We start from the raw sequence: 112,213 nt of genomic DNA, 5'->3' as shown, positions 1-112,213 counted from the left end.
CCTTCTTGCGCTTGCGCTCGGCGGTGGGCTTCTCGTAGAACTCGCGGGCGCGGAGTTCGGTCAGCAGGCCCAGCTTTTCGATGGTGCGCTTGAAGCGACGCAGGGCGACGTCGAACGGCTCGTTTTCCTTGACGCGGATGGTGGTCATGTAGTTCCTTCAGATTGCGCTCGGTGTTCGCGGCTGGGTTTTCAGCAGCAGGTTCCGGATTGCTGCCTGGTCCAGGCTTGCGAATCGACGCGCGGGGTTTGCCAGCAAAGCCGGGGATTGTAGCCGGGAAATCAAGCACTTGCCAAGATTCGCTCAAGCCGATGTTGAGGCCTGCGCCAGCGCCTGGGCGCAGGCGGCGGCGCTCGACCAGGCCCATTGGAAGTTGTAGCCGCCGAGCCAGCCGGTCACGTCGACGACCTCGCCGATGAAATACAGCCCCGGCACGCGCCGGCTTTCCATGGTCTGCGAGCTCAGGTCCCGGGTGCTGACGCCGCCGCGCATGACCTCGGCCTTGCGCCAGCCTTCGTCCCCCGAGGCCGTGAGCTGCCAGTCGTGAACGCTGCGGCCCAGGCGCTGGAGGTCGGCATCCCGGCATTCGGGCAGAGGCCGGGCGGCATCGAGCCCCGCCCGGGCCAGCCAGGTGGCGGCCAGGCGCTGCGGCAGCCGGGCGGCGAACTCGTTGCCGAGCTGGCGGCGAGACGTCGCCTTGGCGGCCAGCAGTTCCTCGTCCAGGCGGATTTCCGGTGCCAGGTCGATGTGCAGGGGCTGGTCGTCGGCGGTGCGGTAGCTGGAGATCTGCAGGATGGCCGGCCCGCTGAGGCCGCGGTGGGTGAAGAGCAGGTCTTCCAGGAAGCGGCCGCGGACCTTGCCGCTGCCGCACGAGACCTCGACCGGCAGGGACAGGCCGGCCAGGGCCGCGAACGGCGCCCAGGCGTCGGCGTCGAAGGTCAAGGGTACGAGGGCAGGGCGGGGCGTGACGATGGCATGGCCGAACTTCTCCGCCAGGCGCAGCCCCCAGTCGCTGGCGCCGATCTTGGGCACGGGCAGGCCGCCGGTGGCGACGACGACGTGGCGTGCCTGGACCGGGCCATGGCTCGTGTCGAGCTCGAAGCCGCCGCCGGCCCGCGGTCGCACGTCCGCGACGCTGCAGGGCTGCCAGCGCGTCACGCCGCCGGCTTGGCATTCGTCCTGCAGCATGCGAATGATCTGCTCGCTGGAGTCGTCGCAGAAGAGCTGGCCCTTGTGCTTCTCGTGGAAGGCGATGCCGTGGCGCTGCACCAGCTTGATGAAGTCCTGCGGTGTGTAGCGGGCCAGGGCCGAGCGGCAGAACGCCGCGTTCTCCGACAGGAAATTCGCCGGGCCCGCCTCGCGATTGGTGAAATTGCAACGCCCGCCTCCGGAGATGCGGATCTTTTCTCCGAGCTTGGCGGCATGGTCGATGAGGAGCACCTTGAGCCCGCGTTGCCCGGCCTGCCCCGCGCAGAACAGGCCTGCCGCCCCAGCGCCCACCACCACCGCATCGAATCTCTGCATTGCACCCCCGTGAATCGGCCGGCATTGTCGCGGCTCGGCTTCGTGAAACTCGGTAGGATGCGCGCCGTGGTAGAGACACGGTCTTCTAGGGGGGGAGGCCTGATTCATGGGGTGGTCCGGCCTTGCTGGCGCCGCGCCGGGCCTACTACAGTCCCCGGACACAGCAGGCGCTCCGCGGCCTTCCCGCCGTCGGAGCGCGATCACATCAAAACGATTTCATGGACCTGACCGCCGACCCGACCGCGATGCCGCCGCAACCCGGCAGTCTGGCGCATTGGCTGGCCAGCCATCCTGAGCTGGGTGGCGACACGCTGGCCGGCCTTGTCGCGCTGGTGGAACCGTTGGGCAACCAGGCGGCGATCAAGGCGATGGCCAACGGACGCTACGTCTTCGCCAGCTCGGGCCTGGCCGAGATGTTCGAATGCCCCGCCGTCGTCGGCCACACCGATGCCGAACTGCTCAAGGCGGAGGAGACCACCGCGCTGCGGCGTGTCGAGCAGACCGTCATGGCCCAGCGCCATCCGGTGGCCAGCGAGCACAAGCTCGAGATCAAGGGGCGCCGGCGCGAATTCAGCGTCACGCGGCTGGCCCTGGGGCAGGACTTCCTGCTCTCGGTCTGGCATGAGCGCACCGAAGAGCGTCACCGCGAGGCCCAGTTGCAGCGCGCCATGGCGCAGATCGAGCAGCAGCAGAGTTCCATCGAGCAGATCCGCCGCGAGCTGCAGCAGGGCTCGGGGCGCGACGAAGTCTCGGGCCTTTACATGCGGGCGCAGTTCGACGACCAGCTGCTGCGCGAGATCGACCTGTCCTCGCGCGAACACCGGGAGTTCGCCTTGGTCGTCATCGCCCTGGACGCATCGCCGGCCATCGCCGCCCTGGGCGATGAAGCCCAGCAACGCCTTCTCGAAGGCATTGGCCGCATGCTGCGCGCCAACACTCGAGCGATGGACTCGGCCTGCCGCATCGGGCCACAGCGCTTCGCGGTGCTCCTGTCCGGCGTGGGCCTGGCGACGGCGCATGCCCGCATGGAACAGCTGCGCCGGCAATGCGCCGCCCAGATCGTCGTGCTCAACGGCCAGGACCTCGGCCTGTCGGTCTCGATGGGCGTCTCCAGCTTCCCGCACACCGCCTCGCAGCAGGACGAGTTGATGGCCGCCAGCGAAGCGGCCGTGCACGAGGCCCAGCGCCGGGGCGGCAACCAGGTCGTGCTGGCGTCGATTTCCTTCGGCTGACGGCGCCTTCAGGCGGCGTGCAGCCGCTTGAGCACGGCCTGCCACTCGGCCGGCGTCACCGGCGTGATCGACAGCCGGTTGCCCCGCTGCAGCACCTGCATCGACGCCAGCTCGGGTGTCTCGCGCATTTCCTTCAGCGGCAGCAGCCGCGTCGTCTCCCGCCAGCGCACGTCCACGTGCAGCCAGCGGGGTGCCTCGGGCTTGGACTTGGGATCGAAATACGGGCTGGCCGGATCGAACTGCGTGGCGTCGGGATAGGCGGCGCTGCAGACTTCGGCCAGGCCGGCGATGCCCGGCTCGGCGCAGGACGAGTGATAGAACAGCACCCCATCGCCGAGCCGCATGGCATCGCGCATGAAGTTGCGTGCCTGGTAGTTGCGCACGCCCGTCCAGGGCAGCGTGCCGGCGCGCTCGAGGTCAAGAATGGACGCCTCGTCGGGTTCGGACTTCATCAGCCAGTAGTTCATGGGCCGATGCTAGCGGGACGTGCGCAAGGGGAGGGGGTGTCCACCGCGATCCTGGGAGCCGAGATCCTGAACACCCTGGGGTAATCAGGTGGGCGAGGTCAGCCGGGCTTCGGGTTCATCTGACGCGAGACGATCACGCCCGCCCGGAATTTTCCAAGCCCTTGCTCATAGAGCATCGGATGAAGGAAATAAAAGCCCCGGAGGAAAGCGATGGACGGGGTGGATTTTACGGCCTACAGCAGCTGGCCGTCGTGTCCTAGCGCCTCGTCCAGGCGGCGAACGAGGGTATCGAGTTCCGGGGTGGGCGCGGACGCGGAGGCCGGTCCTGCGGCCGGTGCCTCAACGAGCTGGTAGGCCAGGTTCAGCGCCGCCAGCACGGCGATGCGCTCGCGCGCCTTGACCTTGCCGGCGTCGCGGATGGCGCTCATCTCGCGGTCGACGTGGGCGACGGCGGCGCTCAACGCGGCCTCGCCGCCTTCCGGGCAACCGAGCAGGTAGCTCTGGCCCATGATGGTCACTTCCATCTGCTTCATGGCTGCTCTTCCTTGGGGGCTTCGACCGGCAGGCGCTCCAGCAGGGCGTCGACGCGGGCCCGGGCGGCATTCAGGCGCGAGCGCAGGCTGTCGCGCTCCTGGGTGAGGGCGGCGACCTGCTCGCGCAGCAGCTCGTTGGTGCGGGTGATTTCGTCGTGGCGCAACAGCAGGCGTTCGACGCGGTCGATCAGGTCGGTCAGGCTGGCCATGAAGGGTGGGAAATCAAGCGACGGACGATTTTAGGTTGCGGCCGTAGTCGCATTCCTGGATGACGGCGCAGACCTTGCACAGCGGCTTGCGCGCCTGGCAGACGTAGCGGCCGTGCAGGATGAGCCAGTGGTGGGCGTCCACGAGGTAGGCCTCGGGCACGCGCTCCAACAGGCCGAGTTCCACGGCCAGCGGCGTCTTGCCGGGCGCGAGGCCTGTGCGGTTGCTGACGCGGAAGATGTGCGTGTCCACCGCCATCGTTGGCTCGCCGAAGGCGACGTTGAGGACGACGTTGGCCGTCTTGCGGCCCACGCCGGGCAGGGCTTCGAGGTCGGCGCGGCTGCGCGGCACCTCGCCGCCGTGCCTGTCCAGCAGGATGCGGCAGGTCTGCAGCAGGTGCCTGGCCTTGCTGCGGTACAGGCCGATGGTCTTGATGTGGGATTCCAGGCCCTCCTGGCCAAGGGCCAGGAGGGCGGCCGGCGTGTTGGCCACCGCAAACAGGCGGCGGGTCGCCTTGTTCACGCCCACGTCGGTGGCCTGGGCGGACAGCAACACGGCCGTCAGCAGCTCGAAGACGCTGGCGTACTCCAGCTCGGTCTGCGGCGCCGGGTTGGCAGCCTTCAGGATGGCGAAGAAGCGTTCGACTTGGCTCGCGTTCATGCCCCGATTGTCGGGCGGTCAGGGGTGGGCCACAGAGTTCAGCCGCCCGGGGCGCGCCGAGCCCGGGCCCGGGCGAGGGCTGCCTCGATGACCGCGCGCTTGCGGTCGAGCATGGCGGGATCGGTGATGACCGAGGCAGCGGCGATGTCCGCCAGCTTGACCTCGGCCTTGGCCATCAGGCGCGCGTCGTTCTCTTCGACCTCGCGGTGGCGGCGGAACTGGTGGAAGGCATAGCGTTCGCGCGCCTCGTCGGCCTGGGGCTGGCTCCAGGCCGCCCAGCCGGTGGCCGTCGTGACCTCGGGCATGGCGATGCAGTCCACCGGACAGGCGGGCAGGCAGAGTTCGCAGCCGGTGCACTGCGCCGCGACGACGACGTGCATGGCCTTGGGGGCGCCGACGATGCAGTCCACCGGGCAGGCCTTGATGCACAGCGTGCAGCCGATGCACCAGGCCTCGTCGATGACCGCCACGCCGCGGGTGGCTTCGACGCCTTTGTCGGGGTCCAGCGGCAATGCGGGACGCCCGGTGACGGCGGCCAGCCGAGCGACGCCTTCGGCACCGCCAGGCGGGCATTGGTTGATCTCGGCCTCGCCGGCCGCCACGGCCTCGGCATAGCGGCGGCAGTCCGGATAGCCGCAGCGCGTGCACTGTGTCTGCGGCAGGGCCGCGTCGATGCGTTCGGCGAGGTTCACGCTTTGCGCTTGCGAGCCGGCGCCGGGCGGCGGGCTGCCGGGGCGGCGGCCTTGGCCGTCTTCTTCAGTGGCGCGGCTTCGTACCTGGCGATGAAGTCACGCACGACGGGGTAGACGTTGTCGCGCCAGCGGCGGCCCGAGAAGATGCCGTAGTGCCCGGCGCCGACGGCGTCGTAGTGGAACTGGTGTTCCTTGGAAACGCCCGAGCAGAGGTCGTGGGCGGCACGGGTCTGGCCGGCGCCAGAAATGTCGTCGAGCTCGCCTTCGACGGTCAGCAGGGCGGTGGTCTTGATGTCCTGGGGGCGCACGTACTGCTCGTCCACCTGCCAGGTGCCGTTGACGAGGGCGAAGTCCTGGAAGACGGTCTTGATGGTGTCGAGGTAGTACTCGGCGGGCATGTCGAGCACCGCGTTGTATTCGTCGTAGAAGCGGCGATGGGCCTCGGCGCCTTCATCGTCGCCGCGCACCAGGTCGAGGAAGTAGTCGTAGTGCGAGGACAGGTGCCGGTCCGGGTTCATCGCGACGAAGCCGGTGTGCTGCAGGAAGCCGGGATAGACCTCGCGGCCGGAGCCGGGGAAATTGGTCGGCACGCGGTAGATGACGTTGTTCTCGAACCAGCTGAAGCTGCGGTTCATGGCGAGGTTGTTGACGGCCGTCGGGCTCTTGCGGGCGTCGATGGGGCCGCCCATCATGGTCATGCTGCGGGGTGTCGGCTCGCCGGCGCTGGCCATCAGGGAGATGGCGGCCAGCACGGGCACGGTAGGCTGGCAGACGGAGATGACGTGGCAGTCGGCGCCGCCGACCTGGCGGATGAACTCCTGCACGTAGCGGATGTAGTCGTCCAGGTGGAAGGGGCCTGCGTCCAGCGGCACCATCCGGGCGTCCGTCCAGTCGGTGATGTAGACCTTGTGATCCTTCAGCAGTTGCTTGACGGTGTCGCGCAGCAGCGTCGCATGGTGGCCGGACAGCGGCGCGACGACGAGGACGGTGGGCTGGTCCTTCATCTTGGCCAGCACGGTGGGGTCGTCGGTGTAGCGCTTGAAGCGCAGCAGCCGGCAGAAAGGCTTTTCGAGGGCCACCAGCTCCTGCACGGCCACGTCCACGCCGTCGACCTCGACGGTCTTGATGTCGAACTCCGGCTTCTCGTAGTCCTTGGCCAGGCGGTGCATCAGGTCCAGGCCGGCCGACAGGCGCTGGGCCATGGGCGTGTGCGCGAACGGCGACAGCGGGTGGCTGTAGAGCTTGGCGGACGCGGCGGCGAATTCCGAGAAGGGGCTGAGCAGCGCGCGCTGGGTTTCGAAGAGCTGATACAGCATGGCCGGCCTTGGTCTAGGGGGATGGAATGGCCGGATATTGCCAGAAAACGCTTGCACGGTTGTGCACTGCAGCATCGTCCGGCCGATCAAAACCCCCTTCGAGCGCCAATCCTGCGCACCCGACAGGTGCGCGAAAGCTGCCCGCCGCTCAGCCCTTCAGCACCGCCGCCATGGCCTGGGCGACCGTGGGCAGGTTGCCTTCGTTCAAGGCGGCCACGCAGATGCGGCCCGAGTCGACGCCGTAGACGCCGAACTCGCCGCGCAGGCGCTGCATCTGGGAGGCATTCAGGCCGGAATAGCTGAACATGCCCAGTTGCTCGGTCACGAAGGACAGGTCCTGGGTGACGCCCGCGGCCTTGAGCGCGGCGACCAGCGCCGAGCGCATGGCCTTGATGCGGATGCGCATGCCGGCCAGCTCTTCTTCCCACAAGGCGCGCAGCTTGTCGTCGGCCAGCACCTGGGCAACGACCTGGGCGCCATGCGTTGGCGGGTTGGAGTAGTTGGTGCGGATCATGATCTTGAGCTGCGACAGCACGCGGGCCGCCTCGTCGTCGCTGGTGCAGACCACGCTCAGGGCGCCCACGCGCTCGCCGTACAGCGAAAAGCTCTTGGAGAAGCTGGTCGACACGAAGAAGCCGATGCCGGCGGCCAGGAACTGGCGCACGGCCTCGCCGTCTTCCTTCAGGCCGAAGCCGAAGCCCTGGTAGGCCATGTCCAGGAAGGGCGTCAGGCCCCGCGCCTTGACGGCGGCGACGACCTGGGTCCACTGCGCGGGCGAGATGTCGTAGCCCGTCGGGTTGTGGCAGCAGGCATGCAGCACGACGATGGTGCCGGCCGGGGCGGCGTTCAGCGCCGCCAGCATGCCGTCGAAGTTCACGCCCTTGCGCGCGGCGTCGTAGTAGGGATAGGTCTGGACGTCGAAACCGGCCTGGGTGAAGAGGGCGCGGTGGTTTTCCCAGCTGGGGTCGGAGATCAGCACCTTGGCGTTCGGGCTCAGGTGCTTGAGGAAGTCCGCGCCGACCTTGAGGGCGCCGGTGCCGCCCAGGGCCTGCACGGTGGCGACGTGCTTGAGCTCGCTGCCGAAGACCAACTTCTGCACGGCCTTGTCGTAGGCGGCGATGCCGTCGATGGGCAGGTAGCCCCGCGGCTTGGGCGCGGCGGCCATGGCTTTCTCGGCCTCCTGCACGCAACGCAGCAGGGGCAGCTTGCCGTTCTCGTCGTAGTAGACGCCGACGCCGAGGTTGACCTTGCCCGGGCGGGTGTCGGCGTTGAACTGCTCGTTCAGGCCGAGGATGGGATCACGGGGGGCAAGGGCGACGTCGGCGAACAAAGAAGACATGGCGGATTCCTGAAAGGGCGTTGGCAGGAGGGGGAGGGCGTGGGATCGGGGTCTGCGCTAACCTGCCGCGTTTGGCAGTGCAGCAATTCTGCCTTTGAACCCAGGGATTCCCCCATGCAAGAAGCCTTGAACGCCATGACTGCCCCCGGAGGCGACGCCGAGGAGCGCAAGGGCGAATTCGTCAGCTTCGAAGGCTCGCCGTTCCAGCTGTTCCAGCCTTTCCCGCCGGCGGGTGATCAGCCGACGGCCATCGCCCAGCTCGTGGAAGGCGTCAACGATGGCCTGAGCTTCCAGACGCTGCTGGGCGTCACCGGCTCGGGCAAGACCTTCACGATGGCCAACGTCATCGCCCGCCTGGGCCGGCCGGCCATCGTCTTCGCGCCCAACAAGACGCTGGCGGCCCAGCTCTACAGCGAGTTCAAGGACTTCTTCCCGAGGAACGCGGTCGAGTATTTCGTCAGCTACTACGACTACTACCAGCCCGAGGCCTACGTGCCCCAGCGCGATCTCTTCATCGAGAAGGACAGCGCGATCAACGAGCACATCGAGCAGATGCGGCTGTCGTGCACCAAGAGCCTGCTGGAGCGCCGCGACGTGGTCATCGTGGCCTCGGTCTCGGCCATCTACGGCATCGGCAACCCGAGCGACTACCACCAGATGGTCATGACGCTGCGGGTGGGCGACAAGATGGGCCAGCGCGACGTGATCGCCCAGCTCATCCGCATGCAGTACACGCGCAACGAGATGGAGTTCAGCCGCGGCCACTTCCGCGTGCGCGGCGACACCATCGACGTCTTTCCCGCCGAGCACTCCGAGCTGGCCCTGCGCATCGAGCTGTTCGACGACGAGATCGACGGCCTGGCCCTGTTCGACCCCCTGACCGGCCAGGTCCGGCAGAAGATCCCCCGCTTCACGGTCTACCCGAGCAGCCACTACGTCACACCGCGCGAGCGGGTGCTGGCCGCCGTCGACGGCATCAAGCAGGAGTTGCGCGAGCGGGTCGATTTCTTCGTCAAGGAAGGCAAGCTCGTGGAGGCGCAGCGCATCGAGCAGCGCACCCGCTTCGACCTGGAGATGCTGCAGGAGGTCGGCCACTGCAAGGGCATCGAGAACTACACCCGGCACCTTTCCGGGGCGGCGCCCGGCGAGCCGCCGCCGACGCTGGTCGACTACCTCCCGCCCGACGCCCTCATGTTCCTCGACGAGAGCCATGTGCTGATCGGCCAGTTCGGCGGCATGTACAACGGCGACCGGGCGCGCAAGACGACGCTGGTGGAGTACGGTTTCCGCCTGCCGTCCGCGCTGGACAACCGGCCGCTGAAGTTCGCGGAGTTCGAGCGCAAGATGCGCCAGGCCGTCTTCGTGTCGGCCACGCCGGCCCAGTACGAGCAGGACAACGCCGGCCAGGTGGTCGAGCAGGTGGTGAGGCCGACGGGCCTTGTCGACCCCGAGGTCGAGGTGCGCCCCGCCACCCACCAGGTCGACGACGTGCTGCAGGAGATCCGCCTGCGCGTCGAGGCGGGCGAGCGGGTGCTCATCACCACGCTGACCAAGCGCATGGCCGAGCAGCTCACCGACTATCTCGCCGACAACGGCGTCAAGGTGCGCTACCTGCACTCCGACGTGGATACCGTTGAGCGCGTCGAGATCCTGCGCGACCTTCGCCTGGGGGCCTTCGACGTGCTGGTGGGCATCAACCTGCTGCGCGAGGGGCTGGACATCCCCGAGGTCTCGCTCGTCGCCATCCTGGACGCCGACAAGGAAGGCTTCCTGCGCGCCGAGCGCAGCCTGATCCAGACCATCGGCCGCGCGGCGCGCAACCTGAACGGCAAGGCCATCCTGTACGCGGACAGGATCACCGACTCCATGCGCAAGGCCATCGACGAGACCGAGCGCCGCCGCACCAAGCAGATCGCCTTCAACAAGGCCAACGGAATCACGCCGCGCAGCGTGCAAAAGCGCATCAAGGACCTGATCGACGGCGTCTATTCCGAAGCCTCGGGCCGCGACGACGCGAAATTGCTGGCGGCGGCCAAGGTCGAGGACTTGTCCGAGAAGGATCTGTCCAAACGTATGGCCCAACTGGAAAAGCAGATGCTCGAGCACGCCCGCAACCTGGAGTTCGAACAGGCGGCGCGGCTGCGCGACCAGTTGGCGCAATTGCGCGAGCAGGCCTTCGGCGCCGTCGTGCACGACAACATCGTGCCGCTGGACACCGCCCGCAAGCCCGGCGCGGCGCGCTGACCCTGCTGCGGCGCAGCAAAAAAGCCTACTGGAAGCGGGGCGATCCGCCCCCATCCTGAGGAGGAGCCCAGTAGTCGAGTAAAATCATCGGAAATGATTCGCTCGGCTATTGTCCCTGCCGTCCCGGGTTAACCCGAAATCGTTTGACCTGGTCAGTGCCAGGAACCTCGCAAAGGAGTTTGTATGCGTCTCACAACCAAAGGTCGGTTTGCGGTCACCGCGATGTTGGACCTGGCGCTGCGCGAGAATACCGGTCCGGTCGCCCTTGCGGCGATCAGCCAGCGGCAGCAGATTTCGCTCTCCTACCTGGAGCAGCTCTTCGGCAAGCTGCGCCGCCATGAACTGGTGGAAAGCACCCGCGGCCCTGGCGGCGGGTACTCGCTGGGCCGCAAGGCCGAGGACATCACCGTGGCCGACATCATCGTCGCGGTGGACGAGGCGCTGGACGCCACGGGCTGCGGCGGCAAAGAAAACTGCATGGGCGAGGACAGCGGACGCTGCATCACCCATGAACTCTGGACCAACCTGAACGCCAAGATGATCGAGTACCTCGACTCCGTGTCCCTGCGCAAGCTGGCCGACGAGCAACTGGCCAAGGGCTTCGAGGTCGAGGCGGCGCCGGTCAAACGGGCCATTTCCAGCCAGCCCGTGCTCAAGCCCATCCGTGTCACGGCGCCCAACTCGGTGTTCGCCCTGGGTGGCGCGTTCAGCAAATAAGAAGCCCTAGCAAGCCCTAGCCCTCCGCCATGGACATGACCCCGCATTTCCCGATCTACCTCGACTACGGCGCCACGACGCCGTGCGATCCCCGCGTGGTCGACGCGATGATCCCCTGGTTGCGCGAGCACTTCGGCAACCCGGCGTCTCGCAGCCACGCCTGGGGCTGGGAGGCGGAAGAGGCGGTCGAGAAGGCGCGCGAGCAGGTCGCCCTGCTCATCGGTGCCGACCCGCGCGAGATCGTCTGGACCTCCGGCGCCACCGAGTCCAACAACCTCGCTCTCAAGGGCGCGGCCCATTTCTACAAGACCCGCGGCAAGCACCTGATCACGGTCAAGACCGAGCACAAGGCCGTGCTCGACACGATGCGCGAGCTCGAGCGCCAGGGCTTCGAGGTGACCTACCTCGACGTGCTGGAGAACGGCCTCGTCGACCTGGAGGCCTTCAAGGCCGCCCTGCGCCCGGACACCATCCTGGCGTCGGTCATGTACGTGAACAACGAGATCGGCGTGATCCAGGACGTCGTCGCCCTCGGCAACCTCTGCCGTGAGCGCGGCATCATCTTCCACGTCGATGCCGCCCAGGCCACGGGCAAGGTGGAGATCGACATGGCCCAGCTGCCCATCGACCTGATGAGCCTGGCCTCGCACAAGACCTACGGGCCCAAGGGCATCGGCGCCCTGTACGTGCGCCGCAAGCCCCGTGTGCGCCTGGAAGCCCAGATGCACGGCGGCGGCCACGAGCGTGGCATGCGCTCCGGCACGCTGCCCGTGCACCAGATCGTCGGCATGGGCGAGGCCTTCCGCATCGCCCGCGAGGAGATGGGGGCCGAGAACGAGCGCATCCGCGCGCTGCACGACCGCCTCGTCAAGGGCCTCTCGGGCATCGAGCAGACTTTCATCAACGGCGACCTGGAAAAGCGGGTGCCGCACAACCTGAACATCTCGTTCAACTACGTCGAGGGCGAGTCGCTGATCATGGGCGTCAAGGGCCTGGCCGTGTCGTCGGGCTCGGCCTGCACCTCGGCCAGCCTCGAGCCCAGCTACGTGCTGCGCGCCCTGGGCCGCAGCGACGAGCTGGCGCACAGCTCGCTGCGCATGACCATCGGCCGCTTCACGACCGAGGAAGAGATCGATTACGCGATCAGCGTGCTGACCGACCGCGTGGCCAAGCTGCGCGAGCTGTCCCCGTTGTGGGACATGTACAAGGACGGCGTCGACCTCTCGACCATCCAGTGGGCGGCGCACTGATCGCAGGAACTAGGAGAACACCATGGCATACAGCGACAAGGTCGTCGACCACTACGAGAACCCCCGCAACGTCGGCAATTTCGACAAGGGCGATGACGACGTGGGCACCGGCATGGTCGGCGCCCCGGCCTGCGGCGACGTGATGAAGCTGCAGATCAAGGTCAACCCCGCCACCGGCAAGATCGAGGACGCCAAGTTCAAGACCTATGGCTGCGGCTCGGCCATCGCCTCCAGCTCGCTCGTGACCGAATGGGTCAAGGGCAAGACGCTGGACGAGGCGCTGACGATCAAGAACACCCAGATCGCCGAGGAGCTCGCCCTGCCGCCGGTCAAGATCCACTGCTCCATCCTGGCCGAGGACGCCATCAAGGCGGCGGTGGACGACTACCGCGCCAAGCACGCCAACTGACATGTCGGTGACCCTGACCGAAGCCGCGGCTCGCCACGTCAAGCGCTACATCGCCAAGCGTGGCAAGGGCATCGGCGTGCGCCTGGGCGTCAAGACGACGGGTTGCTCGGGCCTGGCCTACAAGCTCGAGTACGCCGACGAGGCCGCGCCCGAGGATGTCGTCTTCGAGGGGCACGACGTGAAGATCCTCGTCGACCCCAAGAGCCTGCCCTACCTGGACGGCACGGAGCTGGACTTCGTCCGCGAAGGCCTGAACGAGGGCTTCAAGTTCCGCAACCCGCGCGAGAAGGACCGCTGCGGTTGCGGCGAGTCATTCCGTGTCTAGCCTGCGCTGATCGATGGCCCGGGCGCGGCAATGGCCGCGCTTTTTGCTTTTTCTCCAACACCATGCGCCTGACCGACAACGACTTCCAGCTCTTCGGCCTGCCCGAGCGACAGGCCCTGGAGCGTGCCGACATCGACGCGCGCTGGAAGGCGCTGCAGTCCGAGGTGCATCCCGATCGTTTCGCCGCCGAAGGCGCCGCCGCCCAGCGTGTGGCCATGCAGTGGGCCATGCGGGTCAACGAGGCCTACCAGCGGCTGCGCGACCCGCTGTCCCGCGCCGCCTACCTGTGCGAACTCCGCGGCGCGCCGGTGGGTGCCGAGAACAACACGCAGATGCCCGCGGCCTTCCTGATGCAGCAGATGGCCTGGCGCGAGGCGCTGGACGAGGCCGCTGGGGAAGCCGCGCTCGAGGCGCTGGACGCCGACGCCGCGCGGGCCGAGGCCGCCGCCCTCGAGGAGGCCCGGCGCCTGCTCGACGACGCCGGTGACGCGACCGCTGCCGCGGCCCAGGTCCGGGCGCTGATGTTCATCCAGCGTTTCCGCGCCGACATCGACAAGCGCCTTGCGATGCAAGAAGACATGGCTGGGCAGTCCGCCCGAGCGAAGTGAGCAGCCCTGTCCCCGACTGACCAGAACATGGCCCTTCTCCAGATCTCCGAACCCGGCGCCTCGCCCGACCCGCACCAGCGCCGCATCGCCGTCGGCATCGACCTCGGCACGACGCACTCCCTCGTCGCCGCGGTTCGCCACGGCGTGGCCGAGTGCCTGCCCGACGCCCAGGGGCGCGTCATCCTGCCCTCGGCCGTGCGCTACCTGCCCGAGGGCCGCCGCCAGATCGGTGCCGAGGCGCTGGCCGCCCAGGCGGACGACCCCGAAAACACCATCGTCTCCGCCAAGCGCTTCATGGGCCGGGGCCTGGCCGACATTGCCCACCGCGAGCGGCTGCCCTACCGCTTCGAGGACCGGCCGGGCATGCTCGGCATCGCCACGCGCGACGGCGTCAAGAGCCCCGTCGAGGTTTCCGCCGAGATCCTGGCGACGCTGCGCTTCCGCGCCGAAGACAGCTTCCTGGACGACCTCTTCGGCGCCGTCATCACCGTGCCGGCCTATTTCGACGACGCCCAGCGCCAGGCCACCAAGGATGCCGCCGAGCTGGCCGGCCTGAAGGTGCTGCGCCTCATCAACGAGCCGACCGCCGCGGCCATCGCCTACGGCCTGGACAATGCCAGCGAGGGCCTCTACGCCGTCTACGACCTGGGCGGCGGCACCTTCGACATCTCGCTGCTGCGGCTGACGCGCGGCGTGTTCGAGGTCGTCGCGACCGGTGGGGACGCGGCCCTGGGTGGGGACGACTTCGACCGCGCCCTCGCCGACTGGGCGCTGGCCCAGGCGGGCAGGGCGGCCGAGTCGGCCCACGACAAGCGCGCCGTCCTCGTGGCGGCACGCGCGGCCAAGGAGGCGTTGTCGGGCGTCGACTCGACCGACCTCGTCGCCGCGCTCGATGCGGGCGAATTGCGCGTCGCCGTGTCGCGCGCCGAGTTCGAGGCGCTGGCACGGCCCCTGGTCGACAAGACGCTCTCGGCCGTCAGGCGCGTGCTGCGCGACGCCCGCGTGAAGCCGGCGGACGTGCAGGGCGCCGTCATGGTCGGCGGCTCCACCCGCATGCCGCTGGTGCGGCATTTGGTGAGCGAGCTGTTCGGCCGCGAGGTGCTGACCAACCTCAACCCCGACGAAGTCGTCGCCCTGGGCGCCGCCATCCAGGCCAACCAGCTCGCCGGCAATGCGGCCGACGGCGAGATCCTGCTGCTCGACGTGATTCCGCTGTCGCTCGGCCTGGAGACCATGGGGGGCCTGGTCGAGCGCATCATCGAGCGCAACTCGACCATTCCGGTAGCGAAGGCGCAGGACTTCACCACCTTCAAGGACGGCCAGACCGCGCTGGCGTTGCACGTGGTGCAGGGCGAGCGTGAACTCGTCTCCGAATGCCGCTCGCTGGCTCGCTTCGAGTTGCGCGGCATCCCGCCGATGGCGGCCGGCGCCGCGCGCATCCGCGTGAGCTTCCAGGTGGACGCCGACGGGCTGCTGTCGGTGTCGGCCCAGGAGCTGACCTCCGGCGTGCAGGCCGCCATCACGGTCAAGCCCAGCTACGGCCTGTCGGACGAGCAGATCGCCGGCATGCTCAAGGACGGCTTCGCCAGCGCCGATGCCGACATGGCGGCGCGCAAGCTGCGGGAGGCGCGCGTAGAGGCCGAGCGCATGGTGCTGGCCACCCGTAGCGCGCTGGCCGCCGATGGCGACCTGCTGCCGGCCGGCGAGCGCGAGGCCATCGAGGCCCGCCTGTCGGCCCTGGCTGCGATGACCGACGACGCCGATGCCATTGAGGCCGCCACCCAGGCCCTGGCCGATGCGACCGAGGGCTTCGCCGCCGAACGCATGAACCGCAGCATCGCCCGCGCCCTGACCGGCCGCGACGTCTCGGCCCTCTGAAGAGAATCCCATGCCCGTCATCACCATCCTCCCTCACGCCGAGTACTGCCCCCAGGGCGCCACGGTGACGGCGCCCGCGGGCACGTCGATCTGCGAAGCCCTGCTGGACCACGACATCCCGATCGAGCACGCCTGCGACCAGGTCTGCGCCTGCACGACCTGCCACGTCATCGTCCGCCAGGGCGGCCGTTCGCTGTCGGAGATGGAAGAGGACGAGGAGGACATGCTCGACCGCGCCTGGGGTCTGGAGCCCGACTCGCGGCTGTCCTGCCAGGCCATCCTCGGCCAGCAGGACGTGACGGTCGAAATCCCCAAGTACTCGATCAACCACGCGAAAGAGGGCAAGTGAAGCCCACTCGCGTCCTCGGTTTCGAATCGTCCTGCGACGAGACCGGTGTCGCCCTCGTCGAGGTGGCGGGCGATGCACCGCCCCGGCTGCTGGCGCAGGCCCTGCACAGCCAGATCGCCATGCACCAGGCCTATGGCGGCGTCGTGCCCGAGCTGGCTTCGCGCGACCACGTGCGCCGCGTGCTGCCGCTGGCCCGCGAGGTGCTATCGCAGGCGGGCCTGACCTTGCGGGACGTGGACCTCGTCGCCTACACCCAGGGACCGGGCCTCGCGGGTGCGCTGCTGGTGGGGGCTGGCGTGGCGGTGTCGCTCGCCGCGGCGCTGGACTTGCCGGCCCTGCCCATCCACCACCTCGAAGGGCATCTGCTGTCGCCCTTCCTGTCGGCGGACCCGCCGGAATTTCCTTTCGTGGCCCTGCTGGTGAGCGGCGGCCACACGCAGCTGATGCGGGTGGACGACGTCGGCGCCTACGAAATCCTCGGCGAGACCATCGATGACGCGGCCGGCGAAGCCTTCGACAAGAGCGCCAAGCTGCTCGGCCTGCCGTATCCGGGTGGGCCGCATCTGGCGCGGCTGGCCGAGTTCGGCAACCCGGAAGCCTTCGATCTGCCGCGGCCGCTGCTGCACAGCGGCAAGCCGGATTTCAGCTTCGCCGGATTGAAGACGGCAGTGCTGACGCAGGTGAAGAAGATCGGTGATTCGCCTTGCGAGCAGACCCGCGCCGACCTGGCTGCCGCGACCCAGGCCGCCATCGTCGACGTGCTGGTGAAGAAGTCGCTGCTGGCGCTGAAGGAGACGGGCCTGAAGCGCCTCGTCGTCGCGGGGGGTGTCGGCGCCAATGCGCGCCTGCGGGAGGCGCTGAACGCGGCTTGCGCCAAGCGTGGCGTCCGCGTTCACTACCCCGAACTGGCGCTGTGCACCGACAACGGCGCCATGATCGCCATGGCCGCCGCGCTGCGCGTGCAGCGCGGCCTGGCGGGGGAGGGCGCCCTGCGGCGGGACGGCGGCTTCGAGGTGCGCCCCCGCTGGGAGCTGGGCGCAGCCTGAGGGTCGCTCAGAGAACCGGGATGAGGCCGGCGTTCTCGTCGGCCACGCGCTTGGCCAGGGTGAGGCTCAGCACGCCGTTTTCGAAGCGGGCCTGGGACTGGCCCTGGTCGATGTCGGCCGGCAGGGCGAAGCTGCGGGCATAGCGGGCGGCGCGGCGCTCGCGGTAGAGCAGTCGCGAGCCGTCGCTCGGTGCGGCCTCTTCGCTCGCGGTCTCGATGTGGACGCGGCGGCCGTCGATGCGCACCTTGACGGCCTCCTTGGCCACGCCGGGCATGTCGACGGTGACGTGGTAGGCCTTGTCGTCCTCGCTCAGGTCGAGGGCGGGCGTGCGGGTGGTGTCGGCGTCGAACTGGCGCAGGACGCGGGCGACGTGGCGGGGATGGGTCAGGTAGAACATGGGAACGGACTCCTTGGCGGTGATCGCTGCTTCACGGGTCGGGAGCAGCTCCCGATGCCTGGGAGATTGGGCGGCGGCCGGGCGCTTCAAGCCCGCCCGGGCCTCGGCGGCACGGATGTCACGCATTTGCGGGGCGGGACGATGCAGCGGTTCGCCAACCCCTTGAAGGAGGCCGGCCCAGCCTCAACTCCGCGCGCCCGGGGCCGCCGGTGTTCGCGCCGTTTGGGCACCTCTGCCGCTTTCGGCTAGAATCGCGCGGTTTTGCGCCTTCGGGTGCGAAATGCCAGCACGGCTCGGGGCGGTTTCCCCCGTGTCCGCAAGTCAACCCTCCGGAAACCGTCTGCGGCAGCGCCATGCATGGTGTTTCGCCCGGCCGGACTTCCGAAACCCTTTGGAAAAAGACAATGTCCGTCGCCGATCTGAACAAGGCCGAAATCGTCAAGGCCAACGCCCGCAGCGCCAACGACACCGGCAGCCCCGAAGTCCAAGTCGCCCTGCTGACCGCTCGCATCAACGAGCTGACTCCCCACTTCAAGACCCACGCCAAGGACCATCATGGCCGCCGCGGCCTGCTGAAGATGGTCAACCAGCGCAAGAGCCTGCTGGCCTACCTGAAGAACAAGGATGCCGAGCGCTACACCGCGCTGATCCAGAAGCTGGGCCTGCGCAAGTAATTCGTCGAACCCCGCAAGGAGCCTGTCTGGTCCAACAAGCCCAGTACAGGCTCTTTGTCCTTCTACCGAGGAACCGAGCTGACGTGGTGTCGGATGTGTCATTCCAAGACGGTTGCAGCTTGAGCCGCCCTGGAATGGCATTCGAGCCAAACCCAGCCTTGTTCCCGGTTCCACCGGACGCCTGAGCGCGTCCTCCACAACCAGGAGATGAGCATGTCCATGTTCAACAAGGTCACCAAGTCCTTCCAATGGGGCCGCCACCAAGTCGTGCTGGAAACGGGTGAGATCGCCCGCCAGTCCACCGGTGCCGTCCTCGTCAACATCGAAGGCACCGTGGTGCTGGCCACCGTGGTCGCCAAGACCGAGGCCAAGGCCGGCCAGGACTTCTTCCCGCTGACGGTCGACTACATCGAGAAGACCTACGCTGCCGGCAAGATCCCCGGCAGCTTCTTCAAGCGCGAGGGCCGTCCCTCCGAGCACGAGACCCTGACCAGCCGCCTGATCGACCGTCCGATCCGCCCGCTGTTCCCCGAAGGCTTCTTCAACGAAGTCCAGGTCGTCATCCACGTCGTCAGCCTGAACCCCGAGGTGCAGGCCGACATCGCCGCCATGATCGGCACCTCCGCCGCGCTGGCCGTGTCCGGCATCCCCTTCAACGGCCCGATCGGCGCCGCCCGCGTGGGCTACGTCAACGGCGAGTACGTGCTGAACCCCAGCAAGTCCGAGCTGGTCAACAGCCAGATGGACCTGGTCGTCGCCGGCACGCAAGCCGCCGTGCTGATGGTGGAGTCCGAGGCCTCGGGCCTGTCGGAAGAAGTCATGCTGGGCGCGGTCGTCTACGGCCATGACCAGGGCAATGTCGCCATCGCCGCGATCAACGAACTGGTCAAGGAAGCCGGCAAGCCGGCCTGGAGCTGGACCGCGCCTGCCAAGGACGAAGCATTCATCGCCAAGGTCAACGCCCTGGCCGAAGGCCCTCTGCGCGAGGCCTACCAGATCCGCTCCAAGCAGGCCCGCACGCAAGCCTGCCGCACCGCCGCCGCGAACGTTTTCGCCGCGCTGACCGCCGAGGGCGTGGCCTTCGATAAGGTCGAGGTGGAAGGCCTGCTGTTCGAGATCGAAGCCCGCATCGTGCGCAGCCAGATCCTGGCCGGCGAGCCGCGCATCGACGGCCGCGACACCCGCACCGTGCGCCCCATCGAGATCCGCAACGGCATCCTGCCGCGCACCCACGGCTCGGCGCTCTTCACCCGCGGCGAGACCCAGGCCCTGGTCGTCGCGACGCTGGGCACGGACCGCGACGCCCAGCGCATCGACGCGCTGGACGGCGAGTTCGAAGACCGCTTCATGCTGCACTACAACATGCCCCCCTTCGCCACCGGCGAGACGGGCCGCGTGGGCAGCCCCAAGCGCCGCGAGATCGGCCACGGCCGCCTGGCCAAGCGCGCCCTGGTCGCCGTGCTGCCGAGCAAGGAAGAGTTCCCGTATTCGCTGCGCGTGGTCTCCGAGATCACCGAGTCCAACGGTTCTTCGTCGATGGCTTCCGTCTGCGGCGGCTGCCTGTCGCTGATGGACGCCGGCGTGCCCCTGAAGGCCCACGTGGCCGGCATCGCCATGGGCCTGATCAAGGACGGCAACCGCTTCGCCGTGCTGACCGACATCCTCGGTGACGAGGACCACCTCGGCGACATGGACTTCAAGGTGGCCGGTACCTCCACCGGCATCACCGCCCTGCAGATGGACATCAAGATCCAGGGCATCACCAAGGAAATCATGCAGGTCGCCCTGGCGCAGGCCAAGGAAGCCCGCCTGCACATCCTGGGCAAGATGGTCGAGGCCATGGGCAGCGCCAACACCGAGGTGTCGCAGTTCGCCCCGCGCCTGTACACGATGAAGATCAACCCGGAGAAGATCCGTGACGTGATCGGCAAGGGCGGCGCCACCATCCGCGCGCTGACCGAAGAGACCGGCACCACCATCGACATCGGTGAGGACGGCACCATCACCATCGCCTCGACGGACGCCGAGAAGGCCGAGATGGCCAAGAAGCGCATCGCCGAGATCACGGCCGAGGTCGAAGTGGGCAAGGTCTACGAAGGGCCGGTCACCAAGATCCTGGACTTCGGTGCCCTCGTGAACCTGCTGCCTGGCAAGGACGGCCTGCTGCACATCAGCCAGATCGCCCACCAGCGCGTCGAGAAGGTGACGGACTTCCTGCAGGAAGGCCAGATCGTCAAGGTCAAGGTGCTCGAGACCGACGAGAAGGGCCGCATCAAGCTGTCCATGAAGGCGCTGCTGGACCGCCCCGAGCGCGAAGCCGCCCCGGCGCCCGCGCCGGTCGCTCCGGCTGCCGACGACACGCCTCCGGCCGCGGAGTAAGTCGACCGGCATGCGAGCCATCGCGATCACCCGCCCCGGCGGGCCCGAGGTGCTGGAACTGGCAGAGCGGCCGGATCCGGTCGCGGGCCCGGGTGAGTGCCTGATCCGCGTGGCGGCCTCGGGCATCAACCGCCCGGACGTGCTGCAGCGCAAAGGCGCCTACCCGCCGCCGCCGGGCGCGAGCGACCTGCCCGGGCTGGAGGTGGCTGGCGTGATCGTCGACGGCGATGCCTCGGCCCTCGCCGCGCATGGCTTCAAGCTGGGTGACCCGGTCTGCGCGCTGGCCAATGGCGGCGGTTACGCCGAGCTGTGCGCGGTCCCGGTCGGCCAGTGCCTGCCGGTGCCGCAGGGTTGGTCGATGGCGCAGGCGGCCAGCCTGCCCGAGACCTGCTTCACCGTCTGGGCCAACGTCTTCGACCGTGCCGGCCTGCAGGCGGGGGAGGCCCTGCTCATCCATGGCGGTTCGAGCGGCATCGGCGTGACGGCCACCCAGATGGCCAAGGCCCTGGGCGCGCGGGTGTTCGTGACGGTCGGCAGCGCCGACAAGGCCGAGGCCTGCAAGGCGCTCGGCGCCGAGTTGGCGATCAACTACCGCGAGCAGGATTTCGTCGCCGAGGCCAAGGCCGCCACAGGCGGCCGCGGCGTGGACGTCATTCTCGACATGGTGGCCGGCGACTACATCGGCCGTGGCGTCCAGGCGCTCGCCGAGGACGGTCGCCTGGCCCTCATCGCGGTGCAGGGCGGCGTGAAGTCCGAGATCGATGCCGGCCTCGTGCTTCGCAAGCGGCTGACGATCACCGGCTCGACGCTGCGCCCCCGCTCCGCGGCTTTCAAGGCCGGCGTGGCGCGCTCGTTGCGCGACAAGGTCTGGCCCTTGATCGATGCCGGCCGCATCAGGCCGGTCATCGATCGCGAACTGCCTGCCGCGCAGGCGGCCGAGGCGCATGCGCGGATGGAATCCAACCAGCACATCGGCAAGATCGTGCTGACGTGGTGATGGAGCTGACATGAGAAAAAAACTCGTCGTGGGCAACTGGAAGATGCATGGCAGCCGCGCTGCCAATGCCCAATTGCTCGCCGGCCTGAAGGAGGCCGGCCCCTGGAACGCCGACGTGGCCGTCTGCGTGCCTTTCCCCTACATCGCCGAAACGGCCCTGGCCCTCACGGGCACGGCCATCGCCTACGGCGCCCAGGACTGTTCGGCCCACGAGCAGGGCGCCTACACCGGCGAGGTATCGAGCGCCATGCTGGCCGACATTGGCTGCCGCTACGTCATCGTCGGCCACTCCGAGCGGCGTGCCTATCACGCCGAGGGCGACCAGCTCGTTGCGGACAAGGCCAAGGCGGCCCTGGCCCACGGCGTGACGCCCATCGTCTGCGTCGGCGAGACCCGCGCCGAGCGCGAGGCCGGCCAGACCGAGGCCGTCGTCAAGCGCCAGCTCGCGGCCGTCATCCACACGTTGGGGCATTGCTGCGGCGAGATGGTGGTGGCCTACGAGCCCGTCTGGGCCATCGGCACGGGCCTCACGGCCACGCCCGAGCAGGCCCAGGCGGTGCATGCCGTGCTGCGCGCCCAACTGCATGCAGCGACCGACCGTTCGGCGGCCATGCGCATCCTCTACGGCGGCAGCGTCAAGGCCGACAACGCGGCCCAGCTCTTCGGCCAGCCCGACATCGATGGCGGGCTGATCGGCGGCGCCTCGTTGAAGGCCGCCGATTTCGCCGCCATCTGCCTGGCGGCTGCCCACTGAGTTTCCGGGTGCCTCGCCGCAGGGCAGGGCGCCAACAAGTTTTGATGGAGTGTTTGGAATGCAGTTCTTTGCGAATCTGGTGTTGATCGTCCAGTTGCTGTCCGCCCTGGCGATCATCGGTCTGGTGCTGGTTCAGCACGGCAAGGGGGCCGACATGGGGGCCTCCTTCGGCAGTGGCGCGTCGGGCAGCCTGTTCGGCGCCACCGGCAGCGCCAATTTCCTGTCGCGCAGCACCGCGGTCGCGGCCACGCTGTTCTTCGGCTGCACGCTGGGCCTGGCCTTCCTGTCCAACGGCCGCAGCAGCGCTCCCACGTCGGACACGGCGCTGGACCGCGCCGCGGTCGTAGCGCCGGCGGCGTCCGCGGCCGCTTCGGGTGCTGCCGCCATTCCGGGCGCCATCGTGGCTCCCGTGGCGCCGGCCTCGGCCGCCGCTTCGGGCGCGGCGAACTGAAGCCTGACCAAAAACCTCGCCGGGAGTCAGGGGACCGTCATTTTTCGGTATAGAATGCGAGGCTGTCTGGCAAGCAATCCCTCCCCGAGTTGCCAGACATATTGAAGTTACTGCCGTCGTGGTGAAATTGGTAGACACGCTATCTTGAGGGGGTAGTGGCGAAAGCTGTGCGAGTTCGAGTCTCGCCGACGGCACCAAACATTCGGCAAGGCTTCCACCCATGTGGAGGCCGGCCAGAGCGGCCTGTCGCCAAGGTCATCCGGGTTTGCTGCGGATGGCCGGGGCAAGGTTTCAGGCGGGCGCGATCCGCGAGCGACATCATTCGATTCGCTGGTGGCGCGCCTGTTTGCTTTTGTGGCCGGCAGAGTCCCGGCCGCGTTGACGAAGACCCATAGTCGACCCGAGAAGGCACCCATGAATCTCGATCAGTACCTGCCCGTCATCCTGTTCATCCTGGTCGGCGCGGTGGTCGGGATCGCTCCCCAGGTGCTGGGCGCGCTGCTGGGTCCCAATCGGCCGGATCAGGCCAAGAACTCCCCCTACGAATGCGGCTTCGAGGCCTTTGAAGACGCGCGCATGAAATTCGACGTGCGCTACTACCTCGTCGCCATCCTGTTCATCCTTTTCGACCTGGAAATCGCCTTCCTGTTTCCGTGGGCCGTTGCGCTCAAGGACATCGGCGCGACGGGCTTCTGGGCGATGATGATCTTCCTCGGCATTCTGGTCGTTGGCTTCGCCTACGAGTGGAAAAAAGGCGCCCTGGATTGGGAATAAACGCCACGCCAAACACGCTGGGAATTCGAAATGGGTATTGAAGGCGTCCTGAAAGAGGGCTTTGTCACGACCTCGGTCGACAAGCTCATCAACTGGTCCAAGACGGGCTCCCTCTGGCCGATGACCTTCGGCCTGGCCTGCTGTGCGGTGGAAATGATGCACGCGGGCGCCGCCCGCTACGACATCGACCGCTTCGGCATGCTGTTCCGCCCGAGCCCGCGCCAGTCCGACCTGATGATCGTGGCCGGCACGCTGTGCAACAAGATGGCGCCGGCCCTGCGCAAGGTCTATGACCAGATGGCCGAGCCGCGCTGGGTGCTCTCGATGGGCTCCTGCGCCAACGGCGGCGGCTACTACCACTACAGCTACTCGGTGGTGCGCGGCTGCGACCGCATCGTGCCGGTGGACGTCTACGTGCCCGGCTGCCCGCCGACGGCCGAGGCCCTTCTCTACGGCATCCTGCAGCTGCAGGCCAAGATCCGCCGCGAAAACACCATCGCCCGCTGAGCCCGGCATGAGCATGAACCTCGACACCCTGGCCCAGCAGATTGCGGCCGTCCTCGGCGAGCGCGTCGTCGAACTGAAAAACGCCCTGGGGGAGCTGACGCTCACCGTGCGCGCTGCCGACTACCTCGACGTGGCCACGACGCTGCGCGACCACCCCGAGCTCAAGCTCGAGCAGCTCATCGACCTCTGCGGCGTCGACTACAGCACCTACGGCGACGGCGCCTACGAAGGCCTGCGCTATGCGGTGGTGAGCCACCTGCTGTCGGTGGCCAAGAACTGGCGCCTGCGCCTGAAAGTCTTCGCGACGGACGACGACTTTCCCTGCGTCGCCTCGGTCACGCCGGTCTGGAACTCCGCCAACTGGTTCGAGCGCGAGGCCTTCGACATGTACGGCATCATCTTCGACGGCCACAACGACTTGCGCCGCATCCTGACGGACTACGGCTTCATCGGCCACCCGATGCGCAAGGACTTCCCGGTGTCGGGCCATGTCGAGATGCGCTACGACGCCGAGCAGAAGCGCGTCATCTACCAGCCGGTGACCATCGAGCCGCGCGAGATCACGCCGCGCATCATCCGCGAAGACAAGTACGGCGGCCTTTGAGTCTGTAAGCCATGGCAGAAATCAAGAACTACACGCTGAACTTCGGCCCCCAGCACCCGGCCGCCCACGGCGTGCTGCGCCTGGTGCTGGAGCTCGACGGCGAAGTCATCCAACGCGCCGACCCCCACATCGGCCTGCTGCACCGCGCGACCGAGAAGCTCGCCGAGCAGAAGACCTTCATCCAGTCGCTGCCCTACATGGACCGCCTCGACTACGTGTCGATGATGGCCAACGAGCACGCCTACTGCCTGGCCATCGAGAAGATGCTGGGCATCGAGGTGCCCATCCGCGCCCAGTACATCCGCGTCATGTTCGCGGAGTTGACCCGCATCCTCAACCACCTGCTGTGGCTGGGCGCGCACGGGCTGGACTGCGGCGCGATGAACATCCTCATCTACTGCTTCCGCGAGCGTGAAGACATCTTCGACATGTACGAGGCGGTGTCGGGTGCGCGCATGCACGCGGCCTACTTCCGTCCGGGCGGTGTCTACCGCGACCTGCCGGACGCCATGCCGCAGTACCAGGTCAGCAAGATCAAGAACGCCAAGACCATCGCCCAGCTCAACGAGAACCGCCAGGGCTCGCTGCTGGACTTCATCGAGGACTTCTGCCGCCGCTTCCCCAAGAACGTCGACGACTACGAGACGCTGCTGACCGACAACCGCATCTGGAAGCAGCGTACGGTGGGTATCGGCGTCGTGTCGCCCGAGCGCGCGCTGAACCTCGGCTTCAGCGGCCCCATGCTGCGCGGCTCGGGCATCGCCTGGGACCTGCGCAAGAAGCAGCCCTACGACGTCTATGACCGCATGGACTTCGACATCCCGCTGGGCACCAACGGCGACACCTACGACCGCTACGTGGTGCGCGTGCAGGAGATGCGCGAGGCCAACCGCATCGTCCAGCAGTGCGTGCAATGGCTCAAGGCCAACCCCGGCCCGGTCATCACGGACAACCACAAGGTCGCGCCCCCGGCCCGCGTGGACATGAAGTCCAACATGGAAGAGCTGATCCACCACTTCAAGCTCTTCACCGAAGGCTTCCACGTGCCCGAGGGCGAGGCCTACGCGGCCGTCGAGCATCCCAAGGGCGAATTCGGCATCTACCTCGTCAGCGACGGGGCCAACAAGCCTTATCGCCTCAAGATCCGCGCGCCGGGCTTCCCCCACCTCGCGGCGCTCGACGAAATGGGCAAGGGCCACATGATCGCGGACGCCGTGGCCATCATCGGCACGATGGACATCGTGTTCGGCGAGATCGATCGTTGACAGGCAAGCGATGACGAGCAGCACCGACTACACCCTGAGCGACGCCACCCGCGCTCGCTTCGACCGCGAGGTCGCCAAGTACCCCTACGAACTGCGCCAGTCCGCCGTGATGGCCTGCCTGGCCATCGTGCAGCAGGAAGAGGGCTACGTCTCCCGCGCCGCGGAAGATGCCATCGCCGCCCACCTCGGCATGCCGCCCATCGCGGTCTACGAGGTGACGACCTTCTACAACATGTACAACCAGCAGCCGGTGGGCAAGTTCAAGCTGAACGTCTGCGCCAACCTGCCTTGCCAACTGCGCGACGGCCAGAAGGCGCTGGACCACCTCTGCGGCAAGCTCGGCATCGAGCAGGGCGGCACCACGGCCGACGGCCTTTTCACCGTCCAGAAGAGCGAATGCCTGGGCGCCTGCGCCGATGCGCCGGTGATGCTGGTCAACGACCGCCAGATGTGCAGCTTCATGACGGCCGAGCGGCTGGATGAACTGGTCGACGTGCTGCGTGCCGAGGCTGGCAAGGCCTGAGGATGACGATGCTGGACCTCTCCAAATTCCAAGCGACGGGCGCCGAGACCTGCTTCCACGGTCGCCATATCAGCCCGCAGATCTATGCCGACCTGAACGGCAAGAACTGGTCGATCAAGGACTACGAGGCCCGCGGCGGCTACGCCGCCCTGCGCAAGATCCTGGGCAAGGACGGCGGCGAAGGCCTGACGCCTGATCAAGTGATCGCGGAAGTGAAGACCTCGGCCCTGCGCGGCCGTGGCGGCGCCGGCTTCCCGACCGGCCTGAAGTGGAGCTTCATGCCGCGCCAGTTCCCGGGCCAGAAGTACCTCGTCTGCAACTCCGACGAAGGCGAGCCGGGCACCTGCAAGGACCGCGAGATCCTGATGCACAACCCGCACCAGGTCATCGAAGGCATGGCCATCGCTGCCTACGCGATGGGCATCACCGTTGGCTACAACTACATCCACGGCGAGATCTTCGAGGTCTACGAGCGTTTCGAGGCCGCCCTTGAGGAAGCCCGTGCCGCCGGCTACCTCGGCGACAAGATCATGGGCTCGGGCTTCAGCTTCCAGCTGCATGCCCACCACGGCTTCGGCGCCTACATCTGCGGCGAGGAAACCGCGCTGCTGGAGTCGCTCGAAGGCAAGAAGGGCCAGCCGCGCTTCAAGCCGCCGTTCCCGGCGAGCTTCGGCCTGTACGGCAAGCCCACCACCATCAACAACACCGAGACCTTCGCGGCCGTGCCCTGGATCATCCGCAACGGCGGCCAGGCCTACCTCGAGATCGGCAAGCCCAACAACGGCGGCACCAAGCTGTTCTCGGTCAGCGGCGACGTCGAGAAGCCCGGCAACTTCGAGATCCCGCTGGGCACGCCGTTCTCGACGCTGCTCGAGCTGGCCGGCGGCGTGCGCAAGGGCCGCAAGCTCAAGGCCGTCATCCCTGGCGGCTCGTCGGCTCCCGTGCTGCCCGCCGAGGTGATGATGCAGTGCACGATGGACTATGACTCCATCGCCAAGGCCGGCTCCATGCTGGGCTCGGGCGCCGTCATCGTCATGGACGACTCGCGCTGCATGGTGCAGAGCCTCATCCGCCTGTCCTACTTCTACGCCCACGAGTCCTGCGGCCAGTGCACGCCCTGCCGCGAGGGCACGGGCTGGATGCATCGCGTGCTCGAGCGCATCTACGCCGGCCACGGCCGGCCCGAGGACATCGAGCTGCTGAACTCGGTGGCCGACAACATCCAGGGCCGCACGATCTGTGCGCTGGGCGACGCCGCCGCCATGCCGGTGCGCGCCATGCTCAAGCACTTCAAGCACGAGTTCGTGCACCTGATTGAACACAAGAAGCCCCTGGTGGCTCCGACTTGAGCGCCACCGGGAAACGCATCATGGTTGAAATCGAACTCGACGGTCAGAAGGTCTCGGTCCAGGAAGGCAGCATGGTCATGCATGCCGCCGAGAAGGCCGGCACCTACATCCCGCACTTCTGCTACCACAAGAAGCTGTCCATCGCGGCCAACTGCCGCATGTGCCTCGTGGACGTGGAGAAGGCGCCCAAGCCCATGCCGGCCTGCGCCACCCCGGTCACCCAGGGCATGATCGTCCGCACCAAGAGCGACAAGGCGCTCAAGGCACAGCAGGGCGTCATGGAATTCCTGCTGATCAACCACCCGCTGGACTGCCCCATCTGCGACCAGGGCGGCGAGTGCCAGCTGCAGGACCTGGCTGTGGGCTACGGCTCGGGCAAGAGCCGCTACACCGAAGAAAAGCGCGTCGTCTTCCACAAGAACGTCGGGCCGCTGATCTCCATGGAGGAGATGAGCCGCTGCATCCACTGCACCCGCTGCGTGCGCTTCGGCCAGGAGATCGCCGGCGTGATGGAGCTGGGCATGGCCCACCGCGGCGAGCACAGCGAGATCCAGACCTTCGTCGGCCGCACGGTGGACTCCGAGCTGTCCGGCAACATGATCGACCTCTGCCCCGTCGGTGCGTTGACCAGCAAGCCCTTCCGCTATAGCGCCCGCACCTGGGAGCTGTCGCGCCGCAAGAGCGTCAGCCCACACGATTCCACCGGTGCCAACCTGATCGTGCAGGTCAAGGGCAACCAGGTCATGCGCGTCGTGCCGCTGGAGAACGAGGCCATCAACGAGTGCTGGCTGTCCGACCGCGACCGCTTCAGCTATGAAGGCCTGAACAGCGACGCCCGCCTGACCGCGCCCATGATCAAGCAGGGCGGGGCGTGGAAGCAGGTCGATTGGACGCAGGCGCTGGAATACATCGCCAACGGCCTGAAGTCGATCAAGGCCGACCATGGCGCCCAGGCCATCGGTGCGCTGGCCTCGCCGCACAGCACGGTCGAGGAACTGCACCTGCTGGCCCAGTTGGTGCGCGGCCTCGGCAGCGACAACATCGACCACCGCCTGCGCCACAGCGACTTCGGCAACGCCGCGCCTGCCGGCCAGGCCCGCTGGCTCGGCACCTCCATCGCCAGCCTGTCGGAGCTGGACCGTGCGCTGGTCGTGGGCTCGGTGCTGCGCAAGGACCATCCGCTCTTCGCCGCCCGCCTGCGCCACGCTGCGCGCCGCGGTGCCGCGGTACACCGCATCGGCGTCAACCACGACGACTGGCTGATGCCCGTCGCCGCCTCCATCACCGCCGCGCCGTCGGCGTGGGTGCAGGCCCTGGCGGACGTGGCTGCGGCCATCGGCGCCTCCACCGGTGCCACGGCCCCCCTGGCCGGCAACGCGACCGACGCGGCCAAGGCCGTCGCCGCCAGCCTGTTGTCCGGCCAGCACAAGGCCGTGCTGCTGGGCAACGCCGCCGCCGAGCATCCGCAGGCGGCCAGCCTGCTTGCCCTGGCGCAGTGGATCGGCCAGCAGACCGGCGCGAGCGTCGGCTACCTGACGGCCGCCGCCAACAGCGTCGGCGCTCAGCTCGTCAAGGCCCAGCCGCAAGCCGGTGGCCTGGACGCTGGCCGGATGCTGTCGGGCACTGCGCTGAAGGCGGTGCTGCTGCTCAACACCGACCCCGTGCTCGACGCCGCCAATGCCGGCGCCGCGGCCAAGGCGCTGGATGCCGCCGAGATGGTCGTCGCCTTCAGCCCCTTCAAGAGCGGCCTGGAGTACGCCGACGTCCTGCTGCCCATCTCGCCCTTCACCGAGACCTCGGGCAGCTTCGTCAACGCCGAGGGCCGGCTGCAGAGCTTCGTCGGCGTGGCCCGCCCGCTGATCGAGACCCGGCCGGGCTGGAAGGTGCTGCGCGTGCTGGGCAACCTGCTCGGCCTCGACGGCTTCAACCAGGACAGCTCCGAACAAGTGCGCGAGCAGGCCCTGGGCGGCGACTTCGCCGGCCGGCTCAGCAACGCGACCTCCGCCACGCCGCAGGCCGCCGCGCGAGGGGAGGGCGTCGAGCGCTTCGCCAACTTGCCGGTCTACGCATCCGATGCCCTGGTCCGCAATTCCAGCCCGCTGCAGCTGACGGCCGACGGCCGTGAGGCCGCCACGGTCGGCCTGCCGGCCGGCCTGTGGCAGCAGCTGGGCCTGCAGCCGGGCGACAGTGTCCGCATCGTGCAGGACGGCGGCGCCGCCCAGCTCCCCGCCCGCCTGGAAACCGGCCTGCCCGAGGGTGTGGCCCGTGTCCCGGCCGGCCTGCCTGAAACCGCCAGCCTCGGCGCCGCCTTCGGCACGCTGAGCATCAGCAAGGTCTGAGGGAGCCCCACCCACCATGATCGACACCCTCTACCAAAACGGTGCATCTCTGCTGGGCGGCCTGTGGCCCCTGGTCTGGAGCCTGCTCAAGATCATCGCCGTCGTCGCGCCGCTCATGATCTGCGTCGCCTACCTGACGCTGTGGGAGCGCAAGGCCATCGGCTGGTCGCAGATCCGTCCGGGCCCCAACCGCGTCGGCCCCTACGGCCTGCTCACGCCCATCGCCGATGCGGTCAAGCTGATCTTCAAGGAGATCATCAAGCCGACGGCCGCGAACAAGGGCCTGTTCTTCCTCGGCCCGGTCATGACCATCATGCCGGCGCTCGCCGCCTGGGCGGTGGTGCCCTTCGGTCCGGACGCCGCCGTCGCCAACGTCAATGCCGGCCTGCTCTTCCTGATGGCCATCACCTCGCTGGAGGTCTATGGCGTCATCATTGCGGGCTGGGCCTCCAACTCGAAGTACGCCTTCCTGGGCGCGCTGCGCGCCTCGGCCCAGATGGTGAGCTACGAGATCGCCATGGGCTTCGCTCTGGTCGTCGTGCTGATGGTGACCGGTAGCCTGAACATGACCGAAGTCGTGCAGGTCCAGGAGCGTGGCACCTTCGCCGGCATGGGCCTGAACTTCCTGTCCTGGAACTGGCTGCCCCTGCTGCCCATCTTCGTCGTCTACTTCATCTCGGGCTTGGCCGAAACCAACCGCCACCCCTTCGACGTGGTGGAAGGAGAGTCCGAGATCGTCGCCGGCCACATGATCGAGTACTCGGGCATGTCCTTCGCGATGTTCTTCCTGGCCGAGTACGCCAACATGATCCTGGTGTCGGCCCTGGCCGTCGTCATGTTCCTGGGCGGCTGGAGCGCGCCGATCTCCTGGCATCTGCTGGGCATGCAGACGCCGGACTTCATCCAGCACACGATGGCGTTCTGGAACTGGGCCTGGCTGTTCGGCAAGACCTTCGTCGTCGTCACGATGTTCCTGTGGGTGCGCGCCACGTTCCCGCGCTTCCGCTACGACCAGATCATGCGTCTGGGCTGGAAGATCTTCATCCCCGTGACCCTGGTCTGGCTGGTCGTCGTCGGCCTGTGGATGCAGACCCCCCTCAATATCTGGAAGTAAGCATGAGTGGCTTCCTGCAATTCGCCAAGAGCTTCATGCTCACCGAGCTGTTCAAGGGCATGGCCCTGACCGGCCGGCATTTCCTGTCGCGCAACATCACGGTGCAGTTCCCGGAAGAGAAGACGCCGCTGTCGCCGCGCTTCCGGGGTCTGCATGCGCTGCGCCGTTACGAGAACGGCGAGGAGCGCTGCATCGCCTGCAAGCTGTGCGAGGCCGTCTGCCCGGCGATGGCCATCACCATCGAGAGCGACGTGCGCGCCGACGGCAGCCGCCGCACGACGCGCTACGACATCGACCTGACCAAGTGCATCTTCTGCGGCTTCTGCGAGGAGAGCTGCCCGGTGGACTCCATCGTCGAGACCAGCATCTTCGAATACCACGGCGAGAAGCGCGGCGACCTGTACTTCACCAAGGACATGCTGCTGGCCGTTGGTGACAAGTACGAGCCCCAAATCGCGGCCCAAAAGGAGGCGGACGCCAAGTACCGCTGATCGCTGGCGCGCCGCAAGGTGCGCAGCGGTCCAGCACAGCTGGCCTGGATACGCATGGACATCACGACCATCCTCTTCTACGTCTTCTCCGGCATCCTGCTGGTGTCGTCGTTCCGTGTCATCACGGCGCGCAGCACCGTGCATGCGGCGCTCTTCCTGATCCTGTCGTTCTTCACGGCGTCCTGCATCTGGATGCTGCTGAAGGCCGAGTTCCTGGCCATCGCCCTGGTCCTCGTCTACATCGGCGCGGTCATGGTGCTCTTCCTGTTCGTCGTCATGATGCTCGACCTCAACACGGACAGCATGCGTGAGGGCTTCTGGAAGCACCTGCCCGTGGCCGCCGTCATCGGCGCGCTGATCGCCTTCGAGATGGGCATCGTGCTGATGGGCGGCTTCCAGCTGTCCGACGCCCCCGTGGCCACCGCGGCCCAGGTGCAGCAGGGCAACACCAAGCTGCTGGGCATCGAGATCTACACGAGTTACCTCTACCCGCTGCAGATTGCGGCCGTGCTGCTGCTCGTCGCCATCGTCGCCGCCATCGCGCTGACGCTGCGCCGCCGCAAGGACTCGCGCGCCATGGACCCGTCCGAGCAGGTCAAGGTCACCAAGGCCCAGCGCCTGAAGATCGTCAAGATGGCGCCGACCGTCGCCGCGCCTGCGCAACCCGCCGCACCCACCGAAGGAGGCCAGGCATGATCGGCGCCGCTGGACTGACCCTGGGCCACTTCCTGACGCTCGGCGCGATGCTGTTCGCGCTGTCGGTGATCGGCATCTTCCTGAACCGCAAGAACCTGATCGTGCTGCTGATGGCCATCGAGCTGATGCTGCTGGCGGTCAACCTGAACTTCGTCGCCTTCTCGCACTACCTCGGCGACATGGGCGGCCAGGTCTTCGTGTTCTTCATCCTGACCGTCGCGGCGGCCGAGTCGGCCATCGGCCTGGCCATCCTGGTCGTGCTGTTCCGCAACCGGGCCAGCATCAACGTCGAAGAGCTCGACGCTCTCAAGGGCTGAGGACACGCACAAGATGTCTGCACAACTTTCCCAGAACCTGCTGCTGACGGTGCCGCTGGCGCCGCTGGCCGGTGCCGTCGTGGCTGGCTTCTTCGGCAAGGCCGTGGGCCGGCGCGGTGCCCACATGGCCACCATCCTCGGCGTGCTCGTCGCCTTCGTCATTTCGGCCATGACGCTCTACAGCGTCGCCGTCGACGGGGCGCGCTTCAACGCCACCGTCTACGAATGGATGGTGCTCGGGCCCTTGAAGATGGAGGTCGGCTTCCTCATCGACGGCCTGACCGCCATGATGATGTGCGTGGTGACCTTCGTGTCGCTGATGGTGCACATCTACACCATCGGCTACATGGAAGAGGATCCGGGCTACCAGCGCTTCTTCTCCTACATCTCGCTGTTCACCTTCAGCATGCTGATGCTCGTCATGAGCAACAACATGCTGCAGCTGTTCTTCGGCTGGGAGGCCGTGGGCCTGGTGTCCTACCTGCTGATCGGCTTCTGGTACACCAAGCCCAGCGCGATCTTCGCGAACATGAAGGCCTTCCTGGTGAACCGGGTGGGCGACTTCGGCTTCATCCTGGGCATCGGCCTGCTGGTGGCCTACGGCGGCTCGCTCAACTACGCCGAGACCTTCGCCAAGGCGGACGCGCTGTCCAAGCTGACCTTCCCCGGTACCGACTGGGCGCTGCTCACCGTCGCCTGCATCTGCCTGTTCATCGGCGCCATGGGCAAGAGCGCGCAGTTCCCCCTGCACGTCTGGCTGCCCGACTCCATGGAAGGCCCGACCCCCATCTCCGCGCTGATCCACGCGGCGACGATGGTGACGGCCGGCATCTTCATGGTGGCGCGCATGTCGCCGCTGTTCGAGCTGTCCGACACGGCGCTGAACTTCGTGCTGGTCATCGGTGCCATCACGGCCCTGTTCATGGGCTTCCTCGGCATCATCCAGAACGACATCAAGCGCGTGGTGGCCTACTCCACGCTGTCCCAGCTGGGCTACATGACCGTCGCCCTGGGCGCCTCGGCCTACTCGGTCGCCGTCTTCCACCTGATGACGCACGCCTTCTTCAAGGCGCTGCTCTTCCTGGGTGCCGGCTCCGTGATCATCGGCATGCACCATGACCAGGACATCCGCAACATGGGCGGCCTGCGCAAGTACATGCCCATCACCTGGATCACCTCGCTGCTGGGCTCGCTCGCGCTGATCGGCACGCCGCTGTTCTCGGGCTTCTATTCCAAGGACTCGATCATCGAGGCCGTGCACGCCAGCCACCTGCCGGGCGCGGGCTTCGCCTACTTCGCCGTCATCGTCGGCGTGTTCGTGACGGCCTTCTACAGCTTCCGGATGTACTTCCTCGTCTTCCACGGCAAGGAGCACTTCCACCACAAGCCCTTCCCGCCGGAGGACGACGGGGCCCACGGCCACGACGACCACCACGACCACACGCCCCACGAATCGCCCGCCGTCGTCTGGGTGCCCCTGGTGCTGCTGGCCATCCCCTCGGTCGTGATCGGCTTCATGACCATCCAGCCCATGCTGTTCGGCGATTTCTTCAAGGACGCCATCTTCGTCAACGAGCACCTGCACCCGGCGATGGAGGAACTGGCCCATGACTTCCACGGCGCCGCCGCCATGGCCCTGCACGGCCTGAAGTCGCTGCCTTTCTGGCTGGCCCTGGGCGGCGTCGTGACGGCCTACGTGTTCTACATGGTGGCCCCGGCGATCCCGGCAGCGCTCGCCAAGGTGCTGCGCCCGGTCGTCGTGATCCTCGAGAACAAGTACTACATGGACTGGATCAACGAGAACATCCTGGCGCGCCTGGCGCGCGCCATCGGTGTCGGCCTCTGGAAGGGCGGAGACGCCGGCCTGATCGACGGCCTGATCATCAACGGCTCGGCCCGCACGGTGGGCGGCATCGCCGGCCTGGTGCGCCGCGTGCAGACCGGCTACCTCTACTGGTACGCCCTCGTCATGATCCTCGGCGTCATGGGCCTGATGACCTGGCAGCTGTGGCCCTACATCAAGCCCCACTTCAACGCCCTGTTCGGGCTCTGAGCGGAGGCGGAGAACAAGAATGCTGAGTCTTGCGATTTTCCTGCCCATCGTCTGCGGCGCCCTGCTGCTGGCGCTCGGCCGTGACGACCAGGCCAACGCCGTGCGCTGGATGGCGCTGGTGGCCGCGGTGGCGAGCCTGCTCGTCACCCTGCCGCTGATCACCGGTTTCGACACCACGACGGCTGCCCTGCAGTTCGTCGAGAACCAGCCCTGGATCGAGCGCTTCAACATCCGCTACCACCTCGGCGTGGATGGCATCTCGATGTGGTTCGTGCCGCTGACCGCCTTCATCACGGTCATCGTCGTCATCTCTGCCTGGGAAGTGATCGAGACGCGCGTCAACCAGTACATGGGCGCCTTCCTCATCCTGTCGGGCCTGATGGTCGGCGTGTTCTCGGCCGTGGACGGCATGCTGTTCTACGTGTTCTTCGAGGCCACGCTGATCCCGATGTACATCATCATCGGCGTGTGGGGCGGCCCCAACCGGGTCTACGCGGCCTTCAAGTTCTTCCTCTACACGCTGGCCGGCTCGCTGCTGATGCTGGTGGCGCTGCTCTACCTGTACTACCAGTCGGGCGGCAGCTTCGACATCCCCACCTGGCACAAGCTGCCGCTGGCCGGCTCGGCCCAGACCTGGCTGTTCTTCGCCTTCCTGGCGGCGTTCTCGGTCAAGGTGCCGATGTGGCCGGTGCATACCTGGCTGCCCGACGCCCACGTCGAGGCGCCCACGGGCGGCTCCGTCGTGCTGGCCGCCATCATGCTGAAGCTGGGCTGCTACGGCTTCCTGCGCTTCTCGCTGCCCATCGCGCCCGACGCGGCCCACCAGTGGGCCTGGCTCATCATCGCGATGTCGCTGATTGCCGTCGTCTACATCGGCCTCGTCGCCCTGGTGCAGAAGGACATGAAGAAGCTGGTGGCCTACTCGTCCATCGCCCACATGGGCTTCGTGACGCTGGGCTTCTTCGTCTTCAACGAGCTCGGCATGTCGGGCGCCATCGTGCAGATGGTCTCCCACGGCTTCGTCTCGGGCGCCATGTTCCTGTGCATCGGCGTGCTCTACGACCGTGTGCACTCGCGTGAGATCGCTTCCTACGGCGGCGTCGTCAACACCATGCCCACCTTCGCCGCCTTCGCCGTCTTCTTCGGCATGGCCAACTGCGGCCTGCCGGCGACGGCCGGCTTCGTGGGCGAGTGGATGGTCATCCTCGGCACCGTCAAGGCCAACTTCTGGCTGGGCGGCATCGCGGCCACGGCCCTGGTGTTCGGCGCGGCCTACACGCTGTGGATGATCAAGCGCGTCTACTTCGGCGCCATCGCCAACGACCACGTGCGCGCCCTGACCGACATCAACAAGCGCGAATTCATCATGCTGGCCCTGCTGGCCGTGGCGACGCTCTACATGGGCGTCTATCCCAAGCCCTTCACCGACGTGATGCACAGCTCCGTCGACGCGCTGCTCCAGCACGTCGCGCAGAGCAAGATCCCGGGTTGACGGCGAGCTGAGGCAAAACAATGAACGACATGAACTGGCTCGCCATCTATCCCGAAATCCTGCTGCTGGCGATGGGCTGCGTCGTCGCCCTGGTGGACCTCTGGGTCACCGACGAGCAGCGCCGCCCGACCTACTGGCTGACGCAGCTGACCCTGCTCATCGTGGCCGGCCTGCACTTCAGCTATTTCGACGCCGGCCTCACCACCTACGCGATGCAGGGCATGGTCGTCGCCGACCCGATGGGCCACCTGCTGGCGGGCTTCGCCTGCATCGCGACGCTGATCGCCATGGTCTACGCCCGGCCCTACGCCGGCGTGCGCGAGATGCTGAAGGGCGAGCTCTTCATCCTCAGCCTCTTCGCGCTGCTGGGCATCAACGTGATGCTGTCGGCCAACAACTTCCTGGTCGTCTATCTCGGCCTGGAGCTGATGAGCCTGTCGCTGTACGCCCTCGTGGCCCTGCGCCGCGACCACGCCGTCTCGACCGAGGCCGCGATGAAGTACTTCGTCCTCGGCGCCCTGGCCAGCGGCTTCCTGCTCTACGGCCTGTCGATGATGTACGGCGCCACCGGCTCCCTCAGCATCCCCGAGGTCTTCGACGTCATCTCCAAGGGCATCCCCAACAAGTCGGTGCTGGTCTTCGGCGTCGTCTTCGTCGTCGCCGGCCTGGCCTTCAAGCTCGGCGCCGCGCCCTTCCACATGTGGGTGCCCGACGTCTACCAGGGCGCGCCCACGGCCGTCACCCTGCTCATCGGCGGCGCGCCCAAGCTGGCGGCCTTCGCCATCACCATGCGCCTGCTCGTCGAGGGCATGATCGGCATGGCCGCGGACTGGCAGCAGATGATGGTGGTGCTGTCGGTGCTGTCGCTGCTCGTCGGCAACCTCGCCGCCATCGCCCAGAGCAACCTCAAGCGCATGCTGGCCTACTCGACCATCGCCAACATGGGCTTCATGCTGCTGGCCATGACGGCCGGCGTCGTCAACGAGAGCACCAAGTGGGGCAACAACGCCTACAGCTCGGCGATGTTCTACGTCATCACCTACGTGCTGACGACCCTGGGCACCTTCGGCATGGTCATCCTGCTGTCGCGCCAGGGCCATGAGGCCGAGGAGATCAAGGACCTGGCCGGCCTGGCCAAGCGCAGTCCCTGGTTCGCGCTGGTCATGACCCTCTTCATGTTCTCCCTGGCCGGCGTGCCGCCGACGGTCGGCTTCTACGCCAAGCTCGCGGTGCTTCAGGCCCTGGTGACGACCAACGTCCAGGCCTACCTCTACCTCGCCGTCTTCGCCGTCGTCATCTCCCTGGTGGGCGCCTTCTACTACCTGCGCGTCGTCAAGGTCATGTTCTTCGACGAGCCGACCGACACCGCCGCCATCGCCGCCCCGGGCGACGTGCGCATCGTGATGTCGCTCAACGGCGCGGCCATGCTGGTGTTCGGCGTGCTGCCCGGCGGCCTGATGGCGTGGTGCGCCCACGCCATCATGAAGACCCTCTCGACCTGACGGAGCGGCGATGGACCAGGGCGTGGCCGTCTGGCTGGTCCTCGCGGCGGCCCTCGTCGCGGCCAACCTGCCTTACTTCAGCGAGCGGCTGCTCATCGTCGGCCCCCGCCGCGCGCCCAAGGCCGTCGGCTGGCGGCTGCTGGAGCTGGCGCTGATGGCCGTGCTCACCTTCGGGCTCGGCTCGGCGCTGGAGGCCCGCATCGGCCAGCGGCAGGAACAGGGCTGGGAGTTCTACGCGGCAGCCACCTGCCTCTTCATCACGCTGGGCTTCCCCGGCTTCGTCTGGAGGTATCTGCGCCGTGGCCGTGGCTGACGACCCCCTCGTCGAGCGCCTGCTCGAAGGCTCCCAGGTCTACCAGGGCCACTTCCTCGACGTCCGGCGCGACCGCGTCGCGCTGCCGGACGGCAGCATCTCGCATCGCGAATACATCCGGCATCCGGGGGCTGTCATGGTGGTGCCGCTGCTGGACGACGGACAACTGCTGATGGAGCGCCAGTACCGCTACCCCATGGGCCGCGTGATGCTGGAGTTCCCCGCCGGCAAGCTCGACGCCGGCGAGGATCCGCTGGCCTGCGGCCAGCGCGAACTGCTGGAGGAAACCGGCTACCGCGCTGCCGAATGGGCCTACGCCGGCGTGCTGCACAACGCCATCGCCTATTCGGACGAAGGCATCCACATCTTCTTCGCCCGTGGCCTCGTCCAGGGCGAGCAGAAGCTCGACGAAGGCGAGTTCCTCGAACTCGTCACGCACTCGGCGCGGGAGCTCGACGAGCTCGCCGCCCGTGGGGAGCTCACCGACGCGAAGACGCTGATCGGCCTGCTGTGGCTGCAGCGTTGGCAGCAGGGCGCCTGGCCGCTGAACTGGCAGCCCGCCGCCTGAGCCGCTGAGGGCAGGGCGGCTGGCCGCGTCGCGAGGCGCCGCCCGTCGTCCACGGTTGCAGGTCGTCGCACGCGTTCGACGGCTCATCGGGCGCCTACGCAGTCCGTCGCACGACTTCCGGCAGGGGTGGCCATCCTCGGTATGCTTGCCAAATTGTTTCGTGCTGTATGCGAACAATCCGACGAAGGCGCCGCCCGGCTGCCGGTCGACGCCGCCCCGGCCAGGAAGAGAAGTGACTCCGCGCCTGGGGCTAACGTGCAGATCGGATGGCTGGAAGCGAGCCCGCAGGCCCCGCGTGGCGCCGCCATCCGGTGGCACATGCCGGCCCCTCGCGGTCCGCAACGCCGTCATCGCCCATCGATCCCAACCGTCGCTTCCAGGATGACCCACCGCCACTTCCCGTTGACGCGCACCGCGCGCGGCCTGATGACCGTCTCCGCCCTTGCCGCCTTGCTCGTCGTGACCGGCTGCAAGAAGCCGGAAGGTGCCGATGAGGCCAAGACGCCACCGCCGCTGCAGCTCAGCGTCGAGGACCGGCTCATCATGGGAGAGAGCGAGCACAGCTCAGGCCCGCTCATCACGGGGGCGGTCCAGCCGGAGCGCCGCGCCGACCTCCGCGCCGAGGTCTCCGCCGTCGTGCAGCAGGTGTTCAAGGAAAACGGTGAACTGGTCCGCAAGGGCGACCTGCTCGTGCGGCTGGACGCCACCGCCATCCGTGACAGCCTCACCTCGGCCGAAGAGGCCGCGCGGGCGGCCAACGAGGCCTTCCAGCAGTCCGACCGGCAATGGCAGCGCCAGAAGACTCTGCAGGCCCAGGGCATGATCTCCCAGCAGGCGCTGGAAGATGCCCAGAACCGCCGGACGGCGGCCCTCAGCGAGAAGGTCGCCGCGGAGGCGCGGCTCGTGTCCGCACGCCAGCAGGTGACGCGCACGGAGGTCCGGGCGCCGTTCGACGGTGTCGTCAGCGAGCGCCAGGTGTCGCCCGGCGACACGGCCCAGGTCGGCAAGGCGCTGCTGAAGGTCATCGACCCGAGCAGCATGCGTTTCGAGGGTTATGTGTCGGCCGACCGGCGAGCCGAACTCAAGATCGGCCAGGCGGTGGACCTCCGCATCAACGGCGCCGCCAGTTCGCAGATCGAGGGCCGCATCCGCCGCATCGACGTCGCCGCCGACCCGGTCACCCGCCAGGTCGCGCTGCTCGTGGACTTCGTCGACCCCAAGCAGGCCGCCGTGTCGGGCCTGTACGGCGAGGGGCACGTGCGCACCACCACCGTCGCGGCGCTGATGCTGGGCGAGTCCGACATGCAGCGTGACGGCGACCGTGCCTTCGCCTGGATCGTGCAAGGCGGCAAGCTGCACCGGCAGCCCATCACGCTGGGGGACCGCGACAACCGCACGGGCGAATTCGTCGTCAAGAGCGGCTTGTCCGTCGGCAGCGTCGTCATCCGCAACCCGAGCCGCACGCTGGTCGAAGGCACTGTCGTGCAGCAGGGGGCGGTGAAGCCGGCACCCGCCGCATCGGCGGCCCCGGTCGCCGCCAAGGCCAGCGCAGGAGGCTGACGTGCTCATCTCCGACTTCGCCATCAAGAAGCCGATCGCGACGATCGTCTTCATCATCGGCATCATGGCGCTGGGTCTGCTGGCGCTGACCAAGCTCAAGGTCAACCAGAACCCCGACGTCGAGATTCCCATCATCGTCGTCAGCATCCCCTACCCGGGCGCCTCGCCCGAGACCAGCGAGCGCGAGATCGTCAACCGCGTCGAGCGGCCGCTGCTCGCGGTGCCCGGCGTCACCGAGGTGCGCTCCACGGCCGGCGAAGGGCAGGCGACCTTCGTGCTGCAGTTCGACTTCAAGAAGAACCTCATCGAGGCGGCCGACGACGTGCGCAACGCCATCGCCTCGGTGCGCTACAACCTGCCGCAGGAGATGCGCGAGCCCATCCTGCAGCGGGTCGACCCGTCGGCGCAGCCCATCATGCAGGTGTCGCTCGAGTCGTCGACGCTCAGCCATGCCGAGCTCTCCCGCATCGCCGAGGACCAGCTCGCCGACAAGTTCCGCGCCATCCCGGGCGTCGGCAAGGTCGACGTCTTCGGCTCTCTCAACCGCGAGCTGTCCGTGCTGTTGCGTGGTCAGAAACTGCGCGAGTTCAACGTCTCCGTGTCCGACGTCGTCAACGCCCTGCGCAACCAGAACATGTCGGCGCCGGTCGGCAAGGTCCGCGGCGAGTACGAGGACCAGAGCATCCGCCTGATCGGCCGCATCGCATCGCCGGCCGACTTCGACCGCATCGTCGTCAAGCGCACGGCCGGCGAGCTGGTGCGCCTGGGCCAGGTCGCCAGCATCGAGGACGGCTTCGCCGAGCGCACCACGCTCAGCGTGCGCAACGGCCGCAACAACGTCGGCCTGTCCATCACGCGTTCTCGCGAGGCCTCCACGGTCAGCGTGGCCAAGGAAGTGCGCAAGATCGTCGAGGAGAGCAACAAGAACCTGCCGGAGAACACCAAGCTGGAGATCACGCAGGACGGTGGCAAGGACGCGCAGAACAGCCTCAGCAACGTCATCGACGCGCTGGTCTTCGGCGCCGGCCTGACCATCTTCGTGGTCTACGCCTTCCTGAACTCCTGGCGCTCCACGCTGATCACGGCCACCTCGCTGCCCACCTCGGTCATCGCGGCCTTCATCGCCGTCTGGCTGTTCGGCTTCTCACTGAACTTCATGAGCCTGCTGGGCCTGTCGCTGGCCATCGGCGTGCTGATCGACGACGCCATCGTCGTGCGGGAAAACATCGTGCGCCACATGGAGCGCGGCGCCGACCGGCGCACCGCGGCCTTCCGCGGCACCGCCGAGATCGGCCTGGCCGTGGCGGCCACCACCTTCTCCATCGTGGCCGTGTTCGTGCCGGTCGCCTTCATCGCGGGTGTGGCCGGCGAGTGGTTCCGCCCCTTTGCGCTGACCGTCGTGGCCTCGGTGCTGGTCAGCCTGCTGATCTCCTTCACGCTGGACCCCATGCTGTCGGCCTTCTGGGGCGACCCCCCGGGCCATCACGAGGCGCCCAAGACCGGCATCTCCAAGGTCCTGCAGAAGTTCAATGTCTGGTTTGACCACCAGGCCGACCGCTACGGCCACGTCATCGCCTGGGCGCTGCACCACCGCCGCTGGATGGCCAGCATCGCCTTCCTGAGCTTCGTCGCCGCCATCGCGCTGCAGTTCACGGTGGGCGGCAGCAGCTTCCTGCCGAGCTCGGACTTCGGCACCATCGCCGTCGACATCCGCACGCCGCCCAGCGCCAGCCTGGAATACTCGCGCCGCAAGCTGGCGGCGGCGGCCGAGATCGCCAAGCAGTTGCCGGAGACCAAGGCGACCGACAGCTTCGTGCAGACCACCGGCGGCAAGCTCTACGTCGACCTCGGCAAGAGCAACACCCGCAAGCGCAGCGCGCAGCAGGTGGCGGCGGAACTGCGCGAGCGGCTGCGGGTGCTGACCGGCGCCGAGTATGTCGTGCTGGACGACCTCAACAATGGCGGCCAGAAGCCGGTGCAGATCCGCTTCTACGGCAGCGACACGCGCCAGCTGATGTCGATGACCGAAGACTTCATGGCCAAGCTGCGCAAGGTGCCGGGCGCCGTGGACGTGGGCCTGTCGCAGCAGGACACGCAGGACGAGCTGCAGATCGAACTGCACCGCGGCCTGGCCAACGCCATGGGCATCTCGGTGGGCGACGCCGCCAACGCGCTGCGCGTGGCCTTCGCCGGCATCCAGGTGGGCGACTGGATCGACCCGACCGGCCAGACGCGCGACGTCTCCGTGCGGCTGCATCCCGCCGACCGGGTCGATTCCACCAACATCGAGCGCCTGCCGATCGCCGTGTCGGGCACCGGCACGATGGTGCCGTTGGAGCAGATCGCCACCGTCACGACGGGCAAGGGCCCGGCCACCATCCAGCACGTGGACGGCAAGCGCGTGGTAACCGTGTCGGCCAACGCCCAGGGCCGCTCCTCGGGCGAGGTGTCGGCCGATGCGCAGAAGCTCGCGCAGCGCATGAATTTCCCGCCCGGCTACGGCATCAAGCTGGCCGGCGCCTCCAAGGACCAGGCGGAAGTGTTCAGCGCCATGGGGATCGCGCTGGTCTCGGGCATCGGGCTGATGTACCTGATCCTCGTCATCCAGTTCAACTCCTTCACCGCGCCGCTGGGCGTCATGCTGTCGCAGCCGCTGTCGCTGATCGGCGTCGTCATCGCGCTGCTGCTCACGCACGGCACGCTGAACCTGATGAGCTTCATCGGCATCATCATGCTGGCCGGCCTCGTGGCCAAGAACGCCATCCTGCTGCTGGATGCCGCGCGCCAGGAGGAAGCCAATGGCGTGCCGCGCGAAGAGGCGTTGATGCATGCCGGCCGCAAGCGCTTCCGGCCCATCCTGATGACGACCTTCGCGCTGATCGCCGGCATGCTGCCGGTGGCCATCGGCGTGGGCGAGGGCGGCGAGTTCTATCGTCCGATGGCCGTGGCCATCATCGGCGGCACGATCACGTCCACCTTCCTGACGCTGCTGATGGTGCCGAGCTTCTACGACAGCATCGAGATCATGCGGGACCACCTCGGCCAGAAGTTCGACCGCCGTGCCGCCCGCTGGGGCGCGCTCGTCGCCGGGGTGCTGTGCTTCCTGGAGGTGCTGGCCTTCCTGACGCTGACCCGCTTCGTCTACCGGCTGCTGCGCGGCATCGGCCGCTGGCTCGGCGGTCGCCGCGGAGGCGCCGCCCCGGTGGTGCAGCCGCAGACCGACTGAGGCCTTAGAGCACGCGGCCCGGATTCATCAGGCCCTGGGGATCCAGGGCCTTTTTTATCGCCTGCATCAAGCCGAGCGCCACGGTGTCCTTGCGCCGGGCCAGTTCCTCGCGCTTGAGCCGGCCGATGCCGTGCTCGGCCGAGATCGAGCCGCCGCGCCGCTGCACCGCGTCGTAGACCCGTTCGTTGATCGCCGCCTCGTGCGCCGCCAGGAACTCCGCAGGCGCCACGCCCGGCGGCGCCTGCACGTTGTAGTGCAGGTTGCCGTCGCCCAGGTGGCCGAAGTCGATGACCTCGGCGCCGGGCAGCCAGGTCGCCAGCGCGGCGTCCATCTCGGCGACGAAGCCGGGAATGGCCGAGACGGGCAGGGCGATGTCGTGCTTGATGTTGAGCCCGGCCTGGGCCTGGGCCAGAGGGATGGCCTCGCGCAGATGCCAGAAGGCCTGGGCCTGCTGGAGGTTTTGCGCGATGGCGGCGTCCTCGACGCTGCCGCGCTCGACCGCTGCTTCCAGCAGGCCTTCGAAGACGGCGCGCGCATGCTCGGCACTCTCGGCGTCGGACAGTTCCAGCAGCACCGTCCAAGCCGCGGCGCCGAGGGGCTGGGGCAACTGGGGCAGCTCCCGAGCCACCAGGGCGAGAGACGCCCGGTTCATGACCTCGAAGCCGGTCAGCGCGTCGCCGGCGCGCTCGCGGGCGAGGCCCAGCAGCGCCACTGCCGCCTCCAGCGAGCCGCAGGCCGCGAGCGCCGTCACGCGGTCCTTGGGCTGGGGGTAGAGCTTCATCGTCGCCGCGGTGATGACGCCCAGCGTCCCCTCGCTGCCGATGAAGAGGTCGCGCAGGTCGTAGCCTGTGTTGTCCTTGCGCAGGCCCGACAAACCCTGCCAGACCTCGCCCGAAGCGGTGACCACTTCCAGCCCCAGGCAGAGCTCGCGCGCATTGCCATAACGCAGCACCTGCGTGCCGCCGGCATTGGTCGCCAGGTTGCCGCCCAGGGTGCACGATCCCTCGGCCGCCAGGCTGAGCGGAAAGAGCAGCCCGGCCGCGGCCGCCGCTGCCTGGGCCTCGGCCAGCACGCAGCCGGCCTCGGCCGTGAGGCTGGCGTTGGCCGCGTCGACCGCGCGCACGCGCTTCATGCGCGACAGGCTCAGCACCAGCTGCCGGCCGCTGTCGTCCGGTGTCGAGCCGCCGACCAGTCCGGTGTTGCCGCCCTGGGGCACGACGGCGACGCGGTGCTCGTGGCAGAGCTTGAGGACGGCGGCCACCTCGTCGGTCGACGCCGGCCTCGCCACGGCCAGGGCCTGGCCCGGATAGCGCTTGCGCCAGTCGCGCTCGTAGGCCGACAGGTCGCCACCCACGAGCAGCCCGGCGTCGCCGAGCCGCGCATGCAGGGCGTCGAGGAAGGCGCTCATGCCGCCTTGGCCGCCGCCAGGCGCTGGCGGATCTGGGCCGTGCAAGCCGTGAAGACGACGATGCCGAGCACCACCTCGGCCATCGCCAGCCACTGGCCGCGCCCCGCGTCGCTGGTGGCGCGCACCAGGCCTTCGAGCACGTAGAGCCACACCCCCAGCGCCACCCAGCGGTAGGTGTAGAGGCGGTAGCGCCACAGGCCGGTGAGCGCGGGCAGCAGGGGCAGGGCCTTCACCGCCAGCGTGCCGCGGCCGGTCGGCGCCAGCCAGAGCTCCCAGGCCAGGCACAGCAGCAACAGGGCCAGCGTGGCCGTCAGGGCGAGGTTGCGCGACAGCCGCTCGGCGGCGGTCGGCTCGGTTCTTTCGGGGGCGGGCGGCATCACTGCGGCATCATAGAAGCCATGTCCGCCCTTCCTTCGCCGTCCGACAACCCCGACGCGCCCCTCGAACGCAATCCCATTGCCCTGGCCAGCAGCTTCATCGCCGAGCTGCTGGCCTGGCCCTGGCTGCAGACGCTGCACACCTTCCGCCAGCGCTTCCGCGAGGAGAAGCTCGGCCTCACCGCCGGCAGCCTCACGTTCACGACGCTCATTTCACTCGTGCCGCTGCTGACGGTGATGCTGGCCGTCTTCACGGCCTTCCCCATCTTCTCCAGCTTCCAGTCGGCGCTGGAGCAGTACTTCCTGAAGAGCCTGATCCCGCCCAACATCGCCAAGCCCGTGCTGGGGGCGCTCACCCAGTTCGCCGCCAAGGCCAACAAGCTCGGCGCCGTCGGCCTGGTAGCCCTGGGCGTCACGGCGCTGGCGCTGATGCTGACCATCGACCGCACCCTCAACGCCATCTGGCGCGTGCAGCGCCCGCGGCCCATGGCGCAGCGAGTGCTCGTCTACTGGGCGGCGATGACGCTGGGGCCGCTGCTGCTGGGCGCGAGCCTCACGCTGACGAGCTATGCCATCAGCGTCGGCCAGGGCCTGCTCACCAAGATGCCGGCCGACCTGGCGGCTCTTCTGGGCGGTGCCGACATCGTGCTGCTCGGCCTGGCCATCGCCGGCCTCTTCCACTACGTGCCCAACACCCACGTGCGCTGGCGCCACGCGGTGCTCGGCGGCGCCTTCGTGTCGCTGGGCTTCTCGCTGGCGAAGTCGCTGCTGGCGTGGTACCTGAAGCTGGTGCCGACCTATTCGACGCTCTACGGCGCCTTCGCCACCGTGCCGGTCTTCCTCATCTGGGTCTACCTGGGCTGGGTGATCGTGCTGCTCGGCGCCATCCTCGCGGCCAACGCGCCCAGCCTCGTCGGGCGCCTGCATCTGCGGCCGGACACCCCCGGCCAGCCGCTGGCCCTGGCGCTGGAAGTGCTGCGCGAACTGCGACGCTCGCGCGACGCCGGCCACAGCGGCCTGTCCCACCTCGGCCTGGCACGAGCGCTGCGGGTCGACCCGCTGCAGCTCAGCCCCGTGCTGGACCGGCTGCAGGCGCTGGACTGGATCGGCCTGCTGGAAGAGGAGGGCGCCCAGCGCCTGGTGCTGCTGTGCGCGCCCGAGCGGGTGGCGGCCGAGCCGCTGCTGCGCGCCTTCCTGGCGGGGCGCGACGGGCTGCTGGCCAACCTGTGGACCCAGGGCGAGTGGGCCACCCTCACCCTGGAGAGCCTGCTCACTGAGGCTGGAAGCCCCCGGCCTTGATGATGCGGGCCCAGGCCGCGGCGTAGGCGCGCTCCCGGGCGGCGAGCTGGGCGGCTGTCATCATGCCCACCGACAGGCCAAGCTCCGTCAGCCGCATCTTCACGCCCGGCTGGGCGATGACGCCGGCCAGCGCGTTCGAGAAGCGCTCCACGGCGGTCGGCGAGGTGCCGGCCGGCGCGAAGACGCCGTAGTAGGGCAGGTCCTCGAAGCCGGCGATGCCGAGTTCGGCGAAGGTCGGCACCTCGGGCAGCACGGCCTGGCGCTGCAGGCCCATGACGGCGACGATGCGCAGCTTCTTCTGCTGGTGGTTGACGATGAGGTCCGGCACCGAGCCGACCCCGGCGCCGATCTGGTTGCCCAGCATGTCGGCAATCATCGGCGCGCTGCCGCGGTAGGGCACGCTGAGCAGGTTCAGGCCATTCTTCTCGCCGATCAGCTTGACGAGGAACTCCGGCACCGACGCCGGCGCCGGCACGCCGACGCTGCCCTGGCCGCCCTGCTTCTTCACCCAGGCGAGGTACTCGGCGAGGCTGTGGGCGGGAGTGCCGCCCGACAGCGCGAAGGCATTGGCGAAGGTGGCGAAGCCGGCCACCGGCAGGAAGTCCCGCGCGGGGGCGAAGCCGGGGTTCTTCAGCACCAGCGGCAGGATGGAGATGGTGTGGTCGTGGCTGACGAAGAAGGTCGTGCCGTCCGCCGGTGCCGCCTTCAGCGCCTGGGCGGCGATCTGCCCGCCGGCGCCGGGCTTGTTCTCCACCAGCACCGTCGTGCCGAGCGACGCCTGCAGGGCCTCGGCCAGCAGCCGCGCGATGGCGTCGGTGCCCCCGCCCGGGGGGAATCCGACCAGCAGGCGGATGGGCTTGTCCTGCGCACGAGCGGCCAGGGGGAGGGCGGCCAGCGCGGCCAGGGCGGAACGTCGTTGGATCATTGGCGGGCTCCCGGATGGAGCCGCCAAGTCTACGGGTGCAGGACCACCAGCAGCGCCGTCGCCGCCGACTTGCCCGGGTTGCGGATGGCGTGCGGGCCGTCCACGGCATAACGGGCGGTTTCGCCGGCCTTCAACCGCGTGGCCGCGCCTGCGGCCGTGACCTCGAGGCCGCCGGTCAGCACGCTCAGGTGCTCGCGCGACCCCGGCTCATGGGCCTGGCTGTCCAGCACACCGCCGGGTTGCACCGTCAGCTCGTACCACTCGAACTGACCCGCCAGCTCGATGGGCCCGAGGATGCGCAGCTTGCACAGGCCGTCCGGGCTGGTCAGCCCGGGCGTCGCGTGCGCGGGCACCGTCTCGATGGCCGGCGCTGCGGTGCGTTCGGCGCCCAGCAGCTCGCCCATCTCCACGCCCAGCGCATTGGCCAGCCGCCAGACCACAGCGACGGTAGGGTTGGCCTGGTTGCGTTCGATCTGCGACAACATCGACTTGCTGACGCCCGCCCGCTTGGACAGGTCGTCCAGCGACAGGCCGCGGCTGGCGCGCAGGGCCTGCAGCGAGGCGCCCACGCGGGGCGGTTCGAGTTCGGCGGCGGGTTTGTTCATCGCACGGTTGACCGGGATAGACGTTTTTCAGATACTGCACGAATGTTCGATATATCGAACTCGTCCAATTTAACGAATTGTGCCTCAGGAGCTCGTCCATGAGCCAAGCCTTCTACCGACATCTGCAAACCGAACTCGACGGCATCCGCGCCGCCGGCCTCTACAAGGCCGAACGCATCATCACGACGCCGCAGGGCGCGGTGGTCCGCACCACCGACGGCCGCGAGGTCATCAACCTGTGCGCCAACAACTACCTCGGCCTGTCGTCCCACCCCAAGGTCATCGAGGCCGCCCACGAGGCACTGCGCACCCATGGCTTCGGCCTGTCGTCGGTGCGCTTCATCTGCGGCACGCAGGACCTGCACAAGGAGCTGGAGCAGCGCATCGCACGCTTCGTCGGCTGCGAGGACGCCATCCTCTATGCCGCGGCCTTCGACGCCAACGGCGGCCTCTTCGAGCCCCTGCTGGGCGAGCAGGACGCCATCATCAGCGACGCCCTCAACCACGCCTCCATCATCGACGGCATCCGCCTGTGCAAGGCGCAGCGCTGGCGCTACGAGCACAACGACCTGGCCGACCTGGAGCGCTGCCTGAAGGAAGCGAGCGAGAAGGGCGCGCGCTTCAAGCTGGTCTTCACCGACGGCGTGTTCTCCATGGACGGCACCATCGCCCAGCTCGACAAGATCCGTGAGCTCTGCGACCGCTACGACGCGCTGCTGGGCATCGACGAATGCCATGCCAGCGGCTTCCTCGGCAAGACCGGCCGCGGCACGCCCGAATACCGCGGCGTGTTCGGCAAGATCGACATCATCACCGGCACTTTCGGCAAGGCCCTGGGCGGCGCCAGCGGCGGCTTCACGGCGGCCCGCAGGGAGGTCGTCGAGCTGCTGCGCCAGCGCTCCCGGCCCTACCTCTTCAGCAACACGCTGGCGCCAGCCATCGCCGGCGCGTCGCTGGCCGTGCTGGACCTGCTCGAAGGCTCGACCGAACTGCGCGACAAGCTGGAAGCCAACACCGCCTGGTTCCGCCAGGCCATCCAGGCGGCCGGCTTCGAGATCAAGCCGGGCACCCATCCCATCGTGCCCATCATGGTCTACGACGCCGTCAAGGCCCAGGAACTGTCCAAGCGCATCCTGGAGCTGGGCATCTACGCGGTCGGCTTCTTCTTCCCCGTGGTGCCCAAGGGCCAGGCGCGCATCCGCGTGCAGATCTCGGCCGTGCACGAGCGCGAGCACCTGGAGAAGGCCGTGGCCGCCTTCGCCCAGGCCGGCCGCGAGCTGGGGCTGGTGAAATGACCCGGCCGACCCGCATCCTCATCATCGGCGCCAACGGCCAGATCGGCACCGAGCTGGCCGCCGAACTGGCCCGGCAGCATGGCGAAGACGCCGTCATCACCAGCGACCTGAGCCCGCAGGGCCGCATCCGTACCCTGCAGCACGAGGCGCTGGACGTCACCGACGCGGGCGCCCTGGCCACGGTCGTCAAGCGCCATCACATCACGCAGATCTACCACCTCGCCGCGGCCCTCTCCGCCAACGGCGAGAAGCACCCGATGTGGGCCTGGGACCTGAACATGAAGGGCCTGCTCAACGTGCTGGAGCTGGCCCGCCACGAGAAGCTGGACAAGATCTTCTGGCCCAGCTCCATCGCCGCCTTCGGCCCGAACACGCCGGCCGTCGACACGCCCCAGACCACCGTCATGGACCCGACCACGGTCTACGGCATCTCCAAGCTGGCCGGCGAGCGCTGGTGCGCCTGGTACCACGCCAAGCACGGCGTGGACGTCCGCAGCCTGCGCTATCCGGGCCTCATCAGCTGGAAGACGCCGCCCGGCGGCGGCACGACGGACTACGCCGTCGAGATCTTCCACGCCGCGCTCAAGGAGGGTCGCTACACCTGCTTCCTCGAAGCCGGCCAGGCCCTGCCCATGATGTACATGCCCGACGCCCTGCGGGCCACCCTCGAGCTGATGAATGCCCCGGCCGAGTCCGTCCGCCAGCGCGGCAGCTACAACCTCGCCGGCGTCAGCTTCACGCCGGAGCAGATCGCCGCGTCCATCCGCCGGCGCCTGCCCGGCTTCACGATGGACTGCGTACCCGACTTCCGGCAGGCCATCGCCGCAAGCTGGCCCCGGCGCATCGACGACCGCGAGGCCCAGGCCGACTGGGGCTGGCGTCTGCATTACGACCTCGACGCCATGGTCGACGACATGCTGACCGAGCTGGCGCGCGAATTGAAGGTCGGATGACAGACGGCCCGCGACGGGGCTGCTAGGCTTCAGCCATGAGAGTCCTGCTGATCACCGCCCTGGCCGCCGCCGCCGGGGCCCCGGCCCACGCCCAGAGGCAGCCGGTGGAAGACCCGACGGCCCGCTACCTGCTCGGCGGCGCCGTCGTCTCCCAGCCCGAGTACGACGGCGCCAGCCGCCGCGAGGTCAAGTTCAAGCCGCTGTGGGCGCTGAAGTTCGGGCGTGTGCGCATCAGCACCTCCGGGGCGGGTGGCCTGCTCGGCTTCGGCCAGGAGGAGGCGGCGGGCGGCGCCAGCACCCAGCTCATCGACACCGACAGGCTGCGCGCCGGCATTGCGTTGCGGGTGGACAGCGGCCGCAGCAGCGGCGACGCGAGCACCACGCGCGGCCTGCCCGACGTGAAACGCACCTTGCGTGCCCGGCTGTACGCCAACTACAGCTACACCAAGGACTTCAACCTCGGCGTGACCCTGTCCCAGGATCTCCTCGGCCGCAAGGGCGGCATGACGGTCAGCGCCGACCTCGGCTGGCGCATCTACCGCAGCGAGACCTTGCAATGGACCAGCGGCATCGGCATCTCCGCGGCCAATGCCCAGAACCTGCGCAGCTATTTCGGCGTGCCGGAGTCGGCCGTCGAGGCCAGCGGCAAGCCGGCCTACGAGCCGGGCTCGGGCCTGCGCGACCTGCACATGGGCGTCGGCTTCATCCGCCCCATCACCAAGCACTGGCTGGTCTACGGCTCGGCCGGCGCCAGCCGCCTGCTCGGCCCGGCGGCCGACAGCCCGCTCGTCGAAAGGCGCACCGGCACGTCGGCCTCGGTGGGCCTGGCCTGGCGCAACTGAAGCCTCAGAACTTGACGCGGCCCCGCCAGATGTCCGCGTACATCACCCAGTCGCCCATCAGGCTGTAGAGCGGGTACTTGAACGTCGCCGGCCGGTTCTTCTCGAAGAAGAAGTGGCCGACCCAGGCGAAGCCATAACCGCAGAGCAGCGCGTACAGCAGCCAGGCCAGGCTGCCCGTGGCGACGAGCTTGAACAGGCACACCAGCACGAGCGTCGAGCCGATGAAGTGCAGGCGGCGGCAGGTCGGGTTGCTGTGCTCGCCGAGGTAGAAGGGGTAGAAGTCGGCGAAGCGCGTGAAGCGGTCGGTGGCCATGGGCCGATTCAAGCGCGCCGCCGCGCCGGCGGCAAGCGCGCAATCCCGGGTCAGGCGCCGACGGCCTTGCGCAGGGCCGCCAGCACGGCATCCGGCGCCTCGGCCATGAGGGCATGGCCGGCCGGCACGGTGTGGATGGCCGGCTTGAGCAGGCCGCCGAGGACGGCGTTATGCCGGGGCAGGGTCATCTGGTCGAGGGCGCCGAGGACGAAATGCACCGGGCAGGCCACGCGGGCCGCCGCCGCCTCGCCGCCGGCATAGCGGTCACAGACCTGGAAGTCGTTCTCGAACAGGTTCACGGCCGTCTGGCGGGCCTGCAGCCGGCGCATCAGCGCCATCGAGCCTCCGCGCAGCCAACTGCCCGGCCCCGGATAGCCGGGCTTGGCGCTGGCCAGCGAATGCGAGAAGGCGGTGACCATGGCCATGGCCGCCTCGGGCTTGTCGCGCGCCGTGGCGAGCAGGGCCTCCGACACTTTCATCGGGTAGGCGGTGCCCACCATGATCAGGGTCGATGCCCGCCCGGCAGCCTCCAGGGCGATCAGCGAGCCCATGCTGTGGCCGACGAGGGTTGCCTGCGCCACGCCGGCCGCGTCCATCAGACGGTGCAGCCAGGCGCCCAGGGCCTCGACGCTCGCCAGCGGCGCGCCGCCGCTGCGGCCGTGGCCGGGCAGGTCCACGGCCAGCACCGCGTACCCATGATGGGCGAACCAGCGGGCCAGCAGGGTCCAGACGCTGTGGTCGTTGAGGGCGCCATGGACGAAGACGATGCAGGGCAGGGTGGCGTCGAAGGGCTTGCCGCCCGTGTAGGCATAGGCCTCGTGGTGGTCGACGATGAGTTTCATGCCTTGCCCGCCAGCTTGAGTGCCCGCTTGAGGTCGTCGATCAGGTCGGCCGGGTCTTCCAGGCCGATGGACAGGCGGATGGTGCCGGGACCGATGCCCGCGCGCTGCAGGGCGGCGTCGTCCATCCGGAAATGGGTGGTGCTGGCCGGATGGATGACCAGGGACTTGGCGTCGCCGACATTGGCCAGGTGCGAGAAGAGCTTGAGCGACTCGATGAAGGCGCGGCCCTGCTCGCGGGAGCCCTTCAGGTCGAAGGAAAAGACGGCCCCGGCGCCTCGGGGCAGCAGGCGCTGGGCGAGGGCGTGGTCGGGGTGGGACTCCAGCCCCGGATAGGCCACCCGGCCCACCAGGGGCTGGGCGGCCAGGAACTCGGCCACCGCCTGGGCGTTGGCCACGTGCCGCGCCATGCGCAGCGGCAGCGTCTCCAGGCCCTGCAGCATCAGCCAGGCGGTGTGCGGGCTCATGCAGGCGCCGAAGTCGCGCAGGCCCTCGCGGCGTGCTCGCAGCAGGAAGGCGCCCACGGTGCTCTCCTCGCTGAAGACCATGCCGTGGAAGCCGTCATACGGCTCGGCCAGCGTCGCAAACCGGCCGCTGGCGGCGTGGGCGGCATCCCAGTCGAAGCTGCCGGCATCCACCAGCACGCCGCCGACCACCGTGCCGTGGCCGCACAGGAACTTGGTGGCGGAGTGATAGACGAGGTCGGCGCCGAGCTCGGCCGGGCGCTGCAGGTAGGGCGTGGCGAAGGTGGCGTCCACGAGCAGCGGCAGGCCGGCCTCGTGGGCCAGGGCCGCCACGGCCGGGATGTCCAGCACGTCCAGCCCGGGGTTGCCGAGCGACTCGCCGAACAGCAGCCGCGTCTCGGGCCGGATGGCGGCGCGCCAGGCGTCCAGGTCGCGCGGGTCGACGAAGCTGGTCTCGATGCCGAAACGGCGCAGCGTGTAATGCAACAGGTTGTGGCTGCCGCCGTACAGGGCGGTGCTGGCGACGACGTGGCCGCCGGCCCCCATCAGCGTGACGATGGCCAGGTGCAGGGCGGCCTGGCCGCTGGCGGTGGCGATCGCGCCGATGCCGGCGTCCAGGGCCGCCATGCGCTCCTCGAAGACCGCCGTCGTCGGGTTGGACAGCCGGCTGTAGACGTGGCCCGAGCGCTCCATGTTGAACAGCGACGCGGCGTGCTCGCTGTTCTCGAAGACGAAGGAGGTGCTCAGGTGCAGCGGCGTGGCGCGCGCGCCGGTGGCCGGGTCGGGCACGGCGCCGGCATGCAAAGCGAGGGTGTCGAATCCCGGCATGGTGTTTTTCATGGGGTGGATGCGCGGGCATTGTGTGCTATGTTGGCTGGGCGTTTTCCCGTGGAGGCAGCCATGAAAGTCGTCGATATCCTGCGTGTCAAAGGCGGCACCCTGTTCACCGTTTCGCCCGACGAGCCCTTGAAGGATTCGCTCACCCTCATGGCCGAGCGCGACATCGGCTCCCTGGTCGTCATGGACCATGGCGAACTGGTCGGCATGCTGACCTTCCGCGAGGTCATCCAGGCCATCGTCAAGAACGGCGGCAGCGTGGGCACGACCATCGTGCGCAGCGTCATGGACGACCACCCGCTCACCTGCACGCCCGAGACCGAGATCGACGAGGTGCGCCGCATGATGCTGGGCCGGCATGCGCGCTACATGCCCGTCATGAACGGCCGCACGCTGATGGGCGTCATCTCGTTCTACGACGTGGCCAAGGCGGTCGTCGACAGCCAGGACTTCGAGAACCGCATGCTCAAGGCCTACATCCGCGACTGGCCGGTGGAGGAGCCCACCGAAGACCCGGCCAAGACCGGCTGAGCCGCCTCGGTTCGTGCTCCATGAAGGCGGCCTTGCGGGGCCGCTTTTGCTTGTGTGCCCTCCTTAGAATCGCCGGATGGCAGGCAGCACCTTCGGCGAACTCTTCCGCGTCACCAACTTCGGCGAAAGCCATGGCCCGGCCATCGGCTGCGTCATCGACGGCTGCCCGCCCGGCCTGGCCCTGACCGAAGCCGACATCCAGCCGGAGCTGGACCGCCGCCGCCCCGGCACCAGCCGCCACGTCACCCAGCGCAACGAGCCCGACACCGTCGAGATCCTCTCCGGCGTCTACGAGGGCCTGACGACCGGAACGCCCATCTGCCTGCTGATCCGCAACACCGACCAGCGCAGCAAGGACTACGGCAACATCCTCGACACCTTCCGCCCCGGCCACGCCGACTACACCTACTGGCGCAAGTACGGCCTGCGCGACCCGCGCGGCGGCGGGCGCTCCTCGGCACGGCTCACGGCGCCGATGGTGGGCGCCGGTGCCGTGGCCCGCAAATGGCTGCGGCAAGCCTACGGCACCGAGTTCCGCGGCTGCATGACCCAGCTCGGCGAGATCGACATCGCCTTCGAAGGCTGGGAGCACGTCGGCCATAACCCCTTCTTCGCGGCCAACGCCAGCCAGATCGCCCAACTCGAAGACTACATGGACAGCCTGCGCAAGGCCGGCGACTCCGTCGGCGCGCGCATCCGGGTCGAAGCCACCGGCGTGCCGGTCGGCCTGGGCGAGCCGCTGTTCGACAAGCTCGACGCCGACATCGCCTACGCGCTGATGGGCATCAATGCCGTCAAGGGCGTCGAGATCGGCGCCGGCTTCCGGTCGGTCGCCCAGCGCGGCACCGAGCATGGCGACGAACTCACGCCCGAGGGCTTCGCGAGCAACAACGCCGGCGGCGTGCTGGGCGGCATCTCCACCGGCCAGGACGTCGTGGCCAGCATCGCCATCAAGCCGACCAGCTCCATCCGCAGCCCCAAGGCCAGCATCGACCGCGCCGGCCAGCCGACGACGGTCGAGACCTTCGGCCGCCACGACCCCTGCGTGGGCATCCGCGCCACGCCCATCGCCGAGGCCATGCTCGCCCTGGTGCTGATGGACCATGCCCTTCGTCACAGGGCGCAGTGCGGGGATGTGGCCCTGCCGATAGACCCGATCCCCGCCCACCGGTAGGCCTGCCGCCCATCCCGCCTCCGGCCCGATCGCCGGCCGGTGCAGCTCAGCCCTCGCATTCCGCGTTTCGTCTCACGCCGGCTGCGTGCCATCGCCTCGATTTCTAGACTGCAAAGGTCTGTGAATCTGAGAGCACTGGGGGAGCCATGCGCAAGACTTGGAAGTTGGGCGGCATCGCAGCGGTGGTGCTGCTGATCGGCGGAGCCGGCGTGGCAGTGATGGCGAGCAAGGGCGATGGCCCCAAGAAGCCGGGCGACGCCAAGCCGCAGGCCGTGCTGGAGTTCGTGTCGGGCGAAGTCGCCAGGCCGACGCTCGCCGCCATGCCGGCGGTCATCGAGTTCAGCGGCCCGCTGGTGGCGCCGGGCACGGTGGTCGTGCGGGCCAAGTCCAACGGGACTCTGCTCAATCTCGCCGTTGGCGAAGGCAGCCGGGTCCGGGCCGGCCAGGCCCTCGGCCAGGTGGACCTGGAGGAGCTGCGCTACCGCATCGCCGAGCGCAATGCCAGCGTCGAAGCCATGCGCGCGCAGATGGAGCAGGCCGAGCGCACCTACAAGGCCAACGAGGGCCTGGCGGCCAGGAACTTCATCGCCCAGACCGCGCTGGATACCTCCCGTGCGGCCTATGAGGCGGCGCGGGCGAACTGGAACGCCGCCAAGGCCCAGCTCGACACCAGCCAGGTGACCATGCGCCAGGCCGCTCTCGTCTCGCCCATCAGCGGCATCGTCGCCAAGCGCCACGCGCTGCCCGGCGAGAAGCTGGCCGCCGAGCAGCAGATCCTCACCATCGTCGACCTGAGCAAGCTCGAACTCGCCGGCCTGGTCGGCACCCACGAGGTGAGCCGGCTGCAGCCGGGCATGGCCGTGCAGGTGCAGGTCGAGGGCGTGGACCAGCCGGTCCAGGCCAAGATCGCCCGCATCGCTCCCGCGGCTGAGCCCGGCACCCGCTCCATCGGCGTGACCCTGGTGCTGGACAACCCCAAGGAGCTCTACCGCGCTGGCCAGTACGCCGTTGCCAAGGTGGTGCTCCAGGACGACATCCAGCGCCTGACCGTGCCCATGGCGGCCATCACGCGCAACTCCGGTCAGGAGCAGGTCTGGATGATCGAGGACGGCGCCCTGGTGCGGCGCATCGTGACGACTGGCCGCAGCGATGCCCGCGAGGGCCGCGTCGAGATCCTCAACGGCTTGAAGCCCGAGGCCCAGGTGCTGGCCGCGCGCTTCGACAACCTCCGCGAAGGCGACAAGGCCGTGATCGTGGCCGCCAAGTCCGCCAAGGTGGCCAGCGCCGCCGCGTCGGCGGCAACCACCCAGCAGTGAGGGCCGTGCCATGTGGATGACCCGCGTTTCCATCCAGAACCCGGTCTTCGCGACCATGGTGATGGTGGCCTTGTGCGTGCTGGGCCTGTTCTCCTACGCCAGGCTCGGGGTCGAGCAGATGCCCGACATCAACTTCCCCGGCGCCGGCATCGACATCCGCTATCCCGGCGCCTCGCCCGAGGCCGTGGAGCGCGAGGTGGCCAAGCCGCTGGAAGAAGCGCTCAACAGCATCGCTGGCGTGGAGCGCATCCAGTCGCGCAGCTTCGAGGGCCGGGTGCAGGCCAGCGTCGAGTTCGGCCTGAACACCGACATGGGCCGGGCGATGCAGGACCTGCGCGACCGGGTCGCTGCGGCCCAGGCGGCCTTTCCCAAGGAGGTCAAGCCGCCGTCGGTGTCGCGCTTCCAGAACGACAACGCGCAGCCCGTCGTCGTCATGGCGCTGCTGAGTGGCACGCGCGGCTCGCGCGAGCTGTCCATGATGGCCGACCTCATCGTCTCCAAGCGCCTGGCGCGGGTGGAAGGCGTGGCCAAGGTCGACGTGGGCGGCATGACGACGCGCGAGGTGCGCATCGACCTCGATCCCATGCGGCTGCGCGCCTATGGCGTGACGCCGGCCGAGATTGCCAAGGCCCTGGCCGATGCCAACTCCGACCAGCCCGTGGGCCTGCTGTCCGACCGGACGGCGGACGCCATCCTGCGCGTCGAAGGCCGGGTCAAGGACCCCAAGGCCTTCGGCAACATGGTCGTCGCGCGCCGCGGCAGCCTGGCGCTGACGCTCAATGACCTCGGTACCCTGGTCGAGCGCGAGCGCGAGGTCGACAGCATCGCCCGCATCAACGGCCAGCCGGCCGTGAGCTTCAACATCTTCAAGCAGCAGGACGCCAACATCGTCGCCACCGGCGACGCCATCAAGGAGGCCATGGAGGAGCTGCGCAAGCAGCTGCCCAAGGACGTGGAGCTGCGCCTCATCTATGCGAACAGCGATTTCGTCAAAGGCTCGCTAACGGGCCTCAGGCACACCCTCATCGAAGGCGCGCTGCTGACCGTGGCCATCGTCTTCCTGTTCCTGCACAGCTGGCGCTCGACCATCATCACCGGCCTGACCCTGCCCATCGCCGTCATCTCCAGCTTCATCGCCGTGCATGCCTTCGGCTTCACGCTGAACTTCATGACCATGATGGCGCTGTCGCTGTGCATCGGCCTGCTCATCGACGACGCCATCGTCGTGCGAGAGAACATCGTGCGCCACGTCGGCATGGGCAAGGACCACCACACCGCGGCGGCCGACGGCACCAACGAGATCGGCCTGGCCGTGATGGCCACCACCTTCGCCATCTGCGCCGTCTTCGTGCCCGTGGCCTTCATGGGCGGCATCATCGGCAAGTTCTTCTATCCCTTCGGCATCACGGTGGCGGTGGCGGTGCTGGTCAGCCTCTTCGTCAGCTTCACGCTCGACCCCATGCTGTCCTCGGTCTGGCACGACCCCGTGAACGAGCGCGTCAAGCGCCTGCCCGTCGTCGGCCACGCCATCCGCGCGACCGACTGGTGCATGGAGCACCTGCACGACGCCTACGAGCGGCTCATCGACTGGGCCTTCTCCGGGCGCCGCTACCGCGTCTTCGTGCCGCCCATCCCTGCCTACGGCCGACCCTTCGACGCCCACGGCATGCGCGACAAGACGGCCCCGCGCGTGCTGCGCTTTGCCACCCTCACGCCGCGCGGCCTCGTACTGTGGGGCGCCTTCGCCAGCTTCGTCGCGGCGCTGATGCTGGCGCCCCTGGTGGGCAGCGAGTTCGTGCCCGAGACGGACAACAGCTTCACCCAGGTCAACCTGCGCATGCCGGTCGCCTCCAGCGTCGAGCGCGGCAGCGCCAAGGTCGCCCAGGTGGAAGAGATCCTCCAGCACTACCCCGAGATCAAGACGGTGTCGACCGTGGTCGGCAGCACCGGCGAAGGCCTGGCCACCGGCCGCAACCAGGCCTCGCTCAACATTTCCCTCGTCGACCGCAGCGAGCGCAAGCGCAGCCAGAAGGAGATCGAGGACGCCATCCGCGCCGACATCGCCAAGATCCCCGGCGTGGAGGTCAGCGTGGGCTTCAACCGCCCGATCTGGATCACCATCCTGGGCACCGACCCCGAGGTGCTGAACCAGACCGCCAAGGACCTGGTCGAGAAGATCAGGAAGATCCCCGGTGCCGTGGACGTGGACACCACCGTCAAGCCCGGCCTGCCGGCCTTCGCCGTGCGCCTGAAGGACTCGGCCATCCGTGAGCTGGGCCTCACCGCGCCGCAGGTGGCCTCCAGCCTGCGTGCCTACGTCAATGGCGAGGTCGCCACCTACTGGACGACGCCCGACGGCAACCAGGTCGAGGTGCTGCTGCGCCTGCCGCGCGAGCAGCGCGAGCGCATCGAGCAGATGAGCAAGCTGCCGGTGGCCTTCTCCAAGGACGGTGCGCCCATCACGCTGGACCAGGTCGCCACCATCGAGCCGGTGTTCAACCCCGAGGTCATCCGCCGCGAGAACCTCCAGCGCCGCGAGGCCGTGTTCGCCGGCGTGCAGGGGCGCCCGGGCGGCGACGTCAACGCCGACGTGCAGAAGCTCATCAAGGCCACCCAGTTGCCCCCCGGCACCAGCTTCAAGCTCGACGGCGCCGGCAAGCAGCAGGCCGAGGCCTTCAACGGCCTGCTGGCGGCCATGGGCCTGGCGGTCATCTTCATCTACATCGTGCTGGCCAGCCAGTTCGGCAGCTTCTTGCAGCCCATCGCCATCATGGCCTCGCTGCCGCTGGCCCTCATCGGCGTGATGCTGGCCCTGCTGCTGTGGCGCTCGACGCTGAACGTGTTCTCGATGATCGGCCTGGTCATGTTGATGGGCCTTGTCACCAAGAACGCCATCCTGCTCGTCGACTTCGCCAACCATGCCCGCAAGGCCGGTGCCACCGTGGCCGAGGCCCTGCGCGAGGCGGGCCTCATCCGCATGCGGCCCATCATCATGACGACGGCCGCCATGGTCTTCGGCATGCTGCCCATGGCCATCGCGCTGAATGACGGCGGCGAGATCCAGGCGCCCATGGGCCGGGCCATCATCGGCGGCGTCATCACCTCCACGCTGCTGACCCTGGTCGTCGTGCCCGTGCTCTACAGCTACCTGGTGCGCGACAAGAAGCCCGCGGCGCGGCCGGCGGAGCAAGGTGCCACCGCGCTGCCGCTGCACGGCATGCCCGGCGCGATGCCGGCGGACAAGGACTGATCTCCCTCGAGCGCGCTCCTGCGCCCGGGCCGGCTGCGTCGAGTGGCCGGCCCTTTTTTTGGAAAGGGCGAATTACAATCCAAGAAGAAGTAAGGAGTAGACATGATGCAGTCCACCGTCACGGCCAAGGGCCAGACCACCGTGCCCGCGGAAATCCGTGCCCTCGTCGACGCCAAGCCCGGCACGCGTCTGGTGTGGTCCGCCATGCCCGATGGAACGCTCATCGTGCGGGTCAAGAGCAAGTCCATCCTCGACATGGCGGGCATGCTCAAGGCCCCCAAAGGCAAGCGTGTCGGCATCGACGAGATGAACCCCTGGCGCTGACGCATGCCCGCGCTCGATACCAACGTCCTGGTGCGCTACCTGGTCCAGGACGACGCAGCACAGGCTGCGGCGGCACGCGAGCTGGTGACGCGGCTCACGAGCGAAGGTGCCCAGCTTTTCGTACCGGCGACCGTCATCCTCGAACTCGAATGGGTGCTGCGCAAGAGCTTCGGCTTCGACAAGGACAGCGTGCTGCGTGCCTTGTCGTCGCTGTTCTCGGCAGCGGAACTCCGCATCGAATCGGAGCGCGCGCTCGAAGTGGCATTGCAGCTCTATCGGCAGGGGACCGCGGACTTTGCCGACTGCCTGCACATCGCGCTGGCCGCCCAGGCCGGCGAGCTGCCACTGTGGACCTTCGACAAGGCGGCTTCGAAGGTGGACGGCGCGCGCCTGCTGGCCAAGGCTTGAGCGGCTGCCTGGTCTGCAGCGACGGCCGAGACCCGCACACGCGCCCGATCAAGCGTCGCCGCACGCGCCGATCTCTGCGGCGCACACCTCCCTCACACACCCCCGCAACCAGCGGTGAGCCGCGTCGCCATCCATCCGCGGATGCCACAACAGCGAGACGGTGAAGTCCTGCAGCGCCAGCTCCCGCGGCAGGGCGAAGCTGTGCAGGCCCTCGCGCAGCCGGGCGGTGTGGCGCTCGGGGACGGTGGCGACGAGGTCGGTGCCGCGCGCCAGCGCCAGGGCCTCGGAGAAGCCGGCCACCGTCGCCACGATGTCGCGTGCCAGGCCCAGGGCCGTCAGGGCCTCGTCGACCGGGCCGCGGTCCAGCCCGCGGCGCGACATGGCGACGTGGCCCGCCGCCGCATAACGCCCGGCCGTGACGGTGCCGTCCGCCAGCGCATGCCCCGCACGGACGACGCCGACGAAGCGGTCGCGGAACAAGGCCTGCGCGCGCAGCTCGAGCCCCGTCGCCGCGCCGACGACGCCCGTTTCCAGGTCCACGCTGCCGTCGCGCAGCGGGGCACTGTCCTTGTCCGGTTTGGGGACGAAGCGCAGCCGCACGCCGGGCGCCTCGCTCGCCACGCGGGCCAGCAGGGCGGCGCCGAAGTTCTCGACGAAGCCCTCGCGCGTGCGCAGCGTGAAGCGCCGCTCCAGGCGGTCGAGCTTCAGCGCCGCCGCCGGCCGCAGTGCCGCTCGAGCTTCCTCCACGAGGGGCCCGATGCGCTCGCGCAGCTCCAGCGCCCGCGGCGAAGGCACCAGGCCGCGGCCGGCGCGCACCAGCAGCGGGTCGCCCGTGGCCTCGCGCAGCCGGGCCAGAGCCCGGCTCATGGCCGAGGCGCTGAGCCGCAGCCGCCGGGCCGCTCCCGCGACGCTGCCTTCGGCCAGCAGGGCATCCAGCGTCGCGAGCAGGTTGAGGTCGGGGTCTGACATGGCGTTGCGTGCAGTTATGGAGTGCAGATCATGCGTCTTCCGCCATGCCCGCCGCCCGCCTAAGGTCTGGGCATGACCACCACGACCGCCGCCAACACCCCTTCCACCAACTCGCCGGCGCCCGCCTGGGTGCTGCCCAGCCTGGCCTTGTGCATGCTGCTGCCGTCACTGGCCGTGAGCAGCGCCAACGTGGCCTTGCCGACGCTGGCGCAGGCCTTCGGCGAGCCTTTCGGGGCCGTGCAGTGGGTGGTGCTGGCCTTCCTGCTGGCCACCACGGCCCTCATCGTCGCGGCCGGCCGGCTCGGCGACCTGGTGGGCCGGCGGCGCCTGCTGCTGGCTGGCATCGCGCTGTTCACGCTCGCTTCGGCCGCCTGCGCCGTGGCGCCCGGCCTGCCGACGCTGATCGCCGCGCGCGCTGCCCAGGGTGTGGGCGCTGCGGCCATGATGGCCTTGACCCTCGCCTTCGTCGGCGACGCCGTGCCCAAGGCGCACACCGGTCGGGCGATGGGCCTGCTGGGCACCATGTCGGCCGTGGGCACGGCCCTGGGGCCGTCCCTCGGCGGCTTGCTGATCGCCGGCCTCGGCTGGCGGGCCCTCTTCGCCGTCAACCTGCCGTTGGGCCTGCTGGCCCTCGGCCTCGCTTGGCGGGTGTTGCCTGCCGCGTCGACGGCGCCGCGCCGCGCTGGCCTCGACCTCCCCGGCGCCGCCCTGCTGGCCCTCACGCTCGCGGTCTACGCCTTGGCGATGACCCGCCACCTTGGCCTGCTCCCGCTGGCGGCGCTGGGCCTGGCGGCCTTCATCGGCGTGGAAGCCCGCGCCGCCTCGCCCCTGCTCAAGCTCGAGCGGCTGCGCGACCGGGCGCTCAGCGCCGGCCTCGCGATGAACGCCCTGGTCTCCACGGTGATGATGGCGACCCTGGTCGTCGGTCCCTTCCATCTCTCGCGGCAACTTGGCCTGGGCGCGGCGGCGGTGGGGGCATGGATGTCGGTCGGCCCGCTGACGTCGGCCTTGAGCGGCATTCCGGCCGGGCGCCTGGTGGACCGCTTCGGGCCTCAGTCGATGGCGCGGCTGGGCCTCATGGCCGTCGCGGCGGGTTGCGCCCTCATCGGGGTGCTGCCGGCCGCGCTGGGCGTTCTGGCCTACGTCGGTCCGCTGGTCATCGTGACGCCCGGTTATGCGCTCTTCCAGGCGGCCAACAACACAGCCGTCATGGCCGGCGTGGCGGGGGATGAACGAGGTGTGGTCGCGGGGCTGCTCACGCTTTCGCGCAACCTGGGCCTGGTCACCGGCGCCTCGGCCATGGGCGCGCTCTTCGCGGCGGCAGGCCTGGGCGCCACCTTTGCCGTCGCCACTGGCCTGGCCTTGTTCGCGCTGGCCCTTGCCAAGCGGGCGGCTTGACCCGCACAATCGCGCCCGCTCCGGGGTGCCCGGGCCTGGCCGATGCCAAGCCCAGACGCTGAGACGACCGATGACGGTCGAACCCGTGAACTTGAACCGGCTAATACCGGCGTAAGGAGAGCGCATGCCCAAGGGCGTGCCGGCGAGGCCTGGCCTCGCCTGCGCACCCGCCGGCGGCCACGGAGCACTTCACCATCGCTCCAGGAGACCGCCGCCGTGAACGCCCCCCAACCCTCCGCCTCCGCGCACACCCTCGACGAGCGCCTGTCGCTGACGCGCGAGCCCTTCCCGGCCTCGCGCAAGGTCTACGTCACCGGCAGCCGGCCCGACCTGCGCGTGCCGGTGCGCGAGATCGCCCTGTCCAACGGCGAGACCGTGGTCGTGCACGACACCTCCGGCCCCTACACCGACCCCACCGTGAACGTGGACGTGCGGCGCGGCCTGGCGCCCGTGCGTGCTGGCTGGGTGGCCGAGCGCGCCGATACCGAGGCCTACGCCGGCCGCCCGGCCGTGCCGCTCGACGATGGCGGCAGGGATGGCAACGAACGCCTCGCGCAGCTGCGCGCCGAGGCCGCCGGCCTGCAGCGCACGCCGCGCCGCGCCCAGGCCGGCGCCAACGTCACGCAGCTGCACTACGCCCGCCGCGGCATCGTCACGCCGGAGATGGAGTTCGTCGCCCTGCGCGAGAACGGCCGCCGCGAGTGGATGCGCGACTACCTCGCCGACGCGGGGCGCGAGGCGAGGCTCAAGGGCGATGCCCTCGGCGCCGCCATCCCGGAGCTGATCACGCCCGAGTTCGTCCGCCAGGAAGTGGCGCGCGGCCGGGCCGTCATCCCCGCCAACATCAACCACGCGGAGCTGGAGCCGACCATCATCGGCCGCAACTTCCTCGTCAAGGTCAACGCCAACATCGGCAACTCGGCCGTCACCTCGAGCATCGAGGAGGAGGTCGAGAAGCTGGTCTGGTCCATCCGCTGGGGCGCGGACACGGTGATGGACCTCTCCACCGGCCGCAACATCCACACCACGCGCGACTGGATCGTTCGCAACTCGCCCGTGCCCATCGGCACCGTGCCCATCTACCAGGCGCTGGAGAAGGTCGGCGGCGTGGCCGAGGAACTGAGCTGGGCCGTCTTCCGCGACACCCTGGTCGAGCAGGCCGAGCAGGGCGTCGACTACTTCACCATCCACGCCGGCCTGCGCCTGCCCTTCGTGCCCCTGACGGCCCGGCGCCGCACCGGCATCGTCTCGCGCGGCGGGTCCATCCTGGCCAAGTGGTGCATCGCCCACCACCGCGAGAACTTCCTCTACACGCACTTCGAAGAGATCTGCGAAATCATGAAGGCCTACGACGTGACCTTCTCGCTGGGCGACGGCCTTCGCCCCGGCAGCGCGGCCGACGCCAACGACGAGGCGCAGTTCGCCGAGCTGCGCACCCTGGGCGAGCTGACGCAGCTGGCGTGGAAGCACGACGTGCAGACCATGGTCGAAGGCCCCGGCCACGTGCCCATGCACCTCATCCAGGCCAACATGGCCGAGCAGCTCAAGCACTGCCACGAGGCGCCGTTCTACACACTCGGTCCGCTGACCATCGACATCGCGCCCGGCTACGACCACATCGCCAGCGCCATCGGCGCGGCCATGATCGGCTGGATGGGCACGGCCATGCTCTGCTACGTCACACCCAAGGAGCACCTGGGCCTGCCCGACCGCGATGACGTCAAGCAGGGTCTCATCGCCTACAAGATCGCCGCCCACGCGGCCGACGTGGCCAAGGGCCACCCCGGCGCCCGCGCGCGCGACGACGCGATGAGCAAGGCGCGCTTCGAGTTCCGCTGGAACGACCAGTTCGCCCTCGGCCTCGACCCCGACACCGCGCGCGGCTACCACGACGAGACCCTGCCCAAGGATTCGTCCAAGGAGGCCCACTTCTGCTCGATGTGCGGGCCCAAGTTCTGCTCGATGAAGATCACCCAGGACGTGCGGGACTACGCGGCCTCGCACGGGCTGGAGGCGGCCGACGTGGCAGCCGACGGCATGGCGCGCAAGTCCGCCGAGTTCCGCGCCGCCGGTGGCGAGTTCTACATCCCCATCCAGCGGCAGGACTGATGGCCACCCTCGCCATCGCCATCGCCGGGGCCGGCGTGATGGGTCGGCTGCTGGCCTGGCAGCTCGCCCGCATCGGTCATCGCGTGCAGGTCATCGACCCGGCCGCCGGGCCCGAGGCGCCCGGGGCGGCGGGCTTCACGGCAGCCGGCATGCTCAGTCCCGTCGCCGAGCAGGAACATGCCGAGCCCGAGATCGCCGCCCTGGGCTGGCGCTCGCTGCAGCTGTGGCCGCTGATCGCCGCCGACCTCGGACAGCCCGGGCTGGTGCGCACCGAAGGCAGCCTGCTGCTGGCCCATGGCGGCGACCTGGGCGCGGCCCGCCGCGTGCTGGCCCGGCTGCCGTCACCGCCGCCGATGCTCGACGTGGCCGCGCGCCATGCCCTCGAACCGGCGCTGGCGCCGGACCTGCACGCCTGGCTGCTGCCGGGCGAAGGCCAGGTGCTGCCCGCCGAGATGCTGGCCGCCCTTGCACGGGAGGCGCGGGCCGTCGAGTGGCTCTGGGGTCGGCGCGCGGTGGCGGTGCAGCCCCACCGCCTGGAGCTGGATGACGGTAGCCGCCTCGATGCCGATGTCGTCATCGACACCCGCGGCCATGGCGCCAAGGCCGAGCTGCCCGGGCTGCGCGGCGTGCGCGGCGAGGTGGTCTGGCTGCACGCGCCCGGCGTGGCGCTGCACCGGCCGGTGCGGCTGATGCATGCGCGGCACCGCGTCTACGTCGTGCCCCGGCCCGGCGACGTCGTGGTCGTCGGCGCCTCCGAGATCGAAAGCGAGGACCGCTCGGGCGTGAGCCTGCGCAGCGCCGTCGAGCTGATGGCGGCGGCCCACAGCGTGCTGCCCGGCCTCGCCGAGGCGCGCATCGTGCGGCTGGACACCAACCTGCGCCCCGCCTTCGCAGATCACCGGCCGCGCCTGGACCACCAGCCCGGCCTGCTGCGCATCAACGGCCTGTTCCGCCACGGCTGGCTGCTGGCGCCGGCCCTGGCGGAGAAGGCGCTCGGCCATGTCTGACTACACCGTGAACCACCAACCGCAGCCCTGGCGGGAAGGCCTGAGCATCGCCGCCGTGCTCGCGGAGCAGGGCCGGCCGCCAGAGTCGGTCGCCACGGCGCTCAACGGCGCCTTCGTGCCGCGTGCCCGGCGCGAGGCGACCCTCGTGCAGCCCGGCGACGAGCTGACCCTGATCCAACCCATCACAGGAGGCTGACGTGACGAGCGTCTTTCTGCCCAAGTTCAAGGACACAGCCACAGAGGCACAGAGACACAGAGAGGCTGGTGTCCTCTCGGTGTCTCTGTGCCTCTGTGGCCGTGTTTCGCATCCTTGTAAAAAACCCCGAACGGAATGGTGACGCATGACCTGGACCCTCTACGGCCGACCGCTGGCCAGCCGCTTCCTGCTCGGCACGGCCGGCTATCCCTCGCCCGAGGTGCTGCGGCAGGCCGTCATCGCCAGCGGCGCCCAGGTGCTCACCGTCGGGCTCAAGCGCACGCTGGCCGCGGCGGGCGACAACGGCTTCGTCGCCGCCATCCGCGAGACCCTGAAGGCCACGGGCGGCCACCTGCTGCCCAACACCGCCGGCTGCCGCACGGCGGCGGAGGCCGTCACCCTGGCCCACATGGCGCGCGAGCTCTACGACACGCCCTGGGTCAAGCTCGAGGTCGTCGGCGACGAACACACGCTGCAGCCCGACCCCTGGGAGCTGGTCAGCGCAGCCGCACAGTTGGCTCGCGACGGTTTCCAGGTCTTCCCCTACTGCACCGACGACCTCGTCACCTGCCGGCGCCTGCTCGACGCTGGCTGCGAGGTGCTGATGCCCTGGGGCGCACCCATAGGCTCGGGGCAGGGCCTGCTCAACCCCTTCGCCTTGCGCGTGCTGCGCGAGCGCCTGCCGGGCGTGCCGCTGATCGTCGACGCCGGCATCGGCGCGCCCTCGCATGCGGCGGCGGCCATGGAGCTGGGCATGGACGGCGTGCTGTTGAACTCCGCCGTGGCCCAGGCCGGCGACCCGGTGCGCATGGCGGCGGCGTTCGCGCAGGCCATCGCGGGCGGAAGGGCCGGCTTCGAGGCCGGCGTCATGGCCCCGCAGGACATGGCCGTGCCCAGCACGCCCGTGGGCGGCCGGCCCTTCGTCCTGCCATGACGCGCCCACCCATCGTCTGGAGCATCGCCGGCCTGGACAGCGGCGGCGGGGCCGGCCTGTCGGCCGACCAGCGCGCTGCCGACGCCATGGGCGTGCACCTGTGCGCCGTCGCGGCGGCCGTGACGGCGCAGAACAGCGTGGCGGTGGAGGGCATCTTCCCCTTGCCCACCCTCCAGATCGAGGCCCAGCTCGCTGCCCTGGCCGGCGACCTGCCGCCGCGTGCCGTCAAGACGGGGTTGCTGGGCAGCGTCGAGGCGCTGCGCGTCGTCGTGCGCTGGATCGACCGGTTGCGCGAGGGCGGCGAGGTGGCCCTGGTCGTCGACCCGGTGCTGCGCGCGTCGACCGGCGCCGGTTTCGCGGGCGAGGCGCTGCTGCGAGCCTACCGCGAGGAGCTGCTGCCGCGGGCCACGGTCGTCACACCCAATCGCGACGAGGCGGCCCGCCTGGCGGGCGCTGGCGAGGCGCCTGCCCAGGCCCAAGCGTTGCGGCGCCTGGGCGTCGGCGCCGCCTGCGTCACCGGCGGGGACGCGGCCGGCGCGCTGGCGCTGGACTGGCTCGAGGCCCCGCAGGGCCGCGGCTGGCTGGCCCTGCCGCGCCGCGATGCGCGCCACCACCACGGCACCGGCTGCTGCTTCGCCACGGCCCTGGCCGCCGGCCTGGCCCGCGGCTTCACCGTGGCCGACGCCGCCGTGCTGGCCAAGATGCTGACCACGTCGGCGCTGGGAGGCGGCCACGCCACCCCTGGCGCGGGCGCCGGGCCGGTGCATCCGTCGCCCGGCTTCGTCACCGACCCGGCGCTGCTGCCCGCCGCCTTCGACGAGTTGCCGCAGGCCTGGCCACAGCGCGCCGCCGGCCGGGCGGCGGTGCAGGGCGTCTACGGCATCACGGACCGCGGCGCCCATGCGGCGGCGCTCTTCGATGCCGGCCTGCGCACCGTGCAGCTGCGGCTCAAGCGCGCGGCGGGAGAGGCAGAGGCGGCCTGGCAGGCGCGGCTGGCCGGCGAGGTCGACGCGGCCCGGCGGCCGGGGGCGACGCTGGTCGTCAACGACCACTGGCGCGAGGCCCTGGCGCTGGGCGTCGACTTCGTCCACCTCGGCCAGGAGGACCTGGCGGCCCTGACGCCGGCCGACCGCCACGACCTCGCCGAGGCCCGCCGCCGCGGCCTGCGGCTGGGCCTGAGCTCTCACAGCCTGTGGGAGCTGGCCCGCGCCGTCGCCTGGGCGCCCGACTACGTGGCCTGCGGCCCCGTCTGGCCGACGCTGATCAAGGCCATGCCCTGGCGACCGCAGGGGCTGGGCAATCTCGCCTGGTGGGCGGCGATGGCGCCGGTGCCGGTGGTGGGTATCGGCGGCGTGCTGGAGCCCGGGCAGCTGGCCGACGTGGCGGCGACGGGCGCCGCCGCCGGCTGTGTCGTGCGCGGCCTGCTCGCGCATCCGGTGCAGGCCTGGGCCGAGGCCTGGCGTCGGGGCTCGGAACGCCACGCGCCCGGAGTGCCGGGCTGGCCCCGCCCCAGCCTCTGACGCGACCCCTGCCGTAGTGTGAACAGGCCCTAGTCAGGAACCCTGCGTGAGCGTCTCGAGCAGCGTCTGCTCCAGCCAGGCCTGGTAGGCGTCGGGCGTCCAGCCGGACTCCCGCACGAGCTTTTGATACAGCTCCCGGCTCGTGTACATCCAAAGGAGCGCAGCCGCGCGGTCGGGGTCGAGCCCGGCTCGCGCACGTCCGGCCGCGAACAGGGCCTCGATGCGCTCCTGCTGCATCGTGCGGCGCAGCGTTTCGAAGCTCTGCTGGGTCTTGCGCAGCTCCGGCGAGAACGCGGACGACTTCATCAGCACGCTCAGTTCCTTGCTCTCCGCCTCGTAGATGGCGCGCGCCACGTGGGCGGTCAGCGCGATGCGGCGGACGGGGTCGTCGACGCCGTCGAGCCGGCTCTGGGCCTGCTGGAAGCGCGGGCCGAAGATGGCGTCGCGGATCAGCGCGTCCAGCAGCCCCGCCTTGGACTTCACCGTCGCGTAGACCGTGGGCTCCGACACGCCGGCACGCTCGGCGATCTGGGCGACGGTGGTGGCGTCGATGCCCTTGCGCGAGAACAGCGATTTGCCCGCGTCGAGGATTCGCTGCCGCGTGCGCTCGGCGGCCTCGGAGCGTGCCTCCGAACGATAGTTCCGCTTGCCCGGTGATGCCATATTAACTATAGTGAACTATATCCAATTCAGACGGGATGCCTGCATGACGTTCGAAGCCTACATGACCACCATCCGCGCCAAGACGGGCAAGGGCCCGCAGGAGTTCTTCGACGACGCGGTGAAGGCCGGCGTCCTGCGGCCCGACACCCGGGCGACGGAGTTCGTCAGCTGGATCAAGGGGTTCGCTGGCCTGGGTCATGGCCATGCGATGGCAGTGTGGGAGGCGTTCAAGCGCAACGGCTGGCTGCCGCTGAAAGGCCAGGGAGCCGGGCAATGACGGCGGCGCGCAAGGCCGGCATCGGCCTGTCGGCATTGGCCACGCTCTTCTTCGGGCTCGACGCCCTGGGCAAGCTGCTCGAGGTCGAGCCCGTGCTGCGTGGCACGCAGGCGCTGGGCTGGCCTGCGGCCTCCGTGTTCCCGCTCGGCGTGCTGCTGGCGATCGGTACCGTGCTCCACGCCTGGCCGCGCACCGCGCTGCTGGGCGCCATCTACCTCACGGCCTTCCTCGGCGGCGCGGTGGCGACCCACTACCGCATCGGCTCGCCGCTCGCCACGCACGTGCTCTTCGGCGTCTATGTCGGCGTGGCGATGTGGGTCGGGCTGGCGCTGCGGCAGCCGGCCCTGCGTCGGCTGCTCTGGCCAGGGCCGGTGCAGCGCTAGCGTCCCGCCCTGACGGGGCGCTTGACCGCACGCACCTTGCCGCTCGGTCCGCCGCCGCAGTAGAAGGTGTCGGCGCCGTCGGACTCCAGCCCGCTGACGCCCATGCCCGGTGGCATGGCGAGGCGCTCGCGCACCGCGCCGCTTTGCGGGTCGATGCGGCGCAGGTCGCTTTCCTCGCCTTCCCAGGTGCCGTGCCAGAGTTCGCCGTCGACCCAGGTGACGCCGGTGACGAAGCGGTCCGACTCGATGGTGCGCAGGATGGCGCCCGTGGCCGGGTCGATGCGGTGGATCTTCCGTTCGCGGTACTGGCCGACCCAGAGGCTGCCTTCGGCCCAGGCCAGCCCCGAATCGCCGCCGTGCCCCGGCGCGGGAATGGAGGCCAGCACTTCGCCGCTGTGCGGGTCGATCTTGTCGATGCGCGACTCGGTGATCTGCCACAGGTGGCTGCCATCGAACGCGGTGCCGGCGTCGCAGGCCGCGGCCAGCGTTCGCGCGACCGAGCCGCCCTCGGGCTCGATGGCGAGCAGCTGCGCCCCGGTGGCCGCCCATACGTGACTGCCGTCGAAGCTGATGCCGTGGATGTGCCCGGCGCCGGCGAAGGGGCCGTACTCCCGGAGGATCTCGGCGCAGGAGGTGTCGGTCATGGCGCAGTCCTAATGCCAGTTGCTGATCTTCAGGTCGTTCGGCGCGGGCCGGCCCTGGCCGCTCTCGACCATGTCGCGAAGGCTGAGCAGGAAGGTCGCCCACTTGGTGCTGCAGTGGGCCATGAAGTCGCCGTCCGCCGGCCAGCCGCGATGCCCGAAGCGCACGATGGTGAAGCCGTCTTCCTGCGTGAGTTCGAAGTCGATCTCGGTGCCCAGCCACTCCGCCGGCCCCTCCTTGACGCGCCAGCGCACCCGTTGCCCGGGGGCCTGCTCCAGCACGTCCATGCCGAAGCCGCCGATGTCCTTCCCATCCGCGGAGCGGAAGCGGAACTCGATGGCGCCGCCGGGGCGGGCGTCGCCGGTGGTGTCGCGCGTCCACCAGCCGGACAGGCCATCGATGGTGGTGAGCGCGGCATAGACCTTGGAGACGGGCGCCTGGATGCCGACCCGGTGAATGATGTTCATCGTGTGATTCCCTCGTGGGATGTGAAGCGGTGAAGGCACTCTAGGGAATCGGCAGCGCGGCAGGGAGTAACAAGATCGTCGTGAATCCGGTCAGCGGCGGCGCCACCCAGCGGCGCGAGCGCCCCTGGCCGACGGCACGGACGAGGCCCTGGCCCTCCAGTTCGGCCAGCGACCGCTGCACGGTGCGCTGGCTGGCGCCCAGGGCCAGGGCCAGAGCCGAGGTGGACCAGGCGGCGCCGTCGGCCAGCAAGGCGGTGAGTTCGCCGGCGCCGCCGTCCACGGGCGGGGCGATCAGCACCACCGGGCGCTGCTGCAGCGGCGCGAGGCGGAAGCCACGCGCCGTCGCCTCGATGCCGGCCAGGCCGCCGGCCAGGGCGCGCAGCCGGCCGATCTCCACACGCAGCCGCGCACGGTGCGTTTCGTCGACGTGGCGGATGCGGAAGGCCTGGGCGATCAGGGCGTCGCGTTCGGCCTCGCCCGGCCAGGCCTGGGCCAGCACGCGCAGCAGCGTGAAGAGGATGGGCCGGCGGGCCAGCGGCAGCCAGGCGGCGCCGGCCCGCAGGCCATGGCGGCAGGCATCGACGACCAGGGCGCCGGAGTCCAGGCAGGCGGCCACTTCGTCCAGCCGCAGGGCCTCAGCCCGGCCCTGTGCGATGCGCCGGGCCGCGGGCTGTTCCAGCAGCGCCCGCGCCTGGGCGACCTCGGCCTGCAGCGCCGCGATGCCGGTCCGTGCCGCCGCCGCCTCGGCCCGCGCCAGGGCGGCGCGGGCCTCATCCAGCCGCAGGCCGCGCAGGGCCAGTTCGGCCGCGGCGAGGGCGGCGACGGCGCCCGGCAGGGGCGGCAGCGCCTGGCCTTCCAGGGGCGCAAGCAGGGCGCGCGCCGCATCGAGCCGGCCCAGCAACAGCAGGCGCCGGGTGCCGATGAGCCGCGCCTGCAAGGCATTGGCGTGGTCGCCGCGGGCCTCCAGCGTGGCGCGGGCGGCGTCGAGGGTGCGCGGCGGCTCGGCCAGTTCGCGCAGCGCCAGGGCCACCTCGGCCTCGGCCACCACGCAGCGCGCCCGCGCCAGCGCCTCCCGCGGCCCGAAGCTGCGCGCCGCCTGGCGCAGCAGCTCGCGGGCACGCGGGAGCTCGCCCAGCTGGGCCAGGGCGATGCCGCGCAGCGCCAGGGCCGGCGGGTCGTCGCGCAGGGCCACGCGCTTCAGGGCCGCGAGCGAGTCGCCCTGGGCCAGCGCGCGGGCGGCGGCCGAGATGAGGGAGTCCATGGGCGAAGGCTAACCGCTGGCGGGTGGCCGCAGGTCATCGAGCCAGGCCGCCCGAGCCTCCGCGCGCTCGGGGGTGCCTCAGGCGCTGGCGGTCAGCGAGCCGGGGTAGCTGAGGGTGCTGGCGGAGGCCGAGAGCGAGAACACGACCTGGGCCGAGGCCGGTTGCTGCATCAGCGAGGTGTAGAGGGACATGACGCCCGCGGCGCTCTTGCCCGCCTTGGCGGCCTGCGAGATGGCGGCGCTCTGCTGGATGCTGCCGGACAGCTTGAGCGCATCCCGGGCCTGGGTGGCGATGCGGCTGGCAAAGCTCGGCTTGCTGGTGTCAGCCTTGAGAAAGGCCTGCATGGCGGCCTTGTCGGCCGCCGTGGCCTTGATGTCGACGGCGCCGGTGCCCGACACCGAGAACTCGACCGCGCCGCCGAGCTTGACGCCCGCCTTGGCGAGAGCGGCGCGCAGCTCGCTGCCGAGCTTTCGCTGGCTGGTCTCGAGCGCCTGCGCGGCCGAGGCGGCGCCGGTGGAAGCGGCGGCGTGGCGCAGTGCCGCCGGGCTCAGGCGGGCCTTGGCTGCGGAGGCGATGGTGCCGCCGCCGGTGGCGTCCTGGCCTTTGGAGGTCAGCAGGCTGACGAGTGAGCTGTTGACGGAAGCAACCACGTGGCGAGCCGAAGAGGGAGGTGGCCCATCATGCGGGCGCTGCGGCGGCGGCCATGCCCGCAATAACGGCGGGTTTGCAGACCTGATCCGGCGGCGCGGTCGCTCAGCTTCGCCGGGCCAGCGCCTCGCAACCCAGCCGCAGGTGGGCCGCCAGGCGTCGCAGCGCAGGTGTGATGCGGTGCCGCCCGACGGCCATCCAGTGCAGCGGCGCCGCCTCGCCGCGCCAGCCCGGCAGCAGGGCCACGAGACGGCCTGCGGCCAGGTCGTCGGCCACGTCCAGCGCGCTCTTGTAGGCCAGCCCCAACCCGGCCACCGCCCATTCGCGTACCAGGCCGCCGTCGTCGGCAATGCGGCTGCCGCGCACCTCGACGGCTGTGGCCGTGCCGTCGGCGGCCTCGAAGCGCCAGCGGGCATGCAGGCTGTCGCCGAGGACGTAGCGCAGGCAGTCGTGGCCCCGCAGGTCCTCGGGCGCCTGGGGATGGCCGTGCCGCGCCAGGTAGGCGGGGCTGGCGCACAGCACGCGCCGGTTGTCCGGCACCAGCGGCAGGGCCACGAGGCTGGAATCGGGCGGCTCGCCGTAGCGCACCGCGTAGTCCACCGGCTCCTGGACGAGGTCGGCGACGCGGTCGCTCAGCCGCACCTCCAGCCGCAGGGCCCCGCCGCCCGGGGCCGGCGGTTCGGTGGCGATGAAATCCTCCATCCAGCGCCACAGATGCTGGCGGCCGAGGTCGCTGGGCAGGCTGACCCGCAGCCGGCCCGACAGCGGCCGTTCGCCCTGTGCCGCGTCACGCAGGGCGGCTTGCCCGGACTCCCAGGCGGCCAGGAGCTGCCGGGCATGCGGCAGCCACTGTTCGCCCGCCTCGGTCAGGCGCAGGCGGCGCGTGGAGCGCTCGAACAGCCGCACGCCCAGCTCGCGTTCCAGCCGCGCGATGGTGGCGCTGGCCTGCACGGCCCCGAGGTCCAGGCGCCGGGCAGCGGCCGAGAAGCTGCCGGCCTCCGCGGCGGCGATGAAAAGTTGCAAGGGCGCGAGGCGATCGATTTTCATGCGAACCGTGAAACTGATTCGCCAATCCTAGGCTTTCTGAATGAAAGCGGACCCGGGACCATGACGCCATCGTTGACTGACGTCGAAAGGACGCCCCATGAAAGCCATCGGCTACCTGCAATCCCTGCCCATCGAGCATCCCGAGTCCCTGGTGGACCTGGAGCTGCCGCCGCCGGCACCCGGCCCGCGCGACCTGCTGGTGCGCGTGAGCGCCGTGTCCGTGAACCCGGTGGACACCAAGGTGCGCAGGAGCCGGGCGCCGCAGCCGGGCCAGCCGGAGGTGCTGGGCTGGGACGCCGTCGGCACCGTCGAGGCGCTGGGCGAGGCGGTCGAAGGCTTCGCGGTCGGCGACCGGGTCTATTACGCCGGCGCCATCAACCGGCCGGGCTCCAATGCCGAGCTGCAGGTGGTGGACCACCGCATCGCCGCCCACGCGCCGCGCAGCCTGCCGGATGCCGAGGCCGCCGGCCTGCCGCTGACCGCCATCACGGCCTGGGAGCTGCTGTTCGATCGCCTGGGCGTGCCCGAGGGCGGTGGGGCGGGCCAGAGCCTGCTCGTCATCGGCGCCGCGGGCGGCGTCGGCTCCGTCCTCGTGCAACTGGCCCGGCAGCTGACCCAGCTGCGCGTCATCGGCACGGCCAGCCGGCCCGAGACCCAGGCCTGGGTCCGGGAGCTGGGCGCCCATGCCGTCATCGACCACGGCCAGCCGCTGCGGCCTCAGCTCGTCGCCGCCGGGGTGGCCGAGGTGGCGTTCGTGGCCAGCCTGAGCCACACCGAACAGCATTGGACCGGCCTCATCGACGCCGCCGCGCCTCAGGGCCGCGTGGGCATCATCGACGACCTGTCCGGCCCGGTCGACGTGATGCAGCTCAAGCGCAAGGCCCTGTCCCTGCATTGGGAAATGATGTTCACGCGGCCGATGTTCGGCACGGCCGACGTCGCCGCCCAAGGCCGGCTGCTGGCCCGCGTGGCGGCCCTGGTGGACCAAGGTCGCCTGCGCAGCACCGTGAGCGAACGCCTGCAGCCCATCGACGCCGCCCAGCTCAGGCGCGCCCACGCCCTCGTGGAGAGCGGGCGGATGCGGGGGAAGGTGGTGCTCGGCGGCGGTTTCGGCACGCCGGGTGCCTGAGGCGGCCGTCAACGCCAGACAGGCCGCCGGGCAGGCCGTTCATGACCGGCAGGAGCCGACTCGTCGCAGCGTCGCGCGCCCCGCCGGGGAGCCGGCTTGAATGGCGCCTGAGCACCCGCTCCCTGTCCGATGTCCCTCGGCAGGCGTCGATGACATGGGGTCAGCGACGTTGAGGCCCCGGCTCCTGCAAAGGGCCGGGGCACTTTTTATTCCTTCAGCCCCTGGAGCCAGGCTCGGCCGGCGGCGTCGAAGAGCGGCACCCCGCCCAGGCGGGCCGGGTCGGCGGCCAGGGCGAGCCATTCCAGCGTGTCGTGATGGCTGCCAGGAATGAGGTCGGCCGAGCGCTCGGCCACCAGCCAGGCATGCAGCCGGGCATAGAGCTCGGGGTGGTGCTCCTGCGTCCAGGCCAGGCCGACGAGGTCGCCATAGGCCTCCTCCCGGCGAGTGGACCGCATGTCCAGCCAGGCCTGCCGCAGGTCGGGCGCGAGGCCTTCAGGCACCTTGGCGGCGACGAAGCCGGCCGGCACGCTGTACCAGGCACCGTCGAGATAGCGCCGGCAGTGGCCGATCTCATGGGCCGCCATCAGCTCCAGCGCGGGGCCGCGCAGCGCGGCATCCAGGGCGTCGATCTGCCGCAGGGCTTCGGGATTGCCGCGCATGGACAGCACGAGCTTGCAACGGCCATCGACGAAGCCCAGGGCCAGCGGCGCGGCGCCCGGCGCGTCCTGGGGTTGAACGACCAGGTCGAGCGGCAGGGACAGGGCCTGGCGCGCCTGCTCCACCACCGGCCGGATGCCTTGCAGCCAGCGGGTCTCGAGCGGGGTCAGGTCGGCGGCGTGGGCGGTCGGCGTGAGCGCGGCGGCCAGCAGGGCGAGGGCGGTGGAAACAAAGCGGCGCAGCACGAGGACACTCCTTGTGCAGGCATCTTCGGGTCGGAGCGGGCCGGGCTGGAGGGGGCGCCGGCTGGGCGGCGTGAACTATGGAGGCGAAACCGGCGCCGGCATCACCACTTGCAGCCCTTGCCCCGCACCGCGTCGATGGCCAGCGGCACGGCGGCCAGCAGGCCGGCCCCGGCATAGGCCTTGCGGCAGTCCTTGTTGGCGGCGTCCTCGATGGACTGCTCCAGCTTGGACTTGTGCTCCGGCGGTTGCGGCAGCAGCTCCACGAGGCCAGGACCGCGCCGGGCGGCCAGGTCGCCCCGGGGCAGCGAGAGGTTCAACGGCGGGCGCGGCGCGCTGGCGGCGGCCGAGGGCGGCAGCGGCACGTTGGGCCCGAGCCGCGGCGTGGCGTCGGGCGTGCCGGTGGCCGTGCCCGGCTGCGCAACCGGGCTGGCGAGCGGATCGCCGCGGGCGGGCCCGGCAGGGGCTGCCGGTGCGCTGACTTGGCCGGGCAGGGCCGTCGACAGGTCCGGCAGCGCCGAGGCACCGGGCGCGGCCAGTTCGCGGCCCGGCCGGGCGGTCGAGGGCAGTGGCGCCACGGGGGCGGCGGCTTCGGCCGGCTCGAGCCGCTGCACCGGGGCCGGGAGGTCCTGCCCGCTGGGCAGGGCGGCCGCCGTGGATGGGGCGGCGGGCGTGCGGAGTTCGCCGGCGCGCGGTAGCGGCGCCACGCGCCCCGCATCCGCCGCGGGCGTTTCCAGGCGCTGCACGGCGGGCGGCAGGGCGGTGTCGGGCAGGGCTGCGCCGGCCGGGGTGGGAGCCGGGGCCGCGCGCAGCTCGGCCGGCCGGGGCAGGGCCGGCGTGGCCGGTGCGCCGGCCGGCGCCTCCAGGCGGCTGACGGCCGGGGGCAGGTCAGCGGTAGGCAGGCTTTCGGCCGCCGTGGCCGCGGGAGGCCGTAGCGCCGTCGCGCGTGGCAGGGGTGTGGCGGGCGCCGGGGCGGTGGGGCCGTCCAGCCGGTTCACAGGCGCGGGCAGGTCGGCGGGCAGGGTGGCGAGTTCGGGCGGCCGGTCGGCGGGGCGCAGCCGGGCGGGCGAGGGCAGCGGCGTGATGCCGTCGGCCCGGCTGTCCAGGCGCCCGACGGCGGCGGGCAGGTCGGCGGTCGGCAACTGCAGCGGCGTGGGCGCGGTGGCCGAGGGGCGGGAGACCTCCTGGCGCTCGACGGGGCGGAAGCCCTCGGGGAGCTTGAGCGTGGCCGTGCCGGGTTCGCCGGCCGGGGGCGCCGGGGTGGCCGTGGCTGCGGGCTCGGTGCGGGGCGTCGGGTCGACCGGCCCGCTGCGGTCGGCGGGGGAGGGTGGCGCTTCACGCTCCGCGCCGCTGCGGCCCAGCAGCCGGACCGTCAGGCTCCCCCAGACGCCCTGGCCCGGGGCGGCGGTGCCGGTGGCGTTGCCGAAGACGAGCACCAGCCAGATGTGCAGCAGCACCGCGAGCAGCAGGCAGCGCTGCAGCAGGCGCGGGTCGGGCGGCTGGCGGCGGGGGGCGACGACGGCGGCGGTCACGGCGGGCGGATTGTGGCCCGGGGCGGGCTGCCGGATGTTACGGATGACCCGCGGGCTCGATCCGATGGCTCACCTCGCCCGTGCCGCGCCCGTCCGCAGCGACGCTGCGCTCCACCACCGTCAGTCGCCCGTCCGCCTCCTGCACGAGGACGGTGGAGCAGCGCGTGCCGTAGACGGCGAGGTCCGGGGCGTCCGGGTCGGGCAGGCGCACGAAGCGCGGGGAGAGCAGGCGCTCGCGCGCCAGGCCGACGCCGGTGTCCGGCAGCGCGGCGTCGGGGGCGGGCGTGGGGTCTGCCAGGGCTTGGAAGAGGCGCTCGATCAAGACGTCAGGCGCCGGATCGGCGGCGAGGGCGCTGGCCAGCGCGGCCTTCAGGCCCAGGGTCTTGGGCCACGGAGTGTCGAGGGCGGCGTTGGATAGGCCGTGGATGCCGTCGGGCAGTCGCTGGGCCGAGGGCGTGCGGTTGCTGATCCAGTGCCAGTCCCGGCGCGCCAGATCCGCCGTGATCAGGTTGAAGCCGTTGTAGCCCGGCGCCAGGGAGGCTGCGAAGCGCGTGGCATCGTCGTCCCGGCGCAGCCAGTCGACGACGAGGGCGCCCCGCGACGGCGCGTCGGCGCGCTGGCGGCCCGGCTCGCGGATGTTGGTCAGCAAGGCCAGGCGGCCGGCACGGGTGAGCCCGAACCAGGTGCCGCCGGCCGAGAGGTCGCGCCCGGCCAGCACCTCGGTGCCCGCAACCTGCCACCAGGCCATGGGCGCGGCAGGGCGCGCGAAGAACTCGTCGCGGTTGGCCGCGATGACGAGCGGGAAGCGTGGGTGGGCGTTCAGCGCGAAGGCGGCAAGGCACATGGCCGTCTCCGTGCTCGATTCAGCTGCGGGCCGAGCGCAGGGCCGCTCCCAAGCCGGCCCGCTTGGGCGATGTGCTTGCCGCTCACATCAGCATTCGACGATGTTGACCGCCAGGCCGCCGCGGGCGGTTTCCTTGTACTTGGTCATCATGTCGGCGCCGGTGTCGCGCATGGTCTTGATGACCTTGTCGAGGCTGACGAAGTGGGTGCCGTCGCCGCGCAGCGCCATGCGCGCGGCGTTGATGGCCTTGACCGAGGCGATGGCGTTGCGCTCGATGCAGGGGATCTGCACCAGGCCGCCGACGGGGTCGCAGGTCAGGCCGAGATGGTGCTCCATGCCGATCTCGGCGGCGTTCTCGACCTGCTCCGGCGTGCCGCCCATGACGGCGCACAGGGCGCCAGCCGCCATGGAGCAGGCCACGCCCACCTCGCCCTGGCAGCCGACCTCGGCGCCGCTGATGGAGGCGTTTTCCTTGTAGAGGATGCCAATGGCCGCGGCCGTGAGCAGGAAGTCGATGACGCCCTTTTGCGTGCTGCCGTGGACGAAGCGGGAGTAGTAGTGCAGCACGGCCGGCACGATGCCGGCGGCGCCGTTGGTGGGCGCCGTGACGACGCGTCCGCCCGCGGCGTTCTCCTCGTTCACCGCGAGGGCGTAGAGGTTGACCCAGTCCATCACCTGCAGCGGGTCGCGCAGGGCGGCCTCGGGGTTGGCGGTCAAGGCACGGAAGAGTTCGGGTGCGCGGCGCTTGACCTTGAAGCCGCCGGGCAGGATGCCTTCGGTGCGGCAGCCGCGCTGCACGCAGGCCTGCATCACGGCCCAGATCTTCAGCAGCCCGGCGTCGATCTCGGCCTCGGTGCGCCAGTGGCATTCGTTGCGGCGCATCAGCTCGGCGATGGGCAGGCCGTGGCGCTTGGCGAGGGCGAGCAGTTCGTCGCCGGTCTTGAATGGATAGGGCAGGACGGTGGTGTCGGGCGCGATGACCTTCTGCTTGCTGCCGTCCGCCGCCACCTCGTCGCTGACGACGAAGCCGCCGCCGACCGAGTAGTAGACGCGGTTGGCGATCTCGGCGCCTTCGGCGTCGAAGGCGATGCAGCGCATGCCGTTGGCGTGGAAGGGCAGGGTCTCGCGGCGCTTGAAGACGAGGTCACGGGCCTCGTCGAAGGCGATCTTGTGCTGGCCGACGAGGTTCAGGTCGCCGCTGCGTATGCCTTCCAGCAGCGCCGGGATGGCCTCGACGTCCACCGTGTCCGGCTCGTGCCCCGCCAGGCCGAGCAGCACGGCCTTGTCGCTGCCGTGGCCCTTGCCGGTGGCACCCAGCGACCCGTAGAGGATGACCTGCACGCGCGCCGTGCGCTCGAGCAGGCCGTCATGCTGCAGCCGCAGTCCGAACAGGCGCGCGGCCCGCATCGGCCCGACCGTGTGCGAACTGCTCGGGCCGATGCCGATCTTGAAGAGGTCGAAAACGGAAACGGCCATGGGAACCTCGATTCAGCAGAGGGCGGCTTGTGGCCGCCCGACTCATCCAGCGGCTGCCGTGGACCTGGCTTTTCCAGGCCACGGGCAGCGCCCCGTCGAAGGGGCCGGTGAAGCCGGTTGGGGGCTTATGCCTCGTACTCGGACAGAGGCACGCAGGAGCAGAACAGGTTGCGGTCGCCGTAGACGTTGTCCACGCGGCCCACGGGCGACCAGTACTTCTGGCGGCGCAGCGAAGGCAGCGGGAAGGCGGCCACCTCGCGAGCGTAGGCGTGCGGCCAGTCGCTGGCGCTGACGACCATGCTGGTGTGCGGGGCATTCACCAGCGGGTTGTCCTCGCGCGGCAGCTTGCCGGCCTCGACGTCGGCGATCTCGTGGCGGATCTGGACCATGGCGTCGATGAAACGGTCCAGCTCGGCGCGGCTCTCGCTCTCGGTCGGCTCGACCATCAGCGTGCCCGCAACGGGGAAGCTCAGCGTCGGCGCGTGGAACCCGTAGTCGATGAGGCGCTTGGCCACGTCCTCGGCGCCGATGCCGGAGCTGTCCTTCAGCGGGCGCAGGTCCAGGATGCATTCGTGGGCCACGCCGCCGCCCTTGACGCCGTCGATGCCGCCGCTGAAGTGGATGTCGTAGTGCTCGCTCAGGCGCGCGGCCACGTAGTTGGCGTTCAGGATGGCGACTTCGGTGGCCTTGCGCAGGCCCTCGGCGCCCATCATGCGGATGTACATCCACGAGATGGGCAGCACGGCCGCATTGCCGAGCGGGGCGGCGCTGACGGCGCCGATGTTGCTGGCCTTGCCCAGGCCTGCGGTGCGGTGCGACGGCAGGAAGGGCACGAGGTCTTCCACCACGCAGACCGGGCCGACGCCCGGGCCGCCGCCGCCGTGGGGGATGCAGAAGGTCTTGTGCAGGTTCAGGTGGCTCACGTCGCCGCCGAACTCGCCCGGCGCGGCCACGCCGACCAGGGCGTTCATGTTGGCGCCGTCCACGTAGACCCGGCCGCCGTGGGCCTTCACCATGGCGCAGATCTCCTTCACGTGGGTGTCGAAGACGCCATACGTGGAGGGGTAGGTGATCATGATGGCGGCGAGCCTGTCGGCGTGCTGCTCGCACTTGGCCTTGAGGTCGGCCAGGTCGATGTTGCCTTCCTTGTCGCACTTGGTCACGACGACCTGCATGCCGCACATCTGGGCGGAAGCGGGGTTGGTGCCGTGGGCGCTCTCGGGGATGAGGCAGACATTGCGCTGGTGGTCGCCGCGCGAGGCATGCCAGGCCCTGATGGCCAGCAGGCCGGCGTATTCGCCCTGGGAACCGGCGTTGGGCTGCAGGCTGATGCCGGCGTAGCCGGTGGCCTGGCACAGCCACTGCTGCAGCAGGGCGTCCAGCTCGGCATAGCCGGCGAGCTGGTCCTGGGGCGCGAAGGGATGCACGCCCGCGAACTCAGGCCAGGTGATGGGGATCATCTCGGCCGTGGCGTTGAGCTTCATGGTGCAGGAGCCCAGCGGGATCATGCTGCGGTCCAGCGCGAGGTCCTTGTCCGACAGGCTGCGGATGTAGCGCAGCATCTCGGTCTCGCTGTGGTGGGTGTTGAAGACCGGGTGGGTCAGGAAGGCGCTGGTGCGGCGCAGCTGGGCCGGGATCAGGCTGTCGACGCCGGCCGCGAACTCCGCCACCGTGGGTACCGTGGCGCCGGCGGGCGCGAACCAGCGCCACAGGGCTTCGATGTCGGCCCGCGTGGTGGTCTCGTCCAGGGCGACGCCGACGAGCCGGTCGCCGTGCCGGCGCAGGTTGGCGTGCTCGGCCAGGGCCTTGGCCATGACGACGCCGGCCTCGCATTCGACGAGCAGCGTGTCGAAGATGTGCGGCGTCACGACCTTGAGGCCCATGCGCGTGAGGCCGGCGTGCAGGATGGCCGTGTAGCTGGCCACGCGCTCGGCGATGCGCTTGAGGCCCTGCGGGCCGTGGTAGACGGCGTACATGCTGGCCACGACGGCCGGCAGCACCTGGGCCGTGCAGATGTTGGAGGTGGCCTTCTCGCGGCGGATGTGCTGCTCGCGGGTCTGCAGGGCCAGGCGCAGGGCGGGGTGGCCCTGGGCGTCCTTGCTGACGCCGACGAGGCGGCCCGGCATGGAGCGCTTGAACTCGTCGCGGCAGGCGAGGAAGGCGGCGTGCGGGCCGCCGGCGCCCATGGGCATGCCGAAACGCTGGGTGTTGCCGACGACGATGTCGGCGCCGAACTCGCCCGGGGGCACCAGCAGCGTCAGCGCCAGCAGGTCGGCGCAGACGATGAAGGCAGCCTGCTTGGCGCGGGCCTGCTCGGTGAAGGCCTTCAGGTCGTGGATGAGGCCGGTGGTGCTGGGGTACTGGCAGACGACGGCGAAGTAGTCGTTCTCGGCCATCAGCGCGGGCGCCATGCCGACCTTGACCTCGATGCCGAGCGGCGCGCAGCGGGTCTGGATGACCTCGATGGTCTGCGGATGCACGTCGCCAGCGACGATGAGGACATTGCTCTTGCTCTTGACCGAGCGCTTGGCCAGCGTGACGGCTTCGGCGGCCGACGTGGCCTCGTCCAGCATGGAGCCGTTGGCGATGTCCATGCCGGTCAGGTCGGCCACCATGGTCTGGAAGTTCACGAGGGCTTCCATCCGGCCCTGGGAGATCTCCGCCTGGTAGGGCGTGTAGGCGGTGTACCAGGCCGGGTTCTCGAGGATGTTGCGCAGGATGACGCCGGGCGTGTGGGTGCCGTGGTAGCCCTGGCCGATGAAGCTCTTGTAGACCTTGTTCTTGCCGGCGATGGTCTTGAGCTCGGCCAGCGCGCCCGCCTCGGTGATGGGCTCGGGCAGGGCCATGCCGGCCGAGCGGCGGATGGAGGCCGGCACGACGGCGTCGATCAGGGCCGTGCGGCTGGCCACGCCGATCGCGGCGCACATCAGGGATTCATCGACGGCATCGGGCCCGATGTGACGGGCTTGGAATTCGGTGGCGTCTTCGAGGATGGAGAGCGGCGTCGGCATGGCGGGGCAGGTGTCTGGGGAGAATCAAATGCAACCACAGAGCCACAGAGGCACGGAGAGTCCGGTCTCCAGGCCTGCTCTGCGTCTCTGTGCCTCTGTGGTTGCCTTTTCTGGAAAGGGGGCGCGGGTCAGAGCGTCTTCAACAGCGCGTCGTAGGCCGTGGAGTCCATCAGGCCGTCGAGCTGGGCGGGGTTGCTCAGCTTGACCTTGAAGAACCAGCCGGCCTTGAGCGGGTCGGAGTTGGCCAGGGCCGGGTCGTCGCGCAGGGCCTCGTTGACCTCGGTGATCTCGCCGTCCACGGGCATGTAGACGTCGGCGGCGGCCTTGACGGACTCGACCACGCCGGCGACTTCCTTCTCGGCATAGGCCTTGCCCACTTCGGGCAGGTCCACGAAGACCACGTCACCCAGCGCGTCCTGGGCGTGCACGGTAATGCCGACCGTGGCGGTGCCGTCGCCGTGGACTTCGATCCATTCGTGGTCGGGGGTGTACTTGACGGACATTCGGAAACTCCTCAGGTGAAAGAGATGAAGGACTCAGCGGAAACCGTATCAAACCCAGCGGCACCCATGGAACCGGCTTTGCCGGGCCATCGGGTGCGCCCCCTGGAGGGGGCCGGCGAAGCCGGTAGGGGGTGGGCCAAATTCAGCCTCTGTAGTAGCGGTTGGGGGTGAAGGGGGTGGCGGAGACGACCATGGGCGTGCGCTTGTCGCGCACGATGGCGAAGACTTCGGTGCCAAGGGCGGCATGCGGCGTGCCGACGTAGGCCAGGGCCACGGGCTGGTTGACCGTGGGGCCGAGGGTGCCGCTGGTGACGACGCCGATCTCGGTGCCGTCGGCCGTCACGATCCGGGCGCCTTCGCGCACCGGCATGCGCTCCTTGCCGACGAGGCCGACGCGCTTGCGGGCCGGGCCGTTGGCCAGTTGCGCGTCGATGACGGCCGCACCAGGGTAGCCACCGGCGCGTGCACCGCCGGCGCGACGGACCTTCTGGATGGCCCAGGTGATGGAGGCCTCGACGGGCGTGGTGGTCGCGTCGATGTCATGGCCGTAGAGGCACAGGCCGGCCTCCAGGCGCAGGGAGTCGCGGGCGCCCAGGCCGATGGGCTTGACCTCGGCATGTGCCAGCAGCTTGCGGGCCAGGGCCACGGCGTCGTCCTCGTGGACGGAGATCTCGAAGCCGTCTTCGCCGGTGTAGCCGGAGCGGGTCAGGAAGGTGTCGATGCCGTCGAGCTGGAAGAAGCCGCCGGTCATGAATGTCAGCTTGGCGACGTCGGCATTCAGGCGCGACAGCACCGTCACGGCCTCGGGGCCCTGCAGCGCGAGCAGGGCACGCTCGGGCATGGGAACCACGTCGCAGCGCGAGCCGATGTGCTGGCGCATGTGGGCGATGTCCTGCTCCTTGCAGCCGGCATTGACCACGACGAAGAGGTCGTCGGGCCGCTTGCAGACCATCAGGTCGTCGAGCAGGCCGCCCTGGTCGTTGGTGAAGAGGGCGTAGCGCTGCTTGAAGACGCCCAGGTCGATGATGTCGACGGGCACCAGGGTCTCGAGCGCCGCTGCGGCATCGGGGCCCACGAGGCGCACCTGGCCCATGTGCGACACGTCGAACAGGCCGGCCGCGGCACGCGTGTGCTTGTGCTCGGCCATGACGCCGGTGGGGTATTGCACCGGCATGTCGTAGCCGGCGAAGGGCACCATCTTGGCGCCGAGTTCGACGTGGAGGGCGTTAAGAGGTGTTTTCAGCAATGAGGACATCGAGGGCTCCGACGGAATTCGGGTTTGGATGTCCTCGCTGTCCCGGGTACCTGAGAGATTGACAAGGCGGTGGCTGTCCCGCGCAAGCTTGCCCCTTCGGTGGGCTGGCCTGGGGCCAGCCTCTCTCCAGTGAGGAACGCCGCCAGTGTCTGCCACGGACGGCGTTTTGTCAGTCCTTTTGCCTGAGCGTTCGAGTCTTGGGACCCTGCGCCTTCGGCGGCCCCCAACATCGACGGGGCGCTCTCCTGACGGGCGGCATTCTAGGGCCTGTTCGCACGACGGTGCGGCCTGCTGCCGCAGTGCGAGCAGTCCCTAATCGCCCAAGTGCCCGGCCTCCAGCGCTTCGCCGTCGATGGGCATGGTCTTGCCGTCGGGGCCCTCGAAGAACAGCGGCTTGCGTGCCCTGGCCTCGGGGGCGAGCTGGTTCATCGTCGCCGCGTCGAAGAGCCGGCCGTTCTGCATGACCTGGACGACGCGGTCGCTTTGGCGGATGTCGGCCAACGGGTTGCCGTCGATGACGACGAGGTCGGCCAGCTTGCCGGGCTCGATGGAGCCCAGGTCCTTGTCGAAGCCGAAGTTGCGGGCGGGGTTGATGGTGGCCGTGCGCAAGGCCTCCATCGGCGTCATGCCGCCGAGCACGAACATCCACATCTCCCAGTGGGTGCCCAGGCCTTCGCGCTGGCCGTGGGCGCCGATCATCGTGTTGACGCCGGCCCGCGAGAGCTGGGTCGCGGTGCGCGCCACGCGCAGGATGTTGAAGTCCTCGTCCGGCGCCGTCTCGCGGCGCACCGCGCGCGGCTCCAGCACGGTGCGAGGCACGTAGCGGGACAGCAGCGGGTGCTTCCAGACCTCCGTGTGGGCGTACCAGTAGTGCTCGCCGTCCAGGCCGCCGTAGCCGACGTTGAGCGTCGGCGTGTAGCCAGTGGCCTGCTGGCCCCACAACTGCTTGACGTCGTCCCAGACCTCGGCGATGGGCAGGGCGTGCTCCACCGTCGTGTGGCCGTCGACCACCATGGTCATGTTGTTCTGGAACAGGGCGCCGCCCTCGGGCACCACCATCATTCCGGTCTGGCGGGCGGCCTCGAGGATCTGCTGGCGCTGGTCGCGGCGGGGCTGCTGGTAGCTCTTGACGCTGATGGCCCCTTCCGCCTTCTGGCGGCGCAGGTGGGCCAGGGCGTCGTCCAGGCCGTCGACGACGGCGGTGTAGGGCGTGCGGGCGCCGTAGAGGATGGTGCCCGTCGAGTAGATGCGCGGGCCCAGCACCAGGCCGGCGCGCTGCATCTCGGCCTGAGTGAAGATGGCCGAGTTGAGGTTGGACGGGTCGTGCAGCGTCGTCACGCCGAAGGCCAGCGAGGCGAGGTTGACCCAGCTCTGCTGCGGGATCAGCCCCGAGTCGTTCATGGCGCCGTGCCAGTGGGCGTCGATGAAGCCCGGGACGATGGTCTTGCCGGACACGTCGATGCGCCGCGCCTCGGCCGGGATGGCGACGTCCCGGCCGACGGCCACGATGCGGTTGCCGTCCACCAGCACCGTGCCGCCCTCGATGACCCCTTCGTCACCTTGGCCCTTCATCGTCACGAGGCGCGCGCCGGTCAGCGCGATCTTGCCGGCAGGCCGGTGACTGGCCTGCTCGAAGCCGATCTTCTGGCCGGTCGCCTTGTCCTGGCCGTCGGCAGGTGCCGTGAAGAGTTCGTCGCCGAGGCTGAAGTGCAGGCGAGCGCCGCCGCCGCTCCAGTGCAGGTCGTGGCCGCCGTCGACGTCGAGCTGCCGGGCGGGCAGGGCGTCCATCTTGGCGCCCACCACGATGGCCTTGCCGGCCTGGCCCTGCACGTTGGGCAGGGGCATGACGTAGGCGTGGGAGCGCTCCACGAAACCCAGCCACAGGCCGTCGGGCGAGACGCTGTACTCGCTGGCGAAGTCGCTGCGGGCCACCTCGGTCTCGCTGCGGTCGCGCAGGTTCAGGCGGGTCAGCGAGAAGCGCTGGTCCACCTCGCTGGGGTCGGTGGCCCGGGTGAAGAACACCTCGTCGCTGCGTGCGCCGAACTGGGCGCCGCTGCCCTCCTTGCCGATGCGCTCGGGCTTGCCGGAACCGTCCGCGGCGACGAGGTAGAGGCCGGTGTCCAGGCTGTGCCAGGGGCTGGTCAGCCCGCCGCCCTTGACCTTGCGGTAGACGAGCTGGCGCCCATCCGGCGAGAGCCGGGGCTCGAGGTATTTGCCGGGTTCCTTGACGAGGACCGTCTCCTTGCCTGACGCCAGCTCCAGCCGGCGGATGCTGCCCTGGGTGTCGTCGCGCCAGGTGGCGTAGACCAGGCTGCGGCCGTCACGGGCCCAGCTCGGCGCGAACTCGAAGGCCTCGTTCTGCCGGGTCAGGCGGCGAGGCGTGCCGTCGGGCAGGTCCTTGACGTAGAGCGCGCCCAACGCTGAATAGACCACCCGTTTGCCGTCCGGCGAAACCTGGGCGCCGCGCAACTGGTGCACGGCGAACTTGTCCGGCGCCACCTCCTGCACGAAGCGCATGGGCTCGCGCAGTTCGCGGCTGTCCTTGACGTGGAAAGGAATCTCGGCGGCGGTGCCCTTGAAGGGGGCGACGCGCCAGATCCGCCCCTCGGCCCAGACGACGATCTCTTTGCTGTCGGGCATCCAGGCGAAGGCGGGGTAGACGCCCCACATGGCCCAGATCTCCTGCAGGTCGCGGGAGAGGCCGCCCCAGGCGGGCGTTTCGCGGCCGGTGGCCAGGTCCTTGAGGAAGAGGGTGCTCTGGTTGCGCACGCGGCGCACGAAGGCGAGGTATTTGCCGTCGGGTGACGGCGTGGGGCGCACCGCGCCGCCGGGACCCTGCACGAAGGGCTCGACCGAGCCGTCGGACAGGTCCTGGCGGAAGATCCTGTAGATCTCGCCGTTGCCGTCCTTGTTGTACTGGAAGACGCGGCCGGGCGTCGTGTCCTGGCTGTAGTAGAGGTGCTTGCCGTCCGGTGAGATGGCCGGTTCGCCCAGGTCCTTCTGCCAGTTGGGCTTGTCGTTGAGCTGCACGCCCTTGTTCTTGGCGGCGTCGGCATCCACGGCGTAGAGCCAGATCTCGCCCGAGCCGGCGCTGCGGGTGCCGGTGTAGTGCTTGCGGGCCAGCAGGAACTTGCCGCTCGGATGCCAGACGGGGTTGTTCAGCAGCCGGAAGTCCTCCTTCGTGACGGCGCGTGCGTGGCTGCCGTCCACGTCCATCACCCAGAGGTTGTCGCCGCCGCCGGCGTCGCTCAGGAAGGCGATGCGCCTGCCGTCCGGCGAAAAGCGGGCCTGCTGCTCCCAGGCGATGGAATGCGTCAGCGGCCGGGCCTCGCCGCCCGCGATGGGCAGGGTGTAGAGGTCGCCAAGCATGTCGAAGACCAGGGTCTTGCCATCCGGGCTCACGTCCACGCTCATCCACGTGCCGGTCCTGACGTCGATGTTCGCCGTGCGGGCCTTACCCGGCGCTGCGTTCACGTTCCAGGCGGCGGGTTTGGACGCGTCGCGGGCGGATTCCTTGGCGGCGTCCTGGGCGTGGGCGGCCAGGGCGGCGGCCAGGAGCAGGGCGGGTGCGGCGTGCAGTCGGGGCATGACCTTGGGTTTGGTGTGACCAAAACCTTCGATGCTAGCGACGGCTTGTCGCCCCATCATTCGTCACGCCGGCGTGTGCCGGTGGACAGGCGGCTAGCAGCGGCTCAGGGCCAGAGCCACCACAGCAGCAGGCCGCCGAAGATCAGCCACTGCAGCCCGTAGTAGGCGAAGCGGCTGCGCGCCTTGATGCGCTTGCCGAACAGCCGCACCTGCTGCACGTAGGCGAACAGCTTGTTGATGCCGCCGGTGCGGTCGGTGTCCGAGTTGGGTGCCGCGGCGGCCCGGATGAGGGTGTGGCTGATGAAGTGGTTGAAGGCCCGGGCCAGCGGGTTGGTCAGCGGGCGCTCGACGTCGCAGAACAGGATGATGCGCATCTTGTCCGACTGGTTCTCGGCGTAGTGCAGGTAGGTCTCGTCGAAGATGACGCCCTGGCCGTCGCGCCAGGAATAGCGCTCGCCGTCGACCGAGATGTAGCAGCGGTCGTCGTTGGGCGTGACGAGGCCGAGGTGGTAGCGCACCGAGCCGGCGAAAGGGTCGCGGTGGGTCACCAGCCGGCCGCCGGGGGGCAGGGCGGCGAACATGGCCGCCTTCACGGTCGGGATGCGCTGCAGCAGGCCGGTCGTCACCGGGCAGAGGGCGCGGGCGGAGGGGTGGGCGTCGCCGTACCACTTCAGGTGAAAGCGCGTCCAACCGGTCTTGAAGAAGCTGTTGAAGCCGGCGTCGTTGTACTTGTCGGACTTCTTGATCTCGCCGGCCTGCGCGAGCTTGTAGGCCTCCTCGCGGATGTCCTGCCAATGGTCCTCCAGCAGCTTCAGCTCCGGGAAGCCCGACACCGGCAGATAGGGCTTGGCCGGCAGCCGCGAGAACATGTACATCAGGCAGTTGATGGGCGCCATGAAAGTGGAGTGGTCCATCAGCTGGCGCCAGAACCCCAGGCGCACGCGGCCGCGGTAGTGCACGTAGACGGTACTCGCGACGAAGACCGCCACGATGGCGATCTTGATGTACGGAATGTTGGAAGTCATCTTGCGTAGAAATCCGCCTCGCCCGGCAGGCGGGACTTGAAGCGCTTGTGCAGCCAGAAGTATTGGTGCAATTGTCGGCGCGCCTGGGCTTCGATGACGGCGTTCATCCGCGCGGCATCGGCGGTGGCGTCGGCCGTTGGGAAGTCGTCGAGGGCAGGCTCGATGACGAGGGTGTAGCCATCCGCCTCACGGCGCGGGTAGCAGGGCAGCACGGCGGCGTTGGCCACGGCCGCCATGCGCGACAGGCCCGTGATGGTGGCGGCATTGACGCCGAAGAAGGGCACGAAGACGGAGTCCCGGTGCCCGAAGTCCTGGTCGGGCAGGTAGTAGAGCCGGTAGCCGTCGCGCAGCGCCCGGATCACCGAGCGGGTGCCCTGCTGGCGCGAGAAGATGATGCCCGTGCCCAGGCGCAGCCGCCGGGTGCGGAAGAATTCGTCCAGCCAGGCATCTTTCTGCCGCGAATAGATGCTGACGACCGGCGTCTCCATCGAGATGCGCAGGCCGGCGAGGTCCAGTCCGGTGAAGTGCGGCATCATGAGGATGACCGGGCGGCCTTCGAGGGCCTTCAGGTGCTGCAGGCCTTGGATGCGCATCAGCCGCCGCAGCCGCTCGGGCGAGGCGAACCAGCAGTAGCCGTACTCCAGCAGCATCTGCACCATGGCGACGAAATGGCGCCGCAGCAGGCGGCGACGCTGGGCCGGCGTCCAGTCAGGCAGGCACAGCCGCAGGTTGACCTCGCCGATGTGCCGGCGAGAGGAGGGCAGGCTGGCGATCAACTGCCCGGCCACCCAGCCTAGCGCCGAGACCGCGCGAAAGGGCAGCCAGCTCAGCAGCCACACCAGGCCCACGAGCAGCTTCAGTCCCACCGGCCGGCTCCCGCTGCGAAGGCATCACCCGGGCGTGCGAACGCCCCGGTCCAACGTCTGATCTTGTTTTTCAGCATCCGCGTTTCCTCCCCGCGGCGGGCCGTCGGGCCGCGCCGGCCGGGGGAACTTGCAATTCCAGGTTGTGCCTTCGCCGCAGGCTTGGACGCACCGCCGTGGCGCTGCCCGGGGCCGCGGCGGCCGTGCGGCGCACGATTGAAGGCGGGCGATCTTAAGTCAACGGTCGTGCGGCAGCGGCGCGACGGGACGTTCAGGACGACAAACGCACCGCCGTTGCGACATGGGACATTCCCGTCGCCGGTTCCCGCTCCATGACGGAACCGGCCGGCCGCCCCAGAATCCCGCGCCACTGAGGAGGCTCTGGAGGGAGCGATGGCATTTCGGGAATTGAAGGACATCAAGGACAGCGCGGTCTACCAGCGCAACCTGCGCGCGGCGCTGCTCGAGGCCCAGACCGAGACCATGGAGTTCATGGTGTGGCAGGCCTTCCCGTTCTCCGAGCAGACGGCCCAGCTCATCATCGTGGCCAAGTCCATCGAGAACTCCCTCATCCGCAAGATCGCCGACAACGGCGCGCACAAGCTGGGCTTCGGCAAGTGCCGGGCCATCGGACGCAAGCTGGTGTTCAAGCCGGAGAACAGCCTGAGCGCCAACGCCATCAGCACGGCCCTGAAGATCGCCAAGATTGCAGCCGAGGTGGACGTGGTGGGCAAGGGGGCGGACCTGGACGCAGGCGTCCAGGCCGGGGCCCGCGCCCAGACCCAGGTGCAAGGCGCACCGGTGGCCAACGCGGCGCAGGACGCGGCGCACAAGGCGGTGGCCGCGAGTTATCCCAAGCTGGTCGAGCGGCTGGAAGAGGCCGAGACGCGTACTCGCGACATGAAGGAGCGCACCACCCTCACCCAGCTCCGGTGCAAGATCGGCAGCGAGTGGGAGGACAAGGACTACGTCGCCGTCAAGGCGCTGCTCGATCCCGTGGACAAGGCGGTGGCCGCGGTCGAGAAGCGCCTGGAGGAGCGCGACAAGCAGCAAGGCATCCATGCCCAGCTGGTCAAGAAACTGCAGGGCCGCTACGAGACGGCGCAGGCCGCGGTGCCGGCGGCCTTGTTCAAGAAGGCGATGACCGCCTGGAGTGGCGCCGCCCAGTTCGCGGCCAAGGACGAGTACGCCGAGGCCGGCAAGCTGCTTGCTGCGCTGCCCGGCCTGCTGGACGCCGCCGAGCGCGCTGCGCGCGACGCCTGGAAGGAGCAGCTGAAGCAGGAACAGGAGGGTGCGGCCGCCCAGCTCGGCTCGCCCACCGAAGGCGAGACCGCGCTGCTGAAGGCGCGCGCCACCGCGGTCGAGGAGCAGATCGCCAAGCTCGACGTCGCCAGGATCGAGAGCGCGCTGGGTGCCTTCGAGACGACGGTCCAGGCGCTGGCCAATGCGCGCCGCCAGAGGCAGCTCGCCGAGCTCGCCTACGAGCGGGCCGAAACCTCGTGGACCGATCAGCAGTACAACCTGCGGGACCCCGCCGAGAAGAAGGCCAGGGCCGCGTTCCAGAACGCCGGCAAGTTGATGGGCGAAGCCAAGACCAAGGCTGAAGCGGGCCAGATCGCCAAGGCGTTCAAGAACGCCGCCGTCGCCTGCCGGCAGGTCGTCGAGATCGTCACCGCCGAGCTCCAGGCGCGCAATGCGCTGTCGGAGAAGCTCGCCAACGAGAGCGCCGAACTCGAAGCGGCGATGAACCAGTCCGCCACCGAGGATGCCGCCGCCGTCGCCTACGGCAACCAGCACTTCACCAGCGGCATGCTGAAGGACATCTGGAAGGCCGCCGTCAAGGCGCAGGGCGACAACCCGCCGAACGGTTCCATCGGTGGCGTCTGGCCGTTGTCGACGGTGGAGGGCGCGATCGATGCGTGGCGCAGTACGGCCAACTCGGGCGTGTTGAGCAACTTCCACGTGCCCGGCGGCGGTCGCCCGCAGGCCAAGTGGGAGAAGAACTTCGTCCGCGCCGAGATTCAGGCCAATTTCTGCGTCCGCTGGCGCGGCAGCCGCATCAACATCCACGTCGACGTGGAGCCCCGGTCCTATTTCGACGTCTACGGTGACGAGGTGGACTGGACGCTGATTCCTCAGTCCATCCGGGCGCAGTTGGGGCGGGGGTGACCGCGCCGTCGCGCCCCGCGTCCAGCAGCGCCGCCGCACTGTTGATGCGGTAGCGGGTAGCGGTTGGCAGGGCCCTCAACCTCGGCAACGCGGGCGCCGGCTGGCTGGGCGCCGAGGCGCTGCGCGCGGGACTCGGGCTGGTCGCCAGCGGGCCTCAGTATTTGCGGCGCAGGCGGGCCAGCTCCCCGGCCACCATCTCGGCCATCACCTCGGCCACGGCTTCGGGAGACTGGCTGGGATCGTCGAACAGCAATTCCAGCGCCGCGTACTGCGCATCGATGGCGAGCCGGATGCTGACCCGTGCGCGCGCCGGGTCGACGTTGGGATGCGCCGCCATGAAGGCCTGCAGCAGCAGATCGGTCACCGCGTCATGCGAGCGGATGCGGACGTCCTTCAACGAGGGCACGGCACGCAGGGCGCGCGTGACCCAGACGCCGGCCGGCATCTGCTCGGTCAGCCGCAGAGTCTCCAGGAAGAGCTTGGCGACGCTCTTGGCATAGCGCGCCTCGGGCAGGGCCATGGTGGCCGGCGTGGCCCAGGGCTCCAGCAATTCGTTCTGGCGCTGCATGAGGCGCTGGCCCAGCTCGTGAAGGATGGCGTACTTGTTGGGGAAGTACTGGTAGAGCGCCGGCGGCGTGATGGCGAGGCGGCGGCAGATCAGGTTGGTGGACAGCTGCTCGATGCCGACCTCGCCCAGCAATTCGGCCGCCATGGCGAGGATGCGCTCGTAGGTCTCGACCGCGCGCGGCTGGGTCGGCGCCTTCTTGGGGGCCACGTCCGGCGGCGCGGCGGTGGCGGGGCGGGCGCGTGGCTTGCGGGGAAGAGGGGTGGGCATGGGCCGAGTCTAGCTGCGGGATTTACCTGATCGCGACGGCCATTCGAGTCAATATAGTCATCGCTACATTTTGACCAGGAGACACTCATGCCTCGCCTTCGCAGCCCGCGCCGCAGCGTCATCGCCCTGTCCGTCCTGGCCTGGTGCGCCCAGGCGCAGACCTCGGAGGGCGAGGCCTCGCAGAAGCTCGAGACCGTGGTGGTCTCCGGCCAGGGGCGCACGCAGCAACTGCAAAGCGTGCCCATCGCCATCCAGGTGCTCGGTGCCGACCAGGTGCGCAAGCTGGGCGCCGCCAACCTCGGCGACCTGGACGCCCACATCCCCGGCCTGGACGTCGACGCCAACCAGCCGACCCAGCCGCGCATGTCCTTGCGGGGCATCGGCACTTCGGACTTCGGCATCGGCACGGACTCGCCGGTGGGCATGTATGTCGATGGCGTGTACGCTGGCAAGACGGGCGGCGCGCTGCTGAACTTCAACGACGTGAAGCGCATCGAAGTGCTCAAGGGCCCGCAGGGCACGCTGTTCGGACGCAACAGCGCGGGTGGCGCCATCTCCATCGTGACGCAGGAGCCCGAGTTCCGCGCGAGCGGCCGTGGACTGCTACGCCTGGGCGAGCACGGCCTGCGCCAGGCGGAGGCCCTCGTCAACCAGCCCTTGGGGGACGGCCTGGCGCTACGGGCCAGCCTCGTGACCCGCAGTTCGAACGGCGAACTGCGCGACGCGGCTACCGGACAGCGCGCCGGTGGCGACCACAGCTGGGGCGCCCGCCTGGCCCTGCGCTGGCAACCCAGCGAAGACACGCAGGCTTTTCTGACCTACGAGCATGAAAGGCTCGACCAGCGCGCCCGCCCCGCCATCGGCCTCGTGAAGGCCGGCGCGCCCGGCACTCCGCCGCCCTTCCCGGCCGACCCCGCCCAGTACCTGGACCCACTGCATGCGCCCTTGCTCAACGACGTGGCCGGCGACCGCGAGAAGCGCGACTTCGACGGCCTCACCTTGCGCATCGAGCACAGCCTGCCGTGGGCGGAGTTCAGCTCGACCACCGCCTACCGCCACTTCAGCAGCCTCAACCGCCAGGACAACGACGGCACCAACAACCCGGCCATCTACCTGTCCACCACCAACCTGGAAGGCAACCGCAGCTTCCAGCAGGAGTTCCGCCTGACCGGCAAGCAGGGCATGGCCGACTGGCTGGCCGGCCTGAGCCTCTACGACGAGCGCGCCACCCAGACGGCCTCGGCGGATGCCACCACCACCTCGCTGGACACCCTGAGCGGCAACCTGCTGGGCCTGCCTCTGTTCAGCACCGTCAACCAGCTCTCGGCCGCGGCGGGCCTGACGGGTGTCGACCTGCTGGGCCTGCCGTGGCAGGAGCTCATGAGCAACGTGGCGCGCAACCGCGCCCTGGCCGTCTATGGCGACGTGATCTGGCACCTGAGCCCGGCCACCCGCCTCACCACCGGCCTGCGCTTCACGCGCGACGACAAGCGCTTCAGCTGGTTCAATCCGCTGCGCGAGGCGGGCGCGCTGGACGCGCAGCTCGCGGCCCTGGACGCCGCCGGCCTCTTCCCGGGGCTGGTGGCGATGGGCGCGTTGAGCCAGGACCAGGCCGACCAGCTGCGCGGCGGCATGAGCCAGAACTCCCTGATCGCCACGCAAGGCGCCACGCAGGCGCCGCTGAGCCTGCGCAAGCGCTGGACCGACACCAGCCCGCGCCTGGTGCTGGACCACCGCTACAGCCGCGACCTGATGGTCTACGCCTCCGTGACGCGCGGCTACCAGGCCGGCGGCTTCAACACCTTGCAGGTGGCCTCCAGCTACCAGCCCGAGCGCGTCACCAACTTCGAACTCGGCCTCAAGGGCCAGCTGGCCGACCAGGCGCTGAGCTGGGGCGCGTCGCTGTTCCAGTACCGCTTCGACAACCTGCAGACGCTGCAGCTCGTGCCGGCCAGCACGCCGGGCGCCATTCCGGCCTACCAGGTCACCGTCAGCGACCAGCGCGGCACCGGCCTGGACCTCGAGGCCCGTTGGCAGCTCAGCGCGGGGCTGCGGCTGAACGGCGCGCTGGAGCTGCTGGACCAGACCTACCGCCACGGCCGCGCCAGCGGCGGCGAAGACCTGGCAGGCCTGCCCGTGGGCACGCCGCGCAGCCGAGCCAGCATCGGCGTGGACTATGGCTTCGCCGCGTTCGGCGGACGCGCCGGCGCCAACCTGCAGGCTGCCTACCAGAGCGCGCAGCGCTGCAACCCGGAGTCCTATGTGCAGGGCCAATGCCTCAGCACGGCGAGCTTTCGTGTGGGCGGTCCGCGCAGCCGCCTCGACGCCCGGCTCGGCTGGGACCGCGCCGACCGCGCCTGGGGCCTGGCCTTGCTCGTGACCAACCTGCAGGACCGCCGCTACGTCCACAAGCTCTGGTACGAAGCCGCCCCGCTGGGCAGCGCCTATGCCACCGTCAGCCCGGGGCGCAGCGCCTCGCTCGAACTGCACGTGGGGTATTGATGCGACCAGCCCTGACCCCGGTGGCCTTGTCGGGGCTGCTCGCCCTGCTCGGCGGCTGCGGCGACTCGTCGGCGCCGGCCCCCCGGCTGACCCAGGATGCGGAACAGCTGCGGCCGGCGGATGCCCGCTTGGCCGCCGCCTACGAGCGCTCCTGCCTGCTGTGCCATGGCCGTGCCGGCAGCGGCGCTCCCACCACCGGCGACGCCGCCGCCTGGGCGCCGCGCCTGGCCAAGGGGCTCGACCAGCTCGTGGCCAGCGCGCGTGACGGCGTCGGCGGCATGCCGGCCCTGGGCATGTGCGCCGACTGCAGCGAGGCGGACCTGCGCGCGCTGATCGTCTTCATGAGCGCCCCGCCGGCGCCACGCCAGCCATGACGGCCCGGCGCGACGTGCTCAAGGGCGCCGCGGCGCTGGGGCTGGCGAGCGGCCTGCCGGGCCACGCTCAGCCCAGCCCGCCGGCCGCCCCCGCCCCGCGCAAGTGGCAGAACTGGTCGGGCAGTGCGCAGTGCCAGCCCAACCGGTGGCTGCTGCCGGCCGACGAGGGCGAGCTTGCACGGCTGCTGCCTCAGAGCCCGGCCCCGCTGCGCTGCGTCGGTGCGGGCCACTCCTTCACTGCCCTGGTGCCCACCGCCGGCAGCCTGCTGTCGCTGGATCGGGTGAGCGGCCTCGTGTCCGTGGACAAGGCGCGCCACCTCGTGCGCGTGCGGGCCGGCACGCGCCTGGGCCAGCTCGCCCGCCTGCTCGACGCCCAGGACCTCGCCCTGCACAACCAGCCGGACGTCGACGTGCAAAGCCTCGCCGGTGCGCTGGCCACCGGCACCCACGGCACCGGGGCGGAGCTGCCGGCCCTGCACGCCCATGTGCAGGGACTGCGCCTCGTGACCCCGGCCGGCGAGGTGCTGGAGATCAGCCGCGACCGCGACCCGGAGCTGCTGGCCGCCGCCCAGGTCTCGCTCGGGGCCCTGGGGGTCATCAGCGAGTTCACGCTGGCCGTGCGGCCCCGCTTCATGCTGCGCCGCAGGCTGTGGGTGGCTCCCACCGACGAGCTGCTGCAGCAGGCGCCCGAGCTGGCGAGCAAGCACCGCCATTTCGAGATGTTCGTGCTGCCCTTCACCGGCTACGCTGCCGCGGTCACGCACGACGAGGTCGCCCCGGGTGCCGCCGACGTGTCCAAGGCCCCCGACGAGGACGTGCTCGCCGACCTGCGCAAGCTGCGGGACTGGCTGGGCCGGTGGCCCGAGCTGCGGCGCTGGGCCGCCGCCAAGCTGGTCCGCCGCGCGGCGCCGGAGAACGCGACGGACTGGTCGTGGCGGCTGCTCAGCACCGTTCGGCCCACCCGCTTCAACGAAAGCGAATACCACCTGCCGCGCGAGCAGGGCATCGCCTGCCTGCGCGAGATCGTGCAGACGCTGGAGCGGCGCAACGAGGTGTTCTTCCCCATCGAGTTCCGCCACGTCAAGGGCGACACCGCCTGGCTCAGCCCTTTCCATGGCCGCGACAGCTGTTCCGTCGCCTGCCATGCCGCCCACGGCGAGGCCTACGACTACCTCGTCAGCGAGCTCGGCCCGGTGTTCCGCCGCCACGCCGGCCGGCCGCACTGGGGCAAGCTGCACGACCTCGGCGCGGCGCAGCTGCAGGCCCTGTACCCGCGCTTCGCCGACTTCCAGGCGCTGCGCCGCCGCCTGGACCCCGAGGGAAAGATGCTCAACGCCCATCTCGGTCAACTCTTCGGCGGCGCCCATGGCTAAGCGGCGGCTGATGCTCGGCGCGGCCGTCGCCGCCCCGCTCGGCGCCTGGCTGGCGCGCCCGTCCGAACGGGGCGGTCCCCACTCGCCATACTTCGCCGGCCTGGGCCGGGCGCTGCACGAGGCCGGCGTCGCGCAGGCCCGCATGGTCATCGACCTGCCGCGGCTGCGTGCCAACCTGGCCGCCATCGGCGCCCACCGCGGCCGTACCGGCATGGCCCTGCGGGCCGTGCTGAAGAGCCTGCCCTCGCTGCCGCTGATGGACGAGGTGGCCCGTGCCTGGAACAGCCCGCGTGTGATGGCCTTCAACGCCGCCCAGCTGCAGCAGCTGCTGGCCGCCAGGCCGCTGGCCGAGCCCCTGCTCGGCAAGCCCCTGCCCGTGGCCGCCGCCGCCCAGGTGCTGGGCCAGTTGCCGGTGGAGGTGGGCAGCCGCATCGAATGGCTGGTCGACACGCCCGAGCGCCTGGCTCAGTACCGGCAACTGGCCGAGCAGCGCGGCCAGGCGCTCAAGCTCAACTTCGAGCTCGACGTCGGCCTGCACCGTGGCGGTTTCGAGGACGTCGCGAGCCTGGGACCGGCCCTGGCCTCGCTGCGTGGCGCGCCGCTGCTGCGCTGGAGCGGCTTCATGGGCTACGACGCCCATGTCGCCGCACTGCCCGATCTGCCGGGCATGCGTGCCACAGCCTGGGAAGAGGCCCGGCGGCGCTGGCAAGCCGCCTGGAGTGCCGCCGAGGCGGCGTTGGGACCCCGGCCGCGCGAGAGCCTGACCCTCAACACGGCCGGCTCGCCCACCTTTCGCCTGCACGACGGCAAGGGCCCGGCCAACGAGGTGTCGGTCGGCTCCGCGGCGCTGCTGCCGCTGGACTTCGAGAAGCCGCTGCTGGCCGATCTCCAGCCCGCGGCCTTCATTGCCACGCCGGTGCTCAAGAGCTGGCCGCGCTTTCGGTTGCCCGAGGGCGCGACCTGGCTCTCGCGCGCCGCCCAGGCCTGGGACCGCAACCAGGCACGCGGCTTCGCCATCCACGGCGGGCACTGGCTGGCCGAACCGGTCTCGCCGCCCGGCATCGCGCCGAGCGGCCTCTACGGCAACTCCAGCAACCAGCAGGTCATGGTGGCTTCGCAGCGGGTGGACCTGCGGCCCGATGACTACGTCTTCTTTCGCCCGCAGCAGAGCGAGGCCGTGCTGTTGCAGTTCGGCGATCTGCTGGTGTTCGACGGGACTCGCATCAGCGCCAGCTGGCCGGTGCTGCCGGCCTCGGCCTGAGGGCGCTGCTGCTCAGTAGCCCTTGGTTTCCTCGGGCAGCAGACCCTGGCGCACGCGCCGCGCTGCGCGGCGCTCGTCCTTCATCAGGCGGCCATTGGCCACGTACCGGACGATCCAGGGCAGCGGCCTCACCTTGCCGCCAGCGGCGGTGGCGAGAACGCAGGCCTTGGCGCACTTCTCGAACAGCTCGGCGTTGAGGGCCAGGCGGGCGCCGGTCATGCCGAGCACTAGCGGCCGGCCTTGCACCAGCACGGCATTGCCTCCCGCGGCCAGCGCCTGGCCGAGGCCATGGCCTGCCTGTGGCGGCGCCATGCGCCCCAGGTGCCGTACCTGCTCGTCGAAGACGCCGGGCAGGGCGCCGCCGAAGTCGGCGAGGCCGAGCCCGAAAGGGCCGCCGCCCGAGGCCAGCGCGCAGACGTCGTTCCGCGCGGCGAAGACGGCGGCGTGCAAGGCCGCGCCGGCCTCCGGCGTGCCGCGCCAGGCGATGCGCCGCGGCACATCGTCCTGCGCGCCGCCGAACCACATCGCGTCGCTGCCCGGAATGCGCAGGGACAAGGCCGGCTCCGCGCCGCCGAGCAATTGCTTGGCCACGAGCCGCTCGCGCAATTGCAGCCAGAGCTGCCGCAGGGTCTGCTCCATGTCGGCCACCTTCAGACCAGGGCGAACACGTCGTCGAAGCGGTTGAGCGCGTCGTCGATCACGTCGTCGGTGTCGGCCAGGCTGGTGTAGATGCGGCTGCCCGCGAGTGTGACGAGGCCGTGCGCCGTGTAGGCGGCGCCCATCTCCTCCATCATGTGTTTGCGCCGCCTGGCCTCGTCCTTGACCTTGAACAGCTTCCACAGGCTGCTGGTGTCCAGCAGCAGCACGCCCGAGGTCTGCAGATGGACGATGGAGCCCATGTTGTAGGCGACGTAGGGCAGGCCGCGGCGGCGGATGATCTCTTCGAGGCCGAGGCGCAGCCGGTCGCCGGCACGGCCAGCCACGACGGCCGCGTTGCTGCGCTCGGCCTCCCTGAGCGCGTGGTAGCCGGCCACGCAGGACAGCGGGTTGGCCGACAGCGTGCCGCCGACGAAGGCGCGGCGCGAGGTGGTGCCGATGCCGCCCACCAGGGACATCATCACGTCCTTCCGGCCACCGATGGCCCCGGCCATGGGGTAGCCGCCGGTCAGGCATTTGCCGAGCACGGTGATGTCCGGCCTGACGCCGAAATAGGCCTGCGCGCCGCCCATGCCGATGCGAAAGCCCGTGACCACCTCGTCGAAGATCAGCAAGGCGCCGAACTCGTCGCACAGCTTGCGCACCTCGGCGTTGTAGCCGGCATGCACCGGGCGGGTGCCGCTCTCCGGGCCGAGCGGCTCCAGCAGCACGGCCGCGGTGCCTCCGCGCAGCCGGTTGAGCTGCAGCTTGCGGCGCAGGGCGTCGAGGTCGTTGGGCAGGCATTCCTGCGTGTGGCCCGTGGCGCCGCGCGGGATGCCCGTGGCCTCCATGCGGCCGGTGTTGGGCAGCCGCATGCCGTAGACGAGTTGGTCGCTCCAGCCGTGATAGGCGCCGCCGACCTTGATGATCCACTTCTTGCGGGTGTAGGTCCGCGCCAGCCGAACTGCCCCCATCACCGCTTCCGTGCCCGAGCCGAGCAGCCGCAGCATCTCGACCCCCGGCATGTGGCTGCACACCAGCTCGGCGAGCTTGACCTCGTATTCGTGCAGCAGACCGGTGACGGGGCCGCATTCGTCGATGAGCTCGTGCACCTTCTGCCGCACCGCCGGGTGGTTGCTGCCCAGCAGCGTGGGGCCGCCGGCCTGCAGGAAGTCGATGTAGCGGTTGCCGTCCACGTCGGTCAGGTAGGCGCCTTCGGCCTGCCTGATGGCCAGAGGGAAGGGGTGGTTGAAGGCCAGGTTGTGCTGCACGCCTCCCGGGATGACGGCCTTGGCCTGTTCGGCCAGCCGCTTGGACCCGGCGCATTTCTGCTCGAACCAGCGCAGGACCTTGGGCATGGCGTCGGGGCGGATCGGCCGCATCGGCTGGGCCACCAGTTCGGCGAGGCGGCCGTAGAGGGCGGTCGTGTCCGGCCATGCGGAGATGGCGGAGTCGGCGGCGCCATTGGCGGCCGCGGCGTGGATGGAGGCGAGGTTGCTCATGGCGTGCGCTCGGTGTGGGGAGAGTTCAGGAAGGGCTGCGTCCGTTCAAGGCGTCATGCATGCGCCACAGGGCCTGGCGCAGCCCGGCCGCCGAGCCGACGGCCCGCGCGCCGATGCGTTGGCTCAGCAGGCGTCGGGCGAGGGTTTCCAGGTCATCGACGGCCCGCATGGCGGCGGCGCTGTCGTGCCCGCAACACAGGATGCCGTGGTTGCGCATCAGGTAGGCGTTGATGTCGGGGCGCACGGCGCGTCTGAACTTCGAGGCCAGCCAGCCGCTGCCTGACGGGGCGTAGCCCACGAGCGGCAGGCGCGGGCCCAGCGCGGCATGCCACTCAGGTGGCACGGGGATCTCGGCGCCCAGCAATGCCAGGGCGCTGGCCACCGGCTGATGGGTGTGGATGCTGCAGCCCACCTCCGGCCGCGCGCGCAACACCCCCGCGTGCAGGCTGCTTTCCACCGAGGGCGCCCGGTCGCCCTCGACCTGGCGCAGGTCGGACAGGCGCAGGATGCACACGTCGGCCGCGGCCATGCTGAAGTAGTCGATGGCCGATGGCGTGACGGCGACGTGCCCGGCATCCACGCGCAGCATGATGTTGCCGCCGGTGCCGGCGAAGTAGCCGCGGTGCGAGAGTTCGATGCAGAGGTCGACGACGTGCTGGCGTTGCTGGGCGTGTTTCATGGGCTCTGGCGGGCGGGTGATGGGGCGTTCAAGCGGTGGTAGAGCGGCGCCAGGCGCGTGCGCACTTCCTTGAAGGCCTCGAACTTGTCGGCGTAGAGCTGCCGCAGGTCGGAGGTCGGCTCGTAGACCCGCCGCGTGCGGCGCAGGGCCGCCAGGTCGGAGAAGGTCATCGCACCCATGCCGACGCCCGCGATGAAGGCCGCGCCGATGGCATTGGCCTGGATGGGGGCGATGGGCTGGCGGATGGCCTGCCCGGTGACGTCGGCCATGATCTGGCACCACACCTCGCTTTGCGCACCGCCGCCCACCGCGGTGAGGGCGCCCGGTTCGCGTCCCAGCAGCTTGACGAAGGGTTCGAGCATCCAGCGCGTATTCAAGGCCACGCCTTCCAGGAAGGCGCGGAAGATGTCCTCCCTGGAGTGCTCGAGCGAGAGATTGATCAGCCCCGCCCGCAGGCGCGGGTCGTCGACCGGCGTGCGCTCGCCGAACAGCCAGGGCGTGTAGATCAGCCCGCGCGCGCCGGGCGGCACGCGGGCGGCGATGCGGTTGAGCACGTCGTAGACCTCGGGATGCTCCTCGTCGCCAGCGAGTTCGTCGGGGTGGTAGAGGATGCGGTCGCGCAGGAAGGACAGGTTGGCGCCTGCCGTGGACTGCAGGGCCATCGCGAGATAACGCCCCGTCACCGCGCAGGGCACGGCGGCGATCTTGCGGAACACGTCCGTCTTCATGAAAGGCACGTGCGCGCCCAGCCACGACGAGGTGCCGAGGTAGAGGTGGGTTTCGTAGTCGCCCACCGAAGCCCCGACGGCCACCGCCGAGTTGTCCACCGCGCCGGCCACGACGAGGGTGCCCGGCGCTAGCCCCAGCGTGTCGGCCACCTCGGGCAGCAGCGTGCCGATCACGTCGGTCGACCTGACGATCTCGGGCAGCTTGTCGGCATCGATGCCGAGCAGGCGCACGAGCCGCGGGTCGTAGCGCACCTTCGATGCGTCCCGGTTGTCGGTCACCCAGGCCGTGAGGATGGAGTCCTGCGTGGCGCACAGCCGGCCGCAAAGGCGCAGGTTCAGGTAGTCCAGCGCGTTGAGGAACTTGTGGGTGCGTTCATAGACCTCGGGGCGTTCGTCGCGCAGGTAGGCCATGTGGCCGGCGCTGTCGCGTCCGGTGCTGGAGGGCGCACCGCCGGTCAGGCGCAGCCATTGCCACAGCTTCAGCGGCGCATAGCCTTCGACGTTGAGGAACCGGCCTCGGGCGCGCCGCGCGATGGCCGCCGCGCCACGCGCGTCCAGCCAGCTGATGGCGCGACCGATGGGGCTGCCGTTGCGGTCCACGCAGACGGTGACCTCGGTTTGCGTCGAACAGCAGACAGCCACCACGCGCTGGCGCCGCGCCGCGTCGACGTTCAGCAGTTCGCCGGCCGCACCGAGCAAGGCCTGCCACCAGTCGGCCGGATCCTGCTCGGCCTGCACGCCCTGGACGTGCAGGGGCACGGGCCGGAACGCCCACGCCTGCACGGTGCCGTCCAGGGCAACCAGGGCGCACTTGCAGCCCGAAGTGCCGAGGTCGATGGCGAGGACGAGGCGTTCGTCGGGGCTTGTCGGCACGATCAGGCCTTGGGGGAGCTGGAGGGGTGTGGTCGGTCATTCATAGTGATGACTAGTATATAGCGATGACTATATTTAAAGGGGTACGAAAGGCTCGCGGAAACCCGTAGGCGCGGCCGGGCCGTCACGCGTCGACTTGCGGGTGGCCGCGCCGGTGCCAGGCCATGCCGAGGGCCAGCGTCGCCATGGCGCCCGCCGCGAAGGCGGCGCTGACGAGAGGAACGGAGCGGGCTTGTTCGCCTTCGACGACGAAAGAGGCCGCCAGCGGGCCGAAGGCGATGCCGAAGACCTGGGCCGCCGGGACCAGCGAGGCGATTCGGCCGCTGCCGTCGGCATCGAAGGCCAGGCGCATCTGGAACGGGGTGATGAACAGCCAGGTGAAGGAGAACACGCCGCAAAGAACCGCGAACTCCATCGTGTGCCCTGCCGCGGTGCCTGCCACGGACAGCGCCACGACACCGAGCACGCCCGAGCCGAGGAGGAGGGTGGTCGGCGTGCGGAGTTTCCTCACCAGCGCCGAGCCGCAGCTCCCCCCCAGCACCTGCACGCCCAGGCAGATGGCGATCAGGGTCTCGACGGCCTGGGCCGGCAGGCCGGCATCTTTTCCCAAGGGCTCGACATAGGCCCAGAGCGACCCCAATGTCGCCAGCTGAAGGAAGACCGCGAGCAGCGGCAGCGCGGTGCGCGCGGACCAGACGAAGCCGCTCAGTGCCGGCGGCACCAGTGCAGCCAACTGCCCAGGCAGAAAAAGGGCGATCACGACGACTGGCGCCATGAGGCCGGCCAGGACCATGAACGCGCCGGACCAGCCGAAGGCGGGTATCACCAGACGGGCCAGCAGCAGGCCGAGCAGGGCCTGAGCCGCCGTCTGCACCACGAAAAAGATGCCGGCCACGCGGTCGGGCTTGGCGCACCGCACGATCACCGCCGTGGCGACCCACACCAGCAAGCCCTCGGCAAGGCCGGCCGCAGCGCGGATCAGCGCGAAGCCGACATCGCCTTCGATTCGCAGGGTGCAGATGTCGATGGCACCCGAGGCCAACGCGGCCAGGACTGCAACGGAGCGCAAGCGTGACAGCGGCTGCGCCAGGTCGCCCGCCAGCACACCGAGCCCGACGGCCACGATCTCGGCCATGGCCACGAGCCCGACGCCTTCGAGGCTGACCCGCCTGGCGTTGAGCAATTCGCCCAGGAGGATGGGCTGCAGGCCGAGGACGAGCAGCGCGATGGAGCCGACGGCCAGCGCAGCCATCAGGTTCGATGCATCGATCTCTTTGCGTTGCATGATGTCCGTCAAAAAATATAGCTGTGACTATCATATGGTCGTGGCTACTGATTTGGAGGGCGCGTGTGCCCGGGCAATCCCGAACGACCATGACGAAAGCCGACGCGCCCGGAGCGCTCCGGCCGCAACCTGAGCTGACCACCAAGGTTCAGCCGGCCCAGCAGCGCGCTGCCGACACCTTCGAGCGCATCCTGCAAGCGGCGGCGCTGACCTTGGACGAGGTCGGCATCGAGCGGCTCTCCACCAACCTGGTGTGCAAGCGGGCCGGTGTGACGCCGCCGGCGCTGTACCGCTACTTTCCGAACAAATATGCCTTGCTGTCGGAGCTGGGGCAGCGCCTCATGGAGCGCCAGAACGCATGTGTCGAGAGGTGGATGTGCCCGGCGGTATTCACCCAGGATGCGCCGGCCCTGGCGCGAGCCCTGGAAGGGCTGCTGCTCGACACTTTCGAGGTGACCCGGCGCACGGAGGCCGGGATATGGATCATGCGTGCGCTGCGCGCCGTGCCAGCGCTGCAGCAGGTGAGGTTGTCATCGCACGCAGCCGTCACGGAGTCCCAGGCCCGCTTGCTGGCCGGGGCGTTTCCTGCTGCCGAGCCTTCCGAACTGCGCCTGGCCAGCCGTCTCGTGGTGGAGATGATCTATGCGTCCATCGAGATGCTGTTCGACGAGCCGCTGGACCCCAAGGCCGTGGCCCGGATGCTGGGGGGCATGATGGCCAGCCAACTGGACCGGCTGGCCGCGGCGGAGAGACGCCAGGGCGCCTGAGGGGAGGGCGCTGCCGCCCAGCTATATGAACTTTGGATGCGACGTCCGCAAAACGGCATACGAACGAGAAGGCCGGCGGTGCTAGCCTGCACTGACCTGTCACAGTGAATGTCGCGCCAAGTCAGGCGTCGGTCGCGACCCGGCATCCGTCATGACCGTTCTCCTCCCTCGTCGCCGACTGCTCGGGGCGGCTGCCTCCGGCGTGAGCTTGCTGCTCCATCCAACCACCGCCAGCGCAGCGCAGCAGCGCTTCGCGATCGGCGAGACGGACTTCCTGCTCGACGGGAAACCCCTGCAGATCCGCTGCGGCGAAATGCACTTCGCCCGCGTGCCCCGCGAGTATTGGAAGCACCGGTTGCAGGCCATCAAGGCCATGGGCATGAACACGGTCTGCGCCTATCTGTTCTGGAACTACCACGAATGGAGCGAAGGCCACTACCAGTGGGAGGACCAGCGCGATGCCGCGGAGTTCTGCCGTCAGGCCCAGGCCGAGGGCCTGTGGGTCATCCTGCGGCCGGGCCCCTATGCCTGCGCCGAGTGGGAGATGGGAGGCCTGCCTTGGTGGCTGTTGAAGCATCCTGGAGATGCTTTCCTGCGCAGCAGGGATGAGGCCTTCGTGCAGCCGGCGCGGCGTTGGTTGAAGGAGGTGGGGCGCGTGCTGGGGTCGATGCAGGTCACGCAGGGCGGCCCTATCCTGATGGTGCAGGTCGAGAACGAATACGGCTTCCTCAGCGACGACAAGGCCTACATGCAGGTGATGCGTCAGGCCGTGCTCGACGGCGGCTTCGACGTGCCGCTGTTCCAGTGCAATCCGACCGGCGCGGTCGCGAGGACGCATATCCCGGAGCTGCTCACGGTCGCCAACTTCGGCAGCGACCCGGCGGGCGGCTTCAAGGCGCTGGCCGAGCTGCAAAAGGGGCCGCAGATGTGCGGCGAGTACTACTCCGGCTGGTTCGACACCTGGGGCGCACCGCACCGCCGCGGCGACAACGTGCGTGCCATCCAGGACATCGACGCGATGCTGAATGCCAACGGATCGTTCAGCCTCTACATGGCTCATGGCGGCACGAGCTTCGGCCTCTGGGGCGGCTGCGACCGGCCCTTCCGCCCCGACACGACGAGCTACGACTACGACGCGCCCATTGGCGAGGCAGGCTGGGTGGGCGACAAGTTCCGCACCTACCGCGAATGCCTGGCCCGGCATCTGGAGGAGGGCGAGGTCCTGCCCGATCCGCCGGCCCGCCCGCCGGTGATGGCGATTCCCGAGTTCAGCCTCGACGAGACGGCGCCGGTGCTGGCCAATCTGCCGTCCCGGGCCATCCATGCACGGTCGCCAGAGAACATCGAGCAGTACGACATCAGCCGCGGGCTGGTGGCCTACCGCGCCACGCTGCCCGCCGGCCCGGCCCGGCGGCTGGAAGCCGCCAACGCACGTGACCTGGCCTGGGTGTTCGTCGGCGGCCGCCTGGTCGGCACCCTGGACACGCGCTACCGGCGCTTCGGCGTGGACCTGCCGGCATGCCCCCGCGACACCGTGATCGAGATCCTGCTCTACACGATTGCCCGCGTGAACTTCGGCATGGAGGTGCATGACCGCAAGGGCTTGCAGGGCCCGGTGACGCTGCGCACGGCCAGGGACGAGACGCAGGAACTGACCGGCTGGGAGATCCGCGCCATCGATTTCGGCGCCGACGCCGAGCTGCCGCCCCTTCGCTGGCAGCCTCGGCGCTCGTCCGGCCCGGCCTTCTGGCGTGGCAGTTTCGACGCGACGGCCTCCGCCGACACCTTTCTCGACATGTCGGCCTGGGGCCAGGGCATCGTCTGGGTCAATGGCCGTTGCCTGGGCCGCTACTGGAGCATCGGCCCCACGCAGACGATGTATCTGCCGGGGCCGTGGCTCAGGGCTGGCCGCAACGAGGTCGTCGTGCTCGACCTGACCGGCCCGCGGGCCAACCGCATCGCCGGCCTGACGACGCCCATCCTCGACCAGCTGCAACCCGGCCGCGACCTGAAGCGCCCGTTCAACACCGCGCGTCCGCGCCTGGCGGGGCTGGCGCCCGTGCACGAGGGTAGGTTCGCCAGCGGACCGGCGACGCAGGACGTGCGCTTCGCGGCGGCGGCCCATGGCCGCCAGCTCTGCATCGAGGCGCTCGACAGCTTCGACGGCAAGCCCCATGCGGCCATCGCCGAGCTGGCGCTGCTGGACGGGCAGGGGAGGCCGCTGAACCAGGCGGCGTGGACCATCGCCTACGCCAGCAGCGAGGAGGCGCGTAAGGAAGATGGCAGCGCGCTGAACGCCATCAACGGCCAGGCCGCCGACTACTGGCACACGGCCTACAGCGATGTGGTCAGGCCCTTGGGTCCGCCCCGGCTCATCATCGATTTCGGCGCCTCGGCGGACATCGCCGGCCTGCGCTACACACCACGTCAGGGGCCGGAAGGCGTGACCGGCCGCATCCGCCACTACCGCATCTTCGTCGGCGACAAGCTCGTCGAGCAGAACTGAACCGAGGCTATCCCGATGACTCCAGCCACGATGGGCAACTACCGGTGGACGATCTGCGCGCTGCTGTTCTTCGCCACCACGGTCAACTACCTGGACCGTCAGGTGCTGAGCCTGCTTGCGCCCGCACTCTCCAAGGAGTTCGCCTGGTCCAACTCCGACTACGCCAACGTCACCGCGGTCTTCCAGTTCGGCTATGCGATCTCGATGTTGTTCGCCGGCCGCTTCATCGACGCCATCGGCACCAAGCGCGCCTTCCTCATCGCCGTCGCGGTGTGGTCGCTCGGTGCGCTGATGCATGCCTTCGCCGTGCCCGTCGGCGGCGTGCTGGTGGCGCTGGGCATCGGGCTGCCGGCGTCGCTCGCGGGCTTCATGGCCTCGCGCCTGGTGCTGGCCGTCGGCGAGGCGGGCAACTTTCCCGCCGCCATCAAGGCCACGGCCGAGTACTTCCCCAAGCAGGAGCGCTCCTTCGCCACCGGCATCTTCAACTCCGGCGCCAACGTCGGCGCCATCCTCGCGCCGCTGACGGTTCCTTGGATCGCTGTCAACTGGGGCTGGCAGATGGCCTTCATCGCCATCGGCGCCATCGGCTTCCTGTGGATGGTGCTGTGGCAGGTCTATTACGACACGCCGAGCCGCCAGAAGCGCCTTGGCGCCGCGGAGCTGGCCCACATCGACAGCGACCGCGAGCCGCCGCCGGCCGTCGACGGCGCCAGGCTGCCGTGGTTCCGCCTGCTCGCCCATCGCCAGACCTGGGCCTTCGTCGTCGGCAAGTTCATGACCGACGGCGTCTGGTGGTTCTACCTGTTCTGGCTGCCCAAGTACCTGGCGGGGCAGTACGGCATGAGCACGACGCAGATCGCGCTGCCGCTCGCCGTCCTTTACAGCATGACCATGGTGGGCAGCATCGGTGGTGGCTGGTTCCCGGCCTTCTTCATGGCGCGCGGCCTTGCGCCCTACGAGGGCCGCATGCGCGCCATGCTCGTCATCGCCTTCTTCCCGTTGGCGGTGCTGCTGGCCCAACCGTTGGGCGGCATCAGCTACTGGCTGCCCGTGCTGCTGATCGGCGTCGGCGCGTCGGCCCACCAGGCGTGGTCGGCCAATCTCTTCACGACGGTGTCCGACATGTTCCCCAAGCATGCCGTCGCCACGGTCGTCGGCATCGGCGGCATGGCCGGTGGCCTGGGCGGCGTGGTCGTCTCCAAGCTCGGCGGCTCGATCTTCGATGCCTACGGCGCTCGGGGCGAGCTGGCCACGGGCTACATGATCATGTTCTCGCTGTGCGCCCTGGCCTACCTGGCCGCCTGGTGCCTGATGAAGCTGCTGGTGCCGAGGCACAGGCAGATCGACGCGCCTTGAGGCGGAGCGGCGCAACGCGCGCCGTCCTCAAATTCTTCCCACCGGTCGGCGTGCCGTGGAGAACCATGGGGTACGTCGAAATCAGTGCCTCGCGCCAAAGGCCTCCCCCCTCCTGAGCGTACACAGCGCGTGCCCGAGCCGCCTTCTGGGGACAGGAAAGCACCCCCTTGTCCGCTGACAACGCAGTCATCTAACGTCGCGACTGATTGGTTTTATAAGAAAACTAACTAGCTTTTCAGTCGGCATCCTTTCCGGCAAAAAGGGAGGAGACAGCGTGACGCCGCTCGCAAGCACCTTTCGCAAGGCAACCGAGGTATGCGCTGCGCCTTGTCGGCGTCGATCCGCGTCAACCTCGGCCGTCTCGCTTGTCACGCCAGTTGCCCTCAGGCCTCGCGGACACGTCCGCGGTGACGTTGTTCCGTTGCTGTCGCGTTTGATTCGGTCTGACGCCCCGATGCTTTCAACTACCACCAGGGAACGCCATGGCTTCAATAGCTGATGCTGTGCAATTTGCACGGCGAGGGATTCGATATGTTGCCGTAACGGCCGGATTCATCCTTGCCCAATCGGCATACGCCGGTGGTTACGAATGCCCTATGGGCGCGGACCTCAAGCCTGTGTGTCCCCCGCAAGTGATCACGACACCAACGTGGACGGATGCCGACGGCGGCTGGCATTGCCGCGGAAGTGAGTGCGGCGGAAGTCTCAATGGCTGGGGCAGTGGTGGCACGAACCTCGGGCAACCGCCAATGCCAGCGGGAGGCGGGTTGAGTCAGATCGGCCCGGGCGTCGGCTCGCCTGGCCCGCAGCCTTGCGGTCAGAGTGGACAGGCCCCTGCTACGAATCCGTCGTCACCTCATCCGGTGATCTTTTCTTCAGGCGCCAAGCGCCTCTCCCATAGCGATTTCCCACACGCGTCGTTATTGGGAATGCCGCTAACTCGCACCTATGCCTCTGAAGTGACGAATGGCAGCATGTTTGGGCCCAATTGGACCGCAAACATCGAATATCCCGACCTGGTAGTGTCCAACTTTACGTGCCGGAACTATGGCACGCAGTGGGGGCAACAATGCACGCCGGACAGCTTCGTCTTCTACCTTCCTGACGGAAGTTCCTATATCTTTTTTCACTACAACCCACCGGTAGGCATGGGGCCTTGGGTAACTTCCAACGGTTGGACGCTTCTCAATAACCCGAACTCAGGTCCTGCAGGTATGGGGCACATCATCGCCTCTTGGGCCGGCGTCAATCGCATCGCTGTGGCGGTAGGTAGCACGACGTACATGTTCTCGACCGGCGGCGCCGCAAACACATTAGGCACCTACAAGATTGATTCTGTTATCCGAGGTGGGAAGACGATTTATACCTTCAATCGCGATGCGGGTCGCCGATTGACGTCTATTGTCAATCTTTCTGGTTCCAGCGTCCAATTTGGGTGGACGGGCTCGCACGTTACCTCCGTGACCGCTCCGGACGGTCGAGTCTGGAACTATGCTTACGACGGCAATGGCAATTTGACTACGGTGACCCCGCCCAATTCGTCGGACGGCATTTTTACTTACTACTACGAAGACCCGGCAGGACCGACGCGGCTAACAGGCTATGCAGTCGATGGCGTTCGCGCCACCACCTACTCCTACCAGAGCGATGGTCGTGTGTCGCATGTCACGTCCACTGACGGCACCGTTTCAGATACCTACTCGTATACCGCCAACGCAACGACGATGACGGACGTGCGAGGGCAATCAACGACCTATAACTTCACTACGGTCAAAGGCCAAAAGCTCCTGGCGAGCACTCAAACCACGGGAACAAATAGCTGCCCGTCAGCCGCTGCCAGCCTCACATACGACGCCAACGGATTCGTTTCGCAATCGACCGATTTCAACAACAACACCAGCACGTATTCCTACAATATTGACGGAGTATTGCTCAGCAAGACTGTCGCAAGTGGAACTTCCGCCGCCTACACAACTACGTACACGTATACAAACGTTTCTTCCAATGATCCATTCGATTTGACCAGGATCGTCGGGACTGGCGCCGATGGCAAAGGTGTGATGCAGTATGACTATACATACACCTCCACAACGCGTGGTCGCGAGATTGCCACTTCAAAGTTTACGGATCTCTTGACAGGCGCTCCCGCAAGAAATTCAACCTTTTCATACGTGACATACGGCAACGGGGCCATTCAGACAATCACGAGCAGCCGTGTTTTGCCAGCGGGCAGCGCGACCACCATTGCAGCTTACGACACCACGGGCAATCTATCTGCAGTGACCGACGCGGTCGGCAATGTATCTAGCCAGTCCAATTTCAATGGATTGGGATTGCCCGCGACAATTACGGATCCGAACGGCGTTGCAACTTCGATGGGCTACGATAGCCGTGGCCGTACCATTTCAATGAGCACCCCGGGTGTGGGTTCCCTATCGATATCCTACCGGGGTGACGGCAAGGTTCTCTCCATCAATCGATCAGATGGAAGTGCTTCCGGTTTCGCTTACTCCAGCTACGGACGTCTCATCTCGCAATCGAATGGGCTCGGAGAAGTCGTCAGTTTCGACTTTGTGCCGGGTACCAACACGCAAGTGACCCACAGTGTCCGCAATATCGCTTCATGGAATGGGTCCACGTTCAGTCCGTCTGCCGCCGGTACATTCTCGTCCACTGAAGTTTTTGACAACCAACTCGGCCTGGTTGCCTCGATAACCGGCCAGAACGGTCAATCGCAAACTATAAAGTACGACGCGCTCGGCAACGTTTTGAGCGTCACTGACGCCGCCAATCGTCAGACGGCAACAACCTACGATCCGTGGAATCGACCGTTGGTATCAACGTTGCCGGATGGGGCGAAAATTACGCGCGTCTATAGCCCCTCGGGCTTTCTCAAGTCAGTTGCCGATCCGCGGTCACTGAGTACCAGCTACGGATATAACGGCTTTGGTGATCTAACAAGTCAAACGAGTCCAGACACCGGCAGTACCTCTTACGGATTTGATATTGGCGGTCGATTGACTTCTATCTCCAGGGCTGATGGCAAGCAGATCACCAACGGGTATGACGCACTGGGCCGCCTGACTTCACGGACCTCCGGAGGAAGCAGTGAGACGTTCACCTACGATCAGAACGCATATGGCAAAGGCCGATTGACCAACCAGGCAGGCACTGGTGGCAGCATCGCTTTCGGCTACGACGCCGGCGGGCGGCTTACGACCCAGACTGTCAGCGCCCAGGGCCAGTCCCTTACCGTGGGGCACACCTACGACGGGGCGGGCCGTCTCACCGGCATGAGTGCGTATTCCACTGATCGCGGACACCCATTCCAGGCTGATCGCGGACAGTGTTCCAGGCGATCGCGGACACCCTGAGTGAGGTGCCTGAGTGACGGGCCGGATGGTAGGTCAACTGTCCGCGA

101 protein-coding genes, 1 tRNA gene and 3 riboswitches (1 of these 105 cut by a window edge) are annotated in these 112,213 nt (G+C 69.3%); of the genes, 62 read left to right on the top strand and 40 right to left on the bottom strand.

Annotated features, from left to right (window positions below; translation table 11 throughout):
• Positions 1-148, bottom strand: the 5' portion of a protein-coding gene (gene rpsU / locus LXT12_RS21835) for a 30S ribosomal protein S21 (RefSeq protein WP_012346814.1). The gene continues 65 nt to the left of window position 1, outside the view; 148 of the gene's 213 nt are visible here — the first part of the coding sequence; the start codon lies at positions 146-148; its stop codon lies off the left edge, out of view.
• A gap of 153 nt (positions 149-301) precedes the next feature.
• Positions 302-1,522 carry a BaiN/RdsA family NAD(P)/FAD-dependent oxidoreductase gene (locus LXT12_RS21830; protein ID WP_233394411.1) on the bottom strand — a complete coding sequence of 407 codons (1,221 nt, stop codon included), beginning with the start codon at positions 1,520-1,522 and terminating at the stop codon, positions 302-304.
• A gap of 218 nt (positions 1,523-1,740) precedes the next feature.
• Between LXT12_RS21830 and LXT12_RS21825 the strand changes: the two genes are divergently transcribed.
• The gene (locus LXT12_RS21825; RefSeq protein ID WP_233394410.1) at positions 1,741-2,754 is read left to right on the top strand and encodes a GGDEF domain-containing protein; all 1,014 of its coding nucleotides are present in this window, start codon (positions 1,741-1,743) and stop codon (positions 2,752-2,754) included.
• Positions 2,755-2,762: 8 nt separating this feature from the next.
• Here the strand turns inward: LXT12_RS21825 and LXT12_RS21820 are convergent, their stop codons facing one another.
• The 7 genes from LXT12_RS21820 to LXT12_RS21790 all read right to left on the bottom strand — a co-directional run bounded on the left by LXT12_RS21820 (position 2,763) and on the right by LXT12_RS21790 (position 7,968).
• On the bottom strand, positions 2,763-3,221 hold the full coding sequence (locus LXT12_RS21820; RefSeq protein ID WP_233394409.1) for an EVE domain-containing protein: 459 nt from the start codon (positions 3,219-3,221) through the stop codon (positions 2,763-2,765).
• Positions 3,222-3,454: 233 nt separating this feature from the next.
• Positions 3,455-3,754: a cell division protein ZapA gene (locus tag LXT12_RS21815; protein ID WP_233394408.1), complete on the bottom strand. Its 300-nt coding sequence runs from the start codon at positions 3,752-3,754 to the stop codon at positions 3,455-3,457.
• Positions 3,751-3,963 carry a DUF904 domain-containing protein gene (locus LXT12_RS21810; protein WP_233394407.1) on the bottom strand — a complete coding sequence of 71 codons (213 nt, stop codon included), beginning with the start codon at positions 3,961-3,963 and terminating at the stop codon, positions 3,751-3,753. The genes LXT12_RS21815 and LXT12_RS21810 overlap by 4 nt, the downstream gene beginning before the upstream one ends.
• Positions 3,964-3,976: 13 nt before the next feature.
• Positions 3,977-4,621 carry an endonuclease III gene (gene nth, locus LXT12_RS21805; RefSeq protein ID WP_233394406.1) on the bottom strand — a complete coding sequence of 215 codons (645 nt, stop codon included), beginning with the start codon at positions 4,619-4,621 and terminating at the stop codon, positions 3,977-3,979.
• Between the two features lie 38 nt (positions 4,622-4,659).
• Positions 4,660-5,313 carry an electron transport complex subunit RsxB gene (gene rsxB / locus LXT12_RS21800; RefSeq protein WP_233394405.1) on the bottom strand — a complete coding sequence of 218 codons (654 nt, stop codon included), beginning with the start codon at positions 5,311-5,313 and terminating at the stop codon, positions 4,660-4,662.
• The gene (locus tag LXT12_RS21795; RefSeq protein WP_233394404.1) at positions 5,310-6,629 is read right to left on the bottom strand and encodes a polyhydroxyalkanoate depolymerase; all 1,320 of its coding nucleotides are present in this window, start codon (positions 6,627-6,629) and stop codon (positions 5,310-5,312) included. Before LXT12_RS21795 ends, rsxB begins: the two co-directional genes overlap by 4 nt.
• Positions 6,630-6,777: 148 nt before the next feature.
• Positions 6,778-7,968, bottom strand: a complete 1,191-nt coding sequence (locus LXT12_RS21790) for an amino acid aminotransferase (RefSeq protein WP_233394403.1) — start codon at positions 7,966-7,968, stop codon at positions 6,778-6,780.
• Positions 7,969-8,103: 135 nt separating this feature from the next.
• Here LXT12_RS21790 and uvrB point away from each other — a divergent pair, with 135 nt between their 5' ends.
• The 9 genes from uvrB (at position 8,104) to tsaD (ending at position 16,794) form a co-directional block, all read left to right on the top strand.
• Entirely contained in the window at positions 8,104-10,212 is a 2,109-nt protein-coding gene (uvrB, locus tag LXT12_RS21785) for an excinuclease ABC subunit UvrB (RefSeq protein WP_233394402.1), read from the top strand.
• 183 nt (positions 10,213-10,395) lie between these two features.
• Complete coding sequence (gene iscR, locus LXT12_RS21780) at positions 10,396-10,929, top strand: Fe-S cluster assembly transcriptional regulator IscR (RefSeq protein ID WP_025563988.1); 534 nt, start codon at positions 10,396-10,398, stop codon at positions 10,927-10,929.
• 29 nt (positions 10,930-10,958) lie between these two features.
• Entirely contained in the window at positions 10,959-12,179 is a 1,221-nt protein-coding gene (locus tag LXT12_RS21775; RefSeq protein ID WP_233394401.1) for an IscS subfamily cysteine desulfurase, read from the top strand.
• Between the two features lie 22 nt (positions 12,180-12,201).
• Positions 12,202-12,588: a Fe-S cluster assembly scaffold IscU gene (iscU, locus tag LXT12_RS21770; protein ID WP_233394400.1), complete on the top strand. Its 387-nt coding sequence runs from the start codon at positions 12,202-12,204 to the stop codon at positions 12,586-12,588.
• 1 nt (position 12,589) lies between these two features.
• Positions 12,590-12,913, top strand: a complete 324-nt coding sequence (iscA, locus tag LXT12_RS21765; RefSeq protein ID WP_233394399.1) for an iron-sulfur cluster assembly protein IscA — start codon at positions 12,590-12,592, stop codon at positions 12,911-12,913.
• Positions 12,914-12,975: 62 nt separating this feature from the next.
• Positions 12,976-13,521, top strand: a complete 546-nt coding sequence (gene hscB, locus LXT12_RS21760) for a Fe-S protein assembly co-chaperone HscB (RefSeq protein WP_233394398.1) — start codon at positions 12,976-12,978, stop codon at positions 13,519-13,521.
• A gap of 27 nt (positions 13,522-13,548) precedes the next feature.
• Positions 13,549-15,399: a Fe-S protein assembly chaperone HscA gene (hscA, locus tag LXT12_RS21755; RefSeq protein ID WP_233394397.1), complete on the top strand. Its 1,851-nt coding sequence runs from the start codon at positions 13,549-13,551 to the stop codon at positions 15,397-15,399.
• Between the two features lie 10 nt (positions 15,400-15,409).
• Entirely contained in the window at positions 15,410-15,748 is a 339-nt protein-coding gene (gene fdx / locus LXT12_RS21750) for an ISC system 2Fe-2S type ferredoxin (protein ID WP_233394396.1), read from the top strand.
• Positions 15,745-16,794 (top strand): tRNA (adenosine(37)-N6)-threonylcarbamoyltransferase complex transferase subunit TsaD, encoded by a 1,050-nt coding sequence (gene tsaD / locus LXT12_RS21745; protein WP_233394395.1) that lies wholly within the window; start codon positions 15,745-15,747, stop codon positions 16,792-16,794. The genes fdx and tsaD overlap by 4 nt, the downstream gene beginning before the upstream one ends.
• A gap of 7 nt (positions 16,795-16,801) precedes the next feature.
• On the opposite strand, the gene LXT12_RS21740 is transcribed toward tsaD, so the two are convergent.
• On the bottom strand, positions 16,802-17,191 hold the full coding sequence (locus LXT12_RS21740; protein ID WP_233394394.1) for an Hsp20/alpha crystallin family protein: 390 nt from the start codon (positions 17,189-17,191) through the stop codon (positions 16,802-16,804).
• A 404-nt stretch (positions 17,192-17,595) separates the two neighbouring features.
• On the opposite strand from LXT12_RS21740, the gene rpsO reads away from it, so the two are divergent.
• From rpsO to LXT12_RS21620, 24 genes are all read left to right on the top strand, one after another.
• On the top strand, positions 17,596-17,865 hold the full coding sequence (gene rpsO / locus LXT12_RS21735) for a 30S ribosomal protein S15 (RefSeq protein WP_233394393.1): 270 nt from the start codon (positions 17,596-17,598) through the stop codon (positions 17,863-17,865).
• A gap of 213 nt (positions 17,866-18,078) precedes the next feature.
• Complete coding sequence (pnp, locus tag LXT12_RS21730; RefSeq protein WP_233394392.1) at positions 18,079-20,244, top strand: polyribonucleotide nucleotidyltransferase; 2,166 nt, start codon at positions 18,079-18,081, stop codon at positions 20,242-20,244.
• Between the two features lie 10 nt (positions 20,245-20,254).
• Entirely contained in the window at positions 20,255-21,241 is a 987-nt protein-coding gene (locus tag LXT12_RS21725) for an NAD(P)H-quinone oxidoreductase (protein ID WP_233394391.1), read from the top strand.
• A 10-nt stretch (positions 21,242-21,251) separates the two neighbouring features.
• Positions 21,252-21,995 (top strand): triose-phosphate isomerase, encoded by a 744-nt coding sequence (tpiA, locus tag LXT12_RS21720; RefSeq protein ID WP_233394390.1) that lies wholly within the window; start codon positions 21,252-21,254, stop codon positions 21,993-21,995.
• 58 nt (positions 21,996-22,053) lie between these two features.
• A complete protein-coding gene (gene secG / locus LXT12_RS21715) occupies positions 22,054-22,446 on the top strand; it encodes a preprotein translocase subunit SecG (RefSeq protein WP_233394389.1) in 393 nt (130 codons plus the stop codon).
• 112 nt (positions 22,447-22,558) lie between these two features.
• A tRNA-Leu gene (locus LXT12_RS21710) sits at positions 22,559-22,643 on the top strand.
• 217 nt (positions 22,644-22,860) lie between these two features.
• Complete coding sequence (locus LXT12_RS21705) at positions 22,861-23,220, top strand: NADH-quinone oxidoreductase subunit A (RefSeq protein ID WP_233394388.1); 360 nt, start codon at positions 22,861-22,863, stop codon at positions 23,218-23,220.
• Between the two features lie 30 nt (positions 23,221-23,250).
• Positions 23,251-23,727 carry a NuoB/complex I 20 kDa subunit family protein gene (locus tag LXT12_RS21700; RefSeq protein WP_046113908.1) on the top strand — a complete coding sequence of 159 codons (477 nt, stop codon included), beginning with the start codon at positions 23,251-23,253 and terminating at the stop codon, positions 23,725-23,727.
• A 7-nt stretch (positions 23,728-23,734) separates the two neighbouring features.
• Entirely contained in the window at positions 23,735-24,331 is a 597-nt protein-coding gene (locus tag LXT12_RS21695) for an NADH-quinone oxidoreductase subunit C (RefSeq protein WP_233394387.1), read from the top strand.
• Between the two features lie 11 nt (positions 24,332-24,342).
• On the top strand, positions 24,343-25,596 hold the full coding sequence (locus tag LXT12_RS21690; RefSeq protein WP_233394386.1) for an NADH-quinone oxidoreductase subunit D: 1,254 nt from the start codon (positions 24,343-24,345) through the stop codon (positions 25,594-25,596).
• 10 nt (positions 25,597-25,606) lie between these two features.
• Positions 25,607-26,119, top strand: coding sequence for an NADH-quinone oxidoreductase subunit NuoE family protein (locus tag LXT12_RS21685; RefSeq protein WP_233394385.1), 513 nt, complete (start codon positions 25,607-25,609; stop codon positions 26,117-26,119).
• An 8-nt stretch (positions 26,120-26,127) separates the two neighbouring features.
• Positions 26,128-27,468 (top strand): NADH-quinone oxidoreductase subunit NuoF, encoded by a 1,341-nt coding sequence (gene nuoF, locus LXT12_RS21680; protein WP_414708895.1) that lies wholly within the window; start codon positions 26,128-26,130, stop codon positions 27,466-27,468.
• A gap of 20 nt (positions 27,469-27,488) precedes the next feature.
• Positions 27,489-29,807, top strand: a complete 2,319-nt coding sequence (nuoG, locus tag LXT12_RS21675; protein WP_233394383.1) for an NADH-quinone oxidoreductase subunit NuoG — start codon at positions 27,489-27,491, stop codon at positions 29,805-29,807.
• A gap of 16 nt (positions 29,808-29,823) precedes the next feature.
• Complete coding sequence (nuoH, locus tag LXT12_RS21670; RefSeq protein WP_233394382.1) at positions 29,824-30,921, top strand: NADH-quinone oxidoreductase subunit NuoH; 1,098 nt, start codon at positions 29,824-29,826, stop codon at positions 30,919-30,921.
• A 2-nt stretch (positions 30,922-30,923) separates the two neighbouring features.
• Positions 30,924-31,412: an NADH-quinone oxidoreductase subunit NuoI gene (nuoI, locus tag LXT12_RS21665; protein WP_233394381.1), complete on the top strand. Its 489-nt coding sequence runs from the start codon at positions 30,924-30,926 to the stop codon at positions 31,410-31,412.
• A gap of 54 nt (positions 31,413-31,466) precedes the next feature.
• Complete coding sequence (locus LXT12_RS21660; RefSeq protein WP_233394380.1) at positions 31,467-32,108, top strand: NADH-quinone oxidoreductase subunit J; 642 nt, start codon at positions 31,467-31,469, stop codon at positions 32,106-32,108.
• Positions 32,105-32,425: an NADH-quinone oxidoreductase subunit NuoK gene (nuoK, locus tag LXT12_RS21655; RefSeq protein WP_088481271.1), complete on the top strand. Its 321-nt coding sequence runs from the start codon at positions 32,105-32,107 to the stop codon at positions 32,423-32,425. The genes LXT12_RS21660 and nuoK overlap by 4 nt, the downstream gene beginning before the upstream one ends.
• Before the next feature lie 13 nt (positions 32,426-32,438).
• Positions 32,439-34,478, top strand: coding sequence for an NADH-quinone oxidoreductase subunit L (gene nuoL, locus LXT12_RS21650; protein WP_233394379.1), 2,040 nt, complete (start codon positions 32,439-32,441; stop codon positions 34,476-34,478).
• Positions 34,479-34,497: 19 nt separating this feature from the next.
• Positions 34,498-35,970 carry an NADH-quinone oxidoreductase subunit M gene (locus LXT12_RS21645; protein WP_233394378.1) on the top strand — a complete coding sequence of 491 codons (1,473 nt, stop codon included), beginning with the start codon at positions 34,498-34,500 and terminating at the stop codon, positions 35,968-35,970.
• A 20-nt stretch (positions 35,971-35,990) separates the two neighbouring features.
• Entirely contained in the window at positions 35,991-37,472 is a 1,482-nt protein-coding gene (gene nuoN / locus LXT12_RS21640; RefSeq protein WP_233394377.1) for an NADH-quinone oxidoreductase subunit NuoN, read from the top strand.
• 10 nt (positions 37,473-37,482) lie between these two features.
• On the top strand, positions 37,483-37,785 hold the full coding sequence (locus tag LXT12_RS21635) for a DUF2818 family protein (RefSeq protein ID WP_233394376.1): 303 nt from the start codon (positions 37,483-37,485) through the stop codon (positions 37,783-37,785).
• Complete coding sequence (locus LXT12_RS21630) at positions 37,772-38,353, top strand: NUDIX domain-containing protein (protein WP_414708894.1); 582 nt, start codon at positions 37,772-37,774, stop codon at positions 38,351-38,353. Before LXT12_RS21635 ends, LXT12_RS21630 begins: the two co-directional genes overlap by 14 nt.
• Positions 38,354-38,734: 381 nt before the next feature.
• Positions 38,735-39,913 (top strand): efflux RND transporter periplasmic adaptor subunit, encoded by a 1,179-nt coding sequence (locus LXT12_RS21625; protein ID WP_233394374.1) that lies wholly within the window; start codon positions 38,735-38,737, stop codon positions 39,911-39,913.
• A gap of 1 nt (position 39,914) precedes the next feature.
• Positions 39,915-43,139, top strand: coding sequence for an efflux RND transporter permease subunit (locus LXT12_RS21620; RefSeq protein WP_233394373.1), 3,225 nt, complete (start codon positions 39,915-39,917; stop codon positions 43,137-43,139).
• A gap of 4 nt (positions 43,140-43,143) precedes the next feature.
• On the opposite strand, the gene LXT12_RS21615 is transcribed toward LXT12_RS21620, so the two are convergent.
• The gene (locus tag LXT12_RS21615) at positions 43,144-44,547 is read right to left on the bottom strand and encodes an FAD-binding oxidoreductase (RefSeq protein ID WP_233394372.1); all 1,404 of its coding nucleotides are present in this window, start codon (positions 44,545-44,547) and stop codon (positions 43,144-43,146) included.
• Positions 44,544-44,924, bottom strand: coding sequence for a DUF2069 domain-containing protein (locus tag LXT12_RS21610; protein WP_233394371.1), 381 nt, complete (start codon positions 44,922-44,924; stop codon positions 44,544-44,546). The genes LXT12_RS21615 and LXT12_RS21610 overlap by 4 nt, the downstream gene beginning before the upstream one ends.
• A 21-nt stretch (positions 44,925-44,945) precedes the next feature.
• Between LXT12_RS21610 and LXT12_RS21605 the strand changes: the two genes are divergently transcribed.
• Positions 44,946-46,223: a YihY family inner membrane protein gene (locus tag LXT12_RS21605; RefSeq protein WP_233394370.1), complete on the top strand. Its 1,278-nt coding sequence runs from the start codon at positions 44,946-44,948 to the stop codon at positions 46,221-46,223.
• Here LXT12_RS21605 and LXT12_RS21600 read toward each other — a convergent pair.
• Both LXT12_RS21600 and LXT12_RS21595 read right to left on the bottom strand, forming a co-directional pair.
• Positions 46,195-47,148, bottom strand: a complete 954-nt coding sequence (locus LXT12_RS21600; protein ID WP_233394369.1) for a tripartite tricarboxylate transporter substrate-binding protein — start codon at positions 47,146-47,148, stop codon at positions 46,195-46,197. The genes LXT12_RS21605 and LXT12_RS21600 overlap by 29 nt on opposite strands.
• Positions 47,149-47,177: 29 nt before the next feature.
• Positions 47,178-47,753, bottom strand: coding sequence for a helix-turn-helix domain-containing protein (locus LXT12_RS21595; RefSeq protein ID WP_233394368.1), 576 nt, complete (start codon positions 47,751-47,753; stop codon positions 47,178-47,180).
• 98 nt (positions 47,754-47,851) lie between these two features.
• On the opposite strand from LXT12_RS21595, the gene kbl reads away from it, so the two are divergent.
• Genes kbl through LXT12_RS21580 form a run of 3 tightly spaced genes read left to right on the top strand, consistent with a single transcriptional unit; the run spans position 47,852 to position 50,843 of the window.
• Complete coding sequence (kbl, locus tag LXT12_RS21590) at positions 47,852-49,048, top strand: glycine C-acetyltransferase (RefSeq protein ID WP_233394367.1); 1,197 nt, start codon at positions 47,852-47,854, stop codon at positions 49,046-49,048.
• Positions 49,045-50,001, top strand: coding sequence for an NAD-dependent epimerase/dehydratase family protein (locus tag LXT12_RS21585; RefSeq protein WP_233394366.1), 957 nt, complete (start codon positions 49,045-49,047; stop codon positions 49,999-50,001). Before kbl ends, LXT12_RS21585 begins: the two co-directional genes overlap by 4 nt.
• A 35-nt stretch (positions 50,002-50,036) precedes the next feature.
• Positions 50,037-50,843 (top strand): MipA/OmpV family protein, encoded by an 807-nt coding sequence (locus tag LXT12_RS21580; protein WP_233394365.1) that lies wholly within the window; start codon positions 50,037-50,039, stop codon positions 50,841-50,843.
• 4 nt (positions 50,844-50,847) lie between these two features.
• On the opposite strand, the gene LXT12_RS21575 is transcribed toward LXT12_RS21580, so the two are convergent.
• From LXT12_RS21575 to LXT12_RS21565, 3 genes are read right to left on the bottom strand one after another with little or no spacing between them, the layout of a single operon-like run.
• On the bottom strand, positions 50,848-51,156 hold the full coding sequence (locus LXT12_RS21575) for an Mpo1-like protein (RefSeq protein WP_233394364.1): 309 nt from the start codon (positions 51,154-51,156) through the stop codon (positions 50,848-50,850).
• Between the two features lie 50 nt (positions 51,157-51,206).
• Complete coding sequence (locus tag LXT12_RS21570; protein WP_233394363.1) at positions 51,207-51,998, bottom strand: alpha/beta fold hydrolase; 792 nt, start codon at positions 51,996-51,998, stop codon at positions 51,207-51,209.
• Positions 51,995-53,299 carry an O-acetylhomoserine aminocarboxypropyltransferase gene (locus LXT12_RS21565; RefSeq protein WP_233394362.1) on the bottom strand — a complete coding sequence of 435 codons (1,305 nt, stop codon included), beginning with the start codon at positions 53,297-53,299 and terminating at the stop codon, positions 51,995-51,997. The genes LXT12_RS21570 and LXT12_RS21565 overlap by 4 nt, the downstream gene beginning before the upstream one ends.
• A gap of 60 nt (positions 53,300-53,359) precedes the next feature.
• On the opposite strand from LXT12_RS21565, the gene LXT12_RS21560 reads away from it, so the two are divergent.
• The 6 genes from LXT12_RS21560 (at position 53,360) to LXT12_RS21535 (ending at position 60,299) form a co-directional block, all read left to right on the top strand.
• Complete coding sequence (locus LXT12_RS21560) at positions 53,360-53,827, top strand: CBS domain-containing protein (protein WP_233394361.1); 468 nt, start codon at positions 53,360-53,362, stop codon at positions 53,825-53,827.
• Between the two features lie 76 nt (positions 53,828-53,903).
• Positions 53,904-55,001, top strand: a complete 1,098-nt coding sequence (gene aroC, locus LXT12_RS21555; RefSeq protein ID WP_233394360.1) for a chorismate synthase — start codon at positions 53,904-53,906, stop codon at positions 54,999-55,001.
• Between the two features lie 146 nt (positions 55,002-55,147).
• Positions 55,148-56,317, top strand: coding sequence for an efflux RND transporter periplasmic adaptor subunit (locus tag LXT12_RS21550; protein WP_233394359.1), 1,170 nt, complete (start codon positions 55,148-55,150; stop codon positions 56,315-56,317).
• 16 nt (positions 56,318-56,333) lie between these two features.
• Entirely contained in the window at positions 56,334-59,567 is a 3,234-nt protein-coding gene (locus LXT12_RS21545; RefSeq protein ID WP_233394358.1) for an efflux RND transporter permease subunit, read from the top strand.
• Between the two features lie 102 nt (positions 59,568-59,669).
• The gene (locus LXT12_RS21540) at positions 59,670-59,891 is read left to right on the top strand and encodes an AbrB/MazE/SpoVT family DNA-binding domain-containing protein (RefSeq protein ID WP_233394357.1); all 222 of its coding nucleotides are present in this window, start codon (positions 59,670-59,672) and stop codon (positions 59,889-59,891) included.
• Between the two features lie 3 nt (positions 59,892-59,894).
• The gene (locus LXT12_RS21535; RefSeq protein ID WP_233394356.1) at positions 59,895-60,299 is read left to right on the top strand and encodes a PIN domain-containing protein; all 405 of its coding nucleotides are present in this window, start codon (positions 59,895-59,897) and stop codon (positions 60,297-60,299) included.
• 48 nt (positions 60,300-60,347) lie between these two features.
• On the opposite strand, the gene LXT12_RS21530 is transcribed toward LXT12_RS21535, so the two are convergent.
• Positions 60,348-61,268 carry a LysR family transcriptional regulator gene (locus LXT12_RS21530; protein ID WP_233394355.1) on the bottom strand — a complete coding sequence of 307 codons (921 nt, stop codon included), beginning with the start codon at positions 61,266-61,268 and terminating at the stop codon, positions 60,348-60,350.
• Between the two features lie 72 nt (positions 61,269-61,340).
• Here LXT12_RS21530 and LXT12_RS21525 point away from each other — a divergent pair, with 72 nt between their 5' ends.
• The 6 genes from LXT12_RS21525 (at position 61,341) to LXT12_RS21500 (ending at position 68,432) form a co-directional block, all read left to right on the top strand.
• Positions 61,341-62,666, top strand: coding sequence for an MFS transporter (locus LXT12_RS21525; protein WP_233394354.1), 1,326 nt, complete (start codon positions 61,341-61,343; stop codon positions 62,664-62,666).
• 11 nt (positions 62,667-62,677) lie between these two features.
• Positions 62,678-62,801, top strand: a riboswitch (TPP riboswitch).
• Between the two features lie 81 nt (positions 62,802-62,882).
• On the top strand, positions 62,883-64,775 hold the full coding sequence (gene thiC, locus LXT12_RS21520; RefSeq protein WP_349255044.1) for a phosphomethylpyrimidine synthase ThiC: 1,893 nt from the start codon (positions 62,883-62,885) through the stop codon (positions 64,773-64,775).
• On the top strand, positions 64,775-65,782 hold the full coding sequence (locus tag LXT12_RS21515; RefSeq protein ID WP_233394353.1) for an FAD-dependent oxidoreductase: 1,008 nt from the start codon (positions 64,775-64,777) through the stop codon (positions 65,780-65,782). Before thiC ends, LXT12_RS21515 begins: the two co-directional genes overlap by 1 nt.
• Entirely contained in the window at positions 65,775-65,978 is a 204-nt protein-coding gene (gene thiS / locus LXT12_RS21510; protein ID WP_233394352.1) for a sulfur carrier protein ThiS, read from the top strand. The genes LXT12_RS21515 and thiS overlap by 8 nt, the downstream gene beginning before the upstream one ends.
• A gap of 145 nt (positions 65,979-66,123) precedes the next feature.
• Positions 66,124-66,912 (top strand): thiazole synthase, encoded by a 789-nt coding sequence (locus tag LXT12_RS21505; protein WP_233394351.1) that lies wholly within the window; start codon positions 66,124-66,126, stop codon positions 66,910-66,912.
• Positions 66,909-68,432 (top strand): PfkB family carbohydrate kinase, encoded by a 1,524-nt coding sequence (locus LXT12_RS21500; protein WP_233394350.1) that lies wholly within the window; start codon positions 66,909-66,911, stop codon positions 68,430-68,432. Before LXT12_RS21505 ends, LXT12_RS21500 begins: the two co-directional genes overlap by 4 nt.
• Positions 68,433-68,465: 33 nt before the next feature.
• Here LXT12_RS21500 and LXT12_RS21495 read toward each other — a convergent pair whose 3' ends face one another.
• Entirely contained in the window at positions 68,466-69,095 is a 630-nt protein-coding gene (locus LXT12_RS21495) for a TetR/AcrR family transcriptional regulator (RefSeq protein ID WP_233394349.1), read from the bottom strand.
• Positions 69,096-69,138: 43 nt separating this feature from the next.
• On the opposite strand from LXT12_RS21495, the gene LXT12_RS21490 reads away from it, so the two are divergent.
• Complete coding sequence (locus LXT12_RS21490; protein ID WP_233394348.1) at positions 69,139-69,372, top strand: DUF4287 domain-containing protein; 234 nt, start codon at positions 69,139-69,141, stop codon at positions 69,370-69,372.
• On the top strand, positions 69,369-69,755 hold the full coding sequence (locus tag LXT12_RS21485; RefSeq protein WP_233394347.1) for a DoxX family protein: 387 nt from the start codon (positions 69,369-69,371) through the stop codon (positions 69,753-69,755). The genes LXT12_RS21490 and LXT12_RS21485 overlap by 4 nt, the downstream gene beginning before the upstream one ends.
• Here the strand turns inward: LXT12_RS21485 and LXT12_RS21480 are convergent.
• The 5 genes from LXT12_RS21480 to LXT12_RS21460 form a co-directional block, all read right to left on the bottom strand.
• Positions 69,752-70,399: a Vgb family protein gene (locus tag LXT12_RS21480; protein ID WP_233394346.1), complete on the bottom strand. Its 648-nt coding sequence runs from the start codon at positions 70,397-70,399 to the stop codon at positions 69,752-69,754. The genes LXT12_RS21485 and LXT12_RS21480 overlap by 4 nt on opposite strands.
• Positions 70,400-70,408: 9 nt before the next feature.
• Positions 70,409-70,864: an SRPBCC family protein gene (locus LXT12_RS21475; protein ID WP_233394345.1), complete on the bottom strand. Its 456-nt coding sequence runs from the start codon at positions 70,862-70,864 to the stop codon at positions 70,409-70,411.
• Between the two features lie 40 nt (positions 70,865-70,904).
• Positions 70,905-72,125, bottom strand: a complete 1,221-nt coding sequence (locus tag LXT12_RS21470; protein ID WP_233394344.1) for a helix-turn-helix domain-containing protein — start codon at positions 72,123-72,125, stop codon at positions 70,905-70,907.
• A 78-nt stretch (positions 72,126-72,203) separates the two neighbouring features.
• Positions 72,204-72,776, bottom strand: coding sequence for a hypothetical protein (locus LXT12_RS21465; protein WP_233394343.1), 573 nt, complete (start codon positions 72,774-72,776; stop codon positions 72,204-72,206).
• Positions 72,777-72,879: 103 nt separating this feature from the next.
• Positions 72,880-73,821 carry a LysR family transcriptional regulator gene (locus LXT12_RS21460; protein WP_233394342.1) on the bottom strand — a complete coding sequence of 314 codons (942 nt, stop codon included), beginning with the start codon at positions 73,819-73,821 and terminating at the stop codon, positions 72,880-72,882.
• Positions 73,822-73,918: 97 nt separating this feature from the next.
• Between LXT12_RS21460 and LXT12_RS21455 the strand changes: the two genes are divergently transcribed.
• Positions 73,919-74,950 (top strand): zinc-binding alcohol dehydrogenase family protein, encoded by a 1,032-nt coding sequence (locus tag LXT12_RS21455; protein WP_233394341.1) that lies wholly within the window; start codon positions 73,919-73,921, stop codon positions 74,948-74,950.
• 206 nt (positions 74,951-75,156) lie between these two features.
• Here LXT12_RS21455 and LXT12_RS21450 read toward each other — a convergent pair whose 3' ends face one another.
• The 10 genes from LXT12_RS21450 to LXT12_RS21400 all read right to left on the bottom strand — a co-directional run bounded on the left by LXT12_RS21450 (position 75,157) and on the right by LXT12_RS21400 (position 89,949).
• Positions 75,157-75,852, bottom strand: coding sequence for a hypothetical protein (locus LXT12_RS21450; protein ID WP_233394340.1), 696 nt, complete (start codon positions 75,850-75,852; stop codon positions 75,157-75,159).
• Positions 75,853-75,953: 101 nt separating this feature from the next.
• The gene (locus LXT12_RS21445; RefSeq protein ID WP_233394339.1) at positions 75,954-77,381 is read right to left on the bottom strand and encodes a hypothetical protein; all 1,428 of its coding nucleotides are present in this window, start codon (positions 77,379-77,381) and stop codon (positions 75,954-75,956) included.
• A 37-nt stretch (positions 77,382-77,418) separates the two neighbouring features.
• Entirely contained in the window at positions 77,419-78,225 is an 807-nt protein-coding gene (locus tag LXT12_RS21440; RefSeq protein ID WP_233394338.1) for an NRDE family protein, read from the bottom strand.
• Between the two features lie 87 nt (positions 78,226-78,312).
• Entirely contained in the window at positions 78,313-79,701 is a 1,389-nt protein-coding gene (locus LXT12_RS21435; RefSeq protein ID WP_233394337.1) for an L-serine ammonia-lyase, read from the bottom strand.
• Positions 79,702-79,826: 125 nt separating this feature from the next.
• On the bottom strand, positions 79,827-82,712 hold the full coding sequence (gcvP, locus tag LXT12_RS21430; RefSeq protein WP_233394336.1) for an aminomethyl-transferring glycine dehydrogenase: 2,886 nt from the start codon (positions 82,710-82,712) through the stop codon (positions 79,827-79,829).
• A 128-nt stretch (positions 82,713-82,840) separates the two neighbouring features.
• Positions 82,841-83,215 (bottom strand): glycine cleavage system protein GcvH, encoded by a 375-nt coding sequence (gene gcvH, locus LXT12_RS21425; RefSeq protein ID WP_233394335.1) that lies wholly within the window; start codon positions 83,213-83,215, stop codon positions 82,841-82,843.
• A 142-nt stretch (positions 83,216-83,357) separates the two neighbouring features.
• On the bottom strand, positions 83,358-84,470 hold the full coding sequence (gene gcvT, locus LXT12_RS21420) for a glycine cleavage system aminomethyltransferase GcvT (RefSeq protein WP_233394334.1): 1,113 nt from the start codon (positions 84,468-84,470) through the stop codon (positions 83,358-83,360).
• 27 nt (positions 84,471-84,497) lie between these two features.
• Positions 84,498-84,610: riboswitch (glycine riboswitch) on the bottom strand.
• A gap of 20 nt (positions 84,611-84,630) precedes the next feature.
• Positions 84,631-84,728: riboswitch (glycine riboswitch) on the bottom strand.
• A 54-nt stretch (positions 84,729-84,782) separates the two neighbouring features.
• A complete protein-coding gene (locus LXT12_RS26790; protein ID WP_255763736.1) occupies positions 84,783-88,058 on the bottom strand; it encodes an amidohydrolase family protein in 3,276 nt (1,091 codons plus the stop codon).
• Between the two features lie 104 nt (positions 88,059-88,162).
• Positions 88,163-89,062, bottom strand: a complete 900-nt coding sequence (locus tag LXT12_RS21405) for an aspartyl/asparaginyl beta-hydroxylase domain-containing protein (RefSeq protein ID WP_233394483.1) — start codon at positions 89,060-89,062, stop codon at positions 88,163-88,165.
• Between the two features lie 17 nt (positions 89,063-89,079).
• Positions 89,080-89,949 (bottom strand): LpxL/LpxP family acyltransferase, encoded by an 870-nt coding sequence (locus tag LXT12_RS21400; RefSeq protein WP_233394333.1) that lies wholly within the window; start codon positions 89,947-89,949, stop codon positions 89,080-89,082.
• Positions 89,950-90,339: 390 nt separating this feature from the next.
• Between LXT12_RS21400 and LXT12_RS21395 the strand changes: the two genes are divergently transcribed.
• Entirely contained in the window at positions 90,340-92,115 is a 1,776-nt protein-coding gene (locus LXT12_RS21395; RefSeq protein ID WP_233394332.1) for a coiled-coil domain-containing protein, read from the top strand.
• Between the two features lie 154 nt (positions 92,116-92,269).
• On the opposite strand, the gene LXT12_RS21390 is transcribed toward LXT12_RS21395, so the two are convergent.
• Positions 92,270-92,950, bottom strand: coding sequence for a TetR/AcrR family transcriptional regulator (locus tag LXT12_RS21390; protein ID WP_233394331.1), 681 nt, complete (start codon positions 92,948-92,950; stop codon positions 92,270-92,272).
• 87 nt (positions 92,951-93,037) lie between these two features.
• Between LXT12_RS21390 and LXT12_RS21385 the strand changes: the two genes are divergently transcribed.
• Genes LXT12_RS21385 through LXT12_RS21370 form a run of 4 tightly spaced genes read left to right on the top strand, consistent with a single transcriptional unit; the run spans position 93,038 to position 98,460 of the window.
• Complete coding sequence (locus LXT12_RS21385) at positions 93,038-95,452, top strand: TonB-dependent receptor (protein ID WP_233394330.1); 2,415 nt, start codon at positions 93,038-93,040, stop codon at positions 95,450-95,452.
• On the top strand, positions 95,452-95,826 hold the full coding sequence (locus LXT12_RS21380; protein WP_233394329.1) for a c-type cytochrome: 375 nt from the start codon (positions 95,452-95,454) through the stop codon (positions 95,824-95,826). Before LXT12_RS21385 ends, LXT12_RS21380 begins: the two co-directional genes overlap by 1 nt.
• On the top strand, positions 95,823-97,199 hold the full coding sequence (locus tag LXT12_RS21375) for a D-arabinono-1,4-lactone oxidase (RefSeq protein ID WP_233394328.1): 1,377 nt from the start codon (positions 95,823-95,825) through the stop codon (positions 97,197-97,199). The genes LXT12_RS21380 and LXT12_RS21375 overlap by 4 nt, the downstream gene beginning before the upstream one ends.
• Positions 97,192-98,460: an alanine racemase gene (locus LXT12_RS21370; protein ID WP_233394327.1), complete on the top strand. Its 1,269-nt coding sequence runs from the start codon at positions 97,192-97,194 to the stop codon at positions 98,458-98,460. Before LXT12_RS21375 ends, LXT12_RS21370 begins: the two co-directional genes overlap by 8 nt.
• Positions 98,461-98,472: 12 nt before the next feature.
• Here LXT12_RS21370 and LXT12_RS21365 read toward each other — a convergent pair whose 3' ends face one another.
• The 5 genes from LXT12_RS21365 to LXT12_RS21345 form a co-directional block, all read right to left on the bottom strand.
• Positions 98,473-99,099, bottom strand: coding sequence for a hypothetical protein (locus LXT12_RS21365; RefSeq protein ID WP_233394326.1), 627 nt, complete (start codon positions 99,097-99,099; stop codon positions 98,473-98,475).
• An 11-nt stretch (positions 99,100-99,110) separates the two neighbouring features.
• Positions 99,111-100,598, bottom strand: coding sequence for an aspartate aminotransferase family protein (locus tag LXT12_RS21360; protein WP_233394325.1), 1,488 nt, complete (start codon positions 100,596-100,598; stop codon positions 99,111-99,113).
• A gap of 25 nt (positions 100,599-100,623) precedes the next feature.
• The gene (locus tag LXT12_RS21355; protein WP_233394324.1) at positions 100,624-101,277 is read right to left on the bottom strand and encodes a class II aldolase/adducin family protein; all 654 of its coding nucleotides are present in this window, start codon (positions 101,275-101,277) and stop codon (positions 100,624-100,626) included.
• On the bottom strand, positions 101,274-102,878 hold the full coding sequence (locus tag LXT12_RS21350) for a xylulokinase (protein WP_233394323.1): 1,605 nt from the start codon (positions 102,876-102,878) through the stop codon (positions 101,274-101,276). Before LXT12_RS21350 ends, LXT12_RS21355 begins: the two co-directional genes overlap by 4 nt.
• A 124-nt stretch (positions 102,879-103,002) precedes the next feature.
• A complete protein-coding gene (locus LXT12_RS21345; RefSeq protein WP_233394322.1) occupies positions 103,003-104,175 on the bottom strand; it encodes an MFS transporter in 1,173 nt (390 codons plus the stop codon).
• Between the two features lie 77 nt (positions 104,176-104,252).
• Between LXT12_RS21345 and LXT12_RS21340 the strand changes: the two genes are divergently transcribed.
• The 4 genes from LXT12_RS21340 (at position 104,253) to LXT12_RS21325 (ending at position 112,166) form a co-directional block, all read left to right on the top strand.
• On the top strand, positions 104,253-104,930 hold the full coding sequence (locus LXT12_RS21340; RefSeq protein WP_233394321.1) for a TetR/AcrR family transcriptional regulator: 678 nt from the start codon (positions 104,253-104,255) through the stop codon (positions 104,928-104,930).
• Positions 104,931-105,132: 202 nt separating this feature from the next.
• On the top strand, positions 105,133-107,436 hold the full coding sequence (locus LXT12_RS21335; RefSeq protein ID WP_233394320.1) for a beta-galactosidase: 2,304 nt from the start codon (positions 105,133-105,135) through the stop codon (positions 107,434-107,436).
• Between the two features lie 15 nt (positions 107,437-107,451).
• Positions 107,452-108,792 (top strand): MFS transporter, encoded by a 1,341-nt coding sequence (locus tag LXT12_RS21330; RefSeq protein WP_233394319.1) that lies wholly within the window; start codon positions 107,452-107,454, stop codon positions 108,790-108,792.
• Between the two features lie 863 nt (positions 108,793-109,655).
• Positions 109,656-112,166 (top strand): DUF6531 domain-containing protein, encoded by a 2,511-nt coding sequence (locus LXT12_RS21325; RefSeq protein ID WP_233394318.1) that lies wholly within the window; start codon positions 109,656-109,658, stop codon positions 112,164-112,166.
• Positions 112,167-112,213 lie beyond the last annotated feature (47 nt).

Source organism: Pelomonas caseinilytica (assembly GCF_021353235.1).
Classification (GTDB): Bacteria; Pseudomonadota; Gammaproteobacteria; order Burkholderiales; family Burkholderiaceae_C; genus Pelomonas; species Pelomonas caseinilytica.
The sequence above is the reverse complement of the archived record's forward strand: the minus strand, read 5'-3'. Positions and strand labels throughout refer to the sequence as shown.

Coding starts and splice junctions, on each gene's coding strand:
- LXT12_RS21830 (WP_233394411.1), bottom strand. CDS start 1,522: ATGCAGAGATTCGATGCGGTGGTGGTGGGCGCTGGGGCGGCAGGCCTG.
- LXT12_RS21825 (WP_233394410.1), top strand. CDS start 1,741: ATGGACCTGACCGCCGACCCGACCGCGATGCCGCCGCAACCCGGCAGT.
- LXT12_RS21820 (WP_233394409.1), bottom strand. CDS start 3,221: ATGAACTACTGGCTGATGAAGTCCGAACCCGACGAGGCGTCCATTCTT.
- LXT12_RS21815 (WP_233394408.1), bottom strand. CDS start 3,754: ATGAAGCAGATGGAAGTGACCATCATGGGCCAGAGCTACCTGCTCGGT.
- LXT12_RS21810 (WP_233394407.1), bottom strand. CDS start 3,963: ATGGCCAGCCTGACCGACCTGATCGACCGCGTCGAACGCCTGCTGTTG.
- nth (WP_233394406.1), bottom strand. CDS start 4,621: ATGAACGCGAGCCAAGTCGAACGCTTCTTCGCCATCCTGAAGGCTGCC.
- LXT12_RS21795 (WP_233394404.1), bottom strand. CDS start 6,629: ATGCTGTATCAGCTCTTCGAAACCCAGCGCGCGCTGCTCAGCCCCTTC.
- LXT12_RS21790 (WP_233394403.1), bottom strand. CDS start 7,968: ATGTCTTCTTTGTTCGCCGACGTCGCCCTTGCCCCCCGTGATCCCATC.
- uvrB (WP_233394402.1), top strand. CDS start 8,104: ATGACTGCCCCCGGAGGCGACGCCGAGGAGCGCAAGGGCGAATTCGTC.
- iscR (WP_025563988.1), top strand. CDS start 10,396: ATGCGTCTCACAACCAAAGGTCGGTTTGCGGTCACCGCGATGTTGGAC.
- LXT12_RS21775 (WP_233394401.1), top strand. CDS start 10,959: ATGGACATGACCCCGCATTTCCCGATCTACCTCGACTACGGCGCCACG.
- iscU (WP_233394400.1), top strand. CDS start 12,202: ATGGCATACAGCGACAAGGTCGTCGACCACTACGAGAACCCCCGCAAC.
- iscA (WP_233394399.1), top strand. CDS start 12,590: ATGTCGGTGACCCTGACCGAAGCCGCGGCTCGCCACGTCAAGCGCTAC.
- hscB (WP_233394398.1), top strand. CDS start 12,976: ATGCGCCTGACCGACAACGACTTCCAGCTCTTCGGCCTGCCCGAGCGA.
- hscA (WP_233394397.1), top strand. CDS start 13,549: ATGGCCCTTCTCCAGATCTCCGAACCCGGCGCCTCGCCCGACCCGCAC.
- fdx (WP_233394396.1), top strand. CDS start 15,410: ATGCCCGTCATCACCATCCTCCCTCACGCCGAGTACTGCCCCCAGGGC.
- LXT12_RS21740 (WP_233394394.1), bottom strand. CDS start 17,191: ATGTTCTACCTGACCCATCCCCGCCACGTCGCCCGCGTCCTGCGCCAG.
- rpsO (WP_233394393.1), top strand. CDS start 17,596: ATGTCCGTCGCCGATCTGAACAAGGCCGAAATCGTCAAGGCCAACGCC.
- pnp (WP_233394392.1), top strand. CDS start 18,079: ATGTCCATGTTCAACAAGGTCACCAAGTCCTTCCAATGGGGCCGCCAC.
- LXT12_RS21725 (WP_233394391.1), top strand. CDS start 20,255: ATGCGAGCCATCGCGATCACCCGCCCCGGCGGGCCCGAGGTGCTGGAA.
- tpiA (WP_233394390.1), top strand. CDS start 21,252: ATGAGAAAAAAACTCGTCGTGGGCAACTGGAAGATGCATGGCAGCCGC.
- secG (WP_233394389.1), top strand. CDS start 22,054: ATGCAGTTCTTTGCGAATCTGGTGTTGATCGTCCAGTTGCTGTCCGCC.
- LXT12_RS21705 (WP_233394388.1), top strand. CDS start 22,861: ATGAATCTCGATCAGTACCTGCCCGTCATCCTGTTCATCCTGGTCGGC.
- LXT12_RS21700 (WP_046113908.1), top strand. CDS start 23,251: ATGGGTATTGAAGGCGTCCTGAAAGAGGGCTTTGTCACGACCTCGGTC.
- LXT12_RS21695 (WP_233394387.1), top strand. CDS start 23,735: ATGAGCATGAACCTCGACACCCTGGCCCAGCAGATTGCGGCCGTCCTC.
- LXT12_RS21690 (WP_233394386.1), top strand. CDS start 24,343: ATGGCAGAAATCAAGAACTACACGCTGAACTTCGGCCCCCAGCACCCG.
- LXT12_RS21685 (WP_233394385.1), top strand. CDS start 25,607: ATGACGAGCAGCACCGACTACACCCTGAGCGACGCCACCCGCGCTCGC.
- nuoF (WP_414708895.1), top strand. CDS start 26,128: ATGCTGGACCTCTCCAAATTCCAAGCGACGGGCGCCGAGACCTGCTTC.
- nuoG (WP_233394383.1), top strand. CDS start 27,489: ATGGTTGAAATCGAACTCGACGGTCAGAAGGTCTCGGTCCAGGAAGGC.
- nuoH (WP_233394382.1), top strand. CDS start 29,824: ATGATCGACACCCTCTACCAAAACGGTGCATCTCTGCTGGGCGGCCTG.
- nuoI (WP_233394381.1), top strand. CDS start 30,924: ATGAGTGGCTTCCTGCAATTCGCCAAGAGCTTCATGCTCACCGAGCTG.
- LXT12_RS21660 (WP_233394380.1), top strand. CDS start 31,467: ATGGACATCACGACCATCCTCTTCTACGTCTTCTCCGGCATCCTGCTG.
- nuoK (WP_088481271.1), top strand. CDS start 32,105: ATGATCGGCGCCGCTGGACTGACCCTGGGCCACTTCCTGACGCTCGGC.
- nuoL (WP_233394379.1), top strand. CDS start 32,439: ATGTCTGCACAACTTTCCCAGAACCTGCTGCTGACGGTGCCGCTGGCG.
- LXT12_RS21645 (WP_233394378.1), top strand. CDS start 34,498: ATGCTGAGTCTTGCGATTTTCCTGCCCATCGTCTGCGGCGCCCTGCTG.
- nuoN (WP_233394377.1), top strand. CDS start 35,991: ATGAACGACATGAACTGGCTCGCCATCTATCCCGAAATCCTGCTGCTG.
- LXT12_RS21635 (WP_233394376.1), top strand. CDS start 37,483: ATGGACCAGGGCGTGGCCGTCTGGCTGGTCCTCGCGGCGGCCCTCGTC.
- LXT12_RS21625 (WP_233394374.1), top strand. CDS start 38,735: ATGACCCACCGCCACTTCCCGTTGACGCGCACCGCGCGCGGCCTGATG.
- LXT12_RS21615 (WP_233394372.1), bottom strand. CDS start 44,547: ATGAGCGCCTTCCTCGACGCCCTGCATGCGCGGCTCGGCGACGCCGGG.
- LXT12_RS21610 (WP_233394371.1), bottom strand. CDS start 44,924: ATGCCGCCCGCCCCCGAAAGAACCGAGCCGACCGCCGCCGAGCGGCTG.
- LXT12_RS21605 (WP_233394370.1), top strand. CDS start 44,946: ATGTCCGCCCTTCCTTCGCCGTCCGACAACCCCGACGCGCCCCTCGAA.
- LXT12_RS21600 (WP_233394369.1), bottom strand. CDS start 47,148: ATGATCCAACGACGTTCCGCCCTGGCCGCGCTGGCCGCCCTCCCCCTG.
- LXT12_RS21595 (WP_233394368.1), bottom strand. CDS start 47,753: ATGAACAAACCCGCCGCCGAACTCGAACCGCCCCGCGTGGGCGCCTCG.
- kbl (WP_233394367.1), top strand. CDS start 47,852: ATGAGCCAAGCCTTCTACCGACATCTGCAAACCGAACTCGACGGCATC.
- LXT12_RS21585 (WP_233394366.1), top strand. CDS start 49,045: ATGACCCGGCCGACCCGCATCCTCATCATCGGCGCCAACGGCCAGATC.
- LXT12_RS21580 (WP_233394365.1), top strand. CDS start 50,037: ATGAGAGTCCTGCTGATCACCGCCCTGGCCGCCGCCGCCGGGGCCCCG.
- LXT12_RS21575 (WP_233394364.1), bottom strand. CDS start 51,156: ATGGCCACCGACCGCTTCACGCGCTTCGCCGACTTCTACCCCTTCTAC.
- LXT12_RS21570 (WP_233394363.1), bottom strand. CDS start 51,998: ATGAAACTCATCGTCGACCACCACGAGGCCTATGCCTACACGGGCGGC.
- LXT12_RS21565 (WP_233394362.1), bottom strand. CDS start 53,299: ATGAAAAACACCATGCCGGGATTCGACACCCTCGCTTTGCATGCCGGC.
- LXT12_RS21560 (WP_233394361.1), top strand. CDS start 53,360: ATGAAAGTCGTCGATATCCTGCGTGTCAAAGGCGGCACCCTGTTCACC.
- aroC (WP_233394360.1), top strand. CDS start 53,904: ATGGCAGGCAGCACCTTCGGCGAACTCTTCCGCGTCACCAACTTCGGC.
- LXT12_RS21550 (WP_233394359.1), top strand. CDS start 55,148: ATGCGCAAGACTTGGAAGTTGGGCGGCATCGCAGCGGTGGTGCTGCTG.
- LXT12_RS21545 (WP_233394358.1), top strand. CDS start 56,334: ATGACCCGCGTTTCCATCCAGAACCCGGTCTTCGCGACCATGGTGATG.
- LXT12_RS21540 (WP_233394357.1), top strand. CDS start 59,670: ATGATGCAGTCCACCGTCACGGCCAAGGGCCAGACCACCGTGCCCGCG.
- LXT12_RS21535 (WP_233394356.1), top strand. CDS start 59,895: ATGCCCGCGCTCGATACCAACGTCCTGGTGCGCTACCTGGTCCAGGAC.
- LXT12_RS21530 (WP_233394355.1), bottom strand. CDS start 61,268: ATGTCAGACCCCGACCTCAACCTGCTCGCGACGCTGGATGCCCTGCTG.
- LXT12_RS21525 (WP_233394354.1), top strand. CDS start 61,341: ATGACCACCACGACCGCCGCCAACACCCCTTCCACCAACTCGCCGGCG.
- LXT12_RS21515 (WP_233394353.1), top strand. CDS start 64,775: ATGGCCACCCTCGCCATCGCCATCGCCGGGGCCGGCGTGATGGGTCGG.
- thiS (WP_233394352.1), top strand. CDS start 65,775: ATGTCTGACTACACCGTGAACCACCAACCGCAGCCCTGGCGGGAAGGC.
- LXT12_RS21505 (WP_233394351.1), top strand. CDS start 66,124: ATGACCTGGACCCTCTACGGCCGACCGCTGGCCAGCCGCTTCCTGCTC.
- LXT12_RS21500 (WP_233394350.1), top strand. CDS start 66,909: ATGACGCGCCCACCCATCGTCTGGAGCATCGCCGGCCTGGACAGCGGC.
- LXT12_RS21495 (WP_233394349.1), bottom strand. CDS start 69,095: ATGGCATCACCGGGCAAGCGGAACTATCGTTCGGAGGCACGCTCCGAG.
- LXT12_RS21490 (WP_233394348.1), top strand. CDS start 69,139: ATGACGTTCGAAGCCTACATGACCACCATCCGCGCCAAGACGGGCAAG.
- LXT12_RS21485 (WP_233394347.1), top strand. CDS start 69,369: ATGACGGCGGCGCGCAAGGCCGGCATCGGCCTGTCGGCATTGGCCACG.
- LXT12_RS21480 (WP_233394346.1), bottom strand. CDS start 70,399: ATGACCGACACCTCCTGCGCCGAGATCCTCCGGGAGTACGGCCCCTTC.
- LXT12_RS21475 (WP_233394345.1), bottom strand. CDS start 70,864: ATGAACATCATTCACCGGGTCGGCATCCAGGCGCCCGTCTCCAAGGTC.
- LXT12_RS21470 (WP_233394344.1), bottom strand. CDS start 72,125: ATGGACTCCCTCATCTCGGCCGCCGCCCGCGCGCTGGCCCAGGGCGAC.
- LXT12_RS21460 (WP_233394342.1), bottom strand. CDS start 73,821: ATGAAAATCGATCGCCTCGCGCCCTTGCAACTTTTCATCGCCGCCGCG.
- LXT12_RS21455 (WP_233394341.1), top strand. CDS start 73,919: ATGAAAGCCATCGGCTACCTGCAATCCCTGCCCATCGAGCATCCCGAG.
- LXT12_RS21440 (WP_233394338.1), bottom strand. CDS start 78,225: ATGTGCCTTGCCGCCTTCGCGCTGAACGCCCACCCACGCTTCCCGCTC.
- LXT12_RS21435 (WP_233394337.1), bottom strand. CDS start 79,701: ATGGCCGTTTCCGTTTTCGACCTCTTCAAGATCGGCATCGGCCCGAGC.
- gcvP (WP_233394336.1), bottom strand. CDS start 82,712: ATGCCGACGCCGCTCTCCATCCTCGAAGACGCCACCGAATTCCAAGCC.
- gcvH (WP_233394335.1), bottom strand. CDS start 83,215: ATGTCCGTCAAGTACACCCCCGACCACGAATGGATCGAAGTCCACGGC.
- gcvT (WP_233394334.1), bottom strand. CDS start 84,470: ATGTCCTCATTGCTGAAAACACCTCTTAACGCCCTCCACGTCGAACTC.
- LXT12_RS26790 (WP_255763736.1), bottom strand. CDS start 88,058: ATGCCCCGACTGCACGCCGCACCCGCCCTGCTCCTGGCCGCCGCCCTG.
- LXT12_RS21395 (WP_233394332.1), top strand. CDS start 90,340: ATGGCATTTCGGGAATTGAAGGACATCAAGGACAGCGCGGTCTACCAG.
- LXT12_RS21390 (WP_233394331.1), bottom strand. CDS start 92,950: ATGCCCACCCCTCTTCCCCGCAAGCCACGCGCCCGCCCCGCCACCGCC.
- LXT12_RS21385 (WP_233394330.1), top strand. CDS start 93,038: ATGCCTCGCCTTCGCAGCCCGCGCCGCAGCGTCATCGCCCTGTCCGTC.
- LXT12_RS21380 (WP_233394329.1), top strand. CDS start 95,452: ATGCGACCAGCCCTGACCCCGGTGGCCTTGTCGGGGCTGCTCGCCCTG.
- LXT12_RS21375 (WP_233394328.1), top strand. CDS start 95,823: ATGACGGCCCGGCGCGACGTGCTCAAGGGCGCCGCGGCGCTGGGGCTG.
- LXT12_RS21370 (WP_233394327.1), top strand. CDS start 97,192: ATGGCTAAGCGGCGGCTGATGCTCGGCGCGGCCGTCGCCGCCCCGCTC.
- LXT12_RS21365 (WP_233394326.1), bottom strand. CDS start 99,099: ATGGAGCAGACCCTGCGGCAGCTCTGGCTGCAATTGCGCGAGCGGCTC.
- LXT12_RS21360 (WP_233394325.1), bottom strand. CDS start 100,598: ATGAGCAACCTCGCCTCCATCCACGCCGCGGCCGCCAATGGCGCCGCC.
- LXT12_RS21355 (WP_233394324.1), bottom strand. CDS start 101,277: ATGAAACACGCCCAGCAACGCCAGCACGTCGTCGACCTCTGCATCGAA.
- LXT12_RS21340 (WP_233394321.1), top strand. CDS start 104,253: ATGACGAAAGCCGACGCGCCCGGAGCGCTCCGGCCGCAACCTGAGCTG.
- LXT12_RS21330 (WP_233394319.1), top strand. CDS start 107,452: ATGACTCCAGCCACGATGGGCAACTACCGGTGGACGATCTGCGCGCTG.